The organism is Streptomyces tendae (assembly GCF_008632955.1).
Lineage (GTDB): Bacteria > Actinomycetota > Actinomycetes > Streptomycetales > Streptomycetaceae > Streptomyces.
Genome location: NZ_CP043959.1, coordinates 5,295,651 through 5,409,026, shown reverse-complemented (window position 1 = coordinate 5,409,026; position 113,376 = coordinate 5,295,651). Strand labels below are relative to the sequence as shown.

Genomic DNA, 113,376 nt, shown 5'->3' with positions numbered 1-113,376 from the left:
CCTGGCGCTGCGAGGTGCCGCCCGAGCGGCACGACTGCCCGCAGGCTGGGCGGGCCGCCGCCCCCAGCGGCGCGGGCTGCGGGCAGGGACAGGGCAGCATCCCTCAGGGGCGCGGGGAACTGCGCGCCCGGCCCCCACCGGCCCGCACCCGGCGTGCGACAGCCCCCGGCACCCCGGTGGCCGCAAGGCGGCGCCGAAACCCCTCCCCCTCACACCGCGCAGATGTCGCCGGTGTCCTGCCAGAAGCGGAAGAGGTCGAAGCCGCAGTATCTGTCGATCTCCTCGACGCACAGAACGCGCAGCACCGCGTCGACCCCGTCGAAGAAGACACCGTTCACGGACGGCACCCACAGCAGTGCGAAGACGAACAGCAGGCCGAACGGGGCGAACGGCTCCACCTGACGGCGGACGTCCCGCGACAGCCACGGCTCGATCACGCCGTAGCCGTCCAGCCCCGGCACCGGCAGGAAGTTCAGGATCGCGGCCGTCACCTGGAGCAGCGCGAGGAAGCCCAGCGCGTACCGGAAGGCGGGCGGCACGCCGTCCAGCGCGCCCAGCCAGAACGGCGCCGTGCACACCACCGCGAACAGCACGTTGGTCAGCGGGCCCGCCGCCGAGATCAGGCTGTGCCGCCAGCGGCCCCGGATCCGGCCCCGGTCGATGAACACCGCCCCGCCCGGCAGCCCGATCCCGCCCATGATCACGAAGACCACGGGGAGCACGATGCTCAGCAGGGCGTGGGTGTACTTCATCGGGTTCAGCGTGAGATAGCCCTTCGCGCCGACCGAGACATCCCCGCTGTGCAGGGCGGTGCGCGCGTGCGCGTACTCGTGCAGGCACAGGGAGACGATCCACGCGGACGTCACGAACAGGAACACCGCGACGCCCGGCACGTCCGAGAACCCGGTCCAGGTGGCCCAGCCGGTGACCGCCGCCACGGCCATGATGCCCAGGAAGACGGGGCTGACCCTGCGGTCGCCGGGACGGGTGGCGGCGGTGGTCATGGGGCTCCCAGGGCTTGCGTGACCGGGCGGGGGCGCCCGGGCGTCTGCCCGACCGTACCGGGCACGCCGGGAAAACGTTTCGCACGGGCAGCCGGTTCCGTGCAAGGTGGGGGCGCCCCTGACGCCGGGCCGCCTCACCGCCGCGGCCGGCACCGGAGAGAATGGACCCCGTGCGCTACCGCATCCTCGGCACCACCCAGGCAGTCCGCCCCGACGGCACCGTCGTCCCCGTTGGCGGGGCACGGCTGCGTGCCCTGCTGACCGTGCTCGCCCTGCGGCCCGGCCGCACCGTGCCCGTCGGCCTGCTGGTCGAGGAGGTCTGGGACGGCGACCCGCCCGCCGACGCCACCGGCGCGGTACAGGCCCTGGTCGGACGGCTGCGCCGGGTGCTGGGCGCCGACGCGGTCGCCTCCGTCGACGGCGGCTATCGGCTCACCGCCGCCCCCGACGACGTCGACCTGCACCGTTTCGAGCGGCTGGCCGGCGAGGGCCTGCGCGCCCTGTCCGACGGCGACCCCGCCAAGGCGGCCGCCCTGCTCGACGACGCCCTCGCCCTGTGGCGCGGCGGCCCCGCGCTGGCCGGCCTGCCCGACCGCACCGCCGAGGCGGCCCGCGTCGAGACCCGCCACCTGGACGTGCTGCGCGCCCGGCACACCGCCGCCCTGGCCCTCGGCGACGCCGAACCGTCCCTGCCCGAACTGACCGCCCTGTGCGACAGCCACCCCCTCGACGAACCCCTCCAGGCGCTGCGGCTGCGCGCCCTGCGCGACACCGGCCGCACCGCCGAGGCGCTCCACGCCTACGAGGAGGTGCGCCGCCTGCTCGCCGACCGGCTCGGCTCCGACCCCGGCGCCGAACTGCGCGCCCTGCACGCCGAGCTGCTCACCCCCGGGCCGGTCCGGCCGCCCGAGCGGCAGGCGGGCGGACCGCCCGGCAACCTGCGCGCCCGGCTGACCTCGTTCGTCGGCCGGGAGAGCGACATCGAGGCGATCCGCTCGGACCTGACCGCCGCCCGCCTGGTCACGCTCCTCGGACCGGGCGGGGCGGGCAAGACCCGGCTGTCGCAGGAGGCCGGCGAGACCGTACGCGCCGCCCACCCCGACGGCGTGTGGCTGGCCGAGCTGGCCCCCGTGGACGACCCCGACGCGGTGCCCGAGGCGGTCCTCACCGCCGTCGGCGCCCGCCAGACCGTGCTGTACGGCGCCGGCGCGGAGAGCATGCGGGCCGTCACCGAGCGGCACAGCGCCCCCGTGGAACGGCTCGCCGAGCACTGCGGGCCCCGCCGCATGCTGCTGATCCTCGACAACTGCGAACACGTCGTCGAGGCCGCCGCCCGGCTCGTGGAGACCCTCCTCGAACGCTGCCCCGGCCTCACCGTGCTCGCCACCAGCCGTGAACCGCTGAACGTGCGGGGCGAGTTGCTGCGCCCGGTGGAACCGCTGCCCGAACCGGTCGCGCTGCGCCTGCTGGCCGAGCGCGGGGCCGCCGCCCGCCCCGGCTTCCGTACCGACGACGACCCCGAGGCGTGCGCCGAGATCTGCCACCGCCTCGACGGTCTGCCGCTCGCCATCGAACTCGCCGCCGCCCGGCTGCGGATGCTCACCCCGCGCCAGATCGCCGACCGGCTCGACGACCGCTTCCGGCTCCTCACCTCCGGCAGCCGCACCGCGCTGCCCCGGCAGCAGACTCTGCGGGCCGTCGTCGACTGGTCCTGGGACCTGCTCGACACCGGCGAACGCGACGTGCTGTGCCGTCTGTCGGTCTTCGCGGGCGGCTGCGACCTCACCGCCGCCGAGGCCGTGTGCGGACCGGCCGCCCTGGACGCGCTCGGCTCCCTCGTCGACAAGTCGCTGGTGGTGGCCGCCCCGTCGGGTGACGGCGGGATGCGCTACCGGCTCCTGGAGACCGTCGCCGAGTACGCGGCCGAACGCCTCGACGAGACCGGATGGCGCGCCGACGCCGAGCGGGCGCACCTGACGTACTACCGCGAACTGGCCCGCACCACCGAGCCGGTGCTGCGCGGCCCCCGCCAGCCGGAGGCCATCGCCCGGCTGGAGCGGGAGTACGAGAACATCCGCACGGCCCTGCGTCACGCCGTCGCCCTGCGCGACGAGCAGGAGGCCCTGTGCATCACCCTGTCCCTGGTCTGGTACTGGCAGATGCGCGACCTGCGCATCGAGGCCCGCAACTGGTGCACCGAGGTCATGGCCCTCGCCCCCGACCCCTTCACCGAACCCGTGCGGCCGGCCGCCCCGCTGTGGGAGCGCTGCACCGACTCGCCGCCCCCGATGAACGGTGAACTCCTCGCCGAGGCCCGCCGCGGGGTGCACCTGGCCCATCTCGCCCAGATGGACACCGAGCTGGACGACTGGCAGACCCCCCGGGCCCAGCACAAGCTGCGTCTGATCGCCGCGACCTACACCCCGGGCCTGCCGCAGGTCTGCCGTCCGCCCGGCCTGCTGTGGACGTTCGCCGTGATGCTCACCGGTGACATGGTCCGGCTGCGCGAGGTGGTGGACGCGGCGATCCGCACCTGCCGGGAGAACCCCGGCTTCGAGTGGGAGCTGGCCTGCAACCTCCAGCTGCGCGCCAACTTCCTCGCCAACCGCAGCGACTGGGCCGGCGACGCCCGCCGGGACGCCGACGAGGCCCTGGAGATCCACCGCGGGCTCGGCGACACCTGGGGCATCGCCGAGGCGCTCTCGGCGCGCGGCGAGGCCCGCGAACGCGCGGGCGCCTACCGGGAGGCCGCCGCCGACTACGAGGCGGCCATCGAGCACGCCGAACGCCTCGGCGCCCGCTCCCACTCGGCGGTGCTCACCGCCCGGCTGGGCGACGTGCTGCTGGAGGCGGGGGACACCGAGCGGGGCGAACGGCTGCTGCGCGAGGTCATCGACAGCACCCGCGGACGGCACCTCGAGGCGCTGCCCGCCGCCCGGCTCTTCCTGATCGGGTGGCTCTGCGTGACCGGCCGCACGGCGGAGGCCCGCGAGCATCTGCGGGCGCTGCGCGCGGAGTTCCGCATCGCGCACTACGTCGTCTTCGACGCGTTCATCCTCGGCGCCGAGGCCTATCTGGAGGTGGCCGAGGGCAACGACGAGCGAGGACTCGACATCACCCGGCAGGCGATCCGGCAGGCGAGCGACCCGCTGTCCGCCGCCATGGCCCCGCACATGCGCGCCGCGTACGTCGTCCTGGGCGCCGTCGCCCTCGCCGGACTCGACGGGGGCCGGCACGCCCGGGACGCGGCCCGCTGCCTCGGCGCCGCCGCCTCCTGGCTGCCGGCGGAGCACCACGCGGGCCTGGTGGAGCGCACGGTGCGCACCCGCGCCGAGGCCCGGATCCGTGAGGTGCTCGACCAGGAGGCGTTCGAGGCCGCGTACGCCGAGGGCGACGGCCTCTCCCCGGAGGAGGCCGTCGCCCTGCTCGATCCGGCGTGACCGGGCCCCCGCACGGCGGCGGACGATCAGGTCTTCGTACGGAACTTGTGGATCGCGACCGGCGCCATCACCGCCGTGATCCCGACGGACCACGCCAGCACCATCCACAGGTCGTGGGCGACCGGACCGCCCACCATCAGCCCGCGGGCGGAGTCGGCCAGCGCGGACAGCGGGTTGTACTCGGTGAAGTTCTGCAGCCAGCCCGGCATGGACCGGGTCGGCGCGAAGATGGACGAGCCGAACTGCAGCGGCATCAGCACCAGGAAGCCCATCGCCTGCACCGACTGCGCGTTCTTCATCACCACACCCAGCGTGAGGAAGATCCACATCAGGGCCGACCCGAACACCGTGGACAGGCCCACGGCGGCGAACAGCCCCGGCCAGTGGGTGATGTCGAAGCCGACCAGCACCCCGACGACCAGCAGGATCGTGGTGGCGATCAGCATGCGCACCAGCTCGACCGAGATCTTCGCGAACAGCACCGAGCCGCGCCCGATGGGCAGCGACCGGAAGCGGTCCATGACCCCGGTGTTGAAGTCCTGGTTGAACCCGGTGCCCACGCCCTGGGCCATGTTCATGCCCATCATGGCCATCAGGCCGGGCACGATGTACTGCACGTAGGCGTCCTGGCCGCCGCCCAGCGACTGCCCGATCGAGCCGCCGAAGACGTAGACGAACAGCAGGGTGAAGACGACCGGGAAGAGCACGGCGTCGAACATCGACTCCGGGTCCTGCCGGATCCACAGCAGGTTGCGGCGCACGAGCGCGCCGGTGTGGCGCAGATGGGCCCGCGGCGAGATCCGCGCGTCCGTGCGGACGCCGGCGGGAGCGGCGGTGGCGGCACTCATACGGCGACGACCTCCTCGGACGTGGTGGCGGGCAGGGGGTCCTGCGGGGAACTGGCGCGGTGTCCGGTGAGGGACAGGAACACCTCGTCCAGGCTGGGCAGTTCGGTGGTGAGGGAGTTGAGGGTGATCCCGCGGGCGGTGACCGCGCCGACCACGGCGGTGAGCTGTTCGTCACTGAGCACGGGGACCAGCACCGCGCCCCGTTCGGCGTCCACGGTGGTGCCGGCGAGCCCGGTGATGCCCAGCCCGTCCAGGGCGGCCGCGAGCGGGCGCAGCTGGAGCGGGTCGGCCGGGCGGATACGCAGCGTGCGGCCGCCGACCTTGGCCTTCAGCGCCTCGATGCCGCCGCTCGCGATCACCTTGCCGCGGTCCACCACGGTCAGCTCGGAGGCGAGCTGCTCGGCCTCTTCCATGTACTGGGTGGTCAGCAGCACCGTCACCCCGTCGCCGACCAGCCGCTTGACCTCGTCCCACACCTCGTTGCGGGTGCGCGGGTCGAGGCCGGTGGTGGGCTCGTCCAGGTACAGCACGGCCGGGCGGCCGATCATGGAGGCCGCCAGGTCGAGCCGGCGGCGCATCCCGCCGGAGTAGGTGCCCGCCGGGCGCCGGGCGGCCTCGGTGAGCGAGAACCGCTCCAGCAGCCCGTCGGCGCGGGACCGCGCCTCCTTGCGGGGCAGGTCCAGCAGCCGACCGATCAGATACAGGTTCTCCCAGCCGGAGAGCTTCTCGTCCACGGAGGCGTACTGCCCGGTCAGCCCGATCACCCGGCGCAGCTGCCGGGGCTGGCGGACCACGTCGTACCCGGCGACGGTGGCGTGGCCCGCGGTCGGTGCGAGCAGCGTGGACAGGACGCGCACCAGCGTGGTCTTGCCGGCCCCGTTCGGCCCGAGCACCCCCATCACGGTTCCCTCGGCCACGTCCAGGTCGACACCGTCCAGGGCCTTGGTCTCCCCGTAGTGCTTGACCAGTCCCCGCACGGTCACGGCGCTTCCCGCGCCCCCCGTTCCCTTGTCGTTTCGCGTCATGGCCCAGACGATTCCAGCGGCCACCGACAAAGCCCCGACATCCCGCCGACAGCCCTGCCGACATCCCGCCGACACCGCGTGCCGCCGGTGCGGGGACCGGCCCCGGGCAAGGCGACGGCCCGCCGACGGGGGAAGATCGGCGGGCCGTCGTGGTGGTGCGGCAGTGGCTCACAGGGTGTACGGCAGTGGCTCACGGCACCCGGGCACGGGTCAGTGCACGGAGTGCTCCTCCTGCGGGAAGGACCCGGCGACCACGTCCTCGGCGAACGCCTTGGCCGCCCCGGTCATCACGTCCCGCAGGTTCGCGTACTGCTTGACGAACTTCGGCACCCGCCGCCGGTCAGCCCGAGCATGTCGGTCCACACCAGCACCTGGGCGTCGGTCTCCGGGCCCGCGCCGATCCCGACGGTCGGGATGTGCAGCGTCCGGGTGACCTCGGCGGCCAGCTCGGCCGGCACCAGCTCCAGCACGACCGCGAAGGCGCCCGCGTCCTGGACGGCCTTGGCGTCCCGCAGCAACTGCTGCGCGGCCTCCTCACCGCGGCCCTGCACCCGGTAGCCCATGGCGTTCACCGACTGCGGGGTCAGCCCGATGTGGGCCATCACGGGGATGCCGGACTCCACCAGCAGCTCGATCTGCCGGTGCGAGCGCTCGCCGCCCTCCAGCTTCACGGCGCCCACCCCGGCCTCCTTCACCAGCCGGGTCGCCGAGCGCAGCGCCTGCACCGGACCCTCCTGGTAGGAGCCGAACGGCAGGTCGCCGACGATCAGGGCGCGCGAGGTGCCCCGGACGACGGCGCCGGCCAGCATCGTCATCTCGTCGAGGGTGACGGGCACGGTGGTCTCGTACCCGAGGTGGCAGTTGCCCGCGGAGTCGCCGACGAGCATCACCGGGATGCCGGCCTCGTCGAACACGGACGCGGTCATCGCGTCGTACGCGGTGAGCATGGGCCACTTCTCGCCCCGCTCCTTGGCGAGCGCGATGTCGCGGACAGTGATGCGGCGTGTGCCCTTGCCTCCGTACAGCGTCTTGCCGCCGGAGGAGGAACCGGGCGTCCCGGTCTGGGCAGCCGAAAGCTGCGTCATGGATCCGTCTCCCAACACGTCATCTCGAGGCGCCCTGACGGCGTCCCCGGACCACGTCCATGGTGGCACCTCCGCCGGAAGAGGGCCAGAGGCCCCCCGGTGAGCTCCGCCCCGCCGTGGCGCGCCGCTGAGGAGAGGGCCGTGCGGTGCAATGTCGGGGCAAGGTCTCGGCAAAGCCTTTCCGATACGAGACGGTACCGTATCGGAAATCGTTAGGGTGGACCCCATGACTTCTCCTGCCGCCCCCGCCCGCCGTGTCCCGGAGGCCGTCCACCGGCGCCGCTGGGCGATCCTCGGCGTGCTGATGCTGAGCCTGCTGATCGTCGTCCTGGACAACTCGATCCTGAACGTCGCCATCAAGACGATCTCGACGCCCGCCCCCACCGGTCTTGGCGCCACGCAGAGCCAGCTGGAGTGGGCGATCAACTCCTACACCCTGGTCTTCGCGGGCCTGCTGTTCACCGCGGGCCTCCTCGGCGACCGGCTCGGCCGCAAGAAGGTGCTGGTCGGCGGGCTCGCCGTGTTCGGCATCGGCTCGGCGCTCGCCGCGTTCTCCGGCACCCCGGCCGAGCTGATCGGCTTCCGCGCGGTGATGGGCCTGGGCGCCGCGTTCGTCATGCCGGCCACCCTCGCGGTGCTGATGAACGTCTTCGAGCGCGACGAGCAGCCCAAGGCCATCGGCATCTGGGCGGGCGGCGTCGGCCTCGCCATCGCCGTCGGGCCGATCACCGGCGGACTGCTGCTCGAGCACTTCTGGTGGGGCTCGGTCTTCCTGGTGAACGTCCCCATCGTGGTCCTCGGCATCGGCCTGATGCTGTGGCTGGTGCCCGACTCCCGGGACCCGGCCCCGGGCCGGATCGACCCGCTGGGCGTCGTGCTGTCCGTGGCCGGCCTGGTCCTGCTGGTCTACGGCATCATCAAGGGCGGCCAGCTCGCCGACTTCGGCGACCCCGTCGTGCTCGGCGCCATCGGCGGCGGACTCGCCGTGCTCGCCGCGTTCGTGATCGCCGAGAAGCGCAGCGACCACCCGTCCATCGACATGGGCTACTTCAGGAACAAGGTGTTCTCGGCGGCGATCGTCGCCATCGCCCTGGTGTTCTTCGCGCTGATGGGCGTGACCTTCTTCGCGGTCTTCTACACCCAGAGCGTGCGCGGCTACTCGCCGCTGGAGACGGGCCTGCTGATGCTGCCCCTGGCCGCCGCGCAGATGGTCTTCGCCCCGCGCGCCCGGCTGCTGGTGGACCGCTTCGGCAACAAGGCCACCACCACCGCGGGACTCGTGGTCCTCGCGGCGATGCTGGCCGCGTTCGCCGTGCTGGACCGCGACACCCCGATCTGGCTCCTCGAAGTGATCTTCTTCCTGATGGGCGCCGGCATGGCGCACGTGATGACTCCGGTCAGCGTCGTCATCATGCAGGCCCTGCCCCGCGAGAAGGCCGGCTCCGCCTCCGCGCTCAGCAACACCTTCCGCCAGGTCGGCGGCGCCCTCGGCATCGCCGTCCTCGGCTCGGTGCTGTCCACCGCCTACCGCGGCGCCGTCCAGGACGACCTCGCGGTGCTGCCGCCGGCCGCCCGGCACGCCGCCGGCGAGTCCATCGAGGCCACGCTGGCCGTCGCGGAGCGGCTCGGCCGCGCGCCGACGCCCTCGTCGACGCGGCCGACAGCGCCTTCCTGCACGCCATGCACGTCACGGCGCTGTGGGGCGCCGGTGTCGCGGTGCTCGGCGCGGTCGTCGTCGCCGTGTTCCTGCCCGGCCGCACGGCGAACCCCTCGGGCGAGGACGAGGAACAGCGGCTGGTGTCCACGGCGGAGTCCACCGGGGACTGACACCCCGGGCCCGGGGAGTCCGCGGGGGGGAGAGAGAGGGAGCAGGGACCGAAAACCTCCGGGCGGTGGCGTGCCGCCACCGCCGACCGGGGAGAATCGTCGTCCCGCCACCGAAAGGACGTCACGACGTGGACCTGGCCGGCACCGGCCCCCGGCAGGGCGGCCCCGCCCGGGGCCGCCCCCGCAGCGAGGCGGTCGAACACGCCATCATCGAGGGGTGATGAAGCTCCTGGAGGACGGCGTGCCGCTCGCCGAACTCTCCATCGAGCGCATCGCCCGCACCGCGGGCGTCGGCAAGGCCACCATCTACGGCGCTGGAGCGGCAAGGAGCAGCTCTTCGTCGACGTCATGCGCGCCGCCGAACCCCGGACCCCGAACTCCCCGGCACCTCCATGCGCGACGACCTGGTGGTGCTGCTGGAGTCCCTGCGGCTGCGCGGCCTGGCCGGCCGGACCTCGGCGATCCTGCACAACGTCCGCGCCCAGATGAAGAGCAGCCCCCATCTGTGGGCCGCCTACCACGACACCGTCATCCAGCCGCGCCGCCGGGTGGGCGTGGAGGTGCTGCGCCGGGGCCGCGACAACGGCGAACTGCGCGCCGACGTCGACCTGGAACTGCTCAACGACATCGTCGTGGGCCCCGTCCTCGTCCGCACGGTGCTGCGGCCCGACGCGGACCTCCCCGCCGACCTCGCCGAACGGGTGGTCGACACGCTGCTCGAAGGGCTGCGCCCGGCCGGCGGCTGACCGCGGTCACCCTGTGCGCGTTTCGTCACAGACAACGCTTTCGCGACGCCACCGCGGAACTGCCCGCGCGCCCCGGCACGTCCTCGCTCCCGTACGGCCGCAACGCGCGGCGGGAAAGGAACCGATCATCCCCTAGGGTCTTACGGACACGGGGGGCGACGGTGTGCACGGCAGGTTGTGAGGCGACGGTATGGCGCAGCAGGCGTACATGACGGAGACGGACGACGGACGTCAGGGTCCCGAGCACCCTGCCTCCCCGCTTCGGCGCCTGTTGCACCGGCTGGGCGGGGCGTTGCGGAGCGATCGCGGGATCTGGCGCCGGGGCTGGGTAGTGGCCGTGTGCGCCCTCCTGGTGGCCCTGGTGATGCTGGCCCACGCCTACATCCCCAACCGCGTCGGCAACCTGGGCAGCCTGGTCGAGACGTTCCTGCCCTGGCTGGGGCTGGCCGTCCCGGTGCTGCTCGTCCTCGCCCTGGTGCGCAGGTCGGCGACGGCGGTGCTCGCGGCGATCCTGCCGGTGGCCGTCTGGCTGAACTTGTTCGGCGGTCTGCTCAGCGACAAGAACGCCGCCGGCGGCGACCTCACGGTGGCCACCCACAACGTCAACGCCGACAACCCGGACCCGTCCGGCACCGCCCGCGACGTGGCCGCCTCGGGCGCGGACGTGCTGGCGCTGGAGGAGCTCAAGGCGTCCGCGGTGCCGACGTACCGGACGGCGCTGTCGGGGACGTACAAGTACCACGCGGTGGTCGGCACGGTCGGGCTGTGGAGCAAGTACCCGCTCAGCGACGTGAAGTCGGTGGACATCCGGCTGGGCTGGAAGCGGGCGATGCGCGCCACGGTGGACGCCCCGGCCGGGCGGGTCGCGGTCTACGTCGCCCATCTGCCCTCGGTACGGGTGAAGCTGGAGGCCGGCTTCACGGCCCGGCAGCGCGACAAGAGCGCCGACGCGCTGGGCGAGGCCATCGCCGGCGAACCGCTGGAGAACGTCGTCCTGCTCGGCGACCTGAACGGCACGATGAACGACCGCTCCCTGAAGGCCGTCACCTCCCAGATGCGGTCCACGCAGGGCGCGGTGGGCAGCGGCTTCGGCTTCAGCTGGCCGGCGTCGTTCCCGATGGCCCGGATCGACCAGATCCTGGTGAAGGGCGCCGAACCGGAGAGTTCCTGGACACTCCCGCCGACCGGGAGCGACCACCTGCCGATAGCGGCCCGGGTGAAGGTCGCGACCGCGCGGGACTGACGCCGCGGGGCGGTCGCGTCCCGGCGGGAGCGCGCGCGGACCGGTCCGCGCCCGCGGACGGTCCCGCGCTTCCGGGGCGCACGTATAGGCATGACGGCGGGCGGGGTGCGACACCGACCGCCCCCCGCCCGCCGTCACAGGGGGTCCTCACACCTGCGGAGGCAGCCCTTCACGCCAGCCGTTGGTGATGGGCAGGCGGCGGTCCTTGCCGAAGCCCTTGGGGGAGATCTTCGTGCCCGGCGGGTACTGCCGGCGCTTGTACTCCGCCCGGTCCACCATCCGCAGCGTCTTCTCGACCAGTTCGCGGTCGTAGCCGGCCTCGACGATCTCGTCCGCGCCCTTGTCCCGGTCCACGTACATGGCCAGGATCGCGTCCAGCACCGGGTAGTCGGGCAGCGAGTCCGTGTCGACCTGGCCGGGCCGCAGTTCGGCGCTCGGCGGCTTGGAGATGGAGTTCTCCGGGATCGGCGGCGTCTGCCCCCGCTCCTCGGCCGCGCGGTTGCGCCACCGGGCCAGCCGGAACACCAGGGTCTTGTAGACGTCCTTGATGGGCCCGTACGCGCCGACCGAGTCGCCGTACAGCGTCGAGTAGCCCACCGCCAGCTCGGACTTGTTGCCGGGGGCCAGGACGATGTGGCCCTCCTGGTTGGAGATGGCCATCAGCATCGTGCCGCGCAGCCGCGACTGGAGGTTCTCCTCGGCCAGGCCGGTCAGCTCCAGCGACCCCATGTACGCGTCGAACATCGGCTCGATCGCGACCGTGCGGTAGTTGAGCCCGGTGCGCCGCGCCAGCTCCGCCGCGTCGCCCTTGGAGTGCTCGGACGAGTACTTCGACGGCATCGACACGCCGTACACGTTCTCCGGGTCCACCGCGTCGCAGGCGATCGCGGCGACCAGCGCCGAGTCGATGCCCCCGGACAGCCCGATCAGCACCGACCGGAAGCCGTTCTTCTCGACGTACGCCCGCAGGCCCACGACGAGCGCGGAGTACACCTCCTCGTCGTCGTCGAGACGCTCGGCGTAGCCGCCGGTGTGCTCCGGTTCGTAGGCGGGGACGGGCTCCTCGGACAGCACCACCCGTTCGATGCGCAGTCCGTCGTCCACCACGCCCTCCGGCGCGTCGGCCGCCGCGGCCGGCAGGTCCAGGTCGACCACCAGGCACGTCTCGGAGAACTGCGGCGCGCGGGCCACGACCTCACCGGCACGGTCGACGACGATCGAGTCGCCGTCGAAGACGAGGTCGTCCTGCCCGCCCATCATCGCCAGGTACGCGGTGGTGCAGCCGGCCTCCTGGGCCCGCTTGCGCACCAGTTCCAGCCGCGTGTCGTCCTTGTCCCGCTCGTACGGCGAGGCGTTGACGGACAGCAGCAGCCCGGCGCCCGCCGAGCGCGCGGCAGGCACCCGGCCGCCGTCCTGCCACAGGTCCTCGCAGATGGCGAGGGCGACGTCGACCCCGCGCACCCGCACCACCGGCAGGGTGTCACCGGGCACGAAGTACCGGAACTCGTCGAAGACGCCGTAGTTCGGCAGGTGGTGCTTGGCGAAGCTGAGCGCCACCTCACCCCCGTGCAGCACGGCCGCGGCGTTGCGCGGCGCGCCCGCGGGCTGCCCGTACTTGGGCTGGGCGGCGGCGCTGCGGTCGAGGTAGCCGACCACCACCGGCAGGTCGCCGAAGCCCTCCTCCGCCAGGCGCGCGGCGAGGGCGCGCAGGGACGCCCGGGAGGCCTCCACGAAGGTCGACCGCAGGGCGAGGTCCTCGACGGGATACCCGGTCAGCGCCATCTCCGGGAACGCCACGAGATGCGCCCCCTGCTCGGCGGAGTGCCGGGTCCAGCGGACAATCGTTTCGGCGTTGCCGGCGAGGTCGCCGACGCTCGAGTCGATCTGATTCAGGGCGAGTCGTAGTTGAGGCACGCGGCCAGTGTAATCGTCAGAGCGACGCGATGTGCGGTGCGTGAGCCGGGCCGCCGTACGACGGCCCGCCGGCCCCCGGCCGTCACGGCCGCGCGGACGCCCCCCGGGCCTTCAGCATCCCCGCCATCAGGCGGATCTCGGACTCCTGCCCTTCGACCATCCCGCGGGCGAGCCGCCGTTCGGCCCCCACCTCGCAGGCGCGCACGCACCCCTGGGCCATGTGCACCCCGCCCCGGTGATGGGCCGTCATCAGCCGGAGGTAGAAGACCTCGGCCCGCCTGCCGGACAGCCGGGCCAGCCGCGCCATCTCCGCGTCGGTCGCCATGCCCGGCATCAGCGCGCCGTCCTCGCCGGCCGCCGCGTCACCCATCCCCATCCACGTCATGGGCGGATCGGCGGACACCTTGGGCAGCTCCCACAGATCGAGCCAGCCCAGCAGCATGCCGCGCTGGTTGGCCTGGGTCTGGGCGATGTCGTAGGCGAGCCGCCGGACCTCCTCGTCGTCGGTGCGGTCGCGCACCACGTACGACATCTCCACGGCCTGCTGGTGGTGCACGGCCATGTCCCGGGCGAACCCGGCGTCCGCGGAGTCCGCGGACGGGACCGCGGCCGGGGAGGACCCCTCGTCCCCGGCCGCCGCGGCGACCGTCCACCCGACGGCCACGGCGGCGGCGAGCACCGCCGCCACGACACCGGCCGGCAGGGCGGACCGCCTCACTTCGACAGCCCGTTGGTGCAGGCCGCACCCGGCTCGGGCGTCTGCTGCCCCTGCACGAACTTCTCCAGGAACGCGTCCACGGCCGGGTCGTCGGCGCCGGTCACCGTGCGCTGGTGGCCCCACGCGGTCAGCACCAGCGGGTCCTTCTGCCCGTCGACCGGGCTCATCAGCGTGTACGGCGTCTTCTTCACCTTCGCCGCCAGCGCCTCCACGTCCCGCTCGGGAGCATCGCCGTTGTACGTCACCCACACCGCGCCGTGCTCCAGCGAGTGGACGGCGTTGGTGGCGTTGATCTCGTCCTCGTAGACGTCCCCGTCGCAGTTCATCCACACCGGGTTGTGGTCACCGCCCACGGGCGGCGTGACCGGGTAGTCCACGGTCTTGGTCACGTGATTGCGGTCCAGCGTGCCCTTCCAGGCCCGTACGCCGTCCGCGCCGGTGACGAACCTGCCCGCGCTCCTGGAGTCGTCCGCCGCGGTGCTGCCGCCGTCGTCCGACTGCGACCGGACGAGCGCCACCCCGCCCGCGACCAGGCCCGCGACGACCACCACGGAGGCGGCGACGACGAGGATCCGTTTGCGGCGGTCGCGGGCCTGCTCGGCGCGCCGCATCTCCTCTATGCGTGCCGTGCGTGACGCGCTGCTCTTCTTGGCGGAGCCCATGGAGGTGTCCTTCGGGTCGGAGGGGGCGACGGGAGGGGCTGTCGGGTCAGCTGATCGTAATGGCGGGGACGGGCGAGTCGTAGGGGGCGGCGGCAAGGACCGGACACGTCGTGGCCGCGCTCCCGGGGCCCGGACGGGGACCGGGAGGAGCTGGTGAAGATCCGGCCGGAAATTTTGAGCCAGGATTCCGATTACCTACGCTTCCCGGTATGCGGCTGCTGCGCTCCACCGACCTCGCCCTGCGGGTCCTCATGCGCCTCGCCGTGGCCGGGGACACCAACCCCACGACGCGGGACGTCGCGGCGGCCATGGACGTGCCGTACACCCATGCCGCCAAGGTCGTCGCCGAACTCCAGCACATGGCACTGCTCACCGCCCGGCGCGGCCGGGGCGGCGGCCTGTCCCTCACGGAGAAGGGCCGCGGGGCCTCCGTAGGCGCGCTGGTCCGCGCCTTCGAGGGCGAGGGGGACGTCGTCGACTGCGACGGCGCCGCCTCCACCGCCCCCTGCCCGCTGCGCTCCGACTGCCGGCTGCGCGGCGCGCTGCGGCGGGCCCAGGAGGCGTTCTACGCCTCGCTGGACCCGCTCACGGTGGCGGACCTCACCGCGGACCCGACGGGACCGCTCCTGCTCGGCGTCCCGCACGTCCGCCAGGACCTGCCCGGCGGACCACGTCGGCGGTGACCGACCGCGCTTCACCGCCCAGGTGGGCGGGGCCCGCCTACTTCGCGAGCCACAGGTCCGGTCCGAACACCTCGTAGTGGACGTCGGCCGGGGCCACCCCCCTGGCGATCAGCTGCTCGCGCACCGTCCGCATGAACGGCAGCGGCCCGCACAGGTACGCGCGCGTGCCCGGCGCGACCGGCACGTCCGCGAGGTCGACGTAACCGGTGCCGGCGCCCGCGGGGGCGTCCCGCTCGTACCAGAAGCGCACGGTCGCGTCCGGCAGCTTGGCCGCGTAGGCCTCGTGGTCGGTGCGCAGGGCGTGGTGGGCGGGGGAGCGGTCGCCGTGCACCACGGTGACCGGGGCGCGGTGCCCGGAGCCGGCGAGGTGGCCCAGCATCGCGACGACCGGAGTCACTCCGATCCCGGCTGAGGCCAGCAGCAGCGGGGTGTCCGCGCCGGCGTCGAGGACCAGGTCGCCGTAGGCCTCGGACAGCTCCAGGACGTCACCGACGCGGACGTGCGCGTGCAGGTGGGTGGACACCTCGCCGTCGGGCGCCGGGCCCTCGTGCACCCGCTTGACGCTGAACTGCCGCAGGTCCGGTCCGGGCGCCCCGGAGAGGCTGTACTGCCGTATCTGGCGGGCGCCGTCCGGGAGGGGGACGCGCACCGAGACGTACTGGCCCGCGCGGAACTCGCGCACCGCCCCGCCGTCGGCCGGGCGCAGCCGGAAGGTCACGACGTCCTCGGTCTCGGTGACCCGCTCCACGACCTCCCACGGCCGCCAGACGGCGCCGCCGCGCTCCTCGTACAGCCGCTTCTCGACGGCGATCAGGGCGTTCGCCATCAGCCAGTAGACCTCGTCCCAGGCTGCGGCGACCTCGGGGGTGACGGCGTCGCCCAGGACACCGGCGATGGCGGCGAACAGGTGCTCGTGGACGAGTCCGTACTGGTCCGGGGTGACGCCGAGGGAGGCGTGCTTGTGCGCGATGCGCGACAGCATCGCGTCGGGCCGCCGGTCCGGGTGGTCCAGCAGCTGCGTGGCGAAGGCCGCGACGGAGCCCGCGAGGGCCTGGCGCTGGGTGCCGGCGGCCTGGTTGCCGCGGTTGAACAGGTCGCGCAGCAGCTCGGGACGGGCGGCGAACATGCCGGCGTAGGAGCGCTCGGTGATCTCGCCGAGGGACGCGCCCACGGCGGGAAGGGTGGCGCGGACGGTGGTTGCGGACTGGTCGGACAGCATCGGGTCTCCTCGTCGCTCGGATGCCTGCGCCCTCATTAAAACTTGCATAGGAGATTCCAATTTAAGCGGGGGTCCGTGACCGGGGGAGCCCGGCGTGCGGACCGCCCGCTGTCGTGGCGGCCGGCCCGGCCGGGCAGGATGAGCGGAGGAGCCGCGCACCTCATGGCGCCGGCGGTCCGGTCCGGGGCCGTTCGTCCGACCGGGCCCGGCAACGCGTATGAAACGCTGGTGTGGTGGGATGCTCGAGTGCCGGACCGTCTCCCGGGGACCGGGAGGAACGGGCGGCCTGACCGGCAAGAATGGGGAATCGGAAGATGGACAAGCAGCAGGAGTTCGTGCTCCGGACGTTGGAGGAGCGCGACATCCGGTTCGTACGCCTGTGGTTCACCGACGTCCTGGGCTTCCTCAAGTCCGTGGCCGTCGCCCCCGCCGAGCTGGAACAGGCCTTCGACGAGGGCATCGGCTTCGACGGCTCCGCCATCGAGGGCTTCGCCCGCGTGTACGAGTCCGACATGATCGCCAAGCCGGACCCGTCGACGTTCCAGATCCTGCCCTGGCGCGCCGAGGCGCCCGGCACCGCCCGCATGTTCTGCGACATCCTCATGCCGGACGGCTCCCCGTCCTTCGCGGACCCGCGCTACGTCCTCAAGCGCGCGCTGGCCCGCGCCTCCGACCAGGGGTTCACCTTCTACACCCACCCGGAGATCGAGTTCTTCCTGCTGAAGGACAAGCCGGTGGACGGCAGCCGTCCGACCCCCGCGGACAACTCCGGCTACTTCGACCACACCCCGCAGAACGTCGGCATGGACTTCCGCCGCCAGGCGATCACCATGCTGGAGTCGATGGGCATCTCGGTGGAGTTCTCCCACCACGAGGGCGCCCCCGGCCAGCAGGAGATCGACCTGCGCTACGCGGACGCGCTGTCCACGGCGGACAACGTCATGACGTTCCGCCTGGTCATGAAGCAGGTGGCGCTGGAGCAGGGCGTGCAGGCGACCTTCATGCCCAAGCCGTTCTCCGAGCACCCGGGCTCCGGCATGCACACCCACCTCTCCCTCTTCGAGGGCGACCGCAACGCCTTCTACGAGTCCGGCGCCGAGTACCAGCTCTCCAAGGTCGGCCGCTCCTTCATCGCGGGCCTGCTGCGGCACTCCGCGGAGATCTCCGCGGTCACCAACCAGTGGGTCAACAGCTACAAGCGCATCTGGGGCGGTTCCGAGCGCACCGCGGGCGCCGGCGGCGAGGCCCCCTCGTACATCTGCTGGGGCCACAACAACCGCTCGGCGCTGGTCCGCGTGCCCATGTACAAGCCCGGCAAGACCGGCTCGGCCCGCGTGGAGGTCCGCTCCCTCGACGCCGGCGCCAACCCCTACCTGGCCTACGCCCTGCTCCTCGCGGCCGGCCTCAAGGGCATCGAGGAGGGCTACGAGCTTCCTCCGGGCGCCGAGGACGACGTCTGGGCGCTGTCCGACGCGGAGCGCCGCGCCCTGGGCATCGAGCCCCTGCCGCAGAACCTGGGCGAGGCGCTCAGCCTGATGGAACGCAGCGACCTGGTCGCCGAGACCCTCGGCGAGCACGTCTTCGACTTCTTCCTGCGCAACAAGAAGCAGGAGTGGGAGGCGTACCGCTCGGAGGTCACCGCGTTCGAGCTGAAGAACCTGCTGCCGGTGCTGTGAGCTGAGCCGTCCGGCGCCCGCGGTCGCCCGTGCCTGTCCGGGCGACCGGGGGCGTGGGCGGCCGGCGGGCACGGGCTGAGGTCTGTCTCCCTCCGGAGAGTCCGAACGGGGCCGGCGGTCGTCGACCGCAGGCCCCGCGGCGTCTCACAGCCGGGCCGTGCGACGGGCCGACGGCTCCGACCGGACGGGCCGGCGGCTCAGGCCGGAGCCCGCACGACGGCGACCCGTTGCCGTTGCCCGCCGTCGCGCCGGCGGGGGATGGTGCCTGCGGGTGGCCGGCGCCCCGGCGGCCCTCCCGCACCGCCGGGCCGCCGCCGCTCAGTGACGACGAGGCGGGGAAGGCGCCGGTGCCGGCGGCTCGGCGCCGGGCTGCCCGCGCGGGGCGGTCAAGGGGCGCCTCTCACCGACGGGCCCCGCTCGTCACCCCATCGTCTTCGAGCCGTCCAGCGCCTCCCGGACGATGTCCGCGTGGCCCGCGTGCTGGGCGGTCTCGGCGAGGATGTGCAGCAGCACCCGCCGCGCGCTCCACTCGGGCTGGCCCTCGAACCACGGCGCCTTCGGCAGCGGCCAGGAGGCGTTCAGGTCGGGCAGGCCGGCGACGACCTCCTCGGTGCGGCGGGCCACCTCCGCGTACGCGTCCAGGACGCCGGCGAGCGTCTCGCCGGGCAGCATCCGGAAGCTGTCGGCCCGGCGCGCGAAGTCCTCCTCCGTCATCGCCGTGAAGTCCGGCATCGCGGACGGGCCCTCGAGGATGAAGTCCACCCAGCTCCGCTCGCCCGCGGTGACGTGCTTGATCAGACCGCCCAGGCACAGCTCGCTCTTCGTCGTCCGCAGGCCCGCCTGCTCGTCGGTCAGGCCGCGGGTGGTGAACCGCAGGAAGTCCCGGTGCTTGGCGAGCGTTTCCAGCAGATCGGCGTGCTCGCCCGTGACGGCGGGGGCCTCGGCGGACTCGTCGGTGGTCAGCTGGTTCACGGTCATGGTTTCCGCCTTCGTCAGTCGTGGCTGTGCTTCTCGTGCGTCCGTTCCGTGCGGTTCGGCGCGACGAGAGACACGTTAGGAGCCATGTAGGTCAGATCACGTCCTAGTGAAAGCCGCCTTCGCCTCCGGATCCGGACGCCTGATTCGGAAGCCCTTGTTCCGTTCACGCGCAGGACCTTGCCAGTCCGCGGGCACGGCTCTACTGTCGCGACACACAGACAGAAAGCGCTTTCTCCTCCGATGGGTCAGGCCCACTCCGCCCTCCCTCATCGGCTGCACTGACATGCCCATGACAGTGATTGACGAAAGGCGAGACGACCATGAGACGAGCAGTCGCCGTACGGCTCTCCGCGTTACTTGCCGCGGGAGCCCTCACGGCAGCGACCGGCGTGGCGCTGTCCACCACCACCGCGTCCGCCGCCGCCGGGGGCGTCACCGGCTACGCGACCCTGAACGGCGGGACCACCGGCGGAGCGGGCGGACAGACGGTCCGCGCCACCACCGGCACCGCGATCCACCAGGCCCTCTGCGCCCGGGCCGGCAGCTCGACCCCCCTCACCATCCAGGTCGAGGGCACCATCAACCACGCCAACACCACCAAGGTGTCCGGCCCCAGCTGCAACACCGCCGCCGACAAGATCGAGCTGAAGCAGGTCAGCAACGTCACCATCGTGGGCGTCGGCAACGGCGCGGTCTTCGACCAGCTGGGCATCCACATCCGCGAGGCGAGCAACATCGTCATCCAGAACGTGACGGTCAGGAACGTCAAGAAGTCGGGCTCGCCCACGTCGAACGGCGGTGACGCCATCGGCATGGAAAGCGATGTCAGGAACGTCTGGGTCGACCACGTCACCCTGGAGGCGTCCGGCGGTGAGTCCGAGGGCTACGACGGACTGTTCGACATGAAGGACAACACCCAGTACGTGACGCTGTCGTACAGCGTGCTGCGCAACTCCGGGCGCGGCGGCCTCATCGGCTCCAGCGAGAGCGACCGCTCCAACGGGTACGTGACGTTCCACCACAATCTGTACGAGAACATCGACTCCCGCGCGCCCCTGCTGCGCGGCGGCGTCGCGCACCTCTACAACAACCACTACAAGCGGCTGAACGAGTCCGGCATCAACTCCCGGGCCGGCGCCCGCGCCAAGGTGGACAACAACTACTTCGAGGACTCCAAGGACGTCCTGGGCACCTTCTACACCGACCAGGCCGGCTACTGGCAGGTCGGCGGGAACGTCTTCGACAACGTCACCTGGTCCTCGCGCGGCGGCGACAACAACCCGGCCGGGCCGAACCCGACGTCGAACACCTCGGTGAGCATCCCGTACGGCTACACCCTCGACGGGGCGAACTGCGTGCCGAACGTGGTGGCGCAGACGGCGGGCGCCAACAAGGGGCTGAAGGTCTCGGACGGCAGCTGCACCCCGCAGAACCCGGACCCGACCGACCCCGGCCCGACGGACCCGGGCGAGCCGACCGAGCCCGGTCCCACCGACCCGCCCGCCGGCACCAACCTCAGCATCGGAGCAGGCGCCGACGGCTCCTCCAAGGCCTCCGGCACCAGCTACGGCAACGTGATCGACGGCAGCACGAGCACCTACTGGTCGCCCTCCGGCACCACCGGATCCGTGTCGGTGAAGTGGGGCTCCGCCACGACCGTCTCCAGGGTCGGCATCCGCACCGCGTCGGGCTCGGGCACCATCGGCGCCTACCGCGTCCTCAACAACGACACGGGCGCCGTCCTCGCCTCCGGCAGCGGCGCGGGCGTGATCGGCTTCTCCCCGGTCTCCCTGAAGAAGATCACCTTCGAGATCACCAGCGCCTCGGGCACCCCGCGCATCGCGGAGTTCGAGACGTACGCGAACTGAACCGCCCCCGGGCCTCGTCCGCGGTTCCCGGGGCACACCGGCACCCGACGGATCCCCGTCGCACGGCGTGGAGCGGTGCGACGGGGTACCCGGGAGGCATGTTCCTCTTCTTCAGCAACAGGGCCGGCTGTCTCGGGTCGTTGGCCCTCAGTCTGGCGGCCACGCTGGTCCTGATCCTGGTCTTCGCCCTCTGATCCGCGCTCCGGACGTGCCGGACCGAACCTCCGCCCCCCCGGCCGTGCGGCCGGGGGGCGGAACGTCGCACCTGTGCCGTGCCGTGCCGTGCCGGCCTCAGCCGGTCGGGCCGGAGCGGCTCTGCGCTTCGTCCTTGAGGGTGCGTCCGGAGTCGCGCGCCTGCTCGGTCACCCCGCCGGCCTGGTCGCGTGCCTCGTCCTGGGTGGTGCGGGCCGCCTGCTGGGCGGTGTCCTTGACCTCCGTGGCCGCGCTCCGGGTGGCCTCCACGGCGCCCTCCTTCAGGTGCTGGGCCGACTCCGTGGCTGCCTCCTTCACCGGTTCCAGCGCCTCGGCGCCGCGCTCCATCAGCTCGGACGCCTTCTGCTGCTCCTTCTCGGAGGCGGGCACCATCGAGGCGGCCAGCAGGCCGAGGCCGAAGGCGACCAGCCCGGCTGCCATCGGGTTGCCCTGCGTCTGACGCCGGGCCATTTCGGGCGTCTGCTGGACGGCCTGTCCGGCCTGTTCGGCGACCTCGCGCGCCGTGCCGGCCGCGCGTTCGGTGCCCTCCTGCACGGTGCCGGCCGCGGAGCCCGCCGCCGACTGCACGGTGCCGGCCGTCGAGCCGGCCGCCGACTGCACCGAGCCGGCCGCCGACCGGGCGGTGCCGGCCATGCCGTATGCCGTGTCCGAGGCCGTGCCCATGACGCGGTCACGCATGCCCGTCACCGTACGACGCACCCTCGCCTTGCGGCGGTGGGCCATGCGACGCGGGCTGGCCCGGTCGGCGAGCCGGTCCACGTCCGCGGTCAACTGGTTCCGCGTGGCCGCTATCTCGGCCCTCATTTGGTCGGGTGACGTGCCCATTCCGCGTCCTCCTTCAGCGTCTGGACGGTGTATTCGGGCTTCGGTGAGACGGTTCGCATCCCCGCGCGGCCCTTCCGGTACAGCACGGCCGCGGCGATCGCCCACAGCGCGGCGACGATCAGCGCGGCCCAGCCCTCGTCCATCACCTGGGCCAGGCCGAACACGGCCGCCAGCGACAGGAACAGCAGGACCATGTAGCCGGCGAAACCGGCACCGCCGAACATCCCGGCCGCCTTGCCGGCCTTGGTGCCCTCCTCCTTGAGCTCGGCCTTGGCCAGCTCCAGCTCCTGACGGAAGAGCACCTGAAGGTCGGAGGTGATCTGTGAGAGCAACTGGCCCGTGGACTCCTCCGGGACCGCCGCCGGTTCGGCCGTGCGGGCCCGGGACAGGGGGGACATCGTGGCCATCTCACGCCTCCGGGAAGGTACGGCCCGGGGTGCCGGCGGGCGGCGTGCCCAGGCTCGGCGGAGCGGACGGTGCGGGAGGCGGCGTCATGGCCGGTGTCGTCCCGACCGGCGGTGCCACCTCGCCCTGGCCCGGCGCCGCGTCGACCTGAGCCCGGCCGTTCCCGTTGGCCTGCGACGCCGCCTGCGTCACCTTCGCCAGGCGTCCCACGGCCAGGCCCGCGAGCAGAGCACCGCCCAAAAAGGCGCCGGGACGCCGTCGGGCGAAGCTCTGCAGGTCGGTGACGAGACCTTCGACGCCCTGCCGCTCCAGATAGTCGGCCGCACGCTGTCCCCCGTCCCCGGCCCTGGCCGCCAGACTGCGGGCGGGGGAGTCGCTCTCGGCGTGCGCGGCCAGCTCGGTGAGGTCGGTCGCCCACTGCCGCAGCGTGCCGGCGGCCCGCCGGGTCTGCCCGTCCGCCTCCTCGACGGCGCGGGCGCGCAGGTCCTGCACCACCGTGCCGGCCTGGTCCCGTGCCTCGCCCACGACGGCACGTGCCTGCTCCGCCGCGGTCCCGGCGACCTGTCCGGCGGCCTGCTTGGCCTGTCCGGCCGTCGCGGTGGTCTCTGCCTTCACCTTCTCCCCGGTGCTGCCGGAGCCGGTTCGTACGGACTCACTCATCGGCGTGTTCCCCTCATCGAGTGTGTGCGTGCGGCCCGTGCCCCCGTGGGCCCGGTGTGGGCCGGAGGTCGCGCTCCGGGCCGCACACGTGGCCGTCCGTTCACTGCACGGGTGGCCCTATAAGCCGGTTTGACACACTTCGAGGGGATTGGTGTCGCGCCGCCCGGTCACCGGGCGGCGCCACACCGGGAAGTGGCGACGTCGCCCACCGGGAAGCGACGGCGGCGCCTACTGCTGCGCCTGGTCCGTCAGGACCTTGTGCAGTGGCTCCGTCGCGCGGCGGCGGTACTCCTGGACCGCCCAGCCGTTGCCGTCGGGGTCGGTGAAGTGCATGAACGTGGCGCCGTCGGAGTCGGTGTAGCGGACCGGCTCGGAGATCTCCAGGCCGCGTGCGACGAACTCCGCGTGGGCCTTCTCGATGTCGGCGACGCAGAGCTGGAGGCCCTGGTACGCGCCGGGGGCCGGGGTGGGGCCCGGGGTCATCTCCCAGATGCTCTCGCCCAAGGCGATCGAACAGCCGGAGCCGGGCGGGGTCAGCTGGACGATGCGCATGCCCGGCATGACCTCCTGGTCGATGTCGACGTGGAAGCCGACCTTGTCCCGGTAGAAGTCACGGGCCCGGTCGATGTCGCTCACCGGCAGCGGGATCACTTCGAGGGTCATGTCCATGAGAGCCTCCGGCTCCTTCGTCGGGTACCGCGTCAGGCGAACCGCCACCGCGTCCGGCTGAACGGCTCACCCTTACCGAAACCGAAAACGGTGTGCGGCGCCACCGAGAACACCACGGCGTGCCCCGGTCCGTGGTGGAAATGGCCGTGCCGGACCTCGAACTGCGAGAAGTCGCCGTATTTCTCCTCCCACCCGGCGGCCGGTTCGCGCAGACGCCCGTCGTCGGTGAGGCGCGTCGCCCGGCCCTCCACGATCACTTTCGTACCCCCGCGCCCAGGTGTTGGTGCCGGTGGTCAGCACGACGTGCGGGTCGCCCAAGAGGTTGCGGGCCTGCGCTCGTCCGGCCCGGTGCAGAAGTGCAGCGCGCCGGCCGACCGGACGGCGGGCAGCGGCGTGACGTGCGGCCGGCCGTCGGGGCGGACCGTGGAGATCCGGAACAGCTCCGCCTCGGCGACCAGCCGTTCCACCTCGGACCACGGCGGCGCGCCGGCCCGCGGGTCGCTGTACCGCGGGTCCGGCCGGGTCTCCGGCGTGCCGGGGGTGTCGGGAACGTCGGTCATGGGAACTCCTCGACGGTCGGACGGACGCACCGCGGTCCCGCGGTCTCCTCATCAGACCCCGCCCGGCCCCGGACATTACCGCGGGCCACTCCGGGGCCGTGATCGCGTCCTCCGGTTAGGCTCAGGGCCGTACGACCCTGATCCGAGGCACGAGGGAGGCCGGGCATGACGTCGGCGCCGGGGCGCAGGAGCAGTACCTTCACACGGCTGCTGCGGCACGGCTTCACCGATCCGTCGGACGCCGAGCGGTTCCTCGACAGCCCCGAACTGGCACCCGTGCGCAACGACCCCGTGCTGCTGGACGCCCTCGGCGGCACCGCCGACCCCGACCTCGCGCTGCACGGACTGGTGCGGCTGCTGGAGGCGCAGGAGACGGCCACCGCCCGCCAGGAGCTGCTGGACACCGTGATAGCGGCCAAGCCGCTGCGCGACCGGCTGCTCGGCGTGCTCGGCGCCTCCGAGGCGCTCGCCGAGCACCTGGCCCGGCACCCGCGCGACTGGCAGGCGCTGGTCACCTACGAGCCGCGCGACCTGCACCCCGGCGTGGAGGAGTTCGAACGCGGCCTCGCCGACGTCACCGACCCGGTGTCGCTGCGCGTCGCCTACCGGCGTTGCCTGCTGTCCATAGCCGCCCGCGACGTCTGCGGCACCGTCGATGTCTCCCAGACCGCCGCCGAGCTCGCCGACCTGGCCACAGCCACCCTCCGCGCGGCCCTCGCCCTGGCCGCGGCCGACGCGCCGGAGGACGCCGCGCTGTGCCGGCTCGCGGTGATCGCGATGGGCAAGTGCGGGGGCCACGAGCTGAACTACGTCTCCGACGTCGACGTCATCTTCGTCGGTGAGGCGGCCGGCGACGCCGACGAGGACAAGGCGCTGCGCGCCGCGACCCGGCTGGCCTCGCACATGATGCGGATCTGCTCGGAGACCACCGTCGAGGGCTCCATCTGGCCCGTCGACGCCAATCTGCGCCCCGAGGGCCGCAACGGCCCGCTGGTGCGCACCCTCGCCTCCCACCTCGCCTACTACCAGCGCTGGGCCAAGACCTGGGAGTTCCAGGCGCTGCTCAAGGCCCGCCCGGTCGCCGGCGACCTCGCGCTCGGCGCGGAGTACACGGCCGCGCTCAGGCCGCTGGTGTGGCAGGCGGCCGAGCGGGACAACTTCGTCGCCGACGTGCAGGAGATGCGCCGCCGGGTCGTCGCGAACATCCCCGCCGCCGAGGTCGACCGCCAGCTCAAGCTGGGCCCCGGCGGACTGAGGGACGTCGAGTTCGCCGTACAGCTGCTCCAGCTGGTGCACGGCCGTGCCGACGCGTCCCTGCGCAGCGGCACCACCCTCGACGCGCTGAAGGCCCTCGCCGCCGGCGGCTACGTCGGCCGCGCCGACGCCGCCCAGCTCGACGACGCCTACCGCTTCCTGCGCTCCCTGGAGCACCGCATCCAGCTCTACCGGCTGCGCCGCACCCACCTCGTCCCCGAGGACGAGGCCGACCTGCGGCGCCTCGGCCGGTCCCTGGGGCTGCGCACCGAGCCGGTGGCCGCCCTGACCCGCGAGTGGCGGCGGCACGCCTCCGTGGTGCGGCGGCTGCACGAGAAGCTGTTCTACCGGCCGCTGCTGGACGCCGTCGCCGCGCTCGCCCCCGGCGAGGCCCGGCTCAGCGCCGAGGCCGCTCGCGAGCGCATGGTCGCCCTCGGTTACGCCGACCCCGCCGCGGCGCTGCGCCACCTGGAGGCCCTCGCGTCCGGTGTCACCCGCAAGGCCGCCATCCAGCGCACCCTGCTGCCCGTGCTGCTCGGCTGGTTCGCGGACTCCGCCGACCCCGACGCCGGCCTGCTGAACTTCCGCAAGGTCTCCGACGCCCTCGGCAAGACCCCCTGGTACCTGCGGCTGCTGCGCGACGAGGGCGCCGCCGCGGAGAACCTCGCCCGGGTGCTGTCCGCCGGGCGGCTCGCCCCCGACCTGCTGATGCGCGCCCCCGAGGCGGTGGCGCTGCTCGGCGACGGGGACGGCGGCGGCCTCACCCCCCGCTCCCGTGCCTCCCTGGAACAGGAGGTCCTCGCCGCGGTCCGCCGCGCCGACAACGCCGTGCAGGGTGTCACCGCCGCCCGCGGGGTGCGCCGCCGCGAGCTGTTCCGCACGGCCGCCGCCGACATCGTCGGCTCCTACGGCACCGAGTCGCAGCCCGCCGAGGCCGACCAGGGCGCCCTGGTGGACCTGGTGGGCGGCGCCGTGTCCGACCTGACCGCCGCCACCCTCGCCGGCACGCTCCGCGCGGTGGTCCGCGAAGGCTGGGGCGACACCCTGCCCACCCGGTTCGCGGTCATCGGCATGGGCCGCTTCGGCGGGCACGAACTGGGCTACGGCTCCGACGCCGACGTCCTGTTCGTGCACGAGCCGCGCGACGGCGTGGACGAGCGGGAGGCGTCCGAGGCGGCGAACAAGGTGGTCGCCGAGATGCGCAGGCTGCTCCAGGTGCCGAGCGCCGACCCGCCGCTGCTGGTCGACGCCGACCTGCGCCCGGAGGGCAAGTCCGGCCCGCTGGTGCGCACCCTCGGCTCGTACGAGGCGTACTACCGGCGCTGGGCGCTGGTGTGGGAACGGCACGCGCTGCTGCGGGCGGAGCCGGTCGCCGGGGACGTGGACCTGGGCCGCCGGTTCGTCGAGCTGATCGACCCGCTGCGCTACCCGGCCGGCGGGCTGGACGAGGACGCCGTACGGGAGATCCGGCGGCTGAAGGCGCGCATGGAGTCCGAACGGCTGCCGCGCGGCGCCGACCCCAAGCTGCACGCCAAGCTGGGCCCGGGCGGGCTGTCCGACGTGGAGTGGACGGTGCAGCTGATCCAGCTGCGGCACGGCACCGAGGTGCCGGGGCTGCGGACGACCCGCACCCGCGAGGCGCTGGCCGCCGCCCGGGAGGCCGGGCTGATGTCCGAGGAGGACGCCTGCACCCTCGACGAGGCCTGGGTGCTGGCCACCCGCGTACGCAACGCGGTGATGCTGGTCCGGGGCCGCGCGGGGGACACCTTCCCCACCGTGCCCCGGGAACTGGCCGCCGTCGGCCGCTACCTGGGCTACGGACCCGGCCACGCCGGCGACATGCTCGACGCCTACCGCCGTACGGGCCGCCGCGCCCGGGGCGTGGCGGAGGAGCTGTTCTACGGCGGCGCGTAGGCGGGGCGCCCGGGCGTCAGGGCTGTTTCTGCAGCGGGACGTGTTCGGGCGCCGGAGGCGCGGCCGGTTCCGGGACGCGCCGGGGGAGTGCGGAGGGGCGCCGGCCGTACCAGGCGAGCGCGACGCCGTAGCCGACGGCCAGGCACAGCACGCCGCCCACCGCGTCCAGCCAGAAGTGGTTGGCGGTGGCGACGATCACCACCAGCGTGAGCACCGGGTACACCAGGCCCAGCACCCGCACCCACGGCACCGAGGCCAGCGCGAAGAGCGTGAGCCCGCACCACAGCGACCAGCCGATGTGCATCGAGGGCATCGCCGCGTACTGGTTGGAGACGTTCTTCATGTCCCCCGAGGCCATCGAGCCCCAGGTCTGGTGGACCAGCACGGTGTCGATGAAGTTCTGGCCGTTCATCAGCCGGGGCGGGGCCAGCGGGAACAGGTAGAAGCCGACCAGGGCGAAGCCGGTGGTGACGAACAGGACCAGCCGGGTCGCCGCGTAGCGGCCGGGATGTCTGCGGTAGAGCCACACCAGCACACCCAGCGTCACCACGAAGTGCAGGGTGGCGTAGTAGTAGTTCATGCCGACGACCAGCCAGGTCACCGAGTTCACCGCGTGGTTGACGGACTCCTCGAAGGCGGTGCCGAGTTGGCCCTCCAGCCGCCAGATCAGGTCGGCGTTGCGCAGGGCCTCCGCCCGCTGTTCGGGCACCGCGTTGCGTACGAGTGAGTACGTCGCGTAACTCACCGCGATGAGCAGGATCTCGAACCAGAGCCGGGGGCGGCGGGGAGCTCGGAGACGGCGCAGGCGACCCGTCCCCGTCGTCTCCTCGACGGGGATCGCTGCGGCCGGTTCACGGCCCTCCAGCGTCGTCACAGTCGAGTCACCCATGTGCACAGAGTCTGCCAGAAAAGACCTCTCGGTCAGATCATCCCCCGGTCGGGGCCGGCCCGCATGTTCTGCCCCGGGAAGAGGCGGTCCGTCTCCTCCCCGGGAAGGGGCGGAAAGGATCCTTTCTCCGTCCTAGGGACGATTGCGGTCCCCGGGTGCCGAAGCGGTCGAACCGCGCACCACCAGTTCGGGCATGAACACGAACTCGCTGTGCGGCGCGGGAGTTCCGCCGATCTCCTCCAGCAGCGTGCGCACCGCGGCCTGCCCCATCGCCGGGACGGGCTTGCGGACCGTGGTCAGCGGCGGGTCGGTGAAGGCGATCAGCGGCGAGTCGTCGAAGCCGACCACCGAGATGTCGTCCGGCACCTCGAGACCACGCTGCCGGGCCGCCCGGATCGCGCCGAGCGCCATCATGTCGCTCGCGCACACCACGGCCGTGCAGCCCCGGTCCATCAGCGCGCTGGCGGCGGCCTGACCGCCCTCCAGCGTGTACAGGGAGTGCTGGATCAGCTCCGTCTGGATCGTCTCCGCGCCGAGCCCCACCTGCTCCTGCACCGCCCGCACGAAGCCCTCTATCTTGCGCTGCACCGGCACGAACCGCTTGGGCCCGAGGGCCAGCCCGATCCGGGTGTGGCCGAGGGACGCGAGGTGGGTGACCGCCAGCGCCATCGCGGCCCGGTCGTCGGGGGAGATGAACGGCGCCTGCACCTTCGGCGAGAAACCGTCCACGAGCACGAACGGCACGCCCTGCGCCCGCAGCCGCTCGTAGCGCTGCATGTCGGCGGTGGTGTCCGCGTGCAGTCCGGAGACGTAGATGATGCCCGCCACCCCGCGGTCCACGAGCATCTCGGTCAGCTCGTCCTCCGTCGACCCGCCGGGGGTCTGGGTGGCGAGCACCGGGGTGTAGCCCTGGCGGGTCAGCGCCTGCCCGATCACCTGGGCCAGGGCCGGGAAGATGGGGTTCTCCAGTTCCGGGGTGATCAGTCCGACGAGGCCCTCGCTGCGCTGCCGCAGCCGCACCGGCCGCTCGTAGCCCAGCACGTCGAGGGCGGCGAGTACGGACTGACGGGTGGTGGCGGCGACGCCCGGCTTCCCGTTCAGGACCCGGCTGACGGTCGCCTCGCTCACCCCCGCCTGAGCAGCGATATCAGCAAGCCGTGTGGTCACAGGACCGGACTGTATCTGCCGATTGTCGCCTTGCACACCGACCGGACGCCTGGTGCGCGCCGTGGGACGGCCCGTGGTGGGCTGCTGGCTCATCGCGATCCCTCAAGTCGTGGTCGGCGTCCGCTCCGCAACGGATGATTCCCCCGGCGGCAACGGATGGCAAGTGCTTGCAGAGTCTTGCACAACTGTCCGAACCCCCGGCGTACGGGCGGATATCAGGGTTGCGTGGCGGTCGAGAACGGGTCACGACGGCATAACTGTCGAGGGTCCTTGCAAAACTTTTCTGCAAGGTCTTTCGGAAAAGTTCCAACGCTGTTACGTTCACGTCGCCCGGCCGCCGCAACGGCGCAGTCGGCACCTCGCGGGACGGCAGACGGGGCCGTTCCCGCCTCACGGGCTTAACCCTCAAGGAGAACCTCATGCGGCGTGGCATAGCGGCCACCGCGCTGGTGGCGTCCCTCGCCCTCGCGGCGACGGCCTGCGGCGGCGACAGCGACAGCGGCGACAAGGCCGGCGGTCCGGTCACCATCACCTGGTGGGACACCTCCAACGCGACCAACGAGGCGCCGACGTACCAGGCCCTGGTCAAGGAGTTCGAGGCCGCCAACAAGGACATCAAGGTCAACTTCGTCAACGTCCCGTTCGACCAGGCGCAGAACAAGTTCGACACCGCCGCCGGTTCCAAGGGTGCCCCCGACGTGCTGCGCTCCGAGGTCGGCTGGACCCCCGCCTTCGCCAAGAAGGGCTTCTTCCTGCCGCTGGACGGCACCGAGGCCCTCGCCGAGCAGGACAAGTTCAAGTCCAACCTGCTCGAGCAGGCCAAGTACGAGGGCAAGACCTACGGCGTCCCCTTCACCACGGACACCCTCGCCTTCGTGTACAACAAGGCGCTGTTCGCCAAGGCCGGCGTCGAGGCCCCCAAGACCTGGGACGACCTGAAGAAGGCCGCCGCCACCATCAAGGACAGGACGGGCGTCGACGGCTACTGGGGCTCCACTGCCGGCTACTACGCCCAGCCGTTCCTGTACGGCGAGGGCACCGACATGGTCGACGCCGACGCCAAGAAGATCACCATCAAGTCCGCCGAGGCCAAGAAGGCGTACGGCACCTGGCTGGACCTTTTCAAGGGCAAGGGCCTGCACAAGGCCGACGTGACCGCCGACGCCTACGCCCACATCCAGGACGCGTTCGTCAACGGCAAGGTCGCCTCGATCATCCAGGGCCCGTGGGAGATCACCAACTTCTACAAGGGCTCCGCCTTCAAGGACAAGAACAACCTCGGCATCGCCACCGTCCCGGCCGGTACCGCCGGCACGGCGGGCGCCCCGACCGGCGGCCACAACCTCTCCGTCTACGCCGGCTCCAGCAAGGAGAAGCAGGAGGCCGCGCTGAAGTTCGTGAAGTTCATGACCTCGGCCAAGGCGCAGGAGACCATCGCGCTGAAGAACTCCACGCTGCCGACGCGCGACGACGCCTACACCGACCAGGTCAAGGCCGACCCGGGCATCGCCGGCTACCAGACGGTCCTCTCGGCCGCCCAGCCGCGCCCGGCGCTGCCGGAGTACAGCTCCCTGTGGGGCCCGATGGACGACGAGCTGCCGCAGATCGCCAGCGGCAAGGAGTCCCTGGACAAGGGCCTGGGCGACGCGGAGGCCGCGTTCACCAAGCTGGTGCCGGACTTCAGCAAGTAATGCCCGGGTGGCCGCCGGACCCGCTTCCAGGAGGGGAGGGTCCGGCGGCCGCCGGCCTGTTGCCGTACTCCTTGATCATCCAGAAGGTGCCGAACCATGACAGTCGCCATCGACCGCGCGACCGGCAAGCGCCGCGGTGACCGCGCGCCCCGCCCCGGGCCGGGCCAGCGCCTGAAGCACTCCTACCAGAAGCACTGGTACGCCTACGCCATGATCGCGCCGGTGGCCGTCGTGCTCGGCGTCATCGTGCTGTACCCCCTGGTCTACGGCTTCTACCTCACGCTGACCGACGCGGACAGCCTCAACTCGGCGCGCACCATCGGCGTCAACGAGATCGAGGCCACCTACAAGTTCATCGGCCTCGACAACTACGCCGAGATCCTGTGGGGCGAGACCGCCTACGACCGGTTCTGGTCGCACTTCATCTGGACGATCGTGTGGACGGCCGCCTGTGTCGCCCTGCACTACGGCATCGGCCTGGGCCTCGCGCTGCTGCTCAACCAGAAGCTGCGCGGGCGCACCTTCTACCGGCTGGTCCTGATCCTGCCGTGGGCCGTGCCGACCTTCGTCACCGTCTTCGGCTGGCGCTTCATGCTGGCCGACGCCGGCATCATCAACTCCGGCCTCGACTTCCTCGGCCTGCCCACCCCGGCCTGGCTGGAGGACTCCTTCTGGCAGCGGTTCGCGGCCATCATGGTCAACACCTGGTGCGGTGTGCCGTTCATGATGGTGTCCCTGCTCGGCGGACTGCAGTCCATCGACAGCACCCTCTACGAGGCGGCCGAGATGGACGGCGCGAGCGCCTGGCAGCGGTTCCGCCACGTCACCCTGCCCGGCCTGCGCTCGGTCAGCTCCACCGTGGTGCTGCTCGGCATCATCTGGACGTTCAACCAGTTCGCGATCATCTTCCTGCTGTTCGGCAACACCGCCCCGGACGCCCAGATCCTCGTGACCTGGGCCTACCAGCTCGGCTTCGGACAGCAGCCGCGCGAGTTCGCCGAGTCCGCGGCCTACGGCATGCTGCTGCTGGCCGTCCTGATCGTCTTCACGTCCTTCTACCGCCGCTGGCTGAACCGCAACGACCAGCAGCTCACGATCTGAGGCGGGAGTCCCCATGAGCACCTCGACCCTCCCCACCGCCGCCGAGGCGGACCGGCCCGCCGACGCTCCCGCGGCCGCGCCCCGCAAGGGCCGCCGGCGCGGTGAGGTCAGCCCGCTGGGCCGCCTCACCTCCCACGGCATCCTGATCGTGGCCAGTCTGATCGCGCTGTTCCCGGTGGCCTGGCTGGTCTTCCTGTCCCTCGGACCCGACAAGGACGACTATCTGCGTCCCGGCGGCATCTGGGGCAAGATGACGCTGGACAACTACGCGTTCGTCCTGCAGAACACGAACTTCTTCGACTGGCTGAAGAGCTCGCTGATCGTCTCGCTCGGCACCACGGTCATCGGCGTCCTCGTCGCCGCCACCACCGGTTACGCCGTCTCCCGCATGCGCTTCCCCGGCTACAAGAAGTTCATGTGGGTGCTGCTGGTCACCCAGATGTTCCCGGTGGCCGTGCTGATGGTGCCGATGTACCAGATCCTCTCGGACCTTCAGCTCATCGACAGTTACCTCGGACTTGTCCTCGTCTACTGCTCGACGGCGGTGCCGTACTGCGCCTGGCTGATGAAGGGCTACTTCGACACCATCCCGTTCGAGATCGACGAGGCGGGACGCGTCGACGGACTGTCCCCGTTCGGCACGTTCGCGCGGCTGATCCTGCCGCTCGCCAAGCCCGGGCTGGCGGTCGCCGCGTTCTACAGCTTCATCACCGCGTTCGGCGAGGTCGCCTTCGCCACGACGTTCATGCTCGACGACAAGAAGTACACGCTGGCCGTGGGCCTGCAGAGTTTCGTCAGTGAGCACGACGCCCAGCGGAACCTGATGGCCGCGACGGCCGTGCTGATCGCCATACCCGTGTCCGCGTTCTTCTATCTCGTGCAGAAGAACCTCGTCGCCGGCCTGACGGCCGGTGGCACCAAGGGGTAAGTCCCGGGACTTCTGCCGTCGGCCGGCTGCCGCGTTCGTCGTGGCCGGCCGCGCCCACGCGGCGGAGCCGCACATCGGCAGAGCCCCGCGCCCCTCCGGCGCGCTGCCCCTCCCCGGTCCCGAGGCGGTTGCGGTGGCCATCCGACCCCGCTGTCACCGTAACCGCCTCGCTTCGCCGCCCGCCCCCACTCGCTTCCATGCCCGAACTCGTATCAAGGACGACATGAGCCAGCAGCACTCCGCCGCCCCGGCCCCGACCCCCACGACCGACTCGGCCGTCGCCACCGTCGCGCGGCGCCGTGACTGGTGGCGGGACGCGGTGATCTACCAGGTGTACCCGCGCAGCTTCGCCGACAGCAACGGTGACGGCATGGGTGACCTGGAAGGCATCCGCTCCCGTCTGCCGTACCTGCGTGACCTCGGGGTGGACGCCGTGTGGCTGAGCCCCTTCTACGCCTCCCCGCAGGCCGACGCCGGCTACGACGTCGCCGACTACCGCGCCGTCGACCCGATGTTCGGCACCCTGCTGGACGCGGACGCGCTGATCCGTGACGCCCACGCCCTGGGCCTGCGGATCATCGTGGACCTCGTACCCAACCACTCCTCCGACCAGCACGAGTGGTTCAAGCGCGCCCTCGCCGAGGGCCCCGGCTCGCCGCTGCGGGAGCGCTACCACTTCCGTCCCGGCAAGGGCGAGAACGGCGAACTCCCGCCCAACGACTGGGAGTCGATCTTCGGCGGCCCGGCCTGGACCCGGGTCACCGAGCCCGACGGCACGCCCGGCGAGTGGTACCTGCACCTCTTCGCGCCCGAGCAGCCCGACTTCAACTGGGAGCACCCGGCGGTCGGCGACGAGTTCCGCTCCATCCTGCGGTTCTGGCTGGACATGGGCGTGGACGGCTTCCGTATCGACGTCGCCCACGGCATGGTGAAGGCCGAGGGCCTGCCCGACCTGGGCTCCCACGACGAGCTGCGGTTGCTGGGCAACGATGTCACCCCGTTCTTCGACCAGGACGGCGTGCACGACATCTACCGGCAGTGGCGGCTCATCCTTGACGAGTATTCCGGCGAGCGGATCTTCGTGGCGGAGGCGTGGACGCCGACCGTGGAGCGCACCGCCAACTACGTCCGCCCGGACGAGCTGCACCAGGCGTTCAACTTCCAGTACCTGGCGACCCACTGGGACGCGGCCGAGCTGCGCGGGGTCATCGACCGCACCCTCGACTCGATGCGCCCGGTCGGCGCCCCCGCCACCTGGGTGCTGTCGAACCACGACGTCACCCGGCACGCCACCCGGTTCGCCAACCCGGCCGGTCTCGGCACCCAGATCCGTCTGGCCGGCGACCGGGAGCTGGGCCTGCGCCGGGCGCGCGCGGCGACCCTGCTGATGCTGGCGCTGCCCGGCTCGGCCTACGTCTACCAGGGCGAGGAGCTCGGCCTGCCGGACGTCGTGGACCTGCCGGACGAGGTGCGCCAGGACCCCGCGTACTTCCGTGGAGCGGGCCAGGACGGCTACCGCGACGGCTGCCGGGTGCCGATCCCCTGGACCCGCGAGGGCTCGTCGTACGGCTTCGGTGACGGCGGCAGCTGGCTGCCGCAGCCGGAGGGCTGGGGCGAGCTGAGCGTCGAGGCGCAGACCGGCAGGCCGGGCTCGACCCTGGAGATGTACCGCTCCGCGCTCGCCGTGCGCCGCGAGCAGACGGACCTGGGCGCCGGCGACGCGGTGGAGTGGCTGCCGGCACCCGAGGGCGTGCTGGCCTTCCGGCGTGGGGACTTCGTGTGCGTCGCCAACACCACGGACGCGCCGGTGACGGTGCCCGCCCACGGACGGGTGCTGATCACCAGCGGTGACGTGGAGGAGGCGGGAGGCGAGGCCACCGTCGCGGCCGACACGACCGTGTGGTGGACGACCGCCTGACGGTCGTCAGGTCGTCCGCTCCGCAACTTTTTTCATTCAAGTTGGTACGGCCCGCTGCCCTTTCGGGTTGCGGGCCTCTAACATCTGCGTTGCCGCAAGGTTGCTGAAGCTTTCTGCAAGAAGCTTCAACCGCCTGTGCCGGTATCCCCACACCCCCTTCGATGAAGAAGGACCCCACATGGCACGCAGAATCCTCGCCGGTATCACCGCCCTCGCGGCCGCCTCGGTTGTCATGACCCCGACGGCAGCGGAGGCGTCCCCGCCCGGCACCAAGGACGTCACCGCCGTCCTCTTCGAGTGGAACTTCGCCTCGGTCGCCCGCGAGTGCACCACCACCCTCGGCCCCGCCGGCTACGGCGCCGTGCAGGTCTCCCCGCCCGCCGAGCACATACAGGGCTCCCAGTGGTGGACGTCGTACCAGCCCGTCAGTTACCGGATCGCCGGACGCCTCGGCGACCGCGCCGCCTTCAAGAACATGGTCGACACGTGTCACTCGGCCGGTGTGAAGGTCGTCGTCGACACCGTCATCAACCACATGTCGGCCGGCAGCGGCACGGGCACCGGCGGCACGTCGTACACGAAGTACAACTACCCCGGGCTCTACTCCTCGTACGACTTCGACAACTGCACGTCGGAGATCACGAATTACGGCGACCGCTGGAACGTCCAGAACTGCGAACTGGTCGGCCTCGCCGACCTCGACACCGGCGAGGAGTACGTCCGCAGGACCATCGCCGGGTACATGAACGACCTGCTCTCCCTCGGCGTGGACGGCTTCCGCGTGGACGCGGCCAAGCACATGCCGGCCGCCGACCTCGCCAATATCAAGTCCCGCCTGAGCAACCCGTCGGTGTACTGGAAGCAGGAGGTCATCTTCGGCGCCGGAGAGGCCGTCCAGCCCACCGAGTACACGGGCAACGGCGACGTCCAGGAGTTCCGCTACGCCTACGACCTCAAGCGCGTCTTCACCAACGAGAACCTCGCCTACCTGAAGAACTACGGTGAGGGCTGGGGCTACATGAACAGCTCCGTCTCCGGCGTCTTCGTCGACAACCACGACACCGAGCGCAACGGCTCCACGCTCAGCTACAAGGACAACGCCACCTACACCCTGGCCAACGTCTTCATGCTGGCCTGGCCCTACGGAGCCCCGGACATCAACTCCGGCTACGAGTTCACGAACCACGACGCCGGACCGCCCAACGGCGGCCGGGTGGACGCCTGCTGGCAGAGCGGCTGGAAGTGCCAGCACAACTGGCCCGAGATCAGGTCGATGGTCGGCTTCCGCAACGCCACCCGCGGCCAGGCGGTCACCAACTGGTGGGACAACGGCGGCGACGCCATCGCCTTCGGCCGGGGCAGCAAGGGCTTCGTGGCCATCAATCACGAGTCCGGCTCCCTGACCCGCACCTACCAGACCTCCCTCCCGGCGGGCACGTACTGCGACGTGCAGCGCAACTCCCCGGTGACGGTGAACGGTTCGGGACAGCTGACCGCGACCCTGGGCGCCCACACGGCCCTCGCCGTGTATGCCGGCAAGTCCTCCTGCTGAAGCACGACTGTGACGTCCGGCGGCCGGATCCGCGGTCGCCGGACGCTAGCGTGAACGCGGGGTGATCAGGCGCCCCCGCCGGGTGAGGAGGCGCGGCGCGATCCCTCCCTGCGATCGCCGGACGCGCCGCGGGGGAGCTCGTCCACATGGCTGCGAACCACACCACCCGGCGTCCCGGAGGGCGTGCGGCCGGGTGCCTTCAGGCGGTGATGGTGCCGTTGATCCTGATCGGCATCATCGCCGCGTGGAACCACTTCGACGACGACAGGACCTCGTCCTCGCCCTCGTCCGATCCGTCGTCGTCCTCGTCGGATCCGTCGTCGGACGACGCGGGTGCCGGAGGCGGCCGGCTGATGGAGGGCGACTGCGTCGACGCGGACGCCCAGGAGATCGCCTGCGCGCGGGCCGGCTCCGCCGACTACAAGGTCCTCGGCCTGGTGACGACCGAGGCCGACTGCCCCTCGGGCACCACGGACCGGTTGAAGCCGACCAGCGCGAACGGCCGTCCCCCCGACGTCATCTGCGCCACCGCGGCGGCCTGACGGGTCCCCGCCGAGCGCCTTCGCGCCGCCGGCCGCCCACCTGACGGCCGGCGGCGCGCACGTATGTGTGCCGGACTCGTCCGCCCCTGCCGGATACCTCCCGCTGGAAGTTCTTGCCATCGGTTTCAGAGGTATTGCTGTAAGGCTTTCAACGACGATACGGTCACGCCGACGCTCCGGTGATGTGGCCGAAACAGCCCCCGCCGGGGTGTGGGGTCGGACCCAACGAGCCGTAAGCGCAAGGAGTTCACGCCTTGATACCCAGATGGCCCGCGCCCCCGGGGCGCCGCACCGCGCGGGGCCGACGCGTCGCCGCCGTCACGGTGGCCGCGCTCGCCGCAGCGCTGGTGCAGCCGGTCGCCGCCCGAGCCGCCACCCCGCCCGCGCCCCCGTCGGACGCGAAGCTGGCCGCCGCCCCGGCGCGGCACGACCTGACGCGGGAGCAGTTCTACTTCGTCCTGCCGGACCGCTTCGCCAACGGGGACACCAGGAACGACCGCGGCGGACTGACCGGTTCGCGCCTCACCCACGGGTACGACCCCACCGACAAGGGCTTCTACCAGGGCGGCGACCTCAAGGGCCTCACCCAGAAGCTCGACTACGTCAAGGGGCTCGGCACCACCGCCATCTGGCTGGCGCCCCTCTTCAAGAACCAGCCCGTGCAGGGCTCCGGCAAGGACGCCTCGGCCGGCTACCACGGGTACTGGATCACCGACTTCACCCAGGTCGACCCGCACTTCGGCACCAACCAGGACCTCGAGACCCTCATCGACAAGGCCCACGCCAAGGGCATGAAGGTCTTCTTCGACGTCATCACCAACCACACCGCCGACGTCGTCGACTACGAGGAGAAGTCCTACGACTACCTCTCCAAGGGCGCCTTCCCGTACCTGACGCAGGACGGTGTGCCCTTCGACGACTCCGACTACGCCGACGGCGCGAAGAAGTTCCCGCGCGTGGACGCCGGCACCTTCCCGCGCACCCCCGTGGTGCCCGCGGCGAAGAAGCGCCTCAAGGTGCCGTCCTGGCTCAACGACCCGGCGATATACCACAACCGCGGCGACTCCACCTTCGCCGGCGAGTCGGCCGAGCACGGTGACTTCTCCGGGCTCGACGACCTGTGGACCGAGCGTCCCGAGGTCGTCGACGGCATGGAGAAGATCTACCAGCGGTGGGTCAAGGACTTCGGCATCGACGGCTTCCGGATCGACACCGTGAAGCACGTCAACATGGAGTTCTGGACCCAGTGGGCCACCGCCCTCGACGCCTACGCGGCCAAGCGCGGCCGGGACGACTTCTTCATGTTCGGCGAGGTGTACTCCTCCGACACGGACGTCACCGCCCCCTACGTCACGCAGGGCCGGCTCGACGCCACCCTCGACTTCCCCTTCCAGGAGGCAGCCCGCACGTACGCCTCCCAGAGCGGCAGCGCCAAGAAGCTCGCCTCGGTCTTCGGTGACGACTACAAGTACACGACCGACAAGGCCAACGCGTACGAGCAGGTCACCTTCCTCGGCAACCACGACATGGGCCGCATCGGGACGTTCCTGAAGCAGGACAACCCCGAGGCGTCCGACCCGGAGCTGCTGAAGCGGGACATGCTCGCCAACGAGCTGATGTTCCTCAGCCGCGGCAACCCGGTGATCTACTACGGCGACGAGCAGGGCTTCACCGGCGCCGGCGGCGACAAGGACGCCCGCCAGACCCTCTTCGCGTCCCGCACCGCCGACTACCTCGACGACGACCTGATCGGCACCGGCCGCACCCACGCCGAGGACACCTACGACACCCGCTCCCCGCTCTACCGGCAGATCAGCGCCCTCGCCACGCTCCGCACGGCGCACCCGGCGCTGACCGACGGCGTCCAGCAGGAGCGGTACGCCGACGACGGCCCCGGCGTCTACGCCTTCTCCCGCACCGCCACCGGCAAGGACACCACCGAGTACGTCGTCGCCTTCAACAACGCCGCCGAGACCAAGCAGGCCACCTTCGCGACCGGCTCCGCCCGGATGACCTTCCAGGGCGTCCACGGCACCGACGCGACCGTGCGCAGCGACGCGGACAAGAAGATCACCGTCTCCGTCCCGGCCCGCTCCTCGATCGTCCTCAAGGCCGCCGCCCCGCTCGGCAAGCCCGAGGCGAGGCCCACGCTCACCCTGAAGGCCCCCGAGCCGGGCGCCACCGGCACCGTCGAGATCGGCGCCGACGTCGAAGGCGGTCAGCTCAACCGGGTCGTCTTCGCCGTCCAGACCGGCAACGGGCCGTGGCAGACGCTCGGCTCCGCCGACCACGCGCCGTACAAGGTCACCCACACGATCGGCGCGGACGTCCCCACCGGTACCGCGCTGCGCTACAAGGCCGTCGTGATCGACTCGGCCGGCCGTACCGCGAGCGCCCTCGCCGCGTCCACGACCGGCACCCCGCCCGCCGAGGAGGAGCCCACCGCCGCCTCCCGCGAGTACGCGATCGTCCACTACCAGCGCCCCGACGGCGACTACGACGACTGGAGCCTGTACGCCTGGGGCGACCTCGCCGACGGCGAGGCCACCGAATGGCCCGCGGGACACGCCTTCACCGGCCGCGACGCCTACGGCGCCTTCGCCTGGGTCAAGCTGAAGCCGGGCGCCTCCGACGTCGGCTTCCTGGTGGTCGACAAGGACGGCAACAAGGACGTCGCCACCGACCGCACGATCGACGTGACCCGCACCGGTGAGGTCTGGATCAAGCAGGGCGACGACACCGTCACCACCGAGCGGCCCGAGTACCCTGCACAGGACACCGGCAAGGCCGTCCTGCACTACCACCGTGCCGACGGCGGGTACGAGGGCTGGGGCCTGCACACCTGGACAGGTGCCGCGAACCCCACCGACTGGTCGAAGCCCCTGGAACCGGTGAAGACTGATGCCTATGGCGCTGTCTTCGAGGTGCCGCTCGCCGAGGGTGCCACCAGCCTCAGCTACATCCTCCACAAGGGCGACGAGAAGGACCTCCCGACCGACCAGTCGCTCGACCTCAGGGCGAACGGCCACGAGGTGTGGCTGGTGAGCGGGCAGGAGAAGTACCTGCTGCCGCAGCCCGCCGGGTCCGCGGCCGCGCTCGACCTGACCACCTCCAAGGCGGTCTGGATCGACCGCTCCACCCTCGTCTGGGACGGCTCCGCCGCTGCCGCCTCCACCCAGCTCCTCGCCTCCCGCACCGGCTCGGTCGCGGTCAGGGACGGCAAGCTGGACACCGGCGACGCCCGCTGGATCCGCCTGGCGAAGTCGGCCCTGACCGACGCCCAGAAGGCGACGTTCCCGCACCTGAAGGACGGCACCGCCTGGACCGTCGACCCACGTGACCGTGAGCGGGTGCGCGAGGCCCTGCGCGGCCAGGTCGTCGCCACCCAGCGCGCGGCCAACGGGGCAGTGCTCGCGGCCACCGGTGTGCAGATCGCCGGCGTCCTGGACGACCTGTACGCCCCCGGCGCCACCAAGGCGCGGCTCGGCCCGGTGTTCCGGCACAACCGGCCCACCCTGTCCGTGTGGGCGCCGACCGCGCGGAAGGTCGCCCTGGAGATCGGCGGCCGTACCGTCGCCATGCGCCGCGACGACGCCACCGGAGTCTGGTCCGTCACGGGCCCGGCCTCCTGGAAGGGCAAGGCGTACCGGTACGCGGTGACGGTGTGGGCGCCCGCCGCGGGCGAGCTCGTCACCAACAAGGTCACCGACCCCTACGCGACGGCCCTGACCACCGACTCCGTGCGCAGCCTCGTCGTCGACCTCGCCGACCGGTCCCTGCGGCCGCGGAACTGGGCGACGTACACCAAGCCGAAGGCCGTGCCGCTCAAGGACGCGCAGATCCAGGAGCTGCACATCCGCGACTTCTCCGTCGAGGACCGCACGGCGGAGCACCGGGGCACCTACCTGGCGTTCACCGACAAGGACAGCGACGGCAGCAGGCATCTGCGGAAGCTGGCGCAGGCCGGCACCTCGTACGTGCACCTGCTGCCCGCGTTCGACATCGCCACCATCCCCGAGAAGAAGTCCGACCAGGCGACCGTCGACTGCGACCTGGCCTCCTACCCGGCCGACTCCGACAAGCAGCAGGAGTGCGTCGCCAGGGCCGCGGCCAAGGACGCCTACAACTGGGGCTACGACCCGTACCACTACACGGTCCCCGAGGGCTCCTACGCCGCCGTCCCGGACGGCACCGCCCGCACCGTCGAGTTCCGCGAGATGGTCAAGGCGCTCAACGACGACGGCCTGCGCGTGGTGATGGACGTGGTCTACAACCACACCGCCGCCCACGGCCAGGCGAAGACCTCCGTGCTCGACCGGATCGTGCCCGGCTACTACCAGCGGCTGCTCGCCGACGGGTCCGTCGCCAACAGCACCTGCTGCTCCAACACGGCGCCCGAGAACGCCATGATGGGCAAGCTGGTCGTCGACTCGGTCGTCACCTGGGCCAAGGAGTACAAGGTCGACGGTTTCCGCTTCGACCTCATGGGCCACCACCCGAAGGCCAACATCCTCGCCGTCCGCGATGCGCTCGACGCGCTCACGCCGGAGAAGGACGGTGTCGACGGCAAGAAGATCATCCTGTACGGCGAGGGCTGGAACTTCGGCGAGATCGCCGACGACGCCCGCTTCGAGCAGGCCACCCAGAAGAACATGGCCGGCACCGGCATCGCCACCTTCTCCGACCGGGCCCGTGACGCCGTGCGCGGCGGCGGCCCCTTCGACGAGGACCCCGGCGTGCAGGGCTTCGCCTCCGGCCTCTACACCGACCCCAACTCCTCCGCCGCCAACGGCACCCCGGCCGAGCAGAAGGCCCGCCTGCTGCACTACCAGGATCTGATCAAGGTGGGGCTGAGCGGCAACCTCGCCGACTACACGTTCACCGACACCGACGGCAAGGAGGTCAGGGGCTCCCAGGTCGACTACAACGGCGCGCCCGCCGGCTACGCGGCCGCCCCCGGCGACGCCCTCGCCTACGCGGACGCGCACGACAACGAGTCGCTGTTCGACGCCCTCGCCTTCAAGCTGCCGAAGGACACCCCGGCCGCGGACCGGGCGCGCATGCAGGTTCTCGCCATGGCGACGGCCGCCCTCTCCCAGGGGCCGGCGCTCTCCCAGGCGGGCACCGACCTGCTGCGCTCCAAGTCCCTGGACCGCAACTCCTACGACAGCGGCGACTGGTTCAACGCCATCCACTGGAACTGCGCGGACGGCAACGGCATGGGCCGCGGTCTGCCGCCGGCCGCCGACAACGAGGACAAGTGGCCGTACGCCAAGCCGCTGCTCGGCTCGGTGACGGTGGGCTGCCCGCAGATCGAGGGTGCCTCGGCCGCCTACCGGGACCTGCTGCGGATCCGTACGACGGAGCAGGCGTTCTCCCTCGGCACCGCGGACCAGGTGCAGTCCCGGCTCTCCTTCCCGCTGTCCGGGAAGGACGAGACGCCCGGCGTCATCACCATGAAGCTGGGTGACCTGGTCGTGGTCTTCAACGCCACGCCCGAACGGCAGCAGCAGCGCGTCGCCGCGCTCGCCGGCACCGGCCACCGTCTGCACCCCGTGCAGGCGTCGGGCGGGGACGCGGTCGTGAAGACCTCGTCGTACGACAGGGCAACCGGCACGTTCACCGTGCCGGCCCGCACGGTCGCGGTGTTCACCACCGGCTGATCGTCCGGGCGGCTGCGGCTAGGGTGGGCCCTCCTGACCGGGAACAGGAGGGCCCATGCCGCAGATCACCGTCGACTACTCCAAGCCCCTCGCGGACGGTTTCGACCGGCCCGCCTTCGCGCGGGACCTGCACGACGTCGTCGTGGAGATCGCCGCCGCCAGGCCCCCGGCCTGCAAGACGCGGTTCCGGCGGACCGAAGAGGTCGTCGTCGGCCCCGACACCGACGGACACGCCCTGGTGCACGTGCACATCGCCCTGCTGGCCGGCCGCACCGACGAGACCAAGGCCCGTCTCACCGAGGCGGTCCTGGAGCTGCTGCGGCAGTACGTGAAGCCGGCCGAGGGGCAGATGCTGCACGCCTCCGCCGAGGTGCGCGACCTGGACCCGTCCTACCGGAAGTTCGAGGGCGAATAGGCCCTCGGGACAGACCGCGAGGGCCCGGCCACGACGGCGGCCAGCACGAGCGTGACCCCCGTGGCCCCCGCCGTCAGTCGGTGGCCAGGGAGATGAGCCGGGCGGCCAGGTCGGTGAACGGGCCGTCGCCCGGCTCCTGCTTGACCAGGCCGCGCAGCAGCGTCGCCATCTCCTCGTCCCGCGCGGCGGCGACCGCGGCCAGCGCCGCGAAGTTCTGCACCAGCTGCGCCTCCAGCTCCTCGCGCGGCACCCGCCGCCCGTCCAGCCAGATCAGCGCCGTCGACTCGACGAGCGAGATCCAGGAGCGCACCACCAGTTCCAGCCGCGCCGGCGCCGGACCCACCACACCCATGTGCGCCAGCATCTGCTCGTACGCGGCCTGACGCACCGAGTCGACCAGGGCGTTGGTGGTCGAGGAGCCCACCGCGGGGCCGCCGCGCATCAGGGCGGAGAATCCGGGGCCGTGCTCCTCGACGAAGTCGAAGAACCGGGCCATCACCCGCCGCAGCCGTGAGCCCAGCGGGCCCTCGTGCGGCTCCGTGAACCGCGACGACAGGTCCTCCGCGGCACGCCTCAACGCGGCTTCGTACAGGCTGAGTTTGCCGGGGAAGTAGTGGTAGACGAGCGGGCGCGAGATGCCCGCCCGGGACGCTATCTCGTCGATCGAGACCTCGTCGGGGGAACGGCTGCTGAACAGTTCGAGGGCCACGCCGATCAGCTGTTGCCGACGCTCCTCGACTCCCAACCTGCGACGTACCCCGGTAGTCATACGAACACCTTACCGATTGATTCCGGCCTCCCACGGGCCGGACCGGGAACCGGTGTTCCCCGGATCACCGCAGCCCGCCGACCGGCCCCCCGTCCTCCAGTGTGCCCTCGAGGTCCGCCCGGGCGCCCTTCTCGGCCCGCACGGACAGCAGCCGGCCCTTCGCGCTGCCCTCGATCCCGCCGGTGGCCTTCACACCGGCCACGCCGTCGCTGCCGGCCGCCAGCAGGTACCAGGCGCCCTCGGCGGACTTCCACAGCACCCCCGCGAGCACCTCCGGCCGCCGCTCCCCGCACGCCGGCACGTCCTGCGCCGTCGCCGCCACCGCCCCGTACCGCGCGCCCGGTGTGTGGAACTGCGCCAGCACCCGCGCCCCGGTGCCCCGCCAGGTCTCGCCCCGGGTGCACAGCCATTCCGCCTCACCGTCCGCGTCCGGCAGCGGCTGCCCGGCGAACGTCCAGGCGTTGACGCTGCGGACGCCCGCCGAGCGCATCACGGCCAGCGAGCAGGCGTACGGTGCCCAGGCGCGCAGCTCCTTCGCCCCCGAGAGGTCGTCGGCCTCACCCGGGCGCCCGGCGGTCAGCCGGGCCGGGACCAGCTCGCCCAGGTCCGTCATCACGCGGGTACCGGTGCCGTCGGTCAGCTCCAGCGCGTTCCACGCGGTGCACGGCTCCCGCCCCACCACGGAGACGAAGGGGGCGGTCACCCCGCCGTCGAGGGACAGGTCCATGGTGCCGGAGCCCGGCTCGCGCAGGTCCCGTTCACCTGCCTCCCGCACCCAGGGGGCCACCAGGAAGCGGACGTTGCCGTCCGAGCGGCTCAGCACCACCGCGCTCGCCCCGGCCCGCCCGGCACCGTCGACCCGGGCCAGGTCCAGGGCCGCGCCCCGGGTGCCGTGCTCCGGCTCCGCGTAGCGGGCGAGACGCCAGCCGTCGTACAGGATCACCACGCGGGCGCCGTCCACCGTCCCCGCGTACAGCAGTTGGGGCGGTCCGGCGGGTCCGCCGGACGGGGTGCCCGGGGTCGCCGTCGCCTTGACGCCCTCGCCCGGCCGGGCCCACACCGCGAGGGCGCGGCGCAGCAGCGCCCGGTCGCCGGTGAGCGCGCCGCGCGCCGGCCACACGGAGAAGTCGGTGCGCGCGGACGTCTTCCACGCCGATGCGGGCGCCCGGGTCAGCTTCGCGGGGTCCAGCGCGGCCCGCGCGGCCGGGTTCTGCGCGTACGGGGGAGCGGCCGGGCCGTCGGCACCCCAGCCGTCCCCCGGCAGCGAGAGCAGCGCCCCGCACACCGCCAGCGCCGCCGCCCCGACCAGCCCGGCCTTGAGGTGCCGGCGGCGGCGCAGCAGGTCCGTCGGCCGTGCCTGCAGCGAACAGGGGTCGAACTCGGGGGAGTCCAGCAGCCGGTACGGGTCCGGGACGCCGTCGGCCTCCCGTAGCGCCGCGTCCACGTCGGCGACGCCCGCGGCGGTCAGCACCCCGCGCACGTCCCCGTCCGGGAGCCGCTCGAGGCCGCGCAGGGCGTGCGCGGCCCGCGCCGGGCCGGACAGCGCCGACAGCCGCTGGTCCAGGGCGAGTTCGTCGGCCCCGCCCGGCCGCGGGAACACCTTCAGCCCCCACACGTGCGGCAGCAGCGGCGGCAGCTGGGCGCGCTTCGGCAGGCCGCGGCGGCGCAGCGGCAGCCCCGCCTCCAGTGCCGTACGCACCACCTGGAGCCGGACCAGCGCGTAGCCGGGGTCGCCGTCCCGGCCGGCGGTCTGCGCCGGGATCAGCGGCGCGGCGGCGCGGCCCCGGGGCAGGGCCCGCTGGACCAGGGCGTGCGCGGTGAGCACCCGCCGGGTGCGGCCCAGCCGGGAGGGCAGCACGAGGTAGGCCAGCCGCACGAGCCGTGGATAGTGCTCGACGAGCGCGGCCTCGGCCTGTTCGACGTCCACGACCGGACCGGCGGGGGAGGAGGGCACGGGGGACTGGGCGGCGACATCCTGTGACTGCACGTTCAGCAGAACGAGCGAATCCGTGGATGGTCACCTGACCCGCACGTCCCCCGCCCGGCGGGACCGGCGGACGTGGCGCCGCGATTGAGCGCGGGGCGCGCCGCAGCCGTATCGAATGCCGAGGGCCCCCGGCCGGGGCTCCGTGCGGCATGTCGCCGCCCACGATGTCGCCGTCAAGACCGGAGGAACACATGAGGGTGACCCGACCGATGCGCGCGCTGACCTGCGCGGTGGCGGCCCTGGCGCTGGCGGGCTGCGGGTCCGGCGGCACCGGCGAGGACCAGGTGCCGCCCACCGCCACCGGCAGCCTGGAACACCTGGCCGCCGAGGCGAAGTGCGACCCCGACATGCAGACCGACGCCGACACCATCCGCCAGGCGCTGTGCGGGAAGGGCGACGAGAAGTACGTCCTCGCCACCTTCTCCACCGACCGGGGCCAGCGGGAGTGGCTCAACACCGCGAAGGACTACGGGGGTTACTACCTCGTCGGCCGTAAGTGGGTCGCCGTCGGCGAGGAGCGGACGGTCGAGGCCCTGCGGTCCAGCCTCGGCGGGGACCTGGAGGAGGGGTCCGAGCACATGAACCCTGGTGGCAGCCACAACAAGGGCGGCCACCACGGCTGACCGGGCCGCGCACCGGACACACGGAAGGCCGGCGGTGGGAACTCCCACCGCCGGCCTTCGCCCTTTCCCTCTACCGGTCGCCCTGGACCGGGGCCCGCCCGCCTACTGGCAGTCGCGGCCGCTGTTGATGCACTCGACCATCTCGTTCATCAGGTTCTCGTCGAAGAAGTTGATGAAGTCGTTGTGGTCGGTGATCGGCTTGTGCAGCTGCTCCGGGAAGGTGTCCACCGCGTACGGGCTCACCAGCTGCCCGTTGTCGATCTGCGGGGCCGGGATGTTGTCGTACACCAGGCGGACCTGGAGCTGGGGGATGGCCTGGAAGCCGTTCGAGCAGGTGCCGTCCGCCTCGACGAAGTCGACGTGCGTGCGGTGGTTGGCGCTGTCGCTGTTCTGCCCGTCCCAGCAGCTCTGGAAGCTGGTCGTACGGACCACGCCGCTGCCCTCGGGGCAGATCGGGTACTTGTCCGTCACCTGCCGGTCCTCGAAGCCGGTGCAGCTCCAGGCGGTGTTGGCGTTGTTCAGACCGTTGGTGAAGGCCTTGGCGTCACCGGTGATGATGCGCAGCGCCCGGGGCATCGCGACCACGTCGCCGGTCCGGTTGCCGACGAACTTCAGGTTCACCTCGGTGGGCGCCACGATCTTGCCGACGTTGCCGTCCTGGCCGCCGCCCGGCTGGTCCTGGTCGATGTCCTGCGTGCCGTCCTGGATCCGCAGCACCGGCCAGAAGTACGACGACCGGTCGCCCTGGTTCTGACAGGTGGTCTCGCCGTTCGCCAGGTCCTCGTCGCTCGCGAAGGCCGTGTTGGCCTGGTTGCCGACGTAGTCGTGCTGGTGCTGGGCACCGTTGCTGACGCCGGGCGCGACGATCACGTTGTCCGAGTTGCGCAGCGCGTTGTCGTTCTTGCCGCACTCGGTGGTGAAGCTGCCGGTCGAGCCGGTGCCGCCGTTCGCGGCGAGGCCGTTGGGCAGGTTGCGGGAGTTCGGCTGCACGTCCTCGATCTTGATGAAGTCGTCCGCCACGGGACCGTTGCCGGCCTGCCCGCCGTTGCCCTGGCCGCCGTCGTCCTGACCGCCGCCGTTCTGGCCGCCGTCCTGACCCCCGCCGTCCTGGCCCCCGCCGTTCTGGCCGCCGTCGTCGCCCCCGGGCTGCTGCTCCGCGGGCACGCCCTGGCACGGGGCGAACCGGCCGAGGTCGCGCGCCTGGCCGCCTGCCCGCTTGATGTTGATGTCGATACGGTCCAGGGTGGCCACGCGCTTGGACTTCAGCGGGCCGAGGATGGCGTTGTCGACGTAGTTCGCGTCGCCCGCCTGCGCCTGGCGCGTCTCGGCGAGACGCGTGTACGCGTCGGTGATCTGACGGTCGAGCCGCGCCAGTTCCCGCGCGACGCCCCAGCGCGCCTTGCGGGGCACCTTGGTCAGCTTCTGGCCGACGTCCGGACAGTTGATCGTGGCGACCTGCGACGGCCGCGACTTCGTCCGGTTGTGCCCCCCGTTCTCCTCGTGCGCCGAGGCGTAGAAGTTGGCCCAGACCAGACCGCCCCCACCGATGGCCAGGGCCGCCGCCCCGGCTATCACCTTGGTGGCCAGCGGTGTACGGCGTTTTCTTGTGTTGCGTCCCATGGAACTCCTCTGACTTCCTTGCGGGGCATCCCAGTGCGGGGCATCGAGGCGCCCGTTAGGAGCGAAGCGGCTCCCTTGAGTACGCAAGCCGCCCCACGGGTGTTCACCCGTCGCGGGAATCGATGGGAAGTCAGTGCCGTCCCGGAGGTTTCAACAGCCCCTGGCGCACGGGGAGTTGCGGATCACCCACCCGGGGTGAACCACAGTGTCCGGTTTCACCGGCCGTGGCCGGGACGACGCGCCTTTCACCGGCCGTGGTCGAGATACGCGAGAACCGCCAGCACGCGACGGTTGTCGTCGTCCGACACCTCCAGGCCCAGTTTGGCGAAGATGTTGGCGGTGTGCTTGGCGATGGCCCGTTCCGTCACCACCAGCCGGGCCGCGACGGCCGCGTTGGTCCGCCCCTGCGCCATCAGCTCCAGCACCTCCAGCTCCCGGGGCGTCAGCCGTTCCAGCGGCCGGTCCGCGCCGGACCGCCGCGCCAGCAGCTGCTGGATCACCTGCGGGTCCATGGCCGTACCGCCCGCCGCCACCCGCCGGACCGCGTCCACGAACTGCTCCGCGTCGAACACCCGGTCCTTCAGCAGATACCCCACCCCGCCCTCGCCGTCCGCCAGCAGCTCGCGCGCGTACAGCTGCTCCACGTGCTGGGAGAGCACCAGCACCGGCAGTCCGGGCCGCTCGCGCCGGGCCCGCAGCGCGCACTGCAACCCCTCGTCGGTCTGGGTGGGCGGCAGCCGCACGTCGACCACGGCGACGTCCGGCTCCTCCTCGGCGAGCGCCCGGGTCAGCTCCGGCCCGGACCCCACGGCCGCGACGATGTCGAAGCCGTGCGCCCCGAGCAGCCGGACGAGCCCGTCACGCAGCAGGAACAGGTCTTCGGCTAGGACAACACGCACGGAATCTCCATGGTGACCAGGGTGGGACCGCCCGCGGGGCTGCTGACGGCCAGGACGCCGTCGAATGTACCCAGCCGCCGCTCCACCCCGGCCAGACCCGAACCGCCCCCGATCACCGCGCCGCCCCGCCCGTTGTCGGTGACGGTCACCCGCAGATGTCCGTCGGCGTGGTGCAGGTCCACCCAGATCCGGTCCGCGCCGGAGTGCTTCACCGCGTTGGCCAGCACTTCGCTCACCGCGAAGTACGCGGCCGACTCCACCGGCGCGTCCGCCCGCCCGGGCAGCGTCACGTCCACCTCCGTGGCCACCGGCAGCCGCAGCGCCAGCGCCCGCACCGCGTCCCCGAGCCCCCGCTCGGCCAGCACCGGCGGATGGATGCCGCGCACCAGGTCCCGCAGCTCGGTCAGCGCCTCCGCGGACGACTGCCGGGTCCGTGCCAGCAGTTCCCGCGCCTGCCGCGGGTCCTTCTCGATCAGCGCCTCGACGGTCCCCAGATCCATCCCCACGGCCACCAGACGCGCCTGCGCCCCGTCGTGCAGGTCCCGCTCGATGCGCCGCAGCTCCGCGGCCGAGGTGTCCACGGCGTCCCGCCGGGTCTCGGTCAGCACCCGCACCCGCTCGGCCAGTTCCCGGCCGCCGGAGCCCAGTACGGCCCGGGTGAGCAGGAAGTGGACGCGCAGCAGGCGGGCGGCGGTGAAATGACCGACCGCCAGCAGTGCCAGGGCCAGCGCGGCGGCGCCCAGTGCGGACTTCTGCCCGGACACCGGCACGAAGCCGTACCACCACGGGTCCGGCAGCACCCGCCACAGCCCGGCCGCCACCGCGAACCCCTCCAGCGGGTAGACGATCAGGGCGGGCGGCAGCAGCGCGGTGACGAAGCCGGCCGTCATGTCGACCGGCAGCCACAGCAGGTCCCGCCAGGTCGCCGGATCGCCCAGCATGCCGAAGGTCCGCGCCCACGGGTTCGCGTCCTTCGGCAGCGGCCGGTACGCGGGCGGGATCCGCACCCCGCCCCACTCGGCCGCCAGCACCCGCCGCCAGTCCGCGAACGCCCGCACGCCCTTCAGCACGTACGGCGTGGTGACGATGCCGACGCCGATCGGGATCAGGCAGACCGACACCACGGCCGCCACGAAGCACACCACCGCCCCCGGCAGCGACACCAGCGCCAGCGCCAGTCCCCGTACCGCCGCGAGCGGGAATTCCCGCGCCGCGTTCCGTCCGTCGTGTGCATGCGTCCCGGTGGTCATGGGCCCAGTCTCACCGTCCGCGCCGGGCGGCACACTGGGTCCGGCCCCCGCCTGTGGGGTGGGGCTGGCTACACCCCCTGGGCTGCGGCCAGCACCTTCGCCTCCACCTCGGGGTCCAGCCCCTTGACCGTCCGGTCGGGGCGCCGCGGTGCCGTGCCGCCGATGTCCCGCAGCCAGGCCCAGGTGTCCGCGACGGTCTCCGCGACCGGCCGGCAGCGCAGCCCGGTCGCGACCGCCCGGGAGACGTCCGCCGAGTGCAGCGCGTCGTGCATGTCGCTGTGCGGCGGTACCCACACCGGGAGCTGGGTCCACGGCTCCACCCCGGCGTCGAGGACCACCTCGGGCGCCGTCCACCGCAGCTCGGCCGGCCCGCCGGTCACCCGCACACAGGCCTCCAGCAGCTCGCCCATGGTGGTGTGCCCCTGCGGCGACATCAGGTTGTACGGCCCGCTCAGCCCCTGTTCGGCCGCGCCGAGGATCCACTCCGCGAGGTCACGCCCGTCGACGTACTGCAGCGGCAGGTCCCGCGGGCCGGGAGCGAGCACCGGACCGCCGCGCGCCACGCGGTTCAGCCACCAGGGCAGCCGGCCCACGTTCTCGTACGGCCCGAGCAGCAGCCCGGCCCGCACCAGCACCGAGCGGTCCGCGCCGAAGGCGTCCACCGCGGCCAGCTCGCCGCCCCGCTTGTCCCGCGCGTAGTCGGTCACGTCGGCGTCCGGGGAGGCGCCCTCCACCACGGGGGCGTCCTCGCCGTACCCGGCGGGCGGCGCCCAGGTGTACACCGAGCAGCTCGACACGTACACGTACCGTCCGGCGCGGTCCCGCAGCAGCCGCGCCGCGTCCCGTACCGCGCGCGGGGCGGACGACCAGGTGTCGACGACGACGTCCCACGTGCCCGGTTCCTCGTCCAGCGCCGCCAGCCCGTCCACCTCGGTGCGGTCTCCCAGCAGCTCCCGGGTGCCCGGGGGTGCCTCGTGCCGCCCGCGGTGGAAGACGGTCACCTCCCAGCCCCGCGCGAGGGCCGCCTCGGCGACGGTCCGGCCCACGAACTCCGTACCACCCAGCAACAGAAGTCTCATACCGCCGACTCTGCCCGGCCGGGCGGCACCGGGGAACACGCTTCTGCTGTCGGCAGACCGGCGGTCCGGCGCCGGACCGCCTGCCCGCCCGCCCGCTCAGCGCCGTACCGTCCGGCCGCTCAGCGCCGGACCGCCCGCCCGCTCAGCGCCGCACCGGCGGCACGTACTTGTAGCCGACACGGCGCACCGTGCGGATGGCGTCGCGGAACCCGGCGCCGAGCTTGCGGCGCAGCCGGGCGACGTGGACGTCGACCGTGCGCCCGTCGCCGACATGGCCGTAGCCCCACACCGTGCCCACCAGGTGGTCCCGGGTGTGCACCCGGTCCGGGTGCGCCACGAGATGGGCGAGCAGCTCGAACTCCAGATACGTCAGGTCCAGTTGGCGGCCGTCGACCTCGGCGGTGCGCCGTACCGGGTCGACCCGGATCAACGCGTCGTCGTCCGCGGGGCCGGGCGGTACGGACGCCGGCCGCGGGAACGGCGGCCGCCGGTCGGCGGGGACCAGCACCAGGTAGCCGACCATCGGCGGCCGGCCGGGCAGCACGGGCACCGCGTCCGGCGCGGCGGGCAGCCAGGTGGCGCCGGGCGGCAGCAGGTCCGCGACCGTGACCACCTCGTCCCGGTCGACGGCGCGCAGCCGGGACCGGGCGGCGGGGACGGGCGGGAGGGGGGAGGAGGAGGACAGGGAAGGGGTGGTCGCCATGGGACGTCAGCTCTTTCGCGCGAAGGGTTCGTCGAGGACGTACGCGGTGCGCGGCGGCCGAAGGCCGGTAAGGTTCCGGGCGTTAAAGGGCCGGCGCGTTCGTCGAGCGACAACACACCCGGTCGAAGTCGTGGTGCTGACGGGAAGGCCAGAACGGCTGCAGGTCACGTCGACCCGTCGCGTGGTGGGTGCGGAAGCCGGCCATGGGTCCATTGAAGCAGACGGCGCGAGGGGCGCCCACCTTCCGGTGGACGCCCCTCGGACGGATCGCGGCGCGGATCAGACCTGGCCGGCCTTCTCCAGCGCGGTGCAGCAGGTGTCGACCAGCAGACGGGTCACCACGTACGGGTCGACGTTGGCGTTGGGACGGCGGTCCTCGATGTAGCCCTTGCCGTCCTTCTCGACCTGCCACGGGATGCGGACCGAGGCGCCGCGGTCCGAGACGCCGTACGAGTACTCGTTCCACGGGGCGGTCTCGTGCAGGCCGGTGAGGCGGTCGTCGATGCCGGCGCCGTAGTTCTTGACGTGGTCCAGCGGCTTGGAGCCCTCACCCAGGGACTCGGCGGCGGTGATGATCGCGTCGTAGGACTCGCGCATCGCCTTGGTGGAGAAGTTGGTGTGCGCGCCGGCGCCGTTCCAGTCGCCCTTGACCGGCTTGGGGTCGAGGGTGGCGGCGACGCCGAAGTCCTCGGCGGTGCGGTAGAGCAGCCAGCGGGCCACCCACAGCTGGTCGGAGACCTCCAGCGGGGACAGCGGGCCGACCTGGAACTCCCACTGGCCGGGCATGACCTCGGCATTGATGCCGGACAGGCCGAGGCCCGCCTTCAGGCAGTTGTCCAGGTGCGCCTCGACGACCTCACGGCCGAAGATCTCGTCGGAACCGACACCGCAGTAGTAGCCGCCCTGCGGGGCCGGGAAGCCGCCCTTGGGGAAGCCGAGCGGGTAGGCGTCCTTGAAGAAGGTGTACTCCTGCTCGATGCCGAAGATCGGCTCCTGCGCGGCGAACTTCTCGGCGACCTCGGCCAGCGCGGCGCGGGTGTTCGACTCGTGCGGCGTCATGTCCGTGTTCAGGACCTCGCACAGCACCAGGACGTCGTCGCCGCCGCGGATCGGGTCGGGACAGACGAAGACCGGCTTGAGCACGCAGTCCGAGGCGTGGCCCTTGGCCTGGTTGGTGGAGGACCCGTCGAAGCCCCAGATCGGCAGGTCGGCGCCCTTCGCGTCGTCGCCCAGGATCTTCGTCTTGGACCGCAGCTTGGCGGTCGGCTCGGTGCCGTCGATCCAGATGTACTCGGCCTTGAAGCTCACGGTCCACATCCTTCGGGGTGGGTCTGGGCGCGCTTGGTGCGGATGCTGCGGCGCTGCGGCACTGGGGCGCCGCCGTCGATGCCCCGCAGCATGTCAACAGGCGATTTCCCGACCGTTGCCCAGGTGTGAACCCCGTGTTACCGGGCGCCGGTGCGCCCGGCACCACTGCGTGAGGGCCCGGGGGAGGGGGGCCCGGTGTATGCGATGGGACATGAAGAGGCCCGCCGTTCCCGGCATGAGCGGGCCCGCCGCTCCCGGCATGAGGAGGCCCGCCGCTCCCGGACGGGAACGGCGGGCCTCCGGGCGCACCAGGAACCTCACCCCACCTTCTCGATCAGCGCCCTGCGGATCAGGAACTTGCCCGGCTCGCGGACCTGTTCGAAGGCCGCGTCGTTCAGCAGCACACAGCTGCCGGACACCGAGGTGACCTCCACCGTCGTGGACTTGTTGTTGTCCAGGTTGGTGACCTTCAGCGTCGTGCCGGCCGGGAACTGGTTGCTGGACGCGGCCGGGGCGCCCGCCTCACCGGAGAGGGTGACGGTCGAGCCGTTGCACACCTGCTCACCGGCGGCGGCCCCGCCGCCGTTCTGGCCTTCCTGGCCGGCCTGCCCGTCCTGTCCCGCCTGCCCGTCCTGGCCGCCCGCGGCGGGCCGGGACGGGGCCGGCTGCTGCGGCTGTGCGGGCTGGGAGTCCTGAGCCGACTCCCCCACCGCGCACCCGGAGGCCTCCTGCTGCAGCTGGATCTGGGCGATGACCGCCTCGCGGTTGGCGATCCGCGCCTCGGACTGGGCGTCGGGGTCGGCCCGCTGGCCCGCGATGAACCGCTGGTTGTTGCCGAGCGCGGTGGCCAGCCCCTGGCAGACCGTCGAGTCCGCCGCCGACTTCGTGGTGGCCGGCGGCGGGCTCGCGTTCGACGTGGTCGCCATGACGAAGGCACCGCCGCCCGCCACCGTGGCGGCGCTCAGCAGCAACGCCAGCTTCTTCTTCGGGCCGAGGGTTCTCCTGCGCGACATGCGCGCCTCCAAGGGGGTCGGGGGAGCGTACGCCGCTATGTACGAGATACCGAACGCAGTTGCTCAGCGGCCGGCCCAAGTCGCCCAAGTGGCGTGCGTCACAGGAGTGGTGGGGCAGGGCGTCAGCGGGACAGCGCGTCCCGTACGGCCTCCTCCGAGCGGGCTACGACCGCCGTGCCGTCGTCCGCCGTGATGATCGGCCGCTGGATCAGCTTCGGGTGCGCGGCCAGCGCCGCGATCCAGCGGTCCCGCGCGCCGGCGTCCCGCGGCCAGTCCTTGAGGCCGAGTTCCTTCGCCGCCGCCTCCTGGGTCCGGGTGATGTCCCACGGCTCCAGTCCGAGCCGCTCCAGCACCTCGCGGATCTCGTCCTCGGACGGCACGTCCTCCAGGTAGCGGCGGACGGTGTAGTCCACCCCCTCCGCGTCGAGCAGGCTGATCGCGCTGCGGCACTTGGAACAGGCCGGGTTGATCCAGATCTCCATGCCGCACACGGTACGCCCGGCCGACGCTGTTCGATTTCCTTGGTTCACCCCGCGCATCTCGCGCACCACCCGTGACGCCCACCCAAAACCCTTGCGGACCAGCGCATTTGTTGGCCGGAGGGAGCCTGCTGATTGTCAGTGCCGGGACGTAGAATGGAGGAAGTGTTCGAGGGAGTCGCCGAGGTCGCCGTGGACCCCGGCCGACCGCCCCGACCGCGACAGGAGGATGCCCGTGCCCGCTGCCGCCCTCAAGCCGAAGCCCTTGCCCACCCAGTCCACCGCGAAGCGTCCGGTGCTGCTCGAACTGCCCTGCGCGCCGGTGGAGAAGCGCCCGCTGCCGCCGGGCCGCCCGCGCGAGTGGTACGTCACCCACAACCGCAGGCTGAAGGCGATGCGCCTCGCCATCGCCCTGCTCGACTCCGGCGTCTACCTGCCCAGCCAGGCGCGCGACGAGACGATCCGCGGCGCCGCCGAGCTGATCGGTGTCCATCCGCCGTCGGTCACCACCTGCCACATGGTCCGCGCGTTCATGCGCTACAACCGCTGAGCACACGACCGGTGCCGGGCGCCCGTCCAGGGGTGTCCGGCACCGTCGTGCCGTGACCGGCCACGGGCTGGGGCAGTATGGGCGGCGGGGTGCCGCCCACCCCGAAGTCGCCCGGGCCGCCCGGCGCTTGCGCGGTCGCGCCCGGTGGAGGAGAGAGGGAGGACGGTTGGCCGAGGAGAACACGGGCCCGATTCCGTGGATCACGCCGTCCGGCCGGTACGCACGCGCCCTCGGCCCCGCGACCGACATCGCCCTCGCCCTGGTGGTCCTGCTGGCGGCACAGCGCTACGCCGGTGACCACGACCTGCTCCTGGGCGGCCTGATGGCGCTCGCCCTGCTCGCCCGCAGGCAACGCCCCGCCACCGTGATGGCGGTCGTCATGGCGCTGGCCCTCGCGCAGTTCCTCCTGTACGAGCCGTACGTGGCCGACCCGCCGGCGCACGCGCCCGCCGCGTACGACCTGGCCGTGCTGTTCGCCATGATGTCGGTCGTCCACCACTCCCGGATCCCCTGGATGCCGTATGCCGCGGGCGGCGCGGTGCTGCTCGCGACGGGGGCGGGCACGGCCGGGGCGTCGCTGCTGGGCATGGAGCCGTTCGCCGACGGCGGGATGCTGCTCGTCTACTGGGGGCTGACGCTGACGGTGTGGCTCACCGCCTTCGCCCTCCAGACGCGGCGCCTCTACGCCGAGAGCCAGACCGCGTGCTGGGAGCGGACCCCGCGCCCACCGTGGTCACCGCCGACGCGGCTCAGGACTCCGCAGGGGGGCGGGCGCGCGCGCATCGGGCCGTCACCGCCGAGCTGACCGGCCCGGCGCGCGCCGACGGGCGCGTCGTCGCCGAGGACACGGCCGCAGAGGCCGGGCCGTCGGACGACCTGCGCACGACGGCCACGATCGTGATCGTGGTCCTGGGTCTGACCGTCCTGGTGGCGGTCGCCGGCGTCGCGACCACGGCGAGCCTCACCGTCGTCGAGCGGGGGCGCGAGTTCGGCCTGTTGCGGGCCCTGGGCCTCGGCGCAGCCGCCGTGCACCGCATGGTCACGGCGGAGTGCGCGCTCCACGGCCTCCTCGGCGGGGTGCTGGGGCTGGCCCTCGGCGTGCCGTACGCCTGGCTGGTGGTCCGCGTCGCGGAGGCGAGCGCCCCCTTCACCGTGCCGGCGGGGCAGCTCGCGGCGGTGTTCGGCGCCCTGGTGCTGGTGACGGCAGCCGCCGGGACGGTGCCCGCCGTGCGCGCCTCCCGCACCTCACCGACGGTCGCCGTCGCCCGGAACGACTGACCGGGATCAGTAGGGGCCGATGTGGGCGTAGCCGAGCAGGACGATCACGGCGGCGACGCAGCCGAGGATGACGACCGTCGACACCCACGACGAGCGTCCCGACGATCGCCGCCCCCGGTGCTCCGCGTCGGCGCGGAACGGCACCGGCCCGGGCGGGTTGTCCTTCCAGCGCGCGGCGAGCATGCGGGCGCGGGCCGACGGCTCCTTGTGCTCGGCGCCGTCCACCCACCTGAGGTCGAACTCGCGCTTGTCGTCGTCCTGCTCGGACATCCCCGTGACCTTCTCTCGAACAGCAGTGTCAGACCAAGGATCCCTCCGCACCCGCCTGGAGGGAAGTATTCCGGACGCGCGACGCCGCCCCCGCCCCTGGACGACCAGGGGCGGGGGTGCAACCGATGTCGGAGGGCCCCACCGTTCGCGGTGGGGCCCTCCGACGGTGTCCGGGCATCCCGCGGTCGGCATGGCGTCCGTCACACATGGGCCGTCCATCGGGTGATTCCCGGTGGGGTGGCGGAGCGGTCGGCCGGGCGGCGGGCGGGGGCGGCGCCATGGTGGGGATTCCGGTCGTCGCCCTTCGTACGGAGCCCTCGTGGAACAGCAACCCGATCCCTCCCGCCGCGCGACGGGCAAGGGGCGTGCAGCGGCCCTGCTGCTGATCCCCGTGGCCGTGGGCCTGGGCATCTGGTTCGTGGGGCAGGGCCTGACACCCGACCCGAACAGCAGCCTGTTCGGCGCCCGGTACGACGAGGCAATGGAGCTCAAGGCCCGGTTGGGGAGCGCCCTGCTGGGTCTCGCGCTGGTCCAGCTTCTGCTCGCCGCCTGGATGTACGGCCTGCTGCCCGGGTCGAAGCCGGCACCGCGCGCCGTGCCCCTCGCGCACCGGGTGACCGGACTGCTCGCCTTCCTGCTCTCGGTGCCGATCGCCTACCAGTGCCTGAGCGCGTACGGCGTCGAGACGACGTCGCCACGGGTGGCGATCCACTCGGTCACCGGCTGCGTCCTGTACGGCGCCTTCGCCGCGAAGGTGCTCGTGGTGCGCAGCCACCGGTTCCCGGGGTGGACGCTGCCTCTCGTGGGCGGTCTGCTCTTCTGCGCGATCGCCCTGCTCTGGTACACAGCCGCGCTGTGGCAGCTCAACGGGTTCGACACGCCGGGGCTGACGTGACGCGGGCGGTCAGTAGCCGCCGTTCTGGGACGCGGGCTGCTTGGTGATCTTCTTGCCGTCGGTGCCCAGCACGAACCACTTGGCACCGAACGCGTCGACGCCCTGGCCGTTGGTCTGCCCGGCCTTGGTGTCGTCGGCGAACGTGTAGAGGGGCTGCCCCTTGTACGTCACCTGCTTCGAACCGTCGCTGCGCTTGATGGTGTCGAGCAGCTTGCTGTCCACGCCGCCCTTGGCGACGAGCTTGCCGTCCGCCTTCAGCGGCGGCCATGCCTCGGCGCAGGCGTCGTTGCAGGTGGACTTGTCCTTCTTGTCGGACTCGAACAGGTAGAGGGTGTGACCCTTCTCGTTGACGAGGATCTTTCCCAGTGGCGTGTTCTTGGTGGTCACCGTCACGGAGGACGCCGCTTTCGCCTCGGTCGCCGACGGGGCGCCGGCGGCGTGGGCGACGGTCGTCCCGGACAGCAGCACGACTGTTCCGGTGGCAGCGACAAGTGCTCGGGCTTGGATGTTCACGAGAATCGCCTCGGAGAATCGGGTACGGCTTCCGCTCTGTCGCGCGCGTCACATAAGTCCCAGTAGACAACGAAGCGGACCACCCGGCCACAGCGGACGGCCCGCGCTCGGCGCCGTCCGCCGCGGCCGTCCGGTCGGGCCGTCTCGGGCCGCGGCTCCGGGCGCAGGCCCGGGGCGGGCTTCGGGTCCCGGACGCGGGTCGTACGGAGGTAGCAGTGGATCCCCGAGCCCATTGGATCCCCGAGCCCATCGCCGCGAGCGGGAGCGGGCCGGTCGTGCACGCACCTCGTGCCGACAGCCGGGACCGTGCCCGTAGGGCCCTTGATGCCGCGTTCGGCGCACCGGCTGCGGACGCCGGCCCGGTGAAGCCGATGCGCTGACCTGAGCGACGGCCGGCTGCGGGTGCCGGGCCCGAACAGGCGTCGGCCGTGCCCTTCCGGCGAGGAAGGGCACGGCCGACGGCCCACACGCGGCCCAGGGGAGCGGAAACCCGCTCCGACCTGGGGCGCTGTCACACGTCGAAGTAGAGCTCGAACTACAACGGCCCCTCTGTCATCTGCGACGGAGGGGCCGTATTGCGTTGACCAGCGGTTTTGACCGTTGGTACGCGTCTGCTAGCGCTAGACGTTATTGATCATCCTGCGGACTGTTTGCGGACTGCTGCTTGTCACTCTTCGGAGCGGCAGGGCGGGGCGGTAGATCGTCCGTCTCGTGGGTGAGCCACCGCAGGAAGTCCCGGATGTGCTGGCCGCGCTGTCGGGGGCCGACCATGACGCCGGCCTTGTCCCATAGCTCCTTCTCGACCCTCACGGTCTGCCTCGGGGTCTTCTCTACGTTCGGCATGCCATGAGGTTAGCCCCTTGCGGTGTCATGACACCAGGGTCTAACGTGGGTGTCATGACACCGGGACCTCCCCGGAACGTCAACGGCCCTACCTGTGTGTTCCCGCACGCAGATAGGGCCTGACGGATCACCTGCTGACACAGGAGAACCGCTATGGCTCAGTCTGCCATCAGCCAGCACACTGCCGCTCTCGCCGGCATCCCTTCTCAGCCGACGGCCGCCGACAAGTCGCAGCCGACCCTCAAGCCCGGCTTCCGCCTGGTGCCCGCCCTGATCGGCACGCGGAAGGCCTCTCACACGGCCTGGATCCCCTGCCCGTCGTGGTGCGTCGAGGACCACACCGCCGAGCCGTACCAGCTGGAGGACATCACCCACGCCTCCAAGTCGGAGGACGTGGGGATCTCCTCATTCCTGAAGCCGAACGGTGACCTGCTCATGTTCGCCATGCTCCAGGCGGACCCGGCCGCCACGGACTCGCGGCTGCGGCAGGCGCACATCGCTGTGGAGGCCGGCGACATGCCGGAGTACCACACGCCGGAGATGGCGGAGGCGCTCGCGGACGACCTGATCGCGTTCGCCTCGTCGCTGCGCCACCTGGCGCGCGCCGCGCGCCTGCACAACGCCTCCCAGGGCGCCGAGCTGCGTGGGGAGGCCGTCTGATGCCGCGCCGTAACGCGAACGTCGACCGCTCCCGCTACCTGGCCATCGAGTCGGTGGACCTGACGCGGGTCGAGGAGACGCCGGCTCTGCCGAAGCTGCCCCGTAAGGCCTGCTCCCGTCGCCGCGCGATGCGCGTCCGGGGCTGGTGAGCGGCATGAGCGAGCGCACGGTGACCGTGTTCACCGCCGATCACGGCGACGTGACGATGCCTGAGCCGTCCTGGTGCACGGGCGAGCACCCCTTCGAGGGGTACCGCGCCGACATTGAGCACCAGGGCGAGGAGATTGAGCTGACGGTGCAGACGCCGTGTCACGGCCCGGTGGCCGTGGCGAAGGCGGGCCTGCTGCAGCGGCCGTTCTCCGAGCTCGGGCCGAAGGCGCCGCTGGTGATGGTCGAGTTCGACGAGCTGCACGAGTACGACGCCGAGACCCTCGCCGGCCTGCTGGACGCGCTCGTCGCCTGGGCGATCGGCCCCATGCACCAGCTGCACGAGCGTCTGCTGCTGCTGGAAGGGGGCGACCAGTGAGCGCCACCCCTAAGCCGAGGTTCGTCAACGACTACCACGCCGGTATCGCCCTGGCGAAGCTGCTGGTTTCCGTCGACCCGAAGCCGGTCGGTGCCCCTGTCGCCCTGCGGATTGTCATGCAGCGGCCGGACGGTCTGACGTATGTGGCCGTCGAGTTGTCGGAGGCGGGCGCCGAGCGCGTCGCCGGTCTGCTGGAAGGCGGCGAGCGATGAGCCGAGCCCTGTTCCTCGCCCTGGTCGTGCCGCTGCTGGTCGCCGAGTGTGTCGCCCAGTTCGTTCTGGACGACCAGGCGTGGACCACCGTTTTCGCCCTGCTGGCCTTCGCCGTGATCGCCGTCCGCTGGGCTGTCGGCCCGCGGGCCGGCGAGGCGGAGGAGTGCCCGCCCGACTGCCCGAAGTGCGCCGAGTCGCTGTCGGAGGGCGACCTGTGACCGCGAAGTGGCCCGTGCGCCGGCCGACCGAGCATGCCGCCCTGCGCGCGGTGTGCCGGTCGGCCCGGCCGACCCCGTCTGTTCCCGCCCTGATGGCTGCGCTGCTCGACGCGAACGAGCGGCGCGACCGTGAGGGCGTCTGCCTGGCCGCGCACCGCGTAGTGCGGGCCGCCGCCCCGGAGGTGGGCGAATGAGCAGCCTTGCCATCTTGAGTGCCGCACAGCTTCGCTCCATCGAGCGGACGCTATCTGCGGGGACGTGGACCATCACGTCCGGCGCGGTGCTGTTCTCCGTTCTGACGGTGACTCCGCTGGTGCAGCGGGTCACCCCGGCGGCGTGGGACTGGACGGCTCCGATCCTGCCGATCGTGGTGGACGCCGCGGTCGTCATCGTGATCCGGCTGGACGCCACGGTGTCCCGGCTCGGGGAGCGTGGCGGCCGGTGGCCCACTCTTCTGCGGTGGCTGACGGGAGTGTTCACGCTCGCCCTGAACATTGGGGACTCCGCTTTGAAGGGGGACGTGGTCGGCGTGGCCGTTCACGCGGTCGCCCCGATGCTGCTCATCTTCACCGCGGAGGCCGCCCTGTCGTACCGGCGGGCGATCTCCCGAGCCCTTGACCGGATCGCCCGTGAACGCGCCGAGAAGACGGCTCGTGAACGTGCGGAGCAAGAGGCGCGTGAACGCCGTCAGCGCGAGGAGCGGGAGGCCCGTGAACAGCGTGCGCGGGAGGAGCGTGAACGGGAACGGGAGACCCGTGAACGGTTGGAGCGGGAGGCCCGTGAACACGCCGAGCAGCTGGAGCGGGAGCGGCTCGACAGGGAGGACCGCCGGGCCCGTGAGGAGCGGGAGCATGCGGCTGCCCTTGAGCGGGAGCGGGCCGAACGCGAGGAGCGGGAGCGGGCGCAGGAGCGGGAGGCTGCCGAGCGTCTCCGCAGGGAGGAGCAGCAGCGGGCCGAGCGTGAGCGCGCTGAACAGCTTGAGCGTGAACGCCTTGAGCGCGAGCGGGTAGAGCGTGAACAGCGTGAACGGGAGGCCGCCGAACGGGCCGCTCGTGAACGCCGGGAGCAGCAAGCGAGGCAGGCCCGGGAGGCTCGTGAACGGGAGGCCGCAGCTCGCCGTGAACAGTCCACCCCCCGTTCCGTGAACAGCGGTGAACGGCCCGCGCTCACGGCCGTGCCCGTGAACGAGGACCGGAAGATGGGGGAGGACGATGCCCGGTCCTACGTCGCGTCGTTCCTCCCCGGGTCCAAGACCGTTCGTGAACTCGCCGACGAAACGGGTTGGTCTGTGGGCTGGGTGTCGGCCCGGCTCCGCGAGCAGCGCGAGCAGAGTGTCGCCATCGTCCCGGCCGCTACGGGGGCGACGTCATGAGCGATCTGGAGAAGGCCGCCCGGGAGGCGGTCGAGGCCGCCGACAACACGGAGCTGACCCGGCAGATCGCCGCGATCCTCGCCGCCCAGCAGCTCCTCAACCAGCAGCAGGCGCCGACCCCGGCGCCCCGGCAGGAGTTCGACGCGAAGAAGTGGCTCGTCATCGGCGGGGTCGTCGTCTCGGTCGGCCTGGTCGCCTCACTGTTCGCCGTGGCCATCGCCATCGGAGCCGTGTGCGCGACCGCGTGCCTGCTGATCCTGCGCGGCCTGTGGGCCGACTTCCAGAAGGGAAAGTGACCATGGCCGATGACCTGACGCCCGGCGACTTCACGTTCGGGGAGAAAGCCCGCCTCGCCGGCCTGGTGGCCCGGATGGCAAAGCGCGGCGTGGCCGGCATGGACGTCGACATCCGGGACCTGCAGCGCAAGGTCGAACGGATCGAGGACCAGGCCCGCCGTCGCAAGCACGGCAAGTAGCTACACCCCGGGGCGGCCGTCAGCTGCCAGGCGAAACCGGCCGCCCCGGGCCTCCCGTCCCTCCGCAGAGAGAAGGAAAGGCCAGCATGACCGAGACAGCGCCCGAGAGGGTAAACGGGCACGTCAACCCCACGGTGTCCCTGCTGAAGTTCGCACCCGAGCAGGCGCAGGCTCCCGTCGTCGACAAGACCGAGCAGGCCGAGAAGCCGCGGCGCCGGGTGCGTATCGACTCCCTGCGGCGCGTCGTCGTCGAGGTGCGCGGCAACGACGGATACCGGGCCGTCGTCCGGCACGGCTCCTACGTCCTCGGCGGTACCCGCATCCTCGCCCGCCGCGTCTGGGACTCCCGCACCACGGCCCGGCACGAGCGGATGATGCGCGCCGCCGAAGCAGCCGGTCAGGAAGACGTCGCCCGCGACTGGGAGCAGCGGGCCTACATCTTCCGCCAGTCCCGCCACCGGCGCCGTATGGAGCTGCTGCAGCTGGCCATCAACGCCCCCAAGGCCATCGCCATGGGCGCGATCGGCGGTGCGGGCATCCTGCTGATGCTCGGCATCATGCTGGCCTGGGCCAACCACGACGTCTCCGACGTGCTCACCCCCACCCGGACCCTGATCGACCTGGTCGCGTGGGCCGCGTTCATCGCCGGTGTCATCTGGGATCCGCTGCTCACAGCCCTGCCGTGGCTCGCCCTCGCCGGGGTGTGGGCGGTCGGCCGGCACCGGCAGGCAGCCCCCGCCTGGGCCCTGCCCGGCGACCCGGAGCAGCGGGACGTCGTGCCTGATGAGAACGCCATCCTGCGCGCCCTGGGCAACCTGGGTATCGCGCCGCTGAACAAGGCCATCAAGGACGGCTGGCAGCCCCGTTGGGTGCAGCCCACGACCCGCTCCGGGAACGGCTGGCACACGCAGCTTCAGCTGCCGCTGGGCGTCACCGTCGAGATGATCGCGGCGAAGAAGAACGTGCTGGCGCACAACCTGATGCGTAAGCCCGTCGAGACGTGGCCGACCGAACCCCCCAGGCAGCCCGGCGTGCTCGACCTGTGGGTCGCTGACCAGGGCTCCCTGTCCGGGGTCGTGCCGCCGTGGCCGCTGCTCACCGAGGGCACCGTCGACTACTTCAAGGGCGTCCCGATCGCCGTGTCCCAGCGCGGGGAGCCCATCATCGGCAAGCTGATGGCCGCGAACTACATGGTCGGCGGCATCATGGGCTCGGGTAAGACGTCCATCGTCATCACCCTGCTGCTGGGCGCGATCCTCGACCCGCTGGTGGTCGTCGAGGCCTACGTCATGGCGTACAACGTCGACTACGACCCGCTCAAGCCGCGCCTGCGGGTGCTGGTCAAGGGCGACGAGGACGAAGACCTGAAGGCCGCCCTGGTGGCCCTGCGGAACCTGCGCGACGAGGTGAGCGAGCGGGGCAAGCTGCTGGAGGAACTCGGCGGCGAGGCGACCAAGCTGACGCGTGAACTGGCCCTGCGGGATGCGCGGATGCGGCCGAAGGTCGTCGTCTTCGACGAGTGCCACGAGCTGTTCATGCACAAGGAGTACGGCAAGGAGGCCGCTGAGCTGGCCATCAAGGTGATGAAGAAGGCCCGCAAGGTCGGCATCACCCTGATCTGGACCACGGTGTCCCCGACCGCGGAGAGCCTGCCGAGGGACGTCACCCGCAACACCTCCCACCGCCTGGCGTTCGCCGTCGGCGACCACGTCGCCAACGACGGGCTGCTCGGCTCGGGCAAGCACAAGGCCGGCATCACCGCCACGACCCTGATCCCCGGCGAGGACGTCGGCACGGCGGTAAGCGTCGGGTTCAGCAACAAGCCGTTCGAGGTGATCCGCTCCCACTACGTAGCCCGGGACCCGGAGAAGGGCATCGACGAGGTGACGCCGGTCGTCGAGCGGGCCATGGGCCTGTACGAGGGCGGGCCGGCCGACGACGCGCCCGCGTTCGCCCCGGTCGACCACCTCGCCGACATCGCGGCCGTCCTCGGCCACGAGCCGAAGATGCTCACACAGGACGTCCTCCGTGGCCTGGTCGAGCGCAACTCGGGCGAGTACGAGGGGTGGACGTTCCGGGACCTGCGCCGAGTTCTCGACGAGGCCGGACACGGCGAGTACAAGACCGGCGGCCGTCAGCACGTCAGCCTCGACCGCGTCCTTGAGGCCATCGCCGCCCGCGATGAGGACGAGGGAGTCGGCGACGAGTAGGGGAGTTCTCCCCACCAGCCTCCCCGCACCGCCTCCCCAGGCGCGACCTGCACATATGGCCGGTCAGGGAGGCAAGGGAGGGACACGCAGAGGGGAGCCCCAAGGCCTGGAATCGGGCCTTGGGGCTCCCCTTTTCTGCTTCCCTCCCTAGAGCCTCCGGCCCCCCTTTCCGGAGTTCATGACCATGCGGTTGAAGTCGACGACGCGGCCGTCGGCGCGGCCGTCGATGTAGGCGGTGAACTCGTGGTCGTCGACGACCAGGCGCAGCGCGTCGCCTGCCTGGAGGCCGCCCGTCGTGCCGGCCGCCGCCACGGACTGCATGGTCCGCCACTGGGCAGGGGTGAGGACCGCTTCGGGCTGGCGCAGGTTGTTCACGCCGATCTGCCCGGGGCCAAGCCAGCCGCCGCTGTCGTAGCCGCCCGGCCGGTTGTAGGCCCGGGAAAGGCTGCCGTAGGTGGCCAGCGCATACCGCATGCTGGAGTACACGTTGGCTAGCGGCATCGTCGAGACCCCGTAGGAGAACGGGCCCGTGTTGCGGAACCGCCCCGCATGGGCGCGGAACGTCGGGCCGATGACCTGCATCAGACCGACCGACGGGTGGCCGGCCTTCCAGTTGGAGTCCCAGCGGTTGACGATGTTCGGGTCGCCCCCGGACTCCTGGTTCATCCTGCGCAACGTGGTGTTGGCTAGGCTCCGCGGTTGGCCGACGAGGCCGAGCGCCTGGTTGACGACGCCCCGCCACCTCTGAACACCCTTGCCACCAGAGCCGGAGCCACCGCCGGTCAGGTACGGCATCGGGTCCACCGGCTTGCCGTTGACCCGCGCCTCCAGGTGGAGGTGCGGGCCGGTGACGTTGCCGGTGGCGCCGACGCGGCCGATCGTCTGACCGGCCTGAACAGCCCCGTCGCGCTTCACCATGGCGGACAGGTGGGCGTACAGGGACTGCAGCCCGTGCCCGTGGTTGACCAGGATGTGGTTGCCGTAGGGGCCGCCGGAGCGGGCGGACGCGATCTGCCCGTTCGCGACGGCGTGCACGGCCTTACCGACCGCGGCCGGGAAATCCAAGCCCGTGTGGCGACCTGAACTCCACATACGGCCGGTCACGCCGAACTTCGTGCCGTACTTGGCGTCGACCGGCTTGACCCACTGGCCACCACCCATCTGGGAATCCTCGGACCCCTTGATGAAGGCGAGTGCCTTGTTCAGCAGCGACGTCGGCAGCGCCTTGGCGAGCGCGCCGAACCCCGTCGTCCCTCCCGGGATCTTGCTGATGAGGTCCCGGATGGGCTTGGCGGCGAGCTGGGCGGCTTTGTAGACGCCGCCGAGCACCCAGTCCTTGCCCTTGCTGACCAGGTTGCCGAGCTTGTCGAGGGTGCCGCCGAACCAGTCGTCGATGCCGCCGTGGTGGCCGACGATGCCGCCTTCGGCGTAGCCGAGCAGGCGCCGTACAGCGCCGGTGCCGCCGCGGTTGCCCGCGTCATTGAGGGCGTGAATGGTGCCCGGCCCGATGCCGCGCACGACTTCGGGTACGAGGACGCCTTCGCCGGACCGCATCGGGGTGAGGACGTCGTCGCGCTTACGGGACTGGTAGCCGGGCAGGACGCCGCCGCGCGCCCAGCCCTTGGGCTTGAACGCGGGCAGCTTGTCGATGGGCAGGACCTTGGCTGCGGCGTTCCACAGGCCGCGGACGCCTTGGTTGTAAACTACATCGATCACCCATTTCACAGGGCGTTTCGTCGCCTCGCGGATCTTGTCGAAGGCCTTGCCGATGCCCTTGCGTGCCGCGTCGAACGCGCCGACCAGCCTGTCCTTCAGTGTTGTTGCCCAGCCGGGCACGGTCTGCGTGAAGAACGTCCTGATCGGCGACAAGATGTTCTTCTTGATGCTGGACCAGACGATCCCCATGCCGTCGAGGACCAGCCGGAACGACCCCACCACCTTGTTCTTCAACGTGGCCGCCCAACCGGGCACGGTGACGGTGAAGAACGTCTTCATCGGTGACAGGATCTTGTCGCGGATGAACGTCCACGCTGCGGAGATCCCGGCCCGGATCGCGGCCCACGCCGGCTGAACCACCTTCTCGTTCAACCACTTGAAGGCCGGACCCAGGTTCTTCGTGAGCCACGTGACCAGGCTCGACACCCAGCCGATCACCGTGGACAGTGCGCCGGCCAGGACCGAGACGAGCCATCCGGCGAAGCTGATCAGCGGCGGCAGGATCACCGCGAGCGCCTTCGTCAGCAGACCGAGCAGCAGCGCCGTGAGCTGGGCGACCATCGGCAGCAGCGGAAGGATCGCCTGCATCAGCTGCAGGCCCGCACCGATCAGTTGGTCCAGCGACGGCATGAGCGCCTGAATCACCTGCATCGCCAGCGTGACGATCAACCCGGCCAGCTGCGTGATGACCGGCATCAGCGGCATCAGAACCTGCATGAACGTCTGGATGAGCTGCACGTACAAGTCAGCGAAGACCTGCACCAGGTGCCCGATGATGTCGGTGAGCGGAGCGAACAGCGGCTGCAGGGCGCCGAACACCTGCCCCAGGATCTGACCCAGCAGCCCGATGTACGGGATGAACTGCTGGATGATCTGGTTCAGGGGGCCGACGAGGACGCCGACCAGGTCGACGACCAGGTCGATGATGGGCCCGAGCACCGGCATGAGAGCCGAGATGATCGTGCCGAGCAGCTGGCCGATCGGCGCCAGCAGCGGCGTGATCGCCTGCATGATCTGCACGACCGCGTCGCCGACCATCGTCAGGATCGGCAGCAGCGCGTCGATGATCGGGGCCAGCGCCTTGCCCAGCTGCGTCGCCAGCTGCGAGAGCACCGGGCCGAGCGCCTGCGCCAGCTGGGCGACCACGGGCGCGATGGCGGCGAGCAGCGGCATCACGGCCTGGAGGACGGAGCCGATGACGGGGGCGATCGCCCCGGCTATCTGCGCGATCGACGCGAAGATGGTGCGCAGGGCGGCCTGTACCTCCGGCATCGCGGTGATCCGGCGGAGCTCGGCGAACAGCGACCCGACCACCGCCAGGGCCTGACTGCCCGCGTCGGAGGCGGCCTTCATGATGTTGCCGACCGCGCCCATCGCGTCGCCGAGGATGCCGCCCAGCTGGCCGAGGATCCCGAACGCCGTGTCTATCGCCGTCTTCAGCCCGCCCGACTCGAACGCCGCACCCAGGCGGCCCGTGGCCGACTCGATCGACCCGGCGAACCCCTGCATCAGCCCGTTGAACGCCGGCTGCGCCGCGACCGTGAGCTGACCGAACGCCGTGATCAGCTGACGGGGGGTGTCCTTGAAGACGCGCAGGTTGTCGTTGGCGCCCTTCAGGATCGTGTCGAGCATCCCCGACTTGCCCATGTCCGTGACCGCGCCGGCTGCCGACTTGGCGATCTGATTCCAGATGGTGCCGGTCTCTGTGAGGCGCTTCTGCAGGACGGGGATCGTCGCCCCCGCGAGGGTGCGCACCGTGCCGTCGAGGCCCTGGAAGAGGGCGTTCTGCACCGACAGGCGCATCCCCGTCCACGCCGGGGCCAGACCGCGCACGGCGTTCACGAACGACCGGGCGTTCGGCGCGAGCTTGCTCATGGCTTCGTCGAGCTTCGACGTCTGCGCCGCCGCCGCGGCCTGAGCGTCGGCGACAGCCTGGGCGGCCTCGGCGACCTGCCGCTGCGCATCCGAGATCTGCCGGGCCCCGTCCGCACGGGCGTCCGTCACACCGCGCTGGGCGTCCGCCAGGGCCCGCTCCTTGTCGGCAACCGCCTCATTCGCCGCCGAGATGCGCTGCTTCGCCGCAACGACCTGCTCCGAGCCGTTGATGCCCGCCTTGTTGGCCTTCGCGGTGTCGTCGGCGAGCCGCTTCGTGTCCCGCTGCTGCTCCTTCAGGTTCAGCTGGGCACGCTCGTAGGACAGCTGCAGCCGCTCGAGGTCGGCCGGGTCCGTGCCCGGCTTCTGCTGTGCGGCCTTCAGCTCCTTCTCCGCCTCCTTCAGGCGGAGCACGGCGTCCTTCTCGTCCAGCCGGCTCTCCGCGAGCCGCTGGTTCATGTCCTCGAGGGTTCTCGCCGCTTCGCGGCGGGCGTCGTTCAGGTCCCCCTGGACGTCCCGCGCGTCCCGCTGAGCATCCGATAGGTCCCGCTCCGCGTCGGCGACTTGCCGCTGCGCGTCCTGGACCCGCTTCGCAGCGTCCACACGGGCCTGTGCAAGGCCCCTCTGCGCGTTCGCCAGCCCCCGCTGAGCGGATTCCACCGCGCGGGTCGCAGAAGCCGCCTGAGAGGCCTGGGCGGAGCTGTCGGCGAACGCGGCCTTGAACGCCTCGCCGACACCCGACAGTCCCAGCTTCAGGGCCCCTGCGGCCGTGCCCGCGGTCGCCAGGGCCGGGGCCAGAGCAGCGATCGCCGCACCGGCCGGGACCACACCCGCGGCCAGAGACGTCCCCAACCCGCCCATGATGCCGCGCATGCCGCCCGACAGGGCCGTACCGAACGCCTTGGAGAACGCGCCACCGCCCGACCGGCCGGCCGACGACGCACGCGCATTGGCCTGGCGACTCCAGTCGCCCTCGAACTCCGGCCGGATGGACACGTACCCGCGCCCAACCAGCACACCACCTGCAGCCATATCTCAGGTGCCTCTCGTGATCTTCAGTTGGCTGCGGGTTGTCCCGGAAGGCCGTCCGAGGGGCGGAGTGAGAAGGGTCAGAGAAGAGAAGACGACCGGGCTACATCGCATCCCAGTCGAAGATCGGGTCATCGTCGTCGCTGCTCTGCGGCTCCTCGATCTGCAGGCCCTGCCGGGCCCGGGAGTCCGGCGTCAGCGCCAACTCGCGCGCCCAGTAGCGCAGCTGCTGCGAGGCATCCCGCATCGCCGCCACGGACGGGTTCTTCACCAGGCCGCCCTCACCGCGGGCCGCATCAGCCGACGAACGGCCCGGCACCAGAGAGCCGCGCTTGGCGATGTCCCGCTGCGCCGCATCGAACGCCGACCACCACGAGCAGAACGCGATGACCGCCGCCCGGTCCGTCTCCCGTAGCCGCGTCGGATACGCGCGATGCTGCTCCGCCAGGTGCCGCCACTGCGCCTTGCCGGACCGGTCCAGCTGCGCCGGCACCTGGACCCAGTCGAGGCCGACGCCCACGGCCATCTGCCGCTGCGCCCGCTCCGCCTCCGTCACCGCGTACAGCGGCTTACGTGCTGCTGGCATGCTCTCCCGCCTTTCCGATGTTGGTTCTCAACGCGTTCGCTCCACGGGACTCTCCCCCGCGGTCCGGGTGCGCGCGGGCAGGGAGGCGCTCCCCACCCCGGTCGGCTCCGGGCGGGCCAGGCCGGGATGGCCTGGCCCGCTCCGGTCGGCGCTGGGCGGATCGCTGCGAGAGAAAGGAGGGACTCGCTAGCCGCCCATCGCTCCCGAGCACGGCCGGCCTACAACGCGTGGCCGCGACGGGTGACGTTGACGCCGGATCGGTGCGCATCAGGCTGCGCTGTCCTGGGGTTCGGCCATGGCCGCGATGTCCTTGCCGCTCAGGCCGCGCAGCTCCTCGGGTGTGCCGAGGGCGCCGAGGAACCCGTGCGTGAGGGCGCCGCCCGTGGTGTTCTGCCGGGTGTAGATCTCGCCTGCCTGCTGGTAGCGCTCGGCGTCGGTGGGCCTGGTGGAGAGGTAGCCGGTGACCACGTCGTCCCAGTCCATGTCGTGAGCCCGCTTGGCGATGGCCCGGGCGAGGACCTTGTCGCCGGCCTGCTCGGCTGCGTCGAGGGCGCGGGCCGCTTCGCCGGGCTTCTTCAGCTTGGCGGCCCTGTCCTGCGCGTCGCGCACGGTGCCATCGACGGCCGCACGGTCGGCGCTGCCGATGGCGGATGCTCGCACGTCGTCGAATCCCCACAGCTGGCGTTCCAGCTTGGCGAAGGTCTCGCGGTCGGCTTCGATCTGCTCGCGCTGCACCTTCTTCAGCGCGGCCTGTGTGGTGGCGTACAGCTGGGCGACCTCGACGCGGCGCCGTTCGGGGTGCATGTTGCGCTGGCCGCGGATCTGCTGGAGACCCTGCTTGTAGTAGCCGCGGATCTCGTCGGCCTTGCTCTGCCCGGTCGAGGGCTTCGGCTGCTGGCCGCGGATCAGGTCACTCATCTGCTTTCCGAGCTTGCTGGGCATGGTCAGTTCTCCTGAATCTGGTCGTCGAGGTCGAGGAGGGTGCGGGAGAAGCGGGCCTCCTCGGTGAGGGCCTGCCAGTCGTCGGGGGCGATGACGCTGCGGAAGATGTGGACGACGAGGTCGAGGGACTTCGCTGCGGCGTCGGCGTGCTGGCGTCGGGGCAGGTCGTTGATGAGCTGGCACATGTCGCCGCTGCGGCCTTCGAGGGCGGCGATGACGATGTCGGCGATGACGGTCTGATCTCGGGTGAGGGCCATGTTCGTCTCCTAGGCGCCGGTGGCGGTGCGGCCGAGGGCGAGCCAGTTCCCGGCGCTGTTGATGAGGACGGCGATGACGTCACCGATGGCCGGGCTGGTGTAGGTGGAGAGCCGGCGGACACGGATGCCGGGCGCGCCCTCGATCTCGACGGTGCCGGTGTAGACGACGCTCACGCGGGCGAGGCGCCAGTCGGCGCCGCTCACGCTCTGTCCGGCCCGGACGGCTTCGCGGGCCTGGTGGTCGGCCACCTCACGGGCCACGCTCTCGATGGGCTTACTCACGATGCCTCCGGGGCGTCGAGGTTGGGACACTGGCCGCCGTGGACGTCGGTGCAGCGGGGAAGGTGCCGGGCGGTGCACAGGCGGGCGCCGCAGCCACGCACGCACGCCCGGCCGCGCCTGCCGAGGGGCCGGTCACAGGCGGCGCAGCGGACGCCGGCCCGGGTCACTCGTCGTCCTCCTCGGCCCAGCGGCGCATCTTCGCCGTGTGCCGGGCCTCAAGGCCGTGCTGCCGGTTCTCGTCGAGCTCGGCCCGCTGCTGGCGCCTCTTGCTGCGCTTGAGCCTGGCCGCCGCAATCCGGGCTCTGACGGTTATCTCGACATGGGATTCGGTCATGAGGTGGCCTCCGGAAAGGACTGCGGCGCCTCGCGAGCCCGAAGGCGCCGGCCGGTGTTGCGGTTCTCCCAGTCGCGCGGCTGCCAGGTGGGCATGCACTTGTCGCACACGTCCGAGGTGGCGATGCCGAGCTGGCCGTTGGCCTTGCGAATCACGGGGAAGCGCCAGCCGGCGAGGTACGCGGCCAGGCGCGCCTCGCGCGGGGAGTTGTAGCCGTGGGGGTCCCCGAAGGTGGCCTTGCAGCCGTCGCATTCGAGGAGACAGCGGAGGAACTGCAGGGTGCTCATGCGGCCTCACATCCGGGGTGAGTGGTCTGGTCGGGGGTGATCTGCTCGAAGGGCGAGCCGCAGCCCGCACAGAGGGGCAGCTGCGGGGCCGGGGCGTAGATGCCGCGCCGTAGCTTGGTGATGCGCCCGTCTTCGGTGAGGCGCTTCAGGTACTGGTCGGCGTTGTCGCCGAACTTCTCGCGGACGTCAGCGGCCCGGACGCCCTGGGGGTGCTGCCGCACGAACTGCAGGATGCTGACGCTGGTGTCACCGAGAGCCGATGTCTCCTCGCGGTTGCGGGCGTTCTCGGCGGCCTCGGCGAGGTTCGCGCCGTCGAGCACCCACGTGCCTTCCTGCATGACCATCGCGTACTCGGCTTCTGGCACGTCGCGGCCGGTGACCTTCAGGACGGCTTCCTGCGCCTGCCGCTTGCGGGCGAGGACGATGATGGTGTCGGCCGCGCCGGCCAGGCCGTGAGTGCCGGACACGGAGTCGATGAAGTCCTCGGATGCCGCCTTGCGGTCGTGGTGGATCGCCGTGACGGCAAGGCCCGGGTGCTTGTCCGCTGCTCGCTTCAGGGCGCCTGCAACGCGGTAGTCCCGCTGATAGGCAGACTCGCCGGGCGCTGAGGGCGGCATGACCTTGCCGAGGGTGTCGACCACGACCAGGGCCGTCTTCGGGAACCTGCGCAGGAAGGCGCCGATAGTCGCCAGGACGGCGTTCGGCTCGACCTGCGTCAGGTAGTGGAAGTGGCTGGGGATCGGGGTGTCGCCAAGGAGGGTCCGGCACCGGTCCTGCATGCGCCGGTCACCGTCTTCAAGGGCGAGGTACAGCACCCGGCGGGGCAGACCCATGCGGATCTTCCCGACCGCCGTACCGCCTCCGGAGATGGCCAGCAGCAGATCGAGGACGAGCCAGCTCTTACCGGCTTTCGGCGGACCGATCAGCAGCGAGAACCCCTCGGGCAGCAGGCCGTCGACTGCGTACCGCAGCGGCGGGAACTGCTGGTCGTCCAGCCAGTCACCGCTTTTGAGGCTGGCGAGGAGTTGCGCGTCCAGCTCTTCCCGACTGCTGTCAGAAGCGTCAGAAGTGTCAGAAGCGTGGTCCGGCCCCTGCCTTTCTGACACTTCTGACAGATCTGACAGGGGTACGACTTCGCGGAGGTACGGCTCAGTCACGCCGCCTCCTTCCATGCGAGGTACTTCCCGGGCTGGCCCGGTACGCGGACCGCTGGCCAGCCGGGCGTTGCCTGCAGCTGGTGCGGGGGCTTGGGCTTGGCGGCCTGGTCGAGCTCGGCACGGCTGCGTTCCCGGGCGATGTTGAGGCGCCTGACGGTGGACGCTCCGGCGGCCCGAAGGCCTTCCATGTTCTGGCGGGCCCACTCGTCCGGGTCGTTGTCGAGCAGCCAGTCCTGCTCGGCCAGGCGCAGCTCGTGCAGCCTCCAGGACTCGGCCGCCTCGAACAGGGCGAGTTTCTTGCGCGGGTCGCGAGTGTCGAGGGCGTACCACTCGGGCGTCCCGTACTTGGGCCACGAGTCGGGTACTGGCGGTGTCTCCAGTCGGCGAGCCGTCCAGCCGCGGCGCCCCTGGTGCGTACAGCCGGACTGCTGTGGCACCATGGCAGCGGACTTACCGCCCGCCGCGGAGTCTTCCTGAAATGGCCCCGTTTGCCCCGGGGCCATTTCTGCGTTTCGGCTCATGCTGCGGCGCCTCCGGTCTGCTCCGCGTCCCACGCGTCGAGCACAGCAACGGGGTACAGCGTTCGCCGGCCGCGCTTCACGGCGCCAGGGATGTAGCCGATGTGCTTCCAGTAGCGGATCGTGCTGGGCGCGGTGCGGTACCGCTCAGCCACTTCCGCCGTGGTCAGGTACTGAACTCCACTCGCAGCTGCGTTCACGGCAGCACTCTTCTTCACGCGATCCTCCTTGGGGATCAACGAGCTATCTGCGTGAAGGATTGCAGCCGCTCCCGCTTGTGGTCAACCTCAGCCAACGTTTAACGTCTATCCCTGTGGAGGATGAGACGCGGGATGAGAGCGCCCGGCCGGTGCGGATCACGGCCGAGGAAGTCATGGGCAAGCAGGTCAAGCGGATCCGGGAGCTGCGGGGTTGGTCTCAGCAGGAACTGGCCCGCCGCATGGTCGATAAGGGCTACTCGTGGCGGCAGACCACCGTTGCCAAGACAGAGGCAGCGGACCGTCCGATCCGAGTGAACGAGGTGCAGGGACTGGCCATCGTCTTCGGCGTGACGGTCAATGACCTGCTCGCCGTCCCCATTGACGACTTCGAGATGCTCGGGGCCGCGTCACGCCTGACCGAGCTGCGCACCCTGGCGGAGGCCGCCAACCAGCGAGTCATCGAGCTGCGTCGCACCCGCGAGCGCCTCGACAAGGATGCGGAAGCGGCGGAGCAGGAGTACCGAGACCTGCTAGACCAAATCGACGAGCAGCAACGCGAGTACGACGAGATCTCGGCGCGCGTGAAGCAGCAAGGGGAGTCGGGTGGCGAGCAAGAACATCGCGAAGAGGCCGAACGGTAAGTACCGGGCCCGGTACCGAGACCTGGCCGGCAAAGAGCACGCGAAGCACTTCGGCCGGAAGATCGACGCTGAGCGGTGGCTCGACGAGGTGACGGCCGCCCTGGTCACCGGCAACTACGTGGATCCGAAGAGCCAGAAGATGACCGTCGACCAGTGGTGCGATGCCTGGCTGGACAGCTACGCGCACCGGGAGTCGACGGAGCGGCAGGCCCGCGTGCACGTGGCCCGGATCCGGAAGGAGTTCGGGCCACTGCCGTTGATGGCGGTCGACGAGATGGCCGTGAAGCAGTGGATGGCCAAGCTGAAGCGGGAAGGGCTGAGCCAGTCCTACCGCTTCGCGCTGCACGCCCGGCTGTCGCAGCTGCTCACCGACGCGGTGGGCGCCCGGAAGCTGGCCAGCAACCCGTGCAGCCGACGCACGACACCCGGTGCGGGCAAGCAGCGGCCCTACGTGGCGACCGAAGCCCAGTTCTGGAAGCTGTACGAGGCGGCCGAACCGAAGTACCGGCCCGCGCTGCTGCTCGGAGCGTTCGCCGGCCTGCGCGTCGCCGAGGTGTGCGGGCTCCGGGTCGGCGACGTCGACCTCGACGCGCGGGTCATCCTGCCCGCGGTGCAGTACCCGGCCGAGCCGCTGAAGACCGAGATGAGCATGACCGCGGTCCCGATCCCTGACGCGTTCGTGGGGGAGCTGAAGCGGCTACTCGACGGCCGCGCTGATGGATGGGTCGTGCCAGACGACGAGGGCCTCCAGCTGGGACCGTGGAAGGTCGAGCGCCACATGCGCCGGATCCGGAAGACGGTTGCCGGCCTGCCCGAGGGTTTCCGCTTCCACGACCTCCGCCACTTTTACGCCTCGATGCTCATCGCGGGCGGCAGCGACGTCAAGATTGTTCAGCACCGGCTGCGACACTCGTCCGCGAAGACGACCCTGGATACGTACAGTCACCTCTGGCCGGACTCCGACGAGTCGACCCGGGCCGCTGTCGAGCGGGTCATGGGAGCCATGATCAACAAAACTGCGGACCCCCTGCGGACTGTCGAAGAGTCCGCAGAGGGTCCGTCCAGCGTAGAGCCCTGTTGATCTTTACACGTCGAAGTAGAGCTCGAACTCGTGCGGGTGCGGACGCAGTTGCAGCGGGGCGATCTCGTTCTGACGCTTGTAGTCGATCCACGTCTCGATCAGGTCCGGCGTGAAGACGTCGCCCTGGAGGAGGAACTCGTGGTCGGCCTCGAGGCGGTCCAGCACGGCGCCGAGGGAGGTCGGGACCTGCGCCACGTTCGCGTGCTCCTCGGGAGCCAGCTCGTAGAGGTCCTTGTCGATCGGCTCGGCCGGCTCGATCTTGTTCTTGATGCCGTCCAGGCCGGCCAGCAGCAGCGCCGAGAAGGCCAGGTACGGGTTGCCGGAGGAGTCCGGGGCGCGGAACTCGACGCGCTTGGCCTTCGGGTTCGAGCCGGTGATCGGGATGCGCATCGCGGCGGAGCGGTTGCGCTGCGAGTACACCAGGTTGATCGGGGCCTCGAAGCCCGGGACCAGACGGTGGTACGAGTTCACCGTCGGGTTGGTGAAGGCCAGCAGCGACGGCGCGTGCTTGAGGATGCCGCCGATGTAGTAGCGGGCGGTGTCCGACAGGCCGGCATAGCCCTGCTCGTCGTAGAAGAGGGGCTCGCCGCCCGCCCACAGCGACTGGTGGACGTGCATGCCGGAGCCGTTGTCACCGAAGATCGGCTTGGGCATGAAGGTCGCGGTCTTGCCGTTGCGCCAGGCGACGTTCTTCACGATGTACTTGAAGAGCTGCAGGTCGTCGGCGGCCGCGAGCAGCGTGTTGAACTTGTAGTTGATCTCGGCCTGGCCTGCGGTGCCCACCTCGTGGTGCTGGCGCTCGACCTGCAGGCCGGACCGCTCCAGCTCCAGGGAGATCTCGGCGCGCAGGTCGGCGAAGTGGTCGACCGGCGGGACCGGGAAGTAGCCGCCCTTGTAGCGGACCTTGTAACCGCGGTTGTCCTCCAGCGCACCGGTGTTCCAGGCGCCCGCCTCGGAGTCGATGTGGTAGAAGGACTCGTTCTCCGAGGTCTTGAAGCGCACGCTGTCGAACACGTAGAACTCGGCCTCGGGGCCGAAGAACGCGGTGTCGGCGATGCCGGTGGAGGCGAGGTACGCCTCGGCCTTCTTGGCCACGTTGCGCGGGTCACGGGAGTACTGCTCGCCCGTGATCGGGTCGTGGATGAAGAAGTTGATGTTGACCGTCTTGTCCCGGCGGAACGGGTCGACCCGCGCGGTGGACAGGTCCGGCAGCAGCGCCATGTCGGACTCGTGGATGGCCTGGAAGCCGCGGATCGAGGAGCCGTCGAAGGCGAGCTCCTCGGCCGGGTCGAAGGCCGACGCCGGGATGGTGAAGTGCTGCATCACACCCGGCAGGTCGCAGAAGCGGACGTCGATGAACTTGACGTCCTCGTCCGCGATGAACTTCTTGGCCTCGTCGGCGTTCTGGAACATCCAGCTCCTCCTACTCCCGACCGTCCCGCCGGGGTGGTAGATCGTTCGTGCGGCCAGTGCGGGGGGCACACGCTGCACTCGACCCTAGGGACGGGTCATTTCTCGGGCGTGACCCGTTTGTTTCGCACAAGTTAACCGGCACCTCTTTCACGGTAGCTCCGGCACACCCCGCCGTCTCCCGGTCATATCCGGTCGCAGTACCGTGGACGGGTGGACAACAGGCAAGCAATCGGATCATGGCTGTCCGGCCCGCGCGCGGCCATGGAGGAGGCCGGTGCCGACTTCGGTTACCGGGGTGAGCAGCTGGGGCTGCCGGAACAGGGGCCGGGCTCGATCGCCCGCCCGGGCCGCAGGATCGGTGCCCTCGCCGTCGACTGGGGCCTGTGCCTGCTGATCGCATACGGTCTGTTCACCGACGGCTACGACGCCCGGACCGGCAACTGGGCGCTGCTGGTGTTCCTGGTGCTGAGCGTCCTGACCGTCGGCACGATCGGCTTCACGCCCGGCAAGCGCCTGTTCGGGCTGCGCGTGGTGGCCGTGGACAGCGGCCGGGTGCAGCCGCTGCGCGGCCTGCTGCGGTCGGCGCTGCTGTGCCTCGCCGTCCCCGCTCTGGTCTGGGACCGTGACGGCCGCGGCCTGCACGACCGGCTCGCCCGCACGGTCGAGGTGCGGATCTGACCCGGCTCCGCCGGCACACGACGACGCCGACATACGACGACGCCGACACACAACGACGGGGGCGCCGGAATCCGATTCCGGCGCCCCCGTCGTCGTATGTCACGTACGGGTACGGGGCTCAGCGGCCGCGCTGCCCGCCGCCCTTCGGCAGCTTCATGCCCTTGGGCATCGGCCCCTTCGGCAGCGGCATGTTGCTCATCAGGTCGCCCAGGGCGCGCAGCCGGTCGTTGGTCGCGGTGACCTGCGGGCCGGTGAGCACGCGGGGCAGCTTGAGCATCGTGGTGCGCAGCTTCTTCAGCTCCACCTGGCCCTCGCCGTTGCCCACGATCAGGTCGTGCACCGGGACGTCCGCGACGATGCGGTTCATCTTCTTCTTCTCGGCGGCCAGCAGGCTCTTCACCCGGTTCGGGTTGCCCTCGGCGACCAGCACGATGCCGGCCTTGCCGACCGCGCGGTGCACGACGTCCTGGCTGCGGTTCATCGCCACCGCCGGGGTCGTCGTCCAGCCACGGCCGATGTTGTCGAGCACGGCCGCGGCGGCGCCCGGCTGTCCCTCCATCTGACCGAAGGCGGCCCGCTCGGCCCGGCGGCCGAACACGATCGCCGACGCGAGGAAGGCGAGCAGGAGGCCCAGGATGCCGAGATAGATGGGGTGCCCGATCAAGAAGCCGATCGCGAGGAAGACACCGAAGGTGACGATTCCGACAGCCGCGAGTACAAGACCGATCTTCTTGTCGGCCCTGCGGGTCATCTTGTAGGTCAGAGCGATCTGCTTCAGTCGCCCGGGGTTCGCAGCGTCCGCTGCGGGTTCCTTCCTCGCCATGCCATGAAGTCTACGTGTCCCCCGGAGCGCCTTCGACGGCAGTGCCGGGGTCGGGCGCTCAGGGGCGGGTGAGCACCGTCTGGTCGAGCACGCGCTGCGCCTCGACGCGGTCCTTGGCGCGGCGGCGGTCCTCCAGGACCGACGTCCAGGCGTTGCGCCGGGCGGTGCGCTGGCCGCTGCTCATGAGCAGGGACTCGACGGCGCGCAGGGCGGTGGTGAGGGACGGGATGGCGGTGGCGCGGACGGGCGCGGCCTGCATGGTGACGGTCTCCCTCGGGTGCCGGCGGATTGGGGTGGCGTGCTGTGATTCCAGGCTCACTGACTGGTGTTACCAGGGCGTGACCGACCGGTCAAACAGGCATGAAGCCTCCGTGCCGGGCCCCGGAACGCCGACGCGGCCCCGGCCTGTGCCCTCAACTGGGAGGACGGCCGGGACCGCGTGCTCTCGGCCACTACCAGGCGGTAGGGCCTTGTGCGTGAATTCACAGCGTGCCGGCGGGGGAGTGGGGCACGGCCCCGCGACGGCTCGGACCTGCTCCGCTCGGACCCGCTCCGCGCGGACGCGTTCAGACGGCCTGCGAGGCGACGTACGCGCCGCGCTTCTCGACGGCCATCCGGTAGAGCCGCCCGGCGCGGTACGAGGAACGGACCAGCGGGCCGGACATCACGCCGGAGAAGCCGATCTGCTCGGCCTCCTCCTTCAGCTCCACGAACTCGTGCGGCTTGACCCAGCGCTCCACGGGGTGGTGGCGCACCGAGGGCCGCAGGTACTGCGTGATGGTCACCAGCTCGCAGCCGGCGTCGTGCAGCTGCTTGAGCGCCTCGCTGACCTCCTCACGGGTCTCGCCCATGCCGAGGATCAGGTTGGACTTGGTGACCAGGCCGAAGTCGCGGGCCTCGGTGATGACCTTCAGGGAGCGCTCGTAGCGGAAGCCGGGGCGGATCCGCTTGAAGATCCGCGGGACCGTCTCGACGTTGTGCGCGAAGACCTCGGGGCGGGAGGAGAAGACCTCCGCCAGCTGCTCGGGCACCGCGTTGAAGTCGGGGGCGAGCAGCTCGACCTTGGTGCGGCCCTCCGCGCGGTCCGCGGTCTGCGCGTGGATCTGGCGCACGGTCTCGGCGTACAGCCAGGCGCCGCCGTCCTCCAGGTCGTCGCGGGCGACGCCGGTGATGGTGGCGTAGTTCAGGTCCATGGTGACGACCGACTCGCCCACGCGGCGCGGCTCGTCACGGTCCAGCGCCTCGGGCTTGCCGGTGTCGATCTGGCAGAAGTCGCAGCGCCGGGTGCACTGGTCGCCGCCGATGAGGAAGGTCGCCTCGCGGTCCTCCCAGCATTCGTAGATGTTGGGGCAGCCGGCTTCCTGGCAGACGGTGTGCAGACCCTCGCTCTTGACCAGGTTCTGCATCTTGGAGTACTCGGGGCCCATTTTCGCCCGGGTCTTGATCCACTCGGGCTTGCGCTCGATGGGGGTCTGGCTGTTGCGGACCTCCAGGCGCAGCATCTTGCGTCCGTCGGGTGCGACTGCGGACACGACCGGCTCCTAGCGATTGATTCTTCGGCGTGGTCAAGCGTACGCCCGTTGATATGTATGCCCGGCGAGGGTGCCGGCCTGCCGTTGGCAGTCGGCGGCGCCCTCACACGGCCTGCTCGGCCGTGACGTGCAACGCCGGCCGCGCCCTGGTTATGCCGTGTTCCGCGGGGCCGCCGTCAGGCGGGCGTCCGCTCGATCGCGCGCGGCTTCAGCTCGGCGTTCACGAGCACGTCCGTCAGGTGCCGCTCCACGACCGGCAGCACCTCCTCGATCGTGACGTCGCGGCCCAGCTCGTTCGCCAGGGAGGCGACGCCCGCGTCGCGGATGCCGCACGGGATGATCTTGTCGAACCACTTGTTGTCGGGGTTCACGTTGAGCGCGAAGCCGTGCATCGTGACCCCCTTGGCGACCCGGATGCCGATCGCGGCGATCTTGCGGTCCTCGCGGCGCTGGCCGGCGTTGGAGGGGGCGTACTCCGGGCCGTTCAGCCGGGGGTCGAACTCGTCGTCCTGGAGGCGGGGGTCGAAGTCCAGGGAGAGCCCTCCGAGCGCCGGGCGCCGTTCGACCGGGTCGCCCAGCACCCACACCCCGCTGCGGCCCTCGACCCGGGTGGTCTCCAGGCCGAACTCCGCGCAGGTGCGGATCAGCGCCTCCTCCAGGCGGCGGACGTGCGCGACCACGTCCACCGGGCGGGGCAGTTTCTGGATCGGGTAGCCCACCAGCTGGCCGGGGCCGTGCCAGGTGATCTTGCCGCCGCGGTCGACGTCGATGACGGGGGTGCCGTCGAGCGGCCGCTCGCTGTCCTCGGTGCGCCGCCCGGCGGTGTACACGGGCGGGTGCTCGAGCAGGATGACGGTGTCGGGCACCTCGTCGGCGAACCGCGCGGCGTGCACCCGGCGCTGTTCGTCCCAGGCCACCCGGTAGTCCACGGCCTCGGCACCGAAGCCCATCCGCACGAACCGCAACTCACTCACGGCAAGCGCCTCCCTAGAAGGTCGTCAGGCGCGAAACGCACCCACGCCACTGTACGACCGTTCGACGGACCCCCGGCCGGCAGCCGTCCCTGGCCCGCTCGTCAGCCTTCGGGCAATCCTCACACGATCGGATGAATGCCGGTTGATCTCTGCGATCAGGTGCTCACTCTCCGCTACATTCGCGCCGACCACGAGGCCATAAGGGCTGCTCACAGGCAATCCGGGCACACCCACAGCCGGAAGGCAGGAGACCGCACCGCAGATGACGGAACGACCCGCGCAGCGCACCCCCAACCGACAGCTCGCCGCGCTCATCGCAGAAGCGGGGTTCTCCAACGCGGGACTCGCCCGTCGCGTGGACCAGCTCGGTCTCGAACACGGGCTCGACCTGAGATATGACAAGACCTCCGTCACCCGCTGGCTGCGCGGACAGCAGCCACGCGGCACGACCCCGGCGCTGATCGCCGAGGTCTTCACCCGGCGCCTCGGACGCAGGCTGACCGCCCAGGACCTCGGCCTGGACGCCTGCGCGCCGGTCTACGCGGGACTGGAGTTCGCGGCCACCCCGGAGGAGGCCGTCGACATCGTCGGCGGACTCTGGCGCAAGGACTCCGGCAGCCACGCCGAACTCCGCAAGATCGCCTTCACCTCGGCGGGACTGGTGGTGCCGAGCCGGGACTGGCTGATCGGCCGGCCCGACGAGAAGGTGGCCCGCGCCGAGCCGGTGCGGGTGCCCGCCCAGGGGCGCGGTCCGGTACGGCCCGTCATCCCCGCCGAACTCACCGCCCGCCGGCGCGGCGCGGCCGACCGCGGGCCCGGGTACCGGGTGACCGGGGGCGACATCTCCGCGCTGCGCTCGGTGGGCGAGCTGTTCCGCACCCTCGACGACGCGTACGGCGGCGGACACGCCCGCCAGGCCCTCGTGCGCTACCTGGAGCACGAGTGCGAGCCGATGCTCCGCGGGACGTACGGCGAACAGCTGGGCCGGCGGCTCTTCGCGGCCGCGGCCGACCTGACCCGGCTGGCCGGCTGGACGTCGTACGACATCGCCGCGCACGGGCTCGCCCAGCGGTACTTCGTCCAGGCGCTCCGGCTGGCCCAGGCGGCCGGCGACCGGGCGTACGGCGCCTACGTGCTCGTCACGATGAGCCGCCAGGCGGTCTACCTCGGCCACGGACGGGAGGCCGTGCAGCTCGCCCGCGTGGCCCAGCAGGGCGCGGGCGGCTCCGTCCCGCCCGCCGTCCAGGCCCTGCTGCACGCCGCCGAGGCGCGCGGACACGGGGTGCTCGGTGAGGTACGGGCCTGCACGGCCGCCCTGGTCCGCGCGGAACGCGCGCTGGACGCGGCGCGGCCCGGGGACGAGGTGCCCCACTGGGCGCGCTTCTTCGACGAGGCCCAGCTCGCCGACGAGTTCGGCCACTGCCACCGGGACCTCCAGCAGTTCCGGGCGGCCGCCCAGCACGCGGAACGGTCGCTGCAGCTGCGCGGGCCCGGGTACGCCCGCAGCCGGCTGTTCTGCCGCGTCGTCCTCGCCACCGCCCGCCTGGGCCTCGGCGAACTCGACCAGGCGTGCCAGCTGGCGGCGGAGGCGGCGGCCCAGGCGGCGGAGATGCGCTCGGTCCGCGCGGTCGAGTACGTCCGCGACTTCGAACGCCGCCTGGAGCCGTACCGCGACGCGGCCCCGGTCCGCACCTACCGCGACAGGGTCTCCACGTACGCCTGACACGACCGCCGCGCGGGCGGTTCACCCGCGCCGGGCGTGCCGCCGGCCACCGGGGGCGGCGCGTCCGGCTCCCGGCGGTGCCCGCGGGGGCCGGGGAACGCCTGCCCGGCCCGGGTGACCTCCGGTCCGGGCTGCGCGCCGCCGTCGTGCCCCGCGACCGCCGCGCCATGGCGCGCGCCGGCCTGGCCGGGTGAGCCGTGGCCGACGCGGCCAGGCCGGACGCGCGGCCGCACCCCTGCCGGGCTGCTTCCTCGGGCCGGGGAGTGCCGCCGTGGACGTCGCGCGGGCGTTGCCCGGGCCGCGGGCGCCGGGCCGAGTGCCGGGGCGGTGCACGACGCCGCCGACGCGGGCGCGTGGCGTGCTGTCCAAGGCGTACGTGCCGTGGCGTGAAGCGTGTCCGCGCCCCGCGGTCAGGTCACGCGGGGCGCGGACACGGGTTCGGTGGGCCCGGGCCGGCTTCCTGCCGACGGCCGGGCGGGTGCCGGGCGGGGGCGAGCGGGTCTGCCCGCCCCCCGGGTCAGGCTGCCCGGGCTGTCGGCAGGGGGTCGGCCGTGTGGAGGGGGCGGTCGACGCCGAGGTCCGTCAGGAGGGCCGTGGCCGCCCGGTCGGCGGAGCGCAGGGCGCCCTGGACCGCGCCGCTGTCGCGGTGGTCGCCGCAGACGTACAGCCCCGCCAGCAGCCGTACCGGCCGCCGCAGGTCGTGCGGCGGGCGCATGGCCGGGACCGCGTCGGCCGTGTGCCGCACCGCCAGCGTCTCCCACCGTGTCGTCGGCACCCCGTACAGCCGGGCCAGGTGCATGCGCACGGCCGTGTCGGTCTCCGCCGTGGCGGGACCGAGGACCGCCGAGGTGACCAGCGTGCGGCCGGCCGGGGCGCGGGACGGGTCGACCCGGCTCACCACGGCGGTGTGCGCCACCGGCCCGCCCCGGTCCGCGTCCAGCAGCAGCGAGGTGTCCGTGCCCGGCGCCTCGTCGGTGGTGTGGTGCACCACCGTGACCGGGTGGAAGTCCGGTACCCGCAGCCCCGGCAGCAGTTCCGCCGCGGCCCGCGCACCGGTCGCGACCAGCACGGCGGCGCACCGGACCACCCCGTGCTCCGCCGTGGTCACCGACGTGGTCGACACGGAGGTGACCCGCACCCCCGTGTGCACCGTGCCCGCCGGCAGCGACCGCGCCAGGAGCTGCGGCAGCGCCTCCGACCCGCCCTCCGGCAGACACAACCGGCCGCGCGCGAAGTCCCGCAGCGCCAGGTCCGCGGACCTGCTGGACGTACCGAGCTCCGGGTCGCACAGCAGGGCGGCCAGCAGCGGGTGCAGGAAGCCGTCGACCGTGCGGACGGGCAGTCCCCGGGCCGCCAGGGCCTCGGCGGCGGTCGTCTCGGGGCGGGCCAGCAGCCGTTCCACCGGCGCACCGGCCAGCCGGTTCAGGGCGGCGCCCAGACGGGCCTGGTCGAGCGCCGTGCCGAGCGGGGCGCCCGCGCGGTTGCGGGGCACGGCCACCTGACGCCCGGGCACCGCCACCGGCCTGCGCGGCCCCGGACGGGGGGCGCTCGCCAGGGCGCGCACCGCGTGAAGTGCGCCCCTCGCGCTCCGCGCCCCTCGCGCGCGCCGGGTGCCCGGCCGGACGCCCGCACGATGATGTCGTCCGTCGCTGTGCAGCAGGACACCCGGCGCGAAGGGCCGCAGCACGAGGTCCTCCAGCCCCGGGGTGAGGTGGAGTTCGGGGCATGCCGTGGACAGCAGCCGTCCCACGGTGTCGAGTCGGAAGCCGTCGACCTTCTCGGTCGTCATGCGGCCGCCCACCTCATGGGCGGCCTCCAGGACGACGGTCGAGACTCCTGCGCTGGTCAGTCGTCGTGCCGCGGAGAGTCCGGCCACCCCGGCTCCCACGACGACGACGTCCGCCTGGTACGTGGGCTCAAGCACGTGCCCCTCCTCGAGGTTGCGCGGGCGCTGGAGACGTCATGCCCTCAACAGGCCCCAGGGATACCCGAGTTCGGCTCGAGGTTAGGCCGGTGATCGGTCACCGGGTCAGTCGCGCACGGACAGAGCACGGGCGCACGGCGGTCGCATACGCACCCCGCGCGGACACCAGCCGGTCGCAGAGGGGTCAGAAGAGGTCGCTGCCCGGTACGGCCCGGTCGCGCGCGGCGCCCGGCAGGGCACGCGGATCACCCGCACGCCCCCGCCCCGTCACAGCGCCGCCCTGATCGCCCCCTCGACCTGCGGGAAGGCGAAGCGGAACCCCGACTCCAGCAGCCGCGCCGGCACCACCCGCGCGCTGCCCAGCACGTCCCCGGCCATCTCCCCGAGCACCGTCCGCAGCACCGGCGCCGGCACCGCGAACACGGCCGGCCGGTGCAGCACCCGTCCCATCGCCTCGGTGACCTCACGGTTGGTCACCGGCTCCGGCGCGGTCAGGTTGAACGGCCCGGACAGCCCGTCGGTGTCCAGCAGATGACGCAGCGCCGCCACCTCGTCGTGCAGCGCGATGTACGACCAGTACTGGCGTCCGTCGCCCAGCCGCCCGCCGAGCCCGGCCCGGAACAGCGGGAACAGCCGGCCCCACGCCCCGCCCCCGCCCGCCACCACGAGCCCCGTGCGCGCGAACACCGTCCGCACGCCCGCCTCCCGGGCCGGCGCCGCGGCGGCCTCCCACGCCACGCAGACCTCCGGCAGGAACCCCTCACCCGGGGGCGCGCTCTCGTCCACCGCCCGGTCGCCGGTCTCGCCGTAGTAGCCGATCGCGCTGCCGTTGAGGAACACCCGCGGCCGGGCGTCCTCGGGGAGCCCGGCGACGGCCTCGGCGAGGGCCGTCGTGCCCCGCACCCGGCTGGCCCGGATCCGCTCCTTGTACGCGTCCGTCCAGCGCCGGTCGCCGACCCCCGCACCGGCCAGGTTCACCACCGCGTAGCACCCGGCGAGCCCGGCCGCGTCCACCGTCCCCCGCTCCGGGTCCCACCGGATCTCGTCCGCCGACCGGGGCGCGCGGCGCACCAGCCGCAGCACCGTGTGCCCCTCAGCCGTCAGCGACCGCGCCAGGGCGCCGCCGATCAGTCCGGACGCCCCGGCCACCGCGATACGCGCATGTTCCATGACGTCCATCCTGCCCCTGACGCACCGCGAATCACGGCCCGAACCGGCGCGTAGAGTGACGCGCATGCCGGAACCGCTCATACGCACCGCCCGCCCCGACGACGAGGGCGACCTGAACCGTCTGGACCGCGAGACGTGGTCCCCGCTGCACGCCGTCCAGCCGCCGCCCGGGCCGGACGAGCCGTTCTTCCGGCCGGCCTGCGGCCCGGACGCGCACCTCGTCGCCGAGCACGAGGGCCGCCTCGTCGGCTACGTCCGCCTCGGCCACCCCACCGAGCTGAAGTGCAACACGCACGTCCTGCAGATCCGCGGCCTGGCCGTCGCGGAGGAGGCCCGCGGCAAGGGCGCGGGCCGGACCCTGGTGCGGGCCGCCGTGGCGGAGGCCCGCCGCCGGGGGGCCCGCAGGCTGACCCTGCGGGTCCTCGGCCACAACACGGCCGCCCGCGCGCTGTACGCGTCCGAGGGCTTCGTCGTGGAGGGCGTGCAGCCGGAGGAGTTCTTCCTCGACGGCCGGTACGTCGACGACGTGTTCATGGGCCTGCGCCTGGTCTGACCTGCCCGCGGGCGCCCGCGCCGTGAGCGCCCGCGGGCCCCGCGGGCGCGGACGTCCCGCTACGACGTCACCGGCTGCCCCGTGTCCACCGGCGTGGTCGCCTCCGCCGCCCGCGCGGCCTCGTCCGCCACCTCGTCCGCCGTCAGCACGTACCCCGTCTCGGCGTCCGAGGTGGACCGCGCGAACACCACGCCGAACACCCGGCCGTCGGTGGTCAGCAGCGGCCCGCCGGAGTTGCCCGGACGGACCGTGGAGCGGATCGAGTAGATCTCCCGGGTGACCGGGCCGTCGCTGTAGATGTTCTGCCCGCGGGCCTGCACCCGCGCCGCGACCGTCGCCGCCTGCAGGTTCAGGTCGCCGTCCTGCGGATAGCCCGCCACCACCGCCGCCTCGCCCCGCTCGGCGTCGTCGTCGAAGGCCAAAACCGGCGCCCGCAGGTCCGGCACGTGCAGCACGGCCACGTCCTTCCGGGGGTCGAACAGCACCACCCGCGCCTCGTACGTCCGCCCGACGCCGCCGACGCGCACGGTGGGTTCGTCGATGCCGGCGACCACGTGCGCGTTGGTCATCACGTGCTCCCGCGCGTACACGAACCCGCTGCCCTCGCGCCCCTGCGTGCCGGCCACCCCCTCGACCTTCACGGTGCTGCGCTGCGCGGCCCGGGTCGCGGCCGCGGTGACGTTGTCCCCGGACGGCGCGGCGACCTCGGCGGTCGACTCGTTCTCGAACGGGTTGAACACCTGCGGGAAGCCCGCCTCGGTCAGCGCCGAGGTGGCCCGGGAGAACCAGGCCGGGGTGGTGTCCGGCATCGCGTCCTGCACCGCGCCCAGCAGCCGGGAGTCCCGGATCGCCGAGGTGATCAGCGGTGACGAGGACGCGCCCAGCACACTCGCCGCCACCCACGCCACGATCAGCACCGCCACCGCGTTGGCCGCCGCCCCGCCGACCCCGTCCGCCACCCGCAGCGGGCCCCGGTCCAGCTCACGGCGCAGCCGCAGCCCGAGCCGCCCCGCCAGTTCGTGCCCCACCACGGCCGGCAGCAGCACCGTGAACACGGCCGCCACCGTCGCCCGCGTCGTCCCCGGCGTCACCAGGTCCATCACCCACGGCAGGATCCACACGCCGACGACCGCGCCGCCCACGAAGCCGGCCAGCGACACGCAGCCGGCCACCAGTCCGCGCCGGTAACCGGACGCCGCGTAGGCCAGGACGACCAGCATCAGCAGGATGTCGAGCAGATCCACGCACGCCGCCTTTCTCTTGGGACCACCGACCCTCAATACGGGGCCCGGGGGCACGGTGATCAGCCACGCGCCGGCCGGACGCGGGGAGGGTGCCCGCGGGACACGCGTGCGGGACACGCGTGCACAGGGGAAAACGTCACGCACCGGGACGATGGTTCCACCGACTGGCAGAGCACATCTCGCGGACCCCGCCGACCGGACCCACAGTGGCACTATGCGCGTCCCCAGGAGACGACCGCGCGGAGCGCGGAAGCCCCGCTCCCCCCGGATACCCGGCGGGCCCGGCTTCCCGCGCCTGCCCCGGGCCGTCGCGGCACCGCTCGGCTGTCTGCCGGGCGTGGCCGCGGCCGTCGCCCTGGTGCTGACCGCCTACGGCGTCGAGCGGGCCGCCGAGACCTCCGACGCCGAGGCCGCCGCCCGCCCCGCTCCCGCCTTCCAGGCGCCCCGGCCGTCCATCGTGCCGCGCTCGGTCTGGTTGGGCGACGCCGCCCGCGACCAGCCCCCGCCGCGCTACGACGACCAGGTCGTCGCCGTCTTCGTCCACCACACCGACTCGCCCAACGGCTACGACTGCGCCGACGCGCCCGGCATCATCCGGGGCCTGTACGACGGGCAGACCGAGGGGCGCGACTGGGACGACCTCGGCTACAACTTCGTCGTCGACCGCTGCGGCACCGTCTACGAGGGCCGCGCGGGCGGCACCGACCGCCCCGTCACCGGCGCCCACACCCAGGGCTTCAACCACCGCACCGCCGGCATCGCCGCCCTCGGCACCTTCACCGAGGGCGTGGAGGTGCCCGAGGTGATGCTGCGCGCGATCGCCGCCGTGACCGCCTGGAAGCTCGGCCCCTCCGGGACCGACCCGCGCGCGGAGGTCCGGCTGGTCTCCAGCAACGGCGGCAGCCGCTACGCGGCCGGCACCGCGGCGACCCTGCCCGCCGTCGCGGGACACAGCGACGGCTACATGACCGACTGCCCGGGCGCCGCCCTGCACGCGCGGCTCCCGGAGATCAGGGACCTCGCGGCCCGCCTCCAGGGCCGCGACGCCGGCACCGGCACCGACCGGGACACCGGCACCGACACAGAGCGCGTCGAACTGGAAGACGACGCACGAAACGAAGAGCTGAGCCCATGAGCGACACCCCTGACCGAAGTACCCCCTGGGCGGACGCCCTGCGCCGCCCCTGGACCGCACTGTGCGCCGCGGCGGCCGTCGTCCTCGGCCCGGCGGCCTACACGGCCTCCGCCCTCATGCAGGCCAACGCGGCCCCCCTGCGCCACACGCAGAGCCCCCACCGGCGTCTGTGACCGCGCGCCGGCGCCCGCGCGCCGCGGCTCAGTCGCGGAACCTCTCCCACAGCCGCGGATAGCGCTCGGCGAGCAGCGCCTCGTTCTCGAAGTCGAGCGGCGTGCCCTCCGGCTCCACAGGGGCCGGAGGGAGGCCGAGGTCCGGCGCCACCGTCCCGGTGAGCTGCTCGTACGCCTCGTCCGCCGCGTAGCCCAGGTCCTCGCCGTCGCCGTCGATCTCCTCGTCGAAGTCGCCGAGCAGGTCGGCCAGCTCGTCCGGATCGTGCAGCGCCCCCTCGAACACCTCCCGGCCCTGGCCGATCAGCCAGCACCGGAAGAAGTCGAAGGCGTCGTCGCCGGCCCCGTCCAGCAGCACCCACGCGGCGCCCCACAGGTCCCAGCGGTAGGCGCGGTGGTAGCGGGCCTCGAAGTGACGGGCGAAGTCCAGGACCGCCTCCGGGTCCCGCAGCACGAGCCGCTCCACGAGCAGGTCCGCCTGCTCCTCCGGGTCGCCCTCGGCATCCTGTCGGGCGATGTCCACCAGCTCCCAGAACTCCGTCTCGTCCATCACGCCCCCAGCATCGACCCTGCACGCCGCAGACGCACCCGCTGAGACACCCACCTCTCCAGGGGCGCGGGGAACCGCACACTCAGGGGCGCGGGGCTGTACCCGATATGCGACTCCGCCGCGTGGGCGTGAAGGGGGTCCGGGGCGCAGTCCCGGGGACGGGACGGGAAGGGGCGGAGGGGGCGAACACCCCGGACGCGCACCCGCCCCCCGGCAACCGCCCGAAGCACCCCACCTCACCCGCGGTACAACCGCCCCAACCGCTCCGCCTCCGAGGCGAACCACTCCCGCAGCCCCACCGGCGCCAGAACCTCCGCCTCCGCCCCCAACCCGGCCAACTGCACCCGAGCCACCTCCTCCGACTCCACCGGCACCGAAACGGTCACCCACTCACCCGCACCCGGCTCCGCCACCCCCTCCAACGCCTCCCGCGCCGCCACCGGATCCACGGCCCACGGCAGCCGCCGCATCCCCTCCGCCGTCAGCCGCACCACCACCTCCGCCCGCAGGATCGACCGCGCGAACTGCGCCGCCCGCTCCTCCCAGAACGCGGGCAGCTCGAAGTCCTCCGCCCGCTCGAACCGCTGCTCGCCCGGCTCCACCGCCGTGAACCGGTCGATCCGGTACACCCGGAAGGAGTCCCGTCCCGCCACCCGCGCGCACAGGTACCAGACACCCGCCTTCAGCACGAGCCCGTACGGCTCCAACTCCCGCTCCACCTCGTGCCGCCGTTCGCCCGACCCGCGCAGGTAGCGGGCGGTGACCCGCCGGTCGTCCCACACCGCGTCCGCCACCGCAGGCAGCAGCTCGGGCGTGCGCGGCTCGCGGAACCAGTTCGGCGCGTCCAGGTGGAAGCGCTGCGCCGCCGTACGGGAGGCGTCCCGCAGCGACGGCAGCAGCGCCGCCGACACCTTCAGCCGGGCAGCCGAGGCCGCGTCCTCCAGACCCATCTCGCGCAGCGCCCCCGGCACCCCGGACAGGAACAGCGCCTCCGCCTCGCTGCGCGCCAGCCCCGTCAGCCGCGTCCGGTACCCGCCGACCAGCCGGTAGCCGCCGATCCGCCCCCGGTCCGCGTACACGGGCACGCCCGCCTCGGACAGCGCCTGGGCGTCGCGGGTGACCGTACGCTCCGACACCTCCAGCTCCCGGGCCAGTTCGGCGGCGGTCATGGAGGGCCGGGACTGCAGCAGCAGCACCATCTTGATCAACCGGGCAGCACGCATGCGCCCATCATGCAAGAGGCCCCCGCCATCACGCGCGGACGCGTGACGACGGGGGCCTCCCGCGAACTGCGGCCCTACAGGCCGTACTTCTCCCGGGCCTCCTTGACCGCGGTGGCCTTCACCTCGCCGCGGCGGGCGAGCTGGGCCAGGGCCGCGACGACGATGGACTCGGCGTCCACCCCGAAGTGGCGGCGGGCCGCCTCACGGGTGTCCGACAGACCGAAGCCGTCGGCGCCCAGCGAGGAGTAGTCCTGCTCGACCCACTGCGCGATCTGGTCCGGGACCTGGCGCATGTAGTCGGAGACCGCCAGCACCGGGCCCTCGGCGCCCTGGAGCGCGCGCCGGACGAACGGCACCCGGTCCTCACCGCGCAGCAGGGCCTCGTCGGCCTCCATCGCGTCCCGGCGCAGCTCGGTCCACGAGGTGGCCGACCATACGTCGGCGGCCACGCCCCACTCCTCGGCCAGCAGCGACTGGGCCTTCAGCGCCCAGTGGATCGCCGTGCCGGAGCCCAGCAGCTGGATGCGCGGGGCGTTGGCGGCGGGGGACAGGCCCGCGGACTCCGCCGTGTTGAAGCGGTACAGCCCCTTGACGATGCCCTCGTCGATGCCGGCCGCCTGCGGCTTGGCGGGCTGCGGCAGCGGCTCGTTGTAGACCGTCAGGTAGTAGAAGACGTTCTGGTCCTCGCCCGGCTTCGCCTCGCCGAACATCCGGCGCAGGCCCTCCTTGACGATGACACCGATCTCGTACGCGAAGGCCGGGTCGTAGGTCAGGGCGGCCGGGTTGGTCGCAGCGATGACCGGGGAGTGGCCGTCGGCGTGCTGCAGGCCCTCGCCCGTCAGCGTGGTGCGGCCGGCGGTGGCGCCGACCAGGAAGCCGCGGCCGAGCTGGTCGCCGAGCTGCCACATCTGGTCGCCGGTGCGCTGCCAGCCGAACATCGAGTAGTAGATGTAGAACGGGATCATCGTCTCGCCGTGCGTCGAGTACGACGTCGAGGCGGCGACGAACTCGGCCATGGCGCCGGCCTCGGTGATCCCCTCGTTGAAGATCTGGCCGTTCTTGGCTTCCTTGTAGTACATCAGCTGGTCGCGGTCGACCGGCTCGTACGTCTGGCCCATCGGCGAGTAGATGCCGAGGGACGGGAAGAGGCTCTCCATGCCGAAGGTGCGCGCCTCGTCGGGGACGATGGGCACCCAGCGCCTGCCGGTCTCCTTGTCGCGGACCAGGTCCTTGACCAGGCGGACGAACGCCATGGTGGTGGCCACGTTCTGCGAGCCGGAGCCCTTGTCGAAGGCGGCGAACGCCTTGTCGGCGGGCTGCGGCAGCGGCGCCACCGGGTGCACGCGGCGGGCCGGCGCGGGACCGCCCAGGGCGGCACGGCGCTCCTGGAGGTAGCGGACCTCGGGGGAGTCGGCACCCGGGTGCGCGTAGGGCACCACGCCGTCCACGAACTGCGCGTCGGAGATCGGCAGCTCCAGCCGGTCGCGCATCGCCTTGAACTCGTCCACCGTCAGCTTCTTCATCTGGTGGTTGGCGTTCTTCGAGGCGAAGCCCTCACCGAGGGTGTGGCCCTTGACGGTCTGCGCCAGGATCACGGTCGGCGCGCCCTTGTGGGACAGCGCTGCCCGGTACGCGGCGTAGACCTTGCGGGACTCGTGGCCGCCACGGGAGACGTGGAAGCACTCGAGGATCTTGTCGTCGCTCAGCAGCTTCGCCATCTCGACGAGCGCCGGGTCCTTGCCGAAGAAGTCCTCGCGGATGTAGGCGGCGTCGCGCGTCTGGTACGTCTGCACCTGCGCGTCCGGCACCTCGCGCAGGCGGCGGACCAGCGCACCGGTGGTGTCCAGCTGGAACAGCTCGTCCCAGGCGGTGCCCCACAGGGTCTTGACGACGTTCCAGCCGGCGCCGCGGAACTGGGCCTCCAGCTCCTGCACGATCTTGAAGTTGGCGCGGACCGGACCGTCGAGGCGCTGCAGGTTGCAGTTGATGACGAAGGTCAGGTTGTCCAGCTTCTCGCGGGAGGCGAGGGTGAGCGCGGTCGTCGACTCGGGCTCGTCCATCTCGCCGTCGCCGAGGAACGCCCACACGTGCGAGTCGGAGACGTCCTTGATGCCGCGGCTGGTCAGGTAGCGGTTGAAGCGCGCCTGGTAGATCGCGGAGATCGGGCCGAGGCCCATCGACACGGTGGGGAACTCCCACAGCCAGGGCAGGCGCCGCGGGTGCGGGTAGGACGGCAGGCCGTTGCCGCCGGCCTCACGCCGGAAGTTGTCGAGCTGCTCCTCGCCGATCCGGCCGTCGAGGAAGGCGCGGGCGTAGATGCCGGGGGAGGCGTGGCCCTGGATGTAGAGCTGGTCGCCGGAGCCGTCCCCCTCCTTGCCGCGGAAGAAGTGGTTGAAGCCGGTCTCGTACAGCCAGGCCGCGGAGGCGAAGGTGGCGATGTGGCCGCCCACGCCGTACTTGCTGCCGCGGGTCACCATGGCCGCCGCGTTCCAGCGGTTCCACGCGGTGATCCGCGCCTCCATCGCCTCGTCGCCGTCCACGGCGGGCTCGGCGGCGGTGGGGATGGTGTTGACGTAGTCCGTCTCGAGGAGCTTCGGCAGCGCGACGCCGGCGCCCTCGGCACGCTCCAGCGTGCGGCGCATCAGGTACGCGGCACGGTGCGGCCCGGCCGCCTCGGTGACGGCGTCCAGGGAGGCCTGCCACTCGGCGGTCTCCTCGGGGTCGCGGTCCGGGAGCTGGTCGAGCTCGCTCGGCTGGATGGCGTTGGGGTCGGTCGTCATGTCGCCGCCTTCCTCAGTCGAAGGGGGTGCCCTCAGAAGGGTTCGGGGGTGCCCTTGGTCTTTGGCAGGACAGGGCTGCGGACTTCGGTGGAAGTCCGCAGGTGACAATAACTCCGTGATCGATGATCGATCAAAGGGTTGAGGGGTAAAACCTCTTGATCACGAGAAAGTCGGCACGGGGTGCCTCCGGCGGTGGCACGCGGTGACGGTGTTTTCGCCCGTTCGCGCAGGTGAGGGGCTGCGCGCCGACGAGCGCCACCGGGCCGTGTGGGGGCTGATCGCGCAGTTCCCCGCGCCCCTGAAGGGGCGCGGGGAACTGCGCGAACGGGGTCTGGGGGCGGAGCCCCCAGGGACGGGACGGAAGGGGCGGCGGGGGCGAACTCCCTCAGGCCCGCGGCGCACACCCCAGCACATGCGACTTGACCAGTTCCGCGATGCGCGGATCCCGGCGGCGGAAGGCCGCGACCAGTTCTTCGTGCTCCTCCGCGTACGACTGCTGCACGGTCCCCAGCCACCGTATCGACAGCGCCGTGAACACCTCGATCCCCAGCCCCTCCCACGTGTGCAGCAGCACCGAGTTGCCGGCCGCCCGCACCAGCTCCCGGTGGAACCCCACCGTGTGCCGTACCTGCGCGGTCCCGTCCGCCATCCGGTCCGCCTCGTACAGCGCGGCCACGTGCGGCTCCAGCGCCGAGCAGTCCTCCGCCAGCCGCGCCGCCGCCAGCTCCGCCGCGATCGCCTCCAGACCGGCCCGGACCGGGTAGCTCTCCTCCAGGTCGGCCGCCGTCAGGTTCCGCACACGTACGCCCTTGTTGGGCGCGGACTCGATCAGCCGCAGCGACTCCAGCTCCCGCAGCGCCTCCCGCACGGGCGTCTGGCTGACCTCCAGCTCGGTCGCGATCCGCCGCTCCACGATCCGCTCACCCGGCTGCCAGCGCCCGCTGATGATCCCTTCCAGGATGTGCTCGCGGATCTGTTCGCGCAGCGAGTGGACGACGGGCGCGGTCATGAGGGGCTCCTTAGCGGGGCCGGCGGGCCCCCGGGGGGCTTTGACGAGTAGACAATACGGCCGGGAGCCCGCCCGGGTGGGGCGCGTGAGGGCGCTTTCGCCCAGGTGAGACGAGACTTACACGCCCCGTACGACGAAGCCCCCGCCCGGAACACCACGAAGGGTTCCGGACGGGGGCACCGTGGGAGCGGGTCAGCGACCCGGGCTCACCGGTCGGTTCACAGGCCGAGCTCGACCTCGAACTCGCCGGCCTCCAGGATCGCCTTGACCGCCGTCAGGTAACGGGCCGCGTCGGCACCGTCCACCAGGCGGTGGTCGTAGGAGAGGGTCAGGTAGGTCATGTCGCGGACGCCGATGACCGTGCCCTCCTCGGTCTCGATGACGGCCGGACGCTTGACCGTGGCACCGATGCCGAGGATCGCGACCTGGCCCGGCGGCACGATGATCGTGTCGAAGAGCGCGCCGCGCGAACCGGTGTTGGAGATGGTGAAGGTCGCGCCGGACAGCTCGTCCGGAGTGATCTTGTTGCCGCGGACCTTGCCCGCCAGCTCCGCCGTGGCCTTGGCGATACCGGCGATGTTGAGGTCGCCGGCGTTCTTGATGACCGGGGTCATCAGGCCCTTCTCGGAGTCCACCGCGATACCGATGTTCTCGGTGTCGAAGTAGGTGATGGTCCCCTCGGCCTCGTTGATCTTGGCGTTGATCGGCGCGTGGGCCTTCAGTGCCTGGGCCGCGGCCTTGACGAAGAACGGCATCGGGGAGAGCTTGACGCCTTCGCGCGCCGCGAACGCGTCCTTGGCCCGGGCGCGCAGCTTCATCAGGCGGGTGACGTCGACCTCGACGACCGACGACAGCTGGGCCTGCTCGTGCAGCGCCTTGACCATGTTGTCGCCGATGACCTTGCGGATCCGCGGCATCTTCACGGTCTGGCCGCGCAGCGGGGAGGCCTCCAGCGCGGGGGCCTTCTTCGCGGCGGGCGCGGCGGCAGCGGCGGCCGGGGCCGGGGCTGCGGCCTTCGCGGCCTCGGCGGCGGCGAGCACGTCCTGCTTGCGGATACGGCCGCCGACGCCAGTGCCCTTGACGGTGGACAGGTCGACGCCGTTCTCGGCGGCGAGCTTGCGCACCAGCGGGGTCACGTAGGCGCCGTCGTCCGTGGCCTGGGCGGCGGCCGGGGCCGGGGCGGCGGGCGCCTGCGGGGCCGGCGCGGGCGCCGGAGCGGGCGCCGGGGCGGCCGGGGCCGGAGCGGCCTGCTGCGGAGCCGGGGCCGGAGCGGCCGGGGCCGGAGCCGGGGTGGGCGCCGGAGCCGGGGTGGGCTCGGGCTGCGCCGGGGCGGGCTCGGGCTGCGCCGGGGCGGCCGGGGCCTCCTGGGCGGGGGCTGCGGCCGGAGCGGCGCCGGCCTCGCCGATGACGGCGAGCTTCGCGCCGACCTCGGCGGTCTCGTCCTCGCCGACCACGATCTCCAGCAGGGTGCCGGACGCGGGGGCGGGGATCTCGGTGTCGACCTTGTCGGTCGACACCTCGAGCAGCGGCTCGTCGGCCTCGACGCTGTCACCGACCGACTTCAGCCAGCGGGTGACGGTGCCCTCGGTGACGGACTCGCCGAGCGCGGGCAGGACCACGTCCGTGCCCTGCGCCGAACCGCCGCCGGCCGAGGCCTCGGTGGTGGGCGCCGGGGCCGGGGCGGACTGCTCGGTGGACGGCTGGGCCTGCGGCTGCGGCTCGGGGCCGGCGGGCCGCCTGCTCGGCCGCGGGCGCCGGGGGCGGCGGGGGCACCGCTGCCGTCGTCGATCAGGGCCAGCTCGGCGCCGACCTCGACCGTCTCGTCCTCGGCGACCTTGATGGAGGACAGCACGCCGGAGGCAGGGGCCGGGATCTCGGTGTCGACCTTGTCGGTCGACACCTCGAGCAGCGGCTCGTCGGCCTCGACGCGCTCGCCCTCGGCCTTCAGCCAGCGGGTGACAGTGCCCTCGGTGACGCTCTCGCCGAGCGCCGGAAGGGTTACGGAAACCGCCATGGTTTCGGTTGCTCCTTAGAAGTGCGGAAGTCTGTGTCGTCGCGCCCGGTGACTGAGGGCGTCAGTCGTGGGAGTGGAGGGGCTTGCCGGCCAGGGCCAGGTGGGCCTCGCCGAGCGCCTCGTTCTGCGTCGGGTGGGCGTGCACGAGCTGGGCCACCTCGGCCGGCAGCGCCTCCCAGTTGTAGATCAGCTGGGCCTCGCCGACCTGCTCACCCATACGGTCGCCGACCATGTGGACGCCGACCACCGCACCGTCCTTGACCTGGACGAGCTTGATCTCGCCCGCGGTCTTCAGGATCTTGCTCTTGCCGTTGCCCGCGAGGTTGTACTTCAGGGCGACGACCTTGTCCGCACCGTAGATCTCCTTGGCCTTGGCCTCGGTGATGCCGACGGAGGCGACCTCGGGGTGGCAGTACGTCACCCGCGGGACACCGTCGTAGTCGATCGGGACGGTCTTCAGACCGGCCAGACGCTCCGCCACCAGGATGCCCTCGGCGAAGCCCACGTGCGCGAGCTGGAGCGTCGGGACGAGGTCACCGACGGCCGAGATCGTCGGGACGTTGGTGCGCATGTACTCGTCGACCAGGACGTAGCCGCGGTCCATGGCGACCCCGGCCTCCTCGTAGCCCAGGCCCTGCGAGACCGGGCCGCGGCCGACGGCGACGAGCAGGACCTCGGCCTCGAACTCCTTGCCGTCCGCCAGGGTGACCTTGACGCCGTCCTGGGTGTACTCGGCCTTCTCGAAGAAGGTGCCCAGGTTGAACTTGATGCCGCGCTTGCGGAAGGCACGCTCGAGGAGCTTCGAGCTGTTCTCGTCCTCGACCGGGACGAGGTGCTTCATGCCCTCGATGACGGTGACGTCGGTGCCGAAGGACTTCCACGCGGACGCGAACTCGACCCCGATGACGCCGCCGCCCAGGACGATCGCGGACTTCGGCACGCGGTCCAGGACCAGGGCGTGGTCGGAGGAGATGATCCGGTTGCCGTCGATGTCCAGGCCCGGCAGCGACTTCGGCACGGAGCCGGTCGCCAGCAGGACGTGGCGGCCCTGCACACGCTGACCGCCGACGTCGACGGAGGTGGGGGAGGACAGCCGGCCCTCGCCCTCGATGTAGGTGATCTTGCGCGAGGCGATCAGCCCCTGAAGACCCTTGTACAGGCCGGCGATGACGTCGTCCTTGTACTTGTGGACGGCCGCGATGTCGATGCCCTCGAAGGTGGCCTTCACACCGAACTGCTCGCTCTCGCGGGCCTGGTCGGCGATCTCGCCCGCGTGCAGCAGGGCCTTCGTGGGGATGCAGCCGTTGTGCAGGCAGGTACCGCCGACCTTGCCCTTCTCGATCAGGGCGACGTCCAGGCCCAGCTGCGCCCCGCGCAGGGCCGCGGCGTACCCACCGCTGCCACCGCCGAGGATCACTAGGTCGAAAACGGTGCTGGCGTCGTTCGCCACGTCACGTCCTCCATGCATGTGCGCCACGCCGGTCTCCAGTGACCGGTCGGCGGCTGGTGTCCGGCCGCTCTTTGTTCTCGGCCCTTCAGTGGGGCCCTGTCCTGCCGAGCCCTATCCTCGCACTTGTCGGGGCCGTACGAGACGCCGGGCCGTGGTGTGAGACGTCCCACGTCCCGGTGACGGGGCCTCGCCCTACCCGCGTGCGAGGCCCGTCACCCGAGGATGCGTCAGCTCAGCTCGCCGTCGGCCGCGCGCTCCGCCAGCCGCACCAGCGTGCGCACGGCGGAGCCGGTACCGCCCTTGGGGGTGTAGCCGAAGGGGCCGCCCTCGTTGAAGGCCGGGCCCGCGATGTCGAGGTGGGCCCAGGTGATGCCCTCGCCGACGAACTCGCGCAGGAACAGGCCGGCGACCAGGCCGCCGCCCATCCGCTCACCCATGTTGGCGATGTCGGCGGTCGCCGACTCCATGCCCTTGCGCAAGTGGTCCGGCAGCGGCATCGGCCAGGCCGGCTCGCCCGCCTCCTCGGCGGCCTCGTGCACGACGGCGCGGAAGTCGTCGTCGTTGGCCATGATGCCGAAGGTGCGGCTGCCCAGCGCCAGCATCATGGCGCCGGTCAGGGTCGCCACGTCCACGATGGCGTCCGGCTTCTCCTGCGAGGCGGCCCACAGGGCGTCCGCGAGGACCAGCCGGCCCTCGGCGTCGGTGTTGAGCACCTCCACCGTCTTGCCGCTGAACATGCGCAGCACGTCACCCGGGCGGGTCGCGGAACCGGAGGGCATGTTCTCGGCCAGCGCCAGCCAGCCGGTGACGTTGACCTCGAGGCCCAGGCGGGCGGCGGCGACGACCGCGGCGAACACGGCGGCGGCGCCGCTCATGTCGCACTTCATCGTCTCGTTGTGACCGGCCGGCTTCAGCGAGATGCCGCCCGAGTCGTAGGTGATGCCCTTGCCGACCAGGGCGAGGTGCTTCTTCGCCTTGGACGAGGTGTACGACAGCTTCACCAGGCGCGGGCCGGACGCCGAGCCGGCGCCGACGCCGAGGATGCCGCCGTAGCCGCCCTTGACGAGGGCCTTCTCGTCGAGCACCTGCACCTTGATGCCGTGCTCCTTGGCGGCCGCCTGGGCGATCGCCGCGAACGCCTCGGGATTGAGGTCGTTCGGCGGGGTGTTGACCAGGTCACGGGCGCGGTTGAGCTCCTCCGACACGGCGACGGCGCGCTCGACGGCCGCCTTGTACGCCTTGTCCCGGGGCTTGCCGCCGAGCAGCGCCGCCTCGGCGAGCGGGGCCTTGCCGTTCTTGCCGTTCTTCGCGTCGCCCTGGTCCTTGTAGGCGTCGAAGGAGTACGCGCCGAGCAGCACACCCTCCGCGACCGCGCCGGCGTCGGCGGCGTCCGTGAGGGGCAGCGCGAACGCGGCCTTCTTCGTGCCGGTGAGGGCGCGGGCGGCGGCGCCGGCCGCCCTGCGCAGCGCCTCGGCGGCGTAACCGGAGTCCTTGCCGGGCTGGGCGCCGAGGCCGACCGCCACCACGAGCGGCGCCTTGAAGCCGGCCGGTGCGGGGACCTTGGTCACCTCGCCCTCGGCACCGGACGCGCCGAGGGTCTCCAGGACACCGGCCAGATTGCCGTCGTACGCCTGGTCCACGGCCTCGGCGCCCGGGGCGACGACGGGTCCCCCCGGCTTGGACGCGGAGCCCTTGGCGACACCGATCACGATCGCGTCGGCGCGCAGGCCGGCGACCGCGGCGGTGCTGAGAGTCAGAGCAGTCACGGTGGTGAGTTCTCGCTTCCGATGTGAAGTTGCAGTGGCCGAAAGGTGTGGGTCGACCGGGCCCGGCAGCCGACCCTAATCGTGACGTCCGGGTGCGATCCCGTCGGGGCCTCCCCGGTACGGCGAACACTCGCCCCGAGCCTACGCGCGTACGCGCCCGCGCTCATGGCCGGTGCACCGGGCCCCACGCCGGGTGCCCCGCCCCGGTGCGGCCGATGCCACGCCGGGCACACACCCGCCCGGCAGGGACCGAGGCGCGCCCACCCGTGCCGTCCGCGGGCTGCCCCGGCGTGCCGCGTCCGGGCCGGGCGGCGGGTGCCGCGGGCGGTGGCCGGTTCGTGTGCCCGGGGGGACGGGGCGGGTGATCATGGGGTGTTGCCGTGTCGTCCGGGTACGGCGGCACGAGTGTCTGGGGAGCGTTGAGTGAGACGAGTGTGCGCAGTGGCCGGCCTGCTGGCCCTGGTCCTGGTGCTGGCGGGGTGCGGCAAGGGTTCGGGGGCGGACGCGAGGCCGTCCCCGGGACCGTCGGACGGGCGCTGGCAGCCGCGGCCGGGTGTCGATTGGCAGTGGCAGCTCACCGGGCGACTCGACACCTCCGTCGACGTCCCCGTGTACGACATCGACGGCTTCCACCACTCGAAGGAGACCGTCGACGCGCTGCACCGTGACGGCCGCAAGGTCATCTGCTACCTGTCCACCGGGGCCTGGGAGGACTTCCGTCCGGACGCCGGCGACTTCCCGGAGTCCGTGATCGGCCGGGGCAACGGCTGGGAGGGCGAGCGCTGGCTCGACATCCGCCGTACCGACGTGCTGGAGCCGCTGATGGCCGAGCGCCTCGACATGTGCCGGGACAAGGGCTTCGACGCCGTCGAGCCGGACAACATGGACGGCTACCGCAACCGCACCGGCTTCCCGCTCACCGCCGCCGACCAGCTCCGCTACAACCGGCTGATCGCCCGGCTGGCGCACGAGCGCGGCATGGCCGTCGGCCTGAAGAACGACCTGGACCAGATCCCGGAGCTGGTCGACGACTTCGACTTCGCGGTCAACGAACAGTGCGCCCAGTACGGCGAGTGCGACGAGCTCACCCCGTTCGTCGAGGCGGGCAAGGCCGTCCTCCACGCCGAGTACGAGCTGCCCACCGCCCGCTTCTGCGCCGACTCCCGCCGCCTGAAACTGAGTTCGCTGCTCAAGAAGTACGAACTCGGCTCATGGCGGCAGGCATGCTGAGCCGCACCGCGGTCACCGAGGTGCCGGCCACCCGGTCGGCGAGCGAGCGCCGCCGGGAGCCCAGCACCGGCAGCGCGTTCAGCAGGAACAGCGCCACCGCGGCCAGCCACACCAGCACCGACAGCAGGATCTCGCCCTCCACCAGCAGCACGCAGGCCACCGCGTAGACGACGACGTCGGTGGCCGTGGTCACCGCCGCGCGCAGCGCCGCCCGCCGGGGCGTGCGCGGGGTGACCTTCAGGCCGGTCAGGGCCTTGCCGAGGGTCCGCCCGGCGAGGGCGAGGCACGCCCACTGGTAGAGGTACGCGGCCATGGCCAGCAGCACGAACGCCTGCTGGACGTAGCCGACCGACCTGTCCCACAGGGACGTGCCGAGGGTGCCGGAGGCGCCGAGCACGTCACCGCGCGAGGTGAGCAGATCGAAGCCGCCGCGCGCGGCCAGTTCGGGCACGTCCGTCACCAGGGCGGACATCCGGTTGAAGGTGAGCACCGCCAGCAGTGAGGCGACGCTCACCACCAGCGCGAAGTCGATCACCCAGGCCATGGCACGACGCGGTGCCGACATCGACGTCCCCCGTTCGCTCGCCGGTTCGACCCACAGGCTAGCGGCGCCCCGCACGCCCTCCACAGGGGACGAGGGAGATCGTTTCAGCCCAGTGACAGGACGACCAGCGCGGTCGTCGCCGCCGTCTCCGCGAGCCCGCCGAACACGTCACCGGTCACCCCGCCGAACCGCCGTACGCAGTGGCGCAGCAGCAGTTCCGCGGCGCCGGCCGCCACCAGCACCGCGAGCCCGGCGCGCAGCGCGTCGAGGGCCCCCAGGGCCGCGCCGGCGCCGACGAGCACCCCGGTGACCAGGAGCACGGCGACCGCCGCGCCCCGCACCGGCACCACCCCCGCGACCGCCGCGCCCAGCCCCTCCGGCCGGGCGGGCGGCACGCCGGGGCGCGCGGCCAGGGTGAGGGCGAGCCGCGCCGCGACGGCCGACACCACGGCGGCCAGCGCGCCCCGCGCCCAGGAACCGCCGTACGCCTGCGTCAGCGCGGCCACCTGGGCCAGCAGCACGAGGACCAGCGTGAGCACCCCGAACGGCCCGACGTCCGACTGTTTCATGACGCGCAGGGCGTCCTCGGCGGGCTTGCCGCTGCCCAGCCCGTCCGCGGTGTCGGCCAGCCCGTCCAGGTGCAGGCCCCGGGTCAGCGCGGCGGGCACGGCGACGGAGGCCACGGCGGCGAGCGGCGGGCCCGCGCCGAGGAGCAGCAGCACCAGCCCCGTCCCGGCGGCCACCACGCCCACCACCAGGCCGACCACGGGCGCGCAGAGCATGCCGGCCCGCGCGGCCGCACGGTCCCAGCGGGTGAGCCCGGCCGGGAGGACGGTGAGGGTGCCGAAGGCGAAACGGAGTCCGTCGGCGGGGGAGGCGGAAGAGGGCGCGGGCACCGGCGCAGATTACCCGGCGGTCAGCAGGGCGCCGCCCGCACCCCTGGATAAAGTGCGCATATGGGACAGTGGCTGGAGCGGAACATCATCGAGCCGGGCAAGCTCCCGCTGCTTCTCGCGCTGACGGCCTTCGTCCTCACCTTCGTGATCACCCGGATCATCACCCGTCTGATCAGGGCCGGCAAAGGCCCCTTCGGCAACGTCACCGCGGGCTCGGTGCACATCCACCACGTGGTGCCCGGCGTCATCCTCACCGTGATCGGCGGCTTCGGCTCGGTGGCGGGCGGCGGACACGGCTTCGGCTCGTACTTCAGCGCGGTGCTCTTCGGCGTCGGTACGGGACTGGTCCTGGACGAGTTCGCGCTGATCCTCCACCTGGACGACGTGTACTGGTCCGAGGCCGGGCGCAAGAGCGTGGAGATGGTGGCGCTCACGGCGGCGCTGGTGGGGCTGCTGCTGTTCGGGTTCGCGCCGTTCGGTGTCAACGACCTCTCCCAGGACGAACTGCAGAACCGCGCGGGCGCCCTCACCGGCATCGCCGTCAACTTCGGCTTCGCGCTGATCGCCCTGAGCAAGGGGAAGGTGCGGCTCGCGGTCTTCGGCGTGATCATCCCGCTCGTGGCGCTCGTCGGCTCCCTGCGGCTGGCCCGCCCCGGCTCCCCTTGGGCGAAACGCTTCTATCGCCGACGGCATCGGGCCCGCGCGAAGTCGCTCCTGCGTGCGTACCACCACGACCGCCGCTGGGTTCGCCCGGCTCGGGCACTGCAGGACTGGCTGGGCGGCAAACCGGACCCGCCCAAACCCTTGCAACGCACGAACTGAAGCCCTTCCAGGGCCAGAAACACGGGGAGGGACCATGACCCCCAGGGGCGCGGGGAACTGCGCAAACGGCAGCGAAAGCCCCCTGCCCCCAGAAACACGGGGAGGGACCATCACCCCCCAGGGGCGCGGGGAACTGCGCAAACGGCAGCGAAAGCCACCCGCGCCCGGAAACAGGGGGAGGGACCATCACCCCCCAGGGGCGCGGGGAACTGCGGAAACGGCAGGGCAACCCACGCTGCCCCTCGGGGGCTTCGCCCCCGGACCCCCTCCGCGCAGTTCCCCGCGCCCCTAAGGGGCGTACCTCCCCCCGCGTCCCGGAAGGGCGCACCCCCGCGCGTCCCGGAAGGGCGCACCCCCGCGCGTCCCGGAAGGGCGCATCCCCCGCGTCACGAAGGGCGCAAGCCCTACTCGCCCTTGCCGACACCCTCCCGCACCGGCAACTCAGCGGCCAGCGCCGAAGCGGCCTGCACCAACGGCAGCGCCAGCAACGCCCCCGCCCCTTCACCCACACGGACCCCCTGCGGCAGCAACGGCTCCAACGCCATCCGGTCCAGCGCCTTCGCCTGCCCCGGCTCCCCGCTCATGTGCGACGCCAGCCACCAGTCCGGCGCCCGGAACGCCACCCGCTGCGCCACCAGCGCACACGCCGCCGTCACCACCCCGTCCAGCAGCACCGGCAGCTTCCGCACGGCGCTCTGCAGCAGGAACCCCGTCATCGCGGTGAGGTCCGCACCGCCGACCGTCGCCAGCAGCCGCAACTGGTCACCCAGCACCGGCCGCGCCCGCCGCAACGCGTCCCGGATCGCCGCGCACTTGCGCATCCACGCCAGGTCGTCGATCGCCAGGCCGCCCCGCCCGGTCACCACCGAAGCGTCCGTCCCGCACAGCGCGGCCACCAGCACGCCCGCCGCCGTCGTGCCGCCGACACTGACGTCGCCCAGCACCACCAGATCCGTACCGGAGTCGGCCTCCTCGTCCGCCACGGCCATTCCCGCGCGGAACGCGGCCTCCGCCTCCTCCGGGGTCAGCGCGTCCTCGACGTCGATCCGCCCGCTGCCCCGCCGCACCCGGTGGCGTACGACGTCCTCGGGCAGCGACGCCGGGTCGCAGTCCAGGGACATGTCGACCACCCGCACCGGCACGCCCAGCCGCCGCGCCAGCACGGAGACCGGACGGCCCCCCTCCAGCACGTCCCGCACCAGTTCCACCGCGGTGCCCGCGGCGCGTGAGGAGACGTCCAGCTGCGCGACGCCGTGATCGCCCGCGAACAGCACCACCCGCGGCCGTTCGACCGGCCGCACCGGCACCGCGGACTGCGCCGCCGCCAGCCACTCACTGAGGTCGTCCAGGCGGCCCAGCGACCCGGGCGGGACGTCCAGGCGGGCCCGGTGCTCCTCCGCGTCACGGCGCACCCCGCCGTCCGGACGCTCGATCAGATCGGTGAAGTCGTCGAGATTAAGCGAGCTCATTCGCCGAACAGTACCGGCCCCGGTCGAACACCCCGATGCGCCGGTCGTCCCCACGTTCGCCGCCTCACCCCCACCACGCCACCCCGGCGGTGATCCACCCTGCGAGGCCCTCCCGTACGTAACGTTTTGCTCGGGAATGCCGGAGATCCCTCCGTCCGTGCCCGACCGTCCCCGCACGTCGCGCCACCCGCGTGCCGTACGCCCTCACGCCGGGAGCCGCCCATGTCCGCCACCGCCTCCGACACCGCGTTCCCCGCCCCGCACGGCTCCGCCCGGGTGCACGAACCGCGCCGCGCGGACTGCCCCTGGTGCGGCTCCGCGCGGCTGCGGACCCGGCTGAGAACGGGGGACCTGCGCCGGCACCGGCCCGGACTGTTCACCGTCGACGAGTGCCGCGACTGCGGGCACACCTTCCAGAACCCCCGGCTCACCCCCGAGGGCCTGGCCTTCTACCGGCGGGCCGTGCGCGGCGCCCCCCGCGACCCCGCCACCGAACGGGTCCTCGCCCTGCACGCCGTACGGCACCGCCGCCGCGCCGCCGCCCGCGCGATGCTGCCCTTCGGTGAGCCGGAGAGCTGGCTGGACGTCGGCACCGGACTCGCCCGATTCCCGCAGACCGCCCGGGAGTTCTTCCCGTACACCGCGTTCGACGGCACCGACCTCACCGTGCGTGTGGAGCGGGCCCGTGACCTCGGGTGGGTGGAGGAGGCGCACGTCGGGCCGCTCACCGACCCGCGGGTGCTGGCCCGGCTGGCCGGCCGCTACGACGTGGTCAGCCTGCTGCACCACCTGGAGCGCACCACCGACCCGCGCGCCGAACTGCACGCCGCCCTTGACGCGCTGCGCCCCGGCGGCCACCTGCTGATCGAGACCCTCGACCCCCGCTGCGCGTACGCCGCGCTGTTCGGCCGCTGGTGGCTGCCCTACGACCAGCCCCGCAGGCTGCACCTGCTGCCCCGCCGCAACCTCCGCGAGGAACTCCTGGCACGCGGCTGCGAGATCGTCACCGCCGGGCACCGCGCCGCACACGTGCCGCACGACCTGGCCGGCCTGACCGCCCTCGCGCTCTCCCACGCGCTGCCCGCCCCGGACACCCCCTGGCGGGCGGTCCCGCCCTCACCGGCGCAACAGCGCCTGCGGACGGTGCTGCTGAGCGCGGGGACCCCGCTGGTCGTCGCCGCCGCGGCGGCCGACCTGGCCCTCGCCCCCCTGGCCCGCCACACCCCGTTCGCCAACACCTACCGGGTCATCGCCCGCAAACCGTGACTATGCCCGCCCATCCCGTCCGCGAGCCTCCCGCGCCCCGCGCCGCCCCGGCAGACCACCACCGGCCGGCCCGGGCGGGCCAGGTCGTGGCCGGGGAACCCGCCGGCGGGTTCGTGTACAAGGCCGGGGTGCTGGGCGGGCCCGTTGCCGAGTCACCGGCTCGTCCCGGCCCGTGCTCCGGCGGTCCCGTCGCCGGTCCACCAGCGCCCCGTGCCGTGGTCGGCGGCCCGCTGCCCGGTCATCCAAGTGAGCAAGGGCCGTGGTCCCAGGAGCCGTTGCCCTGCGGTCCGTGCGGGAGGCCGGGTGCCGGTCGGCGCGGAACGAGGGCGTTGCGACGGCTCCTCAAGGCGTCGCGGGCGCCTCGTCAGCCCCGCAGGACCAGTGCCTGGCCCGCCACCACCAGGAGGACCTGCTCGCACTCCTGGGCGAACGCCGCGTTCAGGCGGCCCAGTTCGTCGCGGTAGCGGCGCCCGGACGCGGTGGCCGGGACGATGCCCGAGCCGACCTCGTTGGAGACGGCGACCACGGTGCGCCGGGTCTCGCGCACCGCGTCCGTCAGCGCCCGCACCCGCTCCCGCAGGGCCCGCTCGCCGCCGTCCGCCCACTCCGCGTCGTCCCACGCGCCCACCGCGTCCATCGCGTCCGTCAGCCACAGCGACAGGCAGTCGACCAGGAGGGGCGGGCCGTCGTCCTTGAACAGCGGGACCAGATCACAGGTCTCCACCGTGCGCCAGGAACCCGGCCGCCGTTCCTGGTGCGCGGACACCCGTGACGCCCACTCGGTGTCCCCGTTGCGCGAGCCGCCGGTCGCCACGTACAGCACCTCGGGGAACGCCTCGAGGCGCCGCTCCGCCTCCACCGACTTGCCCGAACGGGCCCCGCCCAGCACCAGGGTGCGCCGCGGCACGTCCGGCACGTCCTCGTAGGCGCCGACCTCCAGCGTGGTGCCGTCCGGCACGGCACGCGCCCCGGCCGCCGCCAGCCGGCGCCGCACCTCGGCGCCCGGCGGCACGTCGTGGTCCAGATGGACGGCGATCACGTCCGTGGTGGGGACCACCGCGCCCACCTCCCGCAGCCGCGCCAGCGCGTCCGGACGCCCCAGGACGTCCAGCACCACCATCGCGTACGGCTCGGCAGGCGCCTCCAGCCCGGCCGGCGCCCCGCCCGGCGGCAGGTACAGCAGCCGCTGCCCGTCCGGACCGGTCACCGCGTACCCGGTGCCGGGCGCGTCCATCGCCACCGCCCGCACCCGATGCCCCGTCAGCAGCGCCAACTCCCGCCCGTCCGGGACCCGTCCCGGCTGCGGCAGCCCGGCCGGCACCTCCACCGCCGGGCCGTCGTGCGGGTGCGACAGCAGCACCTGGCGCACCCCGCCCAGCGATCGTCCCGCACGGGCGGCGGCGAAGGCCGCGCCCGGCGTCAGGTCGAGCAGCAGCGCGCCGTCCACCAGCAGCGAGGTCGCCGCCCGCGCGTCCGGGCCGAGCGCGCACGCGCACGCGGCGCAGGGACAGTCGGGGCGGGGCAGTCCCGCGGGGGCACCGGTGCCGAGCAGAGTCAGTTCCACGCCCCGATTCTCACCTTTCCCCACAGCCGATGCCCGTCCGACTACGCTCTTGGTCAGGAGCCGGACCAAGATCCGGCTTCTGTCGTGCAGTGAGCTCACACCATGGGAGGCGTACATGGCGGCATGGACGTGGCGGTTCGAGAAGGCCGACGGGACGCAGGTCGAGCCCGCGGTGCCGCCGGAGGAGTTCCCCACGCAGGGGGACGCCGAGTCCTGGATCGGGGAGAACTGGAAGGCCCTCCTGGAGGGCGGCGCCGACCAGGTGCGCCTCTCGGAGGACAGCACGGAGATCTACGGTCCGATGAGCCTTCACGCGGAGACGGAGACGGAGACCGAAGCCGCCGACGACGGGGCGTGAGCCCTGGGGCGGGCCGCGGGTCACCCCGCCCCGCCGGCGGGGCCGCGTCCGCTGCCGGGGCTGAGCCCTCAGCCCCGGACCCCGCACAGGTGCAGCAGCGAGGCGACGCCCCGGTAGGGGTCCGTCCGCCCGGCCCGGTCCTCGACCGCGAGCACCGCGTCGAGGTCGTCGGGGAGCACCGCGTCGTCCGCCACCGTGTCGGTGAAGACCCGCACGCCGTACCACGTGTGCAGCGGCGCCCCGATCCCGGCGAGGGTCGCGGTCAGCCGCTTCAGCCCGTAGGACGCCGTGGGCGGGCAGAACGCCGCCAGCGCGCAGGCCCAGTCGCCGGACAGCCCCGCCCGCATCGCGGCGGCGTCGCCGTTGCGCACCAGCAGGGACAGCATCCCGCCGGGCGCCAGCATCCGCGCCACCCCGGCGAGCAGCGCGTCCGGCTCCTCGACGTCGTCCATGAGCACGCCATGACAGAGCACGACGTCGAAGCTGCCCGGCAGGAAGTGCACACCGGTGTCCCCGGCATGGCCCTCGATGATGCGCATCCGCTCCCGGATGCCCTCGGGCTCCCCGGCGAAGGTCTCCCGGGCGGCCGTGATCGACGCTGCGTCCTGCTCGACACCCGTGACCTGATGGCCGGCCCGGGCCAGCCGGAGCGCCTGCGCCCCCCGGCCCATGCCGACGTCGAGCACACGCAGCCGCCGCCCGACCGGGAAGCGCCCCACTATCTGCTCCTCCAGCTGGCGGGCCACCAGCTCCTCGCGGACGACGTCACGCAGTCCGCCGAGCCCGCTCGGCAGGCCCCGCGCCGTGCCGTCCGTGAACGGCGTCGTGCTCAGGGCCGCTCCCCGCGCTTGACCTGGGGCTTGGGCAGCCGCAGCCGGCGCATCTGGAGCGTGCGCATCAGGGCGTAGGCGACCGCGCCGCGCCGGTTCTCGTCCGGGAAGCGCTCGGCGAGCGTCTTCTTCAGCCGGAAGCCGGTCACGATCGAGTCGAGCACGATCATCACGATGACCACGAGCCACAGCAGCAGCGCGATGTTCTGCAGCTGCGGCACCTGGACCAGGCTCAGCACGAGGATGACCACGGCCATCGGCAGGAAGTACTCCGCGATGTTGAACCGCGAGTCCACGTAGTCGCGGGCGAACCGGCGCACCGGCCCCTTGTCGCGCGCGGGCAGGTAACGCTCGTCGCCGCTGGCCAGCGCCTGGCGCTGACGCTCCAGTGCGGCACGGCGCTCCTCGCGCTGACGCTTGGAGGCGTCCTTGCGCGTCATGCTCGTGTTGGCCACGCTGCGGCGCTGCGACTGGGCCGCGCTGCGCTTGGGCGTGGGGCGGCCCTTGGGGGCCTCGGGGTGACGGGGCTGATTGGAGTCGGTCATCGTCGCCTTGTCGGCGGCGGACGCCTTCTCTTCCTTGGCACGGCTACGGAACACAAAACCCAAGGGTACGGGGTGGCCGGGGTTGGACCCCAGCGCCGCGGGGAACGATCCGGCAACACCGGACGTCTTTCCCTAGGACAGATGGGGACGTAGCGGGGGTCTCCGGGACGACCGGCGGGCCGCCCTGGGGAACCACCTACTCCTCACGCCGGACCGGGAGGGTACTCAGTCGTCCTTGGGGATGAGCGCATCCGTCCCCGAACAGTGCGGTAATGGATGCAGGGCCCGTACTGTGGGTTCTGTCGCAGGTGCTGGAGCTGGAGTCCGTCAGAAGGGGGCGCGCGAAGCCCATGAGCGGTGTCATGAAGCGTATGGGGATGATCTTCCGCGCGAAGGCGAACAAGGCCCTTGACCGGGCCGAGGACCCGCGCGAAACCCTCGATTACTCGTACCAGAAGCAGCTGGAACTGCTCCAGAAGGTCCGCCGGGGCGTCGCCGACGTGGCGACCTCCCGCAAGCGGCTGGAGCTCCAGCTCAACCAGCTCCAGTCCCAGTCGGGCAAGCTGGAGGACCAGGGCCGCAAGGCGCTCGCGCTCGGCCGCGAGGACCTGGCGCGCGAGGCGCTCTCCCGCCGCGCCGCGCTCCAGCAGCAGGTGACGGACCTGGAGACGCAGCACGCCACGCTCCAGGGCGAGGAGGAGAAGCTGACCCTCGCGGCGCAGCGGCTCCAGGCCAAGGTGGACGCCTTCCGCACCAAGAAGGAGACCATCAAGGCCACCTACACCGCCGCGCAGGCGCAGACCCGGATCGGCGAGGCCTTCTCCGGCATCTCCGAGGAGATGGGCGACGTCGGCCTGGCGATCCAGCGCGCCGAGGACAAGACCGCCCAGCTCCAGGCGCGGGCCGGCGCGATCGACGAACTGCTCGCCTCCGGCGCCCTCGACGACCAGTCCGGCATGCACAAGGACGACATCCAGGCCGAGCTGGACCGCCTCTCCGGCGGCACGGACGTGGAGCTGGAACTGCAGCGCATGAAGGCCGAGCTGGCCGGCGGCGGCTCCGGTGACCGGCAGGCCATCGAGGGCGGCCAGGGAGAGGCCCAGCCCCAGGCCCAGCAGCAGCCGCAGGACACCCCGCGCTTCGACAAGCAGTAGCCCACGCCGAGGAGGGCGACATGATCGTACGGATCATGGGGGAGGGGCAGGTGACGCTGGCCGAGAGCCGGCTCGCCGAGCTGAACAAGCTGGACGAGGAACTGCTCGCCGAGATGGAGAACGGCGACGGTCCCGGCTTCCGCGCGACGCTCAAGGCACTGCTGGACAAGGTGCACGAGCTGGGCGAGCCGGTGCCGGACGACTCCCTGGAGCCGTCCGACCTCATCCTGCCGTCCCCCGACGCCACCCTCGAGGAGGTCCGTGACCTCCTGACCGACGACGGCCTCATCCCGGGCACCTGAGGGCGTCCCGGGAAGACCTGGTCGAATCGTCCGCAGAGAGGGGGGAACCGGGGTGCGCCGCACGGGCGTCCGCCCCGGTCACCGCAAGCAGCCGTGAGCACCCTGACGCGCGCCCGGTGCCGGGCGCGGGCCCACCCCACCGCAGTGGACGCGGCGCTGGCCGCCGGCGTCCTGCTGTGCATGGTCGCGGGGTCGTTCGTCGACCCGCACGACCCCGAGGGGGTCCGCTGGGGTCTGCGCACCCCCGACCCGCTCAGCCTGGTCCTGATGACGCTCGGCGCCGCCGCGCTCGTCTTCCGGCGCCGCGCCCCCCGTACGGTGCTGGGTGTGGCCGGCGGTCTCTCCGTCGTCGAGTCCGTCACCGGCGACCCCCGCGCGCCCGTCGCCATGTGCGCGGTGATCGCCCTCTACACCGTCGCCGCCACCACCGACCGCCCCACCACCTGGCGGCTCGGCCTGCTCACCATGACCGTCCTGACCGGCACCGCGATGGCCGCGGGACCCCTGCCCTGGTACGCCCAGGAGAACCTGGCGATCTTGGCCTGGACCGGGATCGGCGCCACCGCCGGGGACGCCGTGCGCAGCCGCCGTGCCTTCGTCCAGGCCATCCGCGAGCGCGCCGAACGGGCCGAACGCACCCGGGAGGAAGAGGCCCGCCGCCGGGTCGCCGAGGAGCGCCTGCGCATCGCCCGCGACCTGCACGACGTGGTCGCCCACCACATCGCCCTGGTCAACGTCCAGGCCGGGGTCGCCGCCCACGTCATGGACAAGCGGCCCGACCAGGCCAAGGAGGCCCTCGCCCACGTCCGCGAGGCCAGCCGGCACGCGCTCGGCGAACTGCGTGCCACCGTCGGCCTGCTGCGCCAGTCCGGCGACCCGGAGGCGCCCACCGAGCCGGCTCCCGGACTGGACCGCCTCGACGAACTCGCCGGCACCTTCCGCAACGCCGGCCTGCGCGTCGAGGTGGCCCGCGCCGACCAGGGCACCGAACTGCCGGCCGCCGTCGACCTGGCGGCGTACCGGATCATCCAGGAGGCGCTGACCAACGTGCAGAGGCACGCCGGGGCCGGCGCGCGGGCCGAGGTCAGCGTCGTACGCGTCGGACCGCACATCGAGGTCACGGTGCTCGACGACGGCAGCGACGGGGGCCACGAGCACACCCCCGGCGGCGGGCACGGCCTGCTCGGCATGCGGGAACGCGTCACCGCCCTGCGCGGCACCCTGACCACCGGCCCCCGCTACGGCGGCGGCTTCCGCGTGCATGCGATCCTGCCCGTCGAACCCCGCACCTCCACCGCCCCGGGCGGCCGCCCGTGACCGACGCCCCGCTGGAGACCGCATGACGATCCGTGTCCTGCTCGCCGACGACCAGGCCCTGCTGCGCAGCGCCTTCCGCGTCCTCGTCGACTCCGAGCCGGACATGGAGGTGGTGGGCGAGGCGTCCGACGGCGCGGAGGCGGTCCGGCTGGCGCGCGAGCACCTCCCCGACGTCGTCCTCATGGACATCCGCATGCCCGGCACCGACGGGCTCGCCGCCACCCGCGAGATCAGCGCCGACCCCGCGCTCTCCGGGGTGCGGGTGGTGATACTGACGACCTTCGAGGTCGACGACTACGTGGTGCAGTCGCTGCGGGCCGGCGCCTCCGGGTTCCTCGGCAAGGGCTCCGAACCCGGCGAGATGCTCGGCGCGGTCCGCATCGCCGCCGGAGGCGAGGCACTGCTGTCCCCGGTGGCCACGAAGGGCCTGATCGCCCGCTTCCTCGCCCAGGAGGGCCCCTCCGGCCCCGACCGCGATCCCGACCGCGCCGAGCGCCTCGGCTCGCTCACCGTGCGCGAGCGGGAGGTGCTCGTCCAGGTCGCGGGCGGCCACTCCAACGACGAGATCGCCGAACGCCTCGAGGTCAGCCCTCTCACCGTGAAGACGCACGTCAACCGCGCCATGGCCAAGCTGGGAGCCCGCGACCGTGCGCAGCTCGTGGTGATCGCCTACGAGTCCGGACTGGTCCGTCCAAGGGTGGACTGAGCCCCGGCGGGCGTACTGCGGCGGGAGTACGCGCCCCCGGAGAGATTGGACCTCGGGTCTACGGATCGGCCCTCCGCCATGGCTCAGGGTGTAGAGCGGGCCGCCCACTGTGCGCGCGGCCGCCTGCCGGACTTTCGCCGCTCGACGGAAAAGAGACCCTGACCCATGTCCTGGCTGTCCAGATTCAGCCTCGCGCAACGGGCGCTGATCGGACTGATGTCGATCATCGCGCTCGTCTTCGGGGCGATCGCGATTCCACAGCTGAAACAGCAGCTCCTGCCCACCA

Annotated in this window: 101 protein-coding genes and 5 pseudogenes (1 of these 106 cut by a window edge); 47 read left to right on the top strand and 59 right to left on the bottom strand. The window is 72.3% G+C overall.

What is annotated here, in order from left to right:
* Positions 1 to 209: 209 nt before the first annotated feature.
* A complete protein-coding gene (locus F3L20_RS24875; protein WP_150156235.1) occupies positions 210 to 1,004 on the bottom strand; it encodes a site-2 protease family protein in 795 nt (264 codons plus the stop codon).
* Positions 1,005 to 1,165: 161 nt separating this feature from the next.
* Between F3L20_RS24875 and F3L20_RS24870 the strand changes: the two genes are divergently transcribed.
* Positions 1,166 to 4,444, top strand: a complete 3,279-nt coding sequence (locus tag F3L20_RS24870; RefSeq protein ID WP_150156234.1) for a BTAD domain-containing putative transcriptional regulator — start codon at positions 1,166 to 1,168, stop codon at positions 4,442 to 4,444.
* A 26-nt stretch (positions 4,445 to 4,470) separates the two neighbouring features.
* Here the strand turns inward: F3L20_RS24870 and F3L20_RS24865 are convergent, their stop codons facing one another.
* The 3 genes and pseudogenes from F3L20_RS24865 to panB form a co-directional block, all read right to left on the bottom strand.
* A complete protein-coding gene (locus F3L20_RS24865) occupies positions 4,471 to 5,292 on the bottom strand; it encodes an ABC transporter permease (protein WP_150156233.1) in 822 nt (273 codons plus the stop codon).
* Positions 5,289 to 6,317 (bottom strand): ATP-binding cassette domain-containing protein, encoded by a 1,029-nt coding sequence (locus tag F3L20_RS24860; RefSeq protein ID WP_206338820.1) that lies wholly within the window; start codon positions 6,315 to 6,317, stop codon positions 5,289 to 5,291. The genes F3L20_RS24865 and F3L20_RS24860 overlap by 4 nt, the downstream gene beginning before the upstream one ends.
* Before the next feature lie 210 nt (positions 6,318 to 6,527).
* Positions 6,528 to 7,402 (bottom strand): annotated as a pseudogene (gene panB / locus F3L20_RS24855) (3-methyl-2-oxobutanoate hydroxymethyltransferase).
* Between the two features lie 226 nt (positions 7,403 to 7,628).
* Between panB and F3L20_RS24850 the strand changes: the two are divergent.
* The 3 genes and pseudogenes from F3L20_RS24850 to F3L20_RS24840 all read left to right on the top strand — a co-directional run bounded on the left by F3L20_RS24850 (position 7,629) and on the right by F3L20_RS24840 (position 11,218).
* Positions 7,629 to 9,229, top strand: a pseudogene (locus tag F3L20_RS24850) (MFS transporter).
* 128 nt (positions 9,230 to 9,357) lie between these two features.
* Positions 9,358 to 9,975 (top strand): annotated as a pseudogene (locus F3L20_RS24845) (TetR/AcrR family transcriptional regulator).
* A gap of 190 nt (positions 9,976 to 10,165) precedes the next feature.
* Positions 10,166 to 11,218: an endonuclease/exonuclease/phosphatase family protein gene (locus F3L20_RS24840; RefSeq protein ID WP_150156231.1), complete on the top strand. Its 1,053-nt coding sequence runs from the start codon at positions 10,166 to 10,168 to the stop codon at positions 11,216 to 11,218.
* Between the two features lie 147 nt (positions 11,219 to 11,365).
* Here F3L20_RS24840 and F3L20_RS24835 read toward each other — a convergent pair whose 3' ends face one another.
* From F3L20_RS24835 to F3L20_RS24825, 3 genes are all read right to left on the bottom strand, one after another.
* A complete protein-coding gene (locus F3L20_RS24835) occupies positions 11,366 to 13,132 on the bottom strand; it encodes an NAD+ synthase (protein ID WP_150156230.1) in 1,767 nt (588 codons plus the stop codon).
* A gap of 82 nt (positions 13,133 to 13,214) precedes the next feature.
* Positions 13,215 to 13,850, bottom strand: a complete 636-nt coding sequence (locus F3L20_RS24830; RefSeq protein ID WP_150156229.1) for a DUF305 domain-containing protein — start codon at positions 13,848 to 13,850, stop codon at positions 13,215 to 13,217.
* Positions 13,847 to 14,512, bottom strand: a complete 666-nt coding sequence (locus tag F3L20_RS24825) for a DUF3105 domain-containing protein (protein ID WP_150156228.1) — start codon at positions 14,510 to 14,512, stop codon at positions 13,847 to 13,849. Before F3L20_RS24825 ends, F3L20_RS24830 begins: the two co-directional genes overlap by 4 nt.
* Before the next feature lie 209 nt (positions 14,513 to 14,721).
* Between F3L20_RS24825 and F3L20_RS24820 the strand changes: the two genes are divergently transcribed.
* Positions 14,722 to 15,195, top strand: a complete 474-nt coding sequence (locus F3L20_RS24820) for an RrF2 family transcriptional regulator (RefSeq protein ID WP_150156227.1) — start codon at positions 14,722 to 14,724, stop codon at positions 15,193 to 15,195.
* A 37-nt stretch (positions 15,196 to 15,232) separates the two neighbouring features.
* Here F3L20_RS24820 and F3L20_RS24815 read toward each other — a convergent pair whose 3' ends face one another.
* Entirely contained in the window at positions 15,233 to 16,414 is a 1,182-nt protein-coding gene (locus F3L20_RS24815) for a globin domain-containing protein (protein ID WP_150156226.1), read from the bottom strand.
* Positions 16,415 to 16,728: 314 nt separating this feature from the next.
* On the opposite strand from F3L20_RS24815, the gene glnA (F3L20_RS24810) reads away from it, so the two are divergent.
* A complete protein-coding gene (glnA, locus tag F3L20_RS24810; protein ID WP_150156225.1) occupies positions 16,729 to 18,090 on the top strand; it encodes a type I glutamate--ammonia ligase in 1,362 nt (453 codons plus the stop codon).
* A gap of 420 nt (positions 18,091 to 18,510) precedes the next feature.
* On the opposite strand, the gene F3L20_RS24805 is transcribed toward glnA (F3L20_RS24810), so the two are convergent.
* Complete coding sequence (locus tag F3L20_RS24805) at positions 18,511 to 19,068, bottom strand: DinB family protein (RefSeq protein ID WP_150156224.1); 558 nt, start codon at positions 19,066 to 19,068, stop codon at positions 18,511 to 18,513.
* 320 nt (positions 19,069 to 19,388) lie between these two features.
* Between F3L20_RS24805 and F3L20_RS24800 the strand changes: the two genes are divergently transcribed.
* Positions 19,389 to 20,936, top strand: a complete 1,548-nt coding sequence (locus F3L20_RS24800) for a pectate lyase family protein (RefSeq protein WP_150156223.1) — start codon at positions 19,389 to 19,391, stop codon at positions 20,934 to 20,936.
* A gap of 291 nt (positions 20,937 to 21,227) precedes the next feature.
* Here F3L20_RS24800 and F3L20_RS24795 read toward each other — a convergent pair whose 3' ends face one another.
* The 5 genes and pseudogenes from F3L20_RS24795 to F3L20_RS24775 all read right to left on the bottom strand — a co-directional run bounded on the left by F3L20_RS24795 (position 21,228) and on the right by F3L20_RS24775 (position 24,268).
* A complete protein-coding gene (locus tag F3L20_RS24795; RefSeq protein ID WP_150156222.1) occupies positions 21,228 to 21,974 on the bottom strand; it encodes a DUF3618 domain-containing protein in 747 nt (248 codons plus the stop codon).
* The gene (locus F3L20_RS24790) at positions 21,950 to 22,381 is read right to left on the bottom strand and encodes a phage holin family protein (RefSeq protein ID WP_145825419.1); all 432 of its coding nucleotides are present in this window, start codon (positions 22,379 to 22,381) and stop codon (positions 21,950 to 21,952) included. The genes F3L20_RS24795 and F3L20_RS24790 overlap by 25 nt, the downstream gene beginning before the upstream one ends.
* 1 nt (position 22,382) lies before the next feature.
* A complete protein-coding gene (locus F3L20_RS24785; RefSeq protein ID WP_150156221.1) occupies positions 22,383 to 23,039 on the bottom strand; it encodes a hypothetical protein in 657 nt (218 codons plus the stop codon).
* A gap of 228 nt (positions 23,040 to 23,267) precedes the next feature.
* The gene (locus tag F3L20_RS24780) at positions 23,268 to 23,708 is read right to left on the bottom strand and encodes a VOC family protein (protein ID WP_150156220.1); all 441 of its coding nucleotides are present in this window, start codon (positions 23,706 to 23,708) and stop codon (positions 23,268 to 23,270) included.
* A 32-nt stretch (positions 23,709 to 23,740) separates the two neighbouring features.
* A pseudogene (locus tag F3L20_RS24775) lies at positions 23,741 to 24,268 on the bottom strand (pyridoxamine 5'-phosphate oxidase family protein).
* A 165-nt stretch (positions 24,269 to 24,433) separates the two neighbouring features.
* On the opposite strand from F3L20_RS24775, the gene F3L20_RS24770 reads away from it, so the two are divergent.
* Entirely contained in the window at positions 24,434 to 27,436 is a 3,003-nt protein-coding gene (locus F3L20_RS24770; protein ID WP_150156219.1) for a bifunctional [glutamine synthetase] adenylyltransferase/[glutamine synthetase]-adenylyl-L-tyrosine phosphorylase, read from the top strand.
* 16 nt (positions 27,437 to 27,452) lie between these two features.
* On the opposite strand, the gene F3L20_RS24765 is transcribed toward F3L20_RS24770, so the two are convergent.
* Together F3L20_RS24765 and F3L20_RS24760 are read right to left on the bottom strand one after the other, a co-directional pair.
* The gene (locus tag F3L20_RS24765; protein WP_150156218.1) at positions 27,453 to 28,325 is read right to left on the bottom strand and encodes a phosphatase PAP2 family protein; all 873 of its coding nucleotides are present in this window, start codon (positions 28,323 to 28,325) and stop codon (positions 27,453 to 27,455) included.
* 132 nt (positions 28,326 to 28,457) lie between these two features.
* On the bottom strand, positions 28,458 to 29,492 hold the full coding sequence (locus F3L20_RS24760; protein ID WP_150156217.1) for a LacI family DNA-binding transcriptional regulator: 1,035 nt from the start codon (positions 29,490 to 29,492) through the stop codon (positions 28,458 to 28,460).
* A gap of 419 nt (positions 29,493 to 29,911) precedes the next feature.
* On the opposite strand from F3L20_RS24760, the gene F3L20_RS24755 reads away from it, so the two are divergent.
* The 8 genes from F3L20_RS24755 (at position 29,912) to F3L20_RS24720 (ending at position 43,302) form a co-directional block, all read left to right on the top strand.
* Complete coding sequence (locus F3L20_RS24755; RefSeq protein WP_150156216.1) at positions 29,912 to 31,183, top strand: extracellular solute-binding protein; 1,272 nt, start codon at positions 29,912 to 29,914, stop codon at positions 31,181 to 31,183.
* A gap of 96 nt (positions 31,184 to 31,279) precedes the next feature.
* Entirely contained in the window at positions 31,280 to 32,284 is a 1,005-nt protein-coding gene (locus F3L20_RS24750; protein WP_024882692.1) for a carbohydrate ABC transporter permease, read from the top strand.
* A 13-nt stretch (positions 32,285 to 32,297) separates the two neighbouring features.
* Positions 32,298 to 33,212: a sugar ABC transporter permease gene (locus F3L20_RS24745; RefSeq protein ID WP_150156215.1), complete on the top strand. Its 915-nt coding sequence runs from the start codon at positions 32,298 to 32,300 to the stop codon at positions 33,210 to 33,212.
* A 223-nt stretch (positions 33,213 to 33,435) separates the two neighbouring features.
* Positions 33,436 to 35,130 carry a glycoside hydrolase family 13 protein gene (locus F3L20_RS24740; protein WP_150156214.1) on the top strand — a complete coding sequence of 565 codons (1,695 nt, stop codon included), beginning with the start codon at positions 33,436 to 33,438 and terminating at the stop codon, positions 35,128 to 35,130.
* 178 nt (positions 35,131 to 35,308) lie between these two features.
* Complete coding sequence (locus F3L20_RS24735) at positions 35,309 to 36,682, top strand: alpha-amylase (protein WP_150156213.1); 1,374 nt, start codon at positions 35,309 to 35,311, stop codon at positions 36,680 to 36,682.
* A gap of 146 nt (positions 36,683 to 36,828) precedes the next feature.
* The gene (locus F3L20_RS24730) at positions 36,829 to 37,224 is read left to right on the top strand and encodes a hypothetical protein (protein WP_150156212.1); all 396 of its coding nucleotides are present in this window, start codon (positions 36,829 to 36,831) and stop codon (positions 37,222 to 37,224) included.
* Between the two features lie 254 nt (positions 37,225 to 37,478).
* Positions 37,479 to 42,887, top strand: a complete 5,409-nt coding sequence (gene pulA, locus F3L20_RS24725; RefSeq protein ID WP_150156211.1) for a pullulanase-type alpha-1,6-glucosidase — start codon at positions 37,479 to 37,481, stop codon at positions 42,885 to 42,887.
* 55 nt (positions 42,888 to 42,942) lie between these two features.
* Positions 42,943 to 43,302: a 5-carboxymethyl-2-hydroxymuconate Delta-isomerase gene (locus tag F3L20_RS24720; RefSeq protein ID WP_150156210.1), complete on the top strand. Its 360-nt coding sequence runs from the start codon at positions 42,943 to 42,945 to the stop codon at positions 43,300 to 43,302.
* A 73-nt stretch (positions 43,303 to 43,375) separates the two neighbouring features.
* Here F3L20_RS24720 and F3L20_RS24715 read toward each other — a convergent pair whose 3' ends face one another.
* Together F3L20_RS24715 and F3L20_RS24710 are read right to left on the bottom strand one after the other, a co-directional pair.
* Complete coding sequence (locus tag F3L20_RS24715; protein ID WP_150156209.1) at positions 43,376 to 44,071, bottom strand: TetR/AcrR family transcriptional regulator; 696 nt, start codon at positions 44,069 to 44,071, stop codon at positions 43,376 to 43,378.
* Between the two features lie 64 nt (positions 44,072 to 44,135).
* On the bottom strand, positions 44,136 to 46,058 hold the full coding sequence (locus F3L20_RS24710) for a hypothetical protein (RefSeq protein ID WP_150156208.1): 1,923 nt from the start codon (positions 46,056 to 46,058) through the stop codon (positions 44,136 to 44,138).
* A gap of 191 nt (positions 46,059 to 46,249) precedes the next feature.
* On the opposite strand from F3L20_RS24710, the gene F3L20_RS24705 reads away from it, so the two are divergent.
* On the top strand, positions 46,250 to 46,681 hold the full coding sequence (locus F3L20_RS24705) for a hypothetical protein (RefSeq protein WP_150156207.1): 432 nt from the start codon (positions 46,250 to 46,252) through the stop codon (positions 46,679 to 46,681).
* Positions 46,682 to 46,783: 102 nt separating this feature from the next.
* Here the strand turns inward: F3L20_RS24705 and F3L20_RS24700 are convergent, their stop codons facing one another.
* From F3L20_RS24700 to F3L20_RS24665, 8 genes are all read right to left on the bottom strand, one after another.
* A complete protein-coding gene (locus F3L20_RS24700; RefSeq protein WP_150156206.1) occupies positions 46,784 to 48,301 on the bottom strand; it encodes a DUF1996 domain-containing protein in 1,518 nt (505 codons plus the stop codon).
* Between the two features lie 245 nt (positions 48,302 to 48,546).
* On the bottom strand, positions 48,547 to 49,200 hold the full coding sequence (locus F3L20_RS24695; protein WP_150156205.1) for a response regulator transcription factor: 654 nt from the start codon (positions 49,198 to 49,200) through the stop codon (positions 48,547 to 48,549).
* A complete protein-coding gene (locus F3L20_RS24690) occupies positions 49,185 to 50,450 on the bottom strand; it encodes a sensor histidine kinase (RefSeq protein WP_150156204.1) in 1,266 nt (421 codons plus the stop codon). Before F3L20_RS24690 ends, F3L20_RS24695 begins: the two co-directional genes overlap by 16 nt.
* A gap of 68 nt (positions 50,451 to 50,518) precedes the next feature.
* On the bottom strand, positions 50,519 to 51,529 hold the full coding sequence (locus F3L20_RS24685; protein ID WP_150156203.1) for an NAD-dependent epimerase/dehydratase family protein: 1,011 nt from the start codon (positions 51,527 to 51,529) through the stop codon (positions 50,519 to 50,521).
* A 142-nt stretch (positions 51,530 to 51,671) separates the two neighbouring features.
* Positions 51,672 to 52,232 carry a winged helix-turn-helix domain-containing protein gene (locus F3L20_RS24680; RefSeq protein WP_150156202.1) on the bottom strand — a complete coding sequence of 187 codons (561 nt, stop codon included), beginning with the start codon at positions 52,230 to 52,232 and terminating at the stop codon, positions 51,672 to 51,674.
* A gap of 279 nt (positions 52,233 to 52,511) precedes the next feature.
* Positions 52,512 to 53,540 (bottom strand): glutamine synthetase, encoded by a 1,029-nt coding sequence (glnII, locus tag F3L20_RS24675; RefSeq protein WP_024882676.1) that lies wholly within the window; start codon positions 53,538 to 53,540, stop codon positions 52,512 to 52,514.
* Between the two features lie 317 nt (positions 53,541 to 53,857).
* Positions 53,858 to 54,553, bottom strand: coding sequence for a hypothetical protein (locus F3L20_RS24670; protein WP_150156201.1), 696 nt, complete (start codon positions 54,551 to 54,553; stop codon positions 53,858 to 53,860).
* Positions 54,554 to 54,675: 122 nt separating this feature from the next.
* Positions 54,676 to 55,035, bottom strand: a complete 360-nt coding sequence (locus F3L20_RS24665; protein WP_150156200.1) for an arsenate reductase family protein — start codon at positions 55,033 to 55,035, stop codon at positions 54,676 to 54,678.
* Between the two features lie 232 nt (positions 55,036 to 55,267).
* Here F3L20_RS24665 and F3L20_RS24660 point away from each other — a divergent pair, with 232 nt between their 5' ends.
* The 3 genes from F3L20_RS24660 (at position 55,268) to F3L20_RS24650 (ending at position 56,860) form a co-directional block, all read left to right on the top strand.
* Entirely contained in the window at positions 55,268 to 55,582 is a 315-nt protein-coding gene (locus tag F3L20_RS24660) for a hypothetical protein (protein WP_150156199.1), read from the top strand.
* 166 nt (positions 55,583 to 55,748) lie between these two features.
* Positions 55,749 to 56,387, top strand: coding sequence for a hypothetical protein (locus F3L20_RS24655; protein ID WP_206338819.1), 639 nt, complete (start codon positions 55,749 to 55,751; stop codon positions 56,385 to 56,387).
* Complete coding sequence (locus tag F3L20_RS24650; RefSeq protein ID WP_240810748.1) at positions 56,312 to 56,860, top strand: FtsX-like permease family protein; 549 nt, start codon at positions 56,312 to 56,314, stop codon at positions 56,858 to 56,860. The genes F3L20_RS24655 and F3L20_RS24650 overlap by 76 nt, the downstream gene beginning before the upstream one ends.
* Positions 56,861 to 56,866: 6 nt before the next feature.
* Here F3L20_RS24650 and F3L20_RS24645 read toward each other — a convergent pair whose 3' ends face one another.
* On the bottom strand, positions 56,867 to 57,130 hold the full coding sequence (locus F3L20_RS24645) for a hypothetical protein (RefSeq protein ID WP_150156198.1): 264 nt from the start codon (positions 57,128 to 57,130) through the stop codon (positions 56,867 to 56,869).
* 319 nt (positions 57,131 to 57,449) lie between these two features.
* Between F3L20_RS24645 and F3L20_RS24640 the strand changes: the two genes are divergently transcribed.
* Positions 57,450 to 58,025 (top strand): DUF6529 family protein, encoded by a 576-nt coding sequence (locus F3L20_RS24640; protein WP_240810747.1) that lies wholly within the window; start codon positions 57,450 to 57,452, stop codon positions 58,023 to 58,025.
* A gap of 9 nt (positions 58,026 to 58,034) precedes the next feature.
* Here the strand turns inward: F3L20_RS24640 and F3L20_RS24635 are convergent, their stop codons facing one another.
* Complete coding sequence (locus F3L20_RS24635) at positions 58,035 to 58,538, bottom strand: COG4315 family predicted lipoprotein (RefSeq protein ID WP_240810746.1); 504 nt, start codon at positions 58,536 to 58,538, stop codon at positions 58,035 to 58,037.
* Positions 58,539 to 59,534: 996 nt separating this feature from the next.
* On the opposite strand from F3L20_RS24635, the gene F3L20_RS24630 reads away from it, so the two are divergent.
* The 10 genes from F3L20_RS24630 to F3L20_RS24595 all read left to right on the top strand — a co-directional run bounded on the left by F3L20_RS24630 (position 59,535) and on the right by F3L20_RS24595 (position 65,054).
* Positions 59,535 to 60,041 carry a DUF6907 domain-containing protein gene (locus tag F3L20_RS24630; RefSeq protein ID WP_150156196.1) on the top strand — a complete coding sequence of 169 codons (507 nt, stop codon included), beginning with the start codon at positions 59,535 to 59,537 and terminating at the stop codon, positions 60,039 to 60,041.
* Entirely contained in the window at positions 60,041 to 60,190 is a 150-nt protein-coding gene (locus F3L20_RS34115) for a hypothetical protein (RefSeq protein ID WP_167534602.1), read from the top strand. The genes F3L20_RS24630 and F3L20_RS34115 overlap by 1 nt, the downstream gene beginning before the upstream one ends.
* Before the next feature lie 5 nt (positions 60,191 to 60,195).
* Positions 60,196 to 60,567, top strand: coding sequence for a DUF6907 domain-containing protein (locus F3L20_RS24625; protein ID WP_150156195.1), 372 nt, complete (start codon positions 60,196 to 60,198; stop codon positions 60,565 to 60,567).
* Positions 60,564 to 60,779: a hypothetical protein gene (locus F3L20_RS24620; protein WP_150156194.1), complete on the top strand. Its 216-nt coding sequence runs from the start codon at positions 60,564 to 60,566 to the stop codon at positions 60,777 to 60,779. Before F3L20_RS24625 ends, F3L20_RS24620 begins: the two co-directional genes overlap by 4 nt.
* Positions 60,776 to 60,997: a hypothetical protein gene (locus F3L20_RS24615; RefSeq protein WP_150156193.1), complete on the top strand. Its 222-nt coding sequence runs from the start codon at positions 60,776 to 60,778 to the stop codon at positions 60,995 to 60,997. The genes F3L20_RS24620 and F3L20_RS24615 overlap by 4 nt, the downstream gene beginning before the upstream one ends.
* Positions 60,994 to 61,191, top strand: coding sequence for a hypothetical protein (locus F3L20_RS24610; protein ID WP_150156192.1), 198 nt, complete (start codon positions 60,994 to 60,996; stop codon positions 61,189 to 61,191). The genes F3L20_RS24615 and F3L20_RS24610 overlap by 4 nt, the downstream gene beginning before the upstream one ends.
* A gap of 14 nt (positions 61,192 to 61,205) precedes the next feature.
* Positions 61,206 to 62,369: a DUF2637 domain-containing protein gene (locus F3L20_RS24605; protein WP_150156191.1), complete on the top strand. Its 1,164-nt coding sequence runs from the start codon at positions 61,206 to 61,208 to the stop codon at positions 62,367 to 62,369.
* The gene (locus tag F3L20_RS24600; protein WP_150156190.1) at positions 62,366 to 62,665 is read left to right on the top strand and encodes a hypothetical protein; all 300 of its coding nucleotides are present in this window, start codon (positions 62,366 to 62,368) and stop codon (positions 62,663 to 62,665) included. The genes F3L20_RS24605 and F3L20_RS24600 overlap by 4 nt, the downstream gene beginning before the upstream one ends.
* 2 nt (positions 62,666 to 62,667) lie before the next feature.
* Positions 62,668 to 62,844: a DUF6257 family protein gene (locus F3L20_RS34110; protein WP_167534601.1), complete on the top strand. Its 177-nt coding sequence runs from the start codon at positions 62,668 to 62,670 to the stop codon at positions 62,842 to 62,844.
* An 86-nt stretch (positions 62,845 to 62,930) separates the two neighbouring features.
* On the top strand, positions 62,931 to 65,054 hold the full coding sequence (locus F3L20_RS24595; RefSeq protein ID WP_150156189.1) for a cell division protein FtsK: 2,124 nt from the start codon (positions 62,931 to 62,933) through the stop codon (positions 65,052 to 65,054).
* Positions 65,055 to 65,201: 147 nt separating this feature from the next.
* On the opposite strand, the gene F3L20_RS24590 is transcribed toward F3L20_RS24595, so the two are convergent.
* The 10 genes from F3L20_RS24590 to F3L20_RS24550 all read right to left on the bottom strand — a co-directional run bounded on the left by F3L20_RS24590 (position 65,202) and on the right by F3L20_RS24550 (position 74,252).
* On the bottom strand, positions 65,202 to 69,638 hold the full coding sequence (locus F3L20_RS24590; protein ID WP_167534600.1) for a peptidoglycan DD-metalloendopeptidase family protein: 4,437 nt from the start codon (positions 69,636 to 69,638) through the stop codon (positions 65,202 to 65,204).
* A 136-nt stretch (positions 69,639 to 69,774) separates the two neighbouring features.
* Entirely contained in the window at positions 69,775 to 70,257 is a 483-nt protein-coding gene (locus tag F3L20_RS24585) for a phage terminase small subunit P27 family (protein ID WP_150156187.1), read from the bottom strand.
* A 267-nt stretch (positions 70,258 to 70,524) separates the two neighbouring features.
* Positions 70,525 to 71,199: a hypothetical protein gene (locus tag F3L20_RS24580; RefSeq protein ID WP_150156186.1), complete on the bottom strand. Its 675-nt coding sequence runs from the start codon at positions 71,197 to 71,199 to the stop codon at positions 70,525 to 70,527.
* Between the two features lie 2 nt (positions 71,200 to 71,201).
* Entirely contained in the window at positions 71,202 to 71,456 is a 255-nt protein-coding gene (locus tag F3L20_RS24575) for a hypothetical protein (protein ID WP_150156185.1), read from the bottom strand.
* A gap of 9 nt (positions 71,457 to 71,465) precedes the next feature.
* Entirely contained in the window at positions 71,466 to 71,738 is a 273-nt protein-coding gene (locus tag F3L20_RS24570; protein ID WP_150156184.1) for a hypothetical protein, read from the bottom strand.
* Between the two features lie 163 nt (positions 71,739 to 71,901).
* Positions 71,902 to 72,072: a hypothetical protein gene (locus F3L20_RS34105; protein WP_167534599.1), complete on the bottom strand. Its 171-nt coding sequence runs from the start codon at positions 72,070 to 72,072 to the stop codon at positions 71,902 to 71,904.
* Positions 72,069 to 72,359, bottom strand: coding sequence for a hypothetical protein (locus F3L20_RS24565; RefSeq protein ID WP_150156183.1), 291 nt, complete (start codon positions 72,357 to 72,359; stop codon positions 72,069 to 72,071). Before F3L20_RS24565 ends, F3L20_RS34105 begins: the two co-directional genes overlap by 4 nt.
* Positions 72,356 to 73,531, bottom strand: a complete 1,176-nt coding sequence (locus F3L20_RS24560; RefSeq protein WP_150156182.1) for an AAA family ATPase — start codon at positions 73,529 to 73,531, stop codon at positions 72,356 to 72,358. Before F3L20_RS24560 ends, F3L20_RS24565 begins: the two co-directional genes overlap by 4 nt.
* On the bottom strand, positions 73,513 to 73,956 hold the full coding sequence (locus tag F3L20_RS24555; protein WP_167534598.1) for a DUF2742 domain-containing protein: 444 nt from the start codon (positions 73,954 to 73,956) through the stop codon (positions 73,513 to 73,515). The genes F3L20_RS24560 and F3L20_RS24555 overlap by 19 nt, the downstream gene beginning before the upstream one ends.
* Before the next feature lie 77 nt (positions 73,957 to 74,033).
* Positions 74,034 to 74,252 (bottom strand): helix-turn-helix transcriptional regulator, encoded by a 219-nt coding sequence (locus F3L20_RS24550; protein ID WP_240810745.1) that lies wholly within the window; start codon positions 74,250 to 74,252, stop codon positions 74,034 to 74,036.
* 95 nt (positions 74,253 to 74,347) lie between these two features.
* Between F3L20_RS24550 and F3L20_RS24545 the strand changes: the two genes are divergently transcribed.
* Both F3L20_RS24545 and F3L20_RS24540 read left to right on the top strand, forming a co-directional pair.
* Positions 74,348 to 74,875 (top strand): helix-turn-helix domain-containing protein, encoded by a 528-nt coding sequence (locus tag F3L20_RS24545; protein ID WP_150156180.1) that lies wholly within the window; start codon positions 74,348 to 74,350, stop codon positions 74,873 to 74,875.
* Positions 74,838 to 75,956, top strand: a complete 1,119-nt coding sequence (locus tag F3L20_RS24540; RefSeq protein WP_150156179.1) for a tyrosine-type recombinase/integrase — start codon at positions 74,838 to 74,840, stop codon at positions 75,954 to 75,956. Before F3L20_RS24545 ends, F3L20_RS24540 begins: the two co-directional genes overlap by 38 nt.
* A 3-nt stretch (positions 75,957 to 75,959) precedes the next feature.
* On the opposite strand, the gene glnA (F3L20_RS24535) is transcribed toward F3L20_RS24540, so the two are convergent.
* Entirely contained in the window at positions 75,960 to 77,369 is a 1,410-nt protein-coding gene (gene glnA / locus F3L20_RS24535) for a type I glutamate--ammonia ligase (RefSeq protein ID WP_048456730.1), read from the bottom strand.
* A gap of 210 nt (positions 77,370 to 77,579) precedes the next feature.
* Here glnA (F3L20_RS24535) and F3L20_RS24530 point away from each other — a divergent pair, with 210 nt between their 5' ends.
* On the top strand, positions 77,580 to 78,047 hold the full coding sequence (locus tag F3L20_RS24530) for an RDD family protein (RefSeq protein WP_145825390.1): 468 nt from the start codon (positions 77,580 to 77,582) through the stop codon (positions 78,045 to 78,047).
* A gap of 118 nt (positions 78,048 to 78,165) precedes the next feature.
* On the opposite strand, the gene F3L20_RS24525 is transcribed toward F3L20_RS24530, so the two are convergent.
* The 4 genes from F3L20_RS24525 to lipB form a co-directional block, all read right to left on the bottom strand.
* On the bottom strand, positions 78,166 to 78,870 hold the full coding sequence (locus F3L20_RS24525) for a DUF4191 domain-containing protein (RefSeq protein ID WP_150156178.1): 705 nt from the start codon (positions 78,868 to 78,870) through the stop codon (positions 78,166 to 78,168).
* 58 nt (positions 78,871 to 78,928) lie between these two features.
* Positions 78,929 to 79,129: an SCO2195 family GlnR-regulated protein gene (locus F3L20_RS24520; RefSeq protein ID WP_145825388.1), complete on the bottom strand. Its 201-nt coding sequence runs from the start codon at positions 79,127 to 79,129 to the stop codon at positions 78,929 to 78,931.
* Positions 79,130 to 79,436: 307 nt separating this feature from the next.
* On the bottom strand, positions 79,437 to 80,402 hold the full coding sequence (gene lipA, locus F3L20_RS24515) for a lipoyl synthase (protein ID WP_145825387.1): 966 nt from the start codon (positions 80,400 to 80,402) through the stop codon (positions 79,437 to 79,439).
* 176 nt (positions 80,403 to 80,578) lie between these two features.
* On the bottom strand, positions 80,579 to 81,376 hold the full coding sequence (lipB, locus tag F3L20_RS24510; protein ID WP_150156177.1) for a lipoyl(octanoyl) transferase LipB: 798 nt from the start codon (positions 81,374 to 81,376) through the stop codon (positions 80,579 to 80,581).
* A gap of 262 nt (positions 81,377 to 81,638) precedes the next feature.
* Here lipB and F3L20_RS24505 point away from each other — a divergent pair, with 262 nt between their 5' ends.
* Positions 81,639 to 83,099 (top strand): regulator, encoded by a 1,461-nt coding sequence (locus F3L20_RS24505; protein WP_150156176.1) that lies wholly within the window; start codon positions 81,639 to 81,641, stop codon positions 83,097 to 83,099.
* 517 nt (positions 83,100 to 83,616) lie between these two features.
* On the opposite strand, the gene F3L20_RS24500 is transcribed toward F3L20_RS24505, so the two are convergent.
* Together F3L20_RS24500 and F3L20_RS24495 are read right to left on the bottom strand one after the other, a co-directional pair.
* Entirely contained in the window at positions 83,617 to 85,023 is a 1,407-nt protein-coding gene (locus tag F3L20_RS24500) for an NAD(P)/FAD-dependent oxidoreductase (protein ID WP_150156175.1), read from the bottom strand.
* A 267-nt stretch (positions 85,024 to 85,290) separates the two neighbouring features.
* Positions 85,291 to 86,193, bottom strand: a complete 903-nt coding sequence (locus tag F3L20_RS24495; protein WP_150156174.1) for a TIGR01777 family oxidoreductase — start codon at positions 86,191 to 86,193, stop codon at positions 85,291 to 85,293.
* A 64-nt stretch (positions 86,194 to 86,257) separates the two neighbouring features.
* Here F3L20_RS24495 and F3L20_RS24490 point away from each other — a divergent pair, with 64 nt between their 5' ends.
* Positions 86,258 to 86,746, top strand: coding sequence for a GNAT family N-acetyltransferase (locus tag F3L20_RS24490; protein WP_167534597.1), 489 nt, complete (start codon positions 86,258 to 86,260; stop codon positions 86,744 to 86,746).
* 59 nt (positions 86,747 to 86,805) lie between these two features.
* On the opposite strand, the gene F3L20_RS24485 is transcribed toward F3L20_RS24490, so the two are convergent.
* Positions 86,806 to 87,990, bottom strand: coding sequence for a MarP family serine protease (locus F3L20_RS24485; protein WP_150156172.1), 1,185 nt, complete (start codon positions 87,988 to 87,990; stop codon positions 86,806 to 86,808).
* A gap of 214 nt (positions 87,991 to 88,204) precedes the next feature.
* Between F3L20_RS24485 and F3L20_RS24480 the strand changes: the two genes are divergently transcribed.
* Complete coding sequence (locus F3L20_RS24480) at positions 88,205 to 89,125, top strand: peptidoglycan recognition protein family protein (RefSeq protein WP_240810744.1); 921 nt, start codon at positions 88,205 to 88,207, stop codon at positions 89,123 to 89,125.
* A complete protein-coding gene (locus F3L20_RS34100; RefSeq protein ID WP_167534596.1) occupies positions 89,122 to 89,298 on the top strand; it encodes a hypothetical protein in 177 nt (58 codons plus the stop codon). Before F3L20_RS24480 ends, F3L20_RS34100 begins: the two co-directional genes overlap by 4 nt.
* Positions 89,299 to 89,326: 28 nt before the next feature.
* Here the strand turns inward: F3L20_RS34100 and F3L20_RS24475 are convergent, their stop codons facing one another.
* From F3L20_RS24475 to F3L20_RS24445, 7 genes and pseudogenes are all read right to left on the bottom strand, one after another.
* The gene (locus F3L20_RS24475; RefSeq protein WP_150157485.1) at positions 89,327 to 89,845 is read right to left on the bottom strand and encodes a DUF4240 domain-containing protein; all 519 of its coding nucleotides are present in this window, start codon (positions 89,843 to 89,845) and stop codon (positions 89,327 to 89,329) included.
* Between the two features lie 236 nt (positions 89,846 to 90,081).
* Positions 90,082 to 91,068, bottom strand: a complete 987-nt coding sequence (locus F3L20_RS24470) for a helix-turn-helix transcriptional regulator (RefSeq protein ID WP_145825379.1) — start codon at positions 91,066 to 91,068, stop codon at positions 90,082 to 90,084.
* Positions 91,069 to 91,142: 74 nt separating this feature from the next.
* Positions 91,143 to 93,848, bottom strand: coding sequence for a pyruvate dehydrogenase (acetyl-transferring), homodimeric type (gene aceE / locus F3L20_RS24465; RefSeq protein WP_145825378.1), 2,706 nt, complete (start codon positions 93,846 to 93,848; stop codon positions 91,143 to 91,145).
* A 385-nt stretch (positions 93,849 to 94,233) separates the two neighbouring features.
* Entirely contained in the window at positions 94,234 to 94,857 is a 624-nt protein-coding gene (locus tag F3L20_RS24460; protein ID WP_024882649.1) for a GntR family transcriptional regulator, read from the bottom strand.
* Between the two features lie 218 nt (positions 94,858 to 95,075).
* Positions 95,076 to 96,871 (bottom strand): annotated as a pseudogene (gene sucB / locus F3L20_RS24455) (2-oxoglutarate dehydrogenase, E2 component, dihydrolipoamide succinyltransferase).
* A 61-nt stretch (positions 96,872 to 96,932) separates the two neighbouring features.
* Positions 96,933 to 98,321 carry a dihydrolipoyl dehydrogenase gene (gene lpdA, locus F3L20_RS24450; RefSeq protein ID WP_167534595.1) on the bottom strand — a complete coding sequence of 463 codons (1,389 nt, stop codon included), beginning with the start codon at positions 98,319 to 98,321 and terminating at the stop codon, positions 96,933 to 96,935.
* Positions 98,322 to 98,548: 227 nt separating this feature from the next.
* Entirely contained in the window at positions 98,549 to 100,087 is a 1,539-nt protein-coding gene (locus F3L20_RS24445; RefSeq protein WP_150156170.1) for a leucyl aminopeptidase, read from the bottom strand.
* A gap of 432 nt (positions 100,088 to 100,519) precedes the next feature.
* Between F3L20_RS24445 and F3L20_RS24440 the strand changes: the two genes are divergently transcribed.
* Complete coding sequence (locus F3L20_RS24440) at positions 100,520 to 101,317, top strand: endo alpha-1,4 polygalactosaminidase (RefSeq protein ID WP_431193177.1); 798 nt, start codon at positions 100,520 to 100,522, stop codon at positions 101,315 to 101,317.
* On the opposite strand, the gene F3L20_RS24435 is transcribed toward F3L20_RS24440, so the two are convergent.
* Together F3L20_RS24435 and F3L20_RS24430 are read right to left on the bottom strand one after the other, a co-directional pair.
* Entirely contained in the window at positions 101,277 to 101,882 is a 606-nt protein-coding gene (locus F3L20_RS24435) for an RDD family protein (protein WP_240810743.1), read from the bottom strand. The two genes, F3L20_RS24440 and F3L20_RS24435, sit on opposite strands and share 41 nt — an antisense overlap.
* An 83-nt stretch (positions 101,883 to 101,965) precedes the next feature.
* Positions 101,966 to 102,757, bottom strand: coding sequence for an adenosylcobinamide-GDP ribazoletransferase (locus F3L20_RS24430; protein ID WP_150156168.1), 792 nt, complete (start codon positions 102,755 to 102,757; stop codon positions 101,966 to 101,968).
* A gap of 60 nt (positions 102,758 to 102,817) precedes the next feature.
* Between F3L20_RS24430 and F3L20_RS24425 the strand changes: the two genes are divergently transcribed.
* Positions 102,818 to 103,579 (top strand): hypothetical protein, encoded by a 762-nt coding sequence (locus tag F3L20_RS24425; protein WP_150156167.1) that lies wholly within the window; start codon positions 102,818 to 102,820, stop codon positions 103,577 to 103,579.
* 404 nt (positions 103,580 to 103,983) lie between these two features.
* Here F3L20_RS24425 and cobT read toward each other — a convergent pair whose 3' ends face one another.
* On the bottom strand, positions 103,984 to 105,048 hold the full coding sequence (gene cobT, locus F3L20_RS24420; protein ID WP_150156166.1) for a nicotinate-nucleotide--dimethylbenzimidazole phosphoribosyltransferase: 1,065 nt from the start codon (positions 105,046 to 105,048) through the stop codon (positions 103,984 to 103,986).
* A 222-nt stretch (positions 105,049 to 105,270) separates the two neighbouring features.
* Here cobT and F3L20_RS24415 point away from each other — a divergent pair, with 222 nt between their 5' ends.
* Positions 105,271 to 106,314: a class I SAM-dependent methyltransferase gene (locus F3L20_RS24415; RefSeq protein WP_150156165.1), complete on the top strand. Its 1,044-nt coding sequence runs from the start codon at positions 105,271 to 105,273 to the stop codon at positions 106,312 to 106,314.
* Positions 106,315 to 106,678: 364 nt separating this feature from the next.
* Here the strand turns inward: F3L20_RS24415 and F3L20_RS24410 are convergent, their stop codons facing one another.
* Positions 106,679 to 107,878 carry a bifunctional adenosylcobinamide kinase/adenosylcobinamide-phosphate guanylyltransferase gene (locus tag F3L20_RS24410; RefSeq protein ID WP_150156164.1) on the bottom strand — a complete coding sequence of 400 codons (1,200 nt, stop codon included), beginning with the start codon at positions 107,876 to 107,878 and terminating at the stop codon, positions 106,679 to 106,681.
* A gap of 115 nt (positions 107,879 to 107,993) precedes the next feature.
* Here F3L20_RS24410 and F3L20_RS24405 point away from each other — a divergent pair, with 115 nt between their 5' ends.
* Positions 107,994 to 108,236, top strand: coding sequence for a hypothetical protein (locus F3L20_RS24405; RefSeq protein ID WP_150156163.1), 243 nt, complete (start codon positions 107,994 to 107,996; stop codon positions 108,234 to 108,236).
* A gap of 68 nt (positions 108,237 to 108,304) precedes the next feature.
* Here F3L20_RS24405 and F3L20_RS24400 read toward each other — a convergent pair whose 3' ends face one another.
* On the bottom strand, positions 108,305 to 108,982 hold the full coding sequence (locus tag F3L20_RS24400; RefSeq protein ID WP_150156162.1) for a methyltransferase domain-containing protein: 678 nt from the start codon (positions 108,980 to 108,982) through the stop codon (positions 108,305 to 108,307).
* Between the two features lie 83 nt (positions 108,983 to 109,065).
* Complete coding sequence (locus tag F3L20_RS24395) at positions 109,066 to 109,704, bottom strand: DUF3043 domain-containing protein (protein WP_145825366.1); 639 nt, start codon at positions 109,702 to 109,704, stop codon at positions 109,066 to 109,068.
* 269 nt (positions 109,705 to 109,973) lie between these two features.
* On the opposite strand from F3L20_RS24395, the gene F3L20_RS24390 reads away from it, so the two are divergent.
* From F3L20_RS24390 to F3L20_RS24370, 5 genes are all read left to right on the top strand, one after another.
* Positions 109,974 to 110,765, top strand: a complete 792-nt coding sequence (locus tag F3L20_RS24390; RefSeq protein WP_261383800.1) for a PspA/IM30 family protein — start codon at positions 109,974 to 109,976, stop codon at positions 110,763 to 110,765.
* A 20-nt stretch (positions 110,766 to 110,785) separates the two neighbouring features.
* A complete protein-coding gene (pspAA, locus tag F3L20_RS24385) occupies positions 110,786 to 111,067 on the top strand; it encodes a PspA-associated protein PspAA (protein WP_145825365.1) in 282 nt (93 codons plus the stop codon).
* A 93-nt stretch (positions 111,068 to 111,160) separates the two neighbouring features.
* Positions 111,161 to 112,384 (top strand): sensor histidine kinase, encoded by a 1,224-nt coding sequence (locus F3L20_RS24380; RefSeq protein WP_150156161.1) that lies wholly within the window; start codon positions 111,161 to 111,163, stop codon positions 112,382 to 112,384.
* A 22-nt stretch (positions 112,385 to 112,406) separates the two neighbouring features.
* Positions 112,407 to 113,090, top strand: coding sequence for a response regulator (locus F3L20_RS24375; protein WP_145825363.1), 684 nt, complete (start codon positions 112,407 to 112,409; stop codon positions 113,088 to 113,090).
* A 165-nt stretch (positions 113,091 to 113,255) separates the two neighbouring features.
* Positions 113,256 to 113,376, top strand: partial view of an efflux RND transporter permease subunit gene (locus tag F3L20_RS24370; RefSeq protein ID WP_150156160.1) — the 5' portion only. 2,996 nt of this gene lie beyond the right edge of the window; 121 of the gene's 3,117 nt are visible here — the first part of the coding sequence; its start codon is at positions 113,256 to 113,258; its stop codon lies beyond the right edge, outside the window.

Bases quoted from the DNA above. Each gene is read 5' to 3' on its own strand.
- F3L20_RS24595 (WP_150156189.1), top strand. From the start codon at position 62,931: ATGACCGAGACAGCGCCCGAGAGGGTAAACGGGCACGTCAACCCCACG.
- F3L20_RS24795 (WP_150156222.1), bottom strand. From the start codon at position 21,974: ATGGGCACGTCACCCGACCAAATGAGGGCCGAGATAGCGGCCACGCGG.
- F3L20_RS24825 (WP_150156228.1), bottom strand. From the start codon at position 14,512: ATGGGCTCCGCCAAGAAGAGCAGCGCGTCACGCACGGCACGCATAGAG.
- F3L20_RS24625 (WP_150156195.1), top strand. From the start codon at position 60,196: ATGAGCGAGCGCACGGTGACCGTGTTCACCGCCGATCACGGCGACGTG.
- F3L20_RS24690 (WP_150156204.1), bottom strand. From the start codon at position 50,450: ATGACCACCGGGACGCATGCACACGACGGACGGAACGCGGCGCGGGAA.
- F3L20_RS24615 (WP_150156193.1), top strand. From the start codon at position 60,776: ATGAGCCGAGCCCTGTTCCTCGCCCTGGTCGTGCCGCTGCTGGTCGCC.
- cobT (WP_150156166.1), bottom strand. From the start codon at position 105,048: ATGAGCTCGCTTAATCTCGACGACTTCACCGATCTGATCGAGCGTCCG.
- F3L20_RS24875 (WP_150156235.1), bottom strand. From the start codon at position 1,004: ATGACCACCGCCGCCACCCGTCCCGGCGACCGCAGGGTCAGCCCCGTC.
- F3L20_RS24495 (WP_150156174.1), bottom strand. From the start codon at position 86,193: ATGGAACATGCGCGTATCGCGGTGGCCGGGGCGTCCGGACTGATCGGC.
- glnA (WP_150156225.1), top strand. From the start codon at position 16,729: ATGGACAAGCAGCAGGAGTTCGTGCTCCGGACGTTGGAGGAGCGCGAC.
- F3L20_RS24765 (WP_150156218.1), bottom strand. From the start codon at position 28,325: ATGGGTGACTCGACTGTGACGACGCTGGAGGGCCGTGAACCGGCCGCA.
- F3L20_RS24720 (WP_150156210.1), top strand. From the start codon at position 42,943: ATGCCGCAGATCACCGTCGACTACTCCAAGCCCCTCGCGGACGGTTTC.
- F3L20_RS24560 (WP_150156182.1), bottom strand. From the start codon at position 73,531: ATGGAAGGAGGCGGCGTGACTGAGCCGTACCTCCGCGAAGTCGTACCC.
- F3L20_RS24375 (WP_145825363.1), top strand. From the start codon at position 112,407: ATGACGATCCGTGTCCTGCTCGCCGACGACCAGGCCCTGCTGCGCAGC.
- F3L20_RS24705 (WP_150156207.1), top strand. From the start codon at position 46,250: ATGAGGGTGACCCGACCGATGCGCGCGCTGACCTGCGCGGTGGCGGCC.
- F3L20_RS24800 (WP_150156223.1), top strand. From the start codon at position 19,389: ATGAGACGAGCAGTCGCCGTACGGCTCTCCGCGTTACTTGCCGCGGGA.
- F3L20_RS24585 (WP_150156187.1), bottom strand. From the start codon at position 70,257: ATGCCAGCAGCACGTAAGCCGCTGTACGCGGTGACGGAGGCGGAGCGG.
- F3L20_RS24840 (WP_150156231.1), top strand. From the start codon at position 10,166: ATGGCGCAGCAGGCGTACATGACGGAGACGGACGACGGACGTCAGGGT.
- F3L20_RS24415 (WP_150156165.1), top strand. From the start codon at position 105,271: ATGTCCGCCACCGCCTCCGACACCGCGTTCCCCGCCCCGCACGGCTCC.
- F3L20_RS24480 (WP_240810744.1), top strand. From the start codon at position 88,205: ATGCGCGTCCCCAGGAGACGACCGCGCGGAGCGCGGAAGCCCCGCTCC.
- F3L20_RS24390 (WP_261383800.1), top strand. From the start codon at position 109,974: ATGAAGCGTATGGGGATGATCTTCCGCGCGAAGGCGAACAAGGCCCTT.
- pspAA (WP_145825365.1), top strand. From the start codon at position 110,786: ATGATCGTACGGATCATGGGGGAGGGGCAGGTGACGCTGGCCGAGAGC.
- F3L20_RS24645 (WP_150156198.1), bottom strand. From the start codon at position 57,130: ATGTCCGAGCAGGACGACGACAAGCGCGAGTTCGACCTCAGGTGGGTG.
- F3L20_RS24740 (WP_150156214.1), top strand. From the start codon at position 33,436: ATGAGCCAGCAGCACTCCGCCGCCCCGGCCCCGACCCCCACGACCGAC.
- F3L20_RS34105 (WP_167534599.1), bottom strand. From the start codon at position 72,072: ATGACCGAATCCCATGTCGAGATAACCGTCAGAGCCCGGATTGCGGCG.
- F3L20_RS24600 (WP_150156190.1), top strand. From the start codon at position 62,366: ATGAGCGATCTGGAGAAGGCCGCCCGGGAGGCGGTCGAGGCCGCCGAC.
- F3L20_RS24750 (WP_024882692.1), top strand. From the start codon at position 31,280: ATGACAGTCGCCATCGACCGCGCGACCGGCAAGCGCCGCGGTGACCGC.
- F3L20_RS24475 (WP_150157485.1), bottom strand. From the start codon at position 89,845: ATGGACGAGACGGAGTTCTGGGAGCTGGTGGACATCGCCCGACAGGAT.
- F3L20_RS34115 (WP_167534602.1), top strand. From the start codon at position 60,041: ATGCCGCGCCGTAACGCGAACGTCGACCGCTCCCGCTACCTGGCCATC.
- F3L20_RS24665 (WP_150156200.1), bottom strand. From the start codon at position 55,035: ATGGAGATCTGGATCAACCCGGCCTGTTCCAAGTGCCGCAGCGCGATC.
- F3L20_RS24580 (WP_150156186.1), bottom strand. From the start codon at position 71,199: ATGCCCAGCAAGCTCGGAAAGCAGATGAGTGACCTGATCCGCGGCCAG.
- F3L20_RS24565 (WP_150156183.1), bottom strand. From the start codon at position 72,359: ATGAGCACCCTGCAGTTCCTCCGCTGTCTCCTCGAATGCGACGGCTGC.
- F3L20_RS24685 (WP_150156203.1), bottom strand. From the start codon at position 51,529: ATGAGACTTCTGTTGCTGGGTGGTACGGAGTTCGTGGGCCGGACCGTC.
- F3L20_RS24700 (WP_150156206.1), bottom strand. From the start codon at position 48,301: ATGGGACGCAACACAAGAAAACGCCGTACACCGCTGGCCACCAAGGTG.
- F3L20_RS24860 (WP_206338820.1), bottom strand. From the start codon at position 6,317: ATGACGCGAAACGACAAGGGAACGGGGGGCGCGGGAAGCGCCGTGACC.
- F3L20_RS24770 (WP_150156219.1), top strand. From the start codon at position 24,434: ATGACGTCGGCGCCGGGGCGCAGGAGCAGTACCTTCACACGGCTGCTG.
- F3L20_RS24870 (WP_150156234.1), top strand. From the start codon at position 1,166: ATGGACCCCGTGCGCTACCGCATCCTCGGCACCACCCAGGCAGTCCGC.
- F3L20_RS24555 (WP_167534598.1), bottom strand. From the start codon at position 73,956: ATGGTGCCACAGCAGTCCGGCTGTACGCACCAGGGGCGCCGCGGCTGG.
- F3L20_RS24575 (WP_150156185.1), bottom strand. From the start codon at position 71,456: ATGGCCCTCACCCGAGATCAGACCGTCATCGCCGACATCGTCATCGCC.
- F3L20_RS24460 (WP_024882649.1), bottom strand. From the start codon at position 94,857: ATGACCGCGCCCGTCGTCCACTCGCTGCGCGAACAGATCCGCGAGCAC.
- F3L20_RS24780 (WP_150156220.1), bottom strand. From the start codon at position 23,708: ATGGACATGACCCTCGAAGTGATCCCGCTGCCGGTGAGCGACATCGAC.
- F3L20_RS24670 (WP_150156201.1), bottom strand. From the start codon at position 54,553: ATGTCGCGCAGGAGAACCCTCGGCCCGAAGAAGAAGCTGGCGTTGCTG.
- F3L20_RS24805 (WP_150156224.1), bottom strand. From the start codon at position 19,068: ATGACCGTGAACCAGCTGACCACCGACGAGTCCGCCGAGGCCCCCGCC.
- F3L20_RS24630 (WP_150156196.1), top strand. From the start codon at position 59,535: ATGGCTCAGTCTGCCATCAGCCAGCACACTGCCGCTCTCGCCGGCATC.
- F3L20_RS24715 (WP_150156209.1), bottom strand. From the start codon at position 44,071: ATGACTACCGGGGTACGTCGCAGGTTGGGAGTCGAGGAGCGTCGGCAA.
- F3L20_RS24785 (WP_150156221.1), bottom strand. From the start codon at position 23,039: ATGAGTGAGTCCGTACGAACCGGCTCCGGCAGCACCGGGGAGAAGGTG.
- F3L20_RS24865 (WP_150156233.1), bottom strand. From the start codon at position 5,292: ATGAGTGCCGCCACCGCCGCTCCCGCCGGCGTCCGCACGGACGCGCGG.
- F3L20_RS24435 (WP_240810743.1), bottom strand. From the start codon at position 101,882: ATGTCGGCACCGCGTCGTGCCATGGCCTGGGTGATCGACTTCGCGCTG.
- F3L20_RS24680 (WP_150156202.1), bottom strand. From the start codon at position 52,232: ATGGCGACCACCCCTTCCCTGTCCTCCTCCTCCCCCCTCCCGCCCGTC.
- F3L20_RS24730 (WP_150156212.1), top strand. From the start codon at position 36,829: ATGGCTGCGAACCACACCACCCGGCGTCCCGGAGGGCGTGCGGCCGGG.
- F3L20_RS24470 (WP_145825379.1), bottom strand. From the start codon at position 91,068: ATGCGTGCTGCCCGGTTGATCAAGATGGTGCTGCTGCTGCAGTCCCGG.
- F3L20_RS24815 (WP_150156226.1), bottom strand. From the start codon at position 16,414: ATGCTGTCCGACCAGTCCGCAACCACCGTCCGCGCCACCCTTCCCGCC.
- aceE (WP_145825378.1), bottom strand. From the start codon at position 93,848: ATGACGACCGACCCCAACGCCATCCAGCCGAGCGAGCTCGACCAGCTC.
- F3L20_RS24735 (WP_150156213.1), top strand. From the start codon at position 35,309: ATGGCACGCAGAATCCTCGCCGGTATCACCGCCCTCGCGGCCGCCTCG.
- F3L20_RS24755 (WP_150156216.1), top strand. From the start codon at position 29,912: ATGCGGCGTGGCATAGCGGCCACCGCGCTGGTGGCGTCCCTCGCCCTC.
- F3L20_RS24425 (WP_150156167.1), top strand. From the start codon at position 102,818: ATGGGACAGTGGCTGGAGCGGAACATCATCGAGCCGGGCAAGCTCCCG.
- F3L20_RS34110 (WP_167534601.1), top strand. From the start codon at position 62,668: ATGGCCGATGACCTGACGCCCGGCGACTTCACGTTCGGGGAGAAAGCC.
- F3L20_RS24525 (WP_150156178.1), bottom strand. From the start codon at position 78,870: ATGGCGAGGAAGGAACCCGCAGCGGACGCTGCGAACCCCGGGCGACTG.
- F3L20_RS24790 (WP_145825419.1), bottom strand. From the start codon at position 22,381: ATGGCCACGATGTCCCCCCTGTCCCGGGCCCGCACGGCCGAACCGGCG.
- F3L20_RS24505 (WP_150156176.1), top strand. From the start codon at position 81,639: ATGACGGAACGACCCGCGCAGCGCACCCCCAACCGACAGCTCGCCGCG.
- F3L20_RS24820 (WP_150156227.1), top strand. From the start codon at position 14,722: ATGCGGCTGCTGCGCTCCACCGACCTCGCCCTGCGGGTCCTCATGCGC.
- F3L20_RS24490 (WP_167534597.1), top strand. From the start codon at position 86,258: ATGCCGGAACCGCTCATACGCACCGCCCGCCCCGACGACGAGGGCGAC.
- F3L20_RS24520 (WP_145825388.1), bottom strand. From the start codon at position 79,129: ATGCAGGCCGCGCCCGTCCGCGCCACCGCCATCCCGTCCCTCACCACC.
- F3L20_RS34100 (WP_167534596.1), top strand. From the start codon at position 89,122: ATGAGCGACACCCCTGACCGAAGTACCCCCTGGGCGGACGCCCTGCGC.
- F3L20_RS24405 (WP_150156163.1), top strand. From the start codon at position 107,994: ATGGCGGCATGGACGTGGCGGTTCGAGAAGGCCGACGGGACGCAGGTC.
- glnA (WP_048456730.1), bottom strand. From the start codon at position 77,369: ATGTTCCAGAACGCCGACGAGGCCAAGAAGTTCATCGCGGACGAGGAC.
- F3L20_RS24745 (WP_150156215.1), top strand. From the start codon at position 32,298: ATGAGCACCTCGACCCTCCCCACCGCCGCCGAGGCGGACCGGCCCGCC.